The sequence below is a fragment of the Mesorhizobium sp. B2-3-15 genome, from assembly GCF_006442875.1.
In the GTDB taxonomy this organism is placed as follows: Bacteria; Pseudomonadota; Alphaproteobacteria; order Rhizobiales; family Rhizobiaceae; genus Mesorhizobium; species Mesorhizobium australicum.
Genome location: NZ_VFVO01000020.1, coordinates 1 through 84,061, shown reverse-complemented (window position 1 = coordinate 84,061; position 84,061 = coordinate 1). Strand labels below are relative to the sequence as shown.

91 protein-coding genes, 4 tRNA genes and 1 pseudogene are annotated in these 84,061 nt (G+C 60.8%); 57 read left to right on the top strand and 39 right to left on the bottom strand.

Going from position 1 to position 84,061, the window contains the following annotated elements; all coding sequences use genetic code 11:
* Positions 1 to 125: 125 nt before the first annotated feature.
* Positions 126 to 518 (top strand): hypothetical protein, encoded by a 393-nt coding sequence (locus FJ954_RS30155; RefSeq protein ID WP_181177948.1) that lies wholly within the window; start codon positions 126 to 128, stop codon positions 516 to 518.
* Between the two features lie 548 nt (positions 519 to 1,066).
* Here the strand turns inward: FJ954_RS30155 and FJ954_RS30150 are convergent.
* Positions 1,067 to 1,729: an outer membrane protein gene (locus FJ954_RS30150; RefSeq protein ID WP_140665560.1), complete on the bottom strand. Its 663-nt coding sequence runs from the start codon at positions 1,727 to 1,729 to the stop codon at positions 1,067 to 1,069.
* Positions 1,730 to 1,916: 187 nt separating this feature from the next.
* Between FJ954_RS30150 and FJ954_RS30145 the strand changes: the two genes are divergently transcribed.
* Positions 1,917 to 2,294 carry a hypothetical protein gene (locus FJ954_RS30145; protein WP_140665558.1) on the top strand — a complete coding sequence of 126 codons (378 nt, stop codon included), beginning with the start codon at positions 1,917 to 1,919 and terminating at the stop codon, positions 2,292 to 2,294.
* Positions 2,295 to 2,378: 84 nt separating this feature from the next.
* Complete coding sequence (ade, locus tag FJ954_RS30140) at positions 2,379 to 4,196, top strand: adenine deaminase (RefSeq protein ID WP_140665555.1); 1,818 nt, start codon at positions 2,379 to 2,381, stop codon at positions 4,194 to 4,196.
* A 24-nt stretch (positions 4,197 to 4,220) separates the two neighbouring features.
* On the opposite strand, the gene FJ954_RS30135 is transcribed toward ade, so the two are convergent.
* Both FJ954_RS30135 and FJ954_RS30130 read right to left on the bottom strand, forming a co-directional pair.
* A complete protein-coding gene (locus tag FJ954_RS30135) occupies positions 4,221 to 5,381 on the bottom strand; it encodes an alpha/beta hydrolase (RefSeq protein WP_140616944.1) in 1,161 nt (386 codons plus the stop codon).
* Between the two features lie 143 nt (positions 5,382 to 5,524).
* Positions 5,525 to 6,598: an alpha/beta hydrolase gene (locus FJ954_RS30130; RefSeq protein WP_083883249.1), complete on the bottom strand. Its 1,074-nt coding sequence runs from the start codon at positions 6,596 to 6,598 to the stop codon at positions 5,525 to 5,527.
* 396 nt (positions 6,599 to 6,994) lie between these two features.
* Between FJ954_RS30130 and ilvA the strand changes: the two genes are divergently transcribed.
* Together ilvA and FJ954_RS30120 are read left to right on the top strand one after the other, a co-directional pair.
* Positions 6,995 to 8,251 (top strand): threonine ammonia-lyase IlvA, encoded by a 1,257-nt coding sequence (gene ilvA / locus FJ954_RS30125; protein WP_140665554.1) that lies wholly within the window; start codon positions 6,995 to 6,997, stop codon positions 8,249 to 8,251.
* On the top strand, positions 8,248 to 8,802 hold the full coding sequence (locus FJ954_RS30120; protein ID WP_023773109.1) for a DUF1697 domain-containing protein: 555 nt from the start codon (positions 8,248 to 8,250) through the stop codon (positions 8,800 to 8,802). The genes ilvA and FJ954_RS30120 overlap by 4 nt, the downstream gene beginning before the upstream one ends.
* A gap of 47 nt (positions 8,803 to 8,849) precedes the next feature.
* Here FJ954_RS30120 and FJ954_RS30115 read toward each other — a convergent pair whose 3' ends face one another.
* Together FJ954_RS30115 and gloA are read right to left on the bottom strand one after the other, a co-directional pair.
* Positions 8,850 to 9,143 (bottom strand): DUF2218 domain-containing protein, encoded by a 294-nt coding sequence (locus FJ954_RS30115; protein ID WP_140665551.1) that lies wholly within the window; start codon positions 9,141 to 9,143, stop codon positions 8,850 to 8,852.
* A 128-nt stretch (positions 9,144 to 9,271) separates the two neighbouring features.
* Complete coding sequence (gene gloA / locus FJ954_RS30110; protein WP_140665549.1) at positions 9,272 to 9,712, bottom strand: lactoylglutathione lyase; 441 nt, start codon at positions 9,710 to 9,712, stop codon at positions 9,272 to 9,274.
* Between the two features lie 217 nt (positions 9,713 to 9,929).
* On the opposite strand from gloA, the gene FJ954_RS30105 reads away from it, so the two are divergent.
* The 3 genes from FJ954_RS30105 to FJ954_RS30095 are packed head-to-tail and all read left to right on the top strand — an operon-like array spanning position 9,930 to position 11,896.
* Positions 9,930 to 10,523: a cold-shock protein gene (locus tag FJ954_RS30105; protein ID WP_140665573.1), complete on the top strand. Its 594-nt coding sequence runs from the start codon at positions 9,930 to 9,932 to the stop codon at positions 10,521 to 10,523.
* Between the two features lie 23 nt (positions 10,524 to 10,546).
* Positions 10,547 to 11,107 (top strand): DUF192 domain-containing protein, encoded by a 561-nt coding sequence (locus FJ954_RS30100; protein WP_140665546.1) that lies wholly within the window; start codon positions 10,547 to 10,549, stop codon positions 11,105 to 11,107.
* A 21-nt stretch (positions 11,108 to 11,128) separates the two neighbouring features.
* Positions 11,129 to 11,896, top strand: a complete 768-nt coding sequence (locus FJ954_RS30095; RefSeq protein WP_015318062.1) for an alpha/beta hydrolase — start codon at positions 11,129 to 11,131, stop codon at positions 11,894 to 11,896.
* Positions 11,897 to 11,944: 48 nt separating this feature from the next.
* On the opposite strand, the gene FJ954_RS30090 is transcribed toward FJ954_RS30095, so the two are convergent.
* Positions 11,945 to 12,541 carry a hypothetical protein gene (locus FJ954_RS30090; RefSeq protein WP_140665543.1) on the bottom strand — a complete coding sequence of 199 codons (597 nt, stop codon included), beginning with the start codon at positions 12,539 to 12,541 and terminating at the stop codon, positions 11,945 to 11,947.
* 133 nt (positions 12,542 to 12,674) lie between these two features.
* Here FJ954_RS30090 and cysE point away from each other — a divergent pair, with 133 nt between their 5' ends.
* Together cysE and FJ954_RS30080 are read left to right on the top strand one after the other, a co-directional pair.
* Positions 12,675 to 13,523, top strand: coding sequence for a serine O-acetyltransferase (gene cysE / locus FJ954_RS30085; protein WP_140665540.1), 849 nt, complete (start codon positions 12,675 to 12,677; stop codon positions 13,521 to 13,523).
* 138 nt (positions 13,524 to 13,661) lie between these two features.
* The gene (locus FJ954_RS30080; protein ID WP_006200852.1) at positions 13,662 to 13,865 is read left to right on the top strand and encodes a DUF3126 family protein; all 204 of its coding nucleotides are present in this window, start codon (positions 13,662 to 13,664) and stop codon (positions 13,863 to 13,865) included.
* Between the two features lie 52 nt (positions 13,866 to 13,917).
* Here FJ954_RS30080 and FJ954_RS30075 read toward each other — a convergent pair whose 3' ends face one another.
* On the bottom strand, positions 13,918 to 14,649 hold the full coding sequence (locus FJ954_RS30075; RefSeq protein WP_140665537.1) for a hypothetical protein: 732 nt from the start codon (positions 14,647 to 14,649) through the stop codon (positions 13,918 to 13,920).
* Positions 14,650 to 14,779: 130 nt separating this feature from the next.
* Here FJ954_RS30075 and FJ954_RS30070 point away from each other — a divergent pair, with 130 nt between their 5' ends.
* Both FJ954_RS30070 and FJ954_RS30065 read left to right on the top strand, forming a co-directional pair.
* Positions 14,780 to 15,115 (top strand): hypothetical protein, encoded by a 336-nt coding sequence (locus FJ954_RS30070; protein WP_140665533.1) that lies wholly within the window; start codon positions 14,780 to 14,782, stop codon positions 15,113 to 15,115.
* A gap of 19 nt (positions 15,116 to 15,134) precedes the next feature.
* Complete coding sequence (locus FJ954_RS30065) at positions 15,135 to 15,662, top strand: gamma carbonic anhydrase family protein (RefSeq protein ID WP_140665530.1); 528 nt, start codon at positions 15,135 to 15,137, stop codon at positions 15,660 to 15,662.
* Positions 15,663 to 15,698: 36 nt separating this feature from the next.
* On the opposite strand, the gene FJ954_RS30060 is transcribed toward FJ954_RS30065, so the two are convergent.
* The 4 genes from FJ954_RS30060 to FJ954_RS30045 all read right to left on the bottom strand — a co-directional run bounded on the left by FJ954_RS30060 (position 15,699) and on the right by FJ954_RS30045 (position 18,743).
* Positions 15,699 to 16,262, bottom strand: a complete 564-nt coding sequence (locus FJ954_RS30060) for an ankyrin repeat domain-containing protein (RefSeq protein WP_140665527.1) — start codon at positions 16,260 to 16,262, stop codon at positions 15,699 to 15,701.
* A gap of 219 nt (positions 16,263 to 16,481) precedes the next feature.
* Positions 16,482 to 17,090 carry a transglutaminase-like cysteine peptidase gene (locus FJ954_RS30055; RefSeq protein WP_140665524.1) on the bottom strand — a complete coding sequence of 203 codons (609 nt, stop codon included), beginning with the start codon at positions 17,088 to 17,090 and terminating at the stop codon, positions 16,482 to 16,484.
* Positions 17,091 to 17,373: 283 nt separating this feature from the next.
* The gene (locus FJ954_RS30050; protein WP_015318053.1) at positions 17,374 to 17,991 is read right to left on the bottom strand and encodes a PilZ domain-containing protein; all 618 of its coding nucleotides are present in this window, start codon (positions 17,989 to 17,991) and stop codon (positions 17,374 to 17,376) included.
* Between the two features lie 119 nt (positions 17,992 to 18,110).
* The gene (locus tag FJ954_RS30045) at positions 18,111 to 18,743 is read right to left on the bottom strand and encodes a PAS domain-containing protein (RefSeq protein WP_140665522.1); all 633 of its coding nucleotides are present in this window, start codon (positions 18,741 to 18,743) and stop codon (positions 18,111 to 18,113) included.
* A gap of 430 nt (positions 18,744 to 19,173) precedes the next feature.
* Between FJ954_RS30045 and FJ954_RS30040 the strand changes: the two genes are divergently transcribed.
* Together FJ954_RS30040 and FJ954_RS30035 are read left to right on the top strand one after the other, a co-directional pair.
* Entirely contained in the window at positions 19,174 to 19,929 is a 756-nt protein-coding gene (locus FJ954_RS30040; RefSeq protein WP_140665519.1) for a rhomboid family intramembrane serine protease, read from the top strand.
* Between the two features lie 87 nt (positions 19,930 to 20,016).
* Positions 20,017 to 20,448 carry a CBS domain-containing protein gene (locus FJ954_RS30035; RefSeq protein ID WP_015318050.1) on the top strand — a complete coding sequence of 144 codons (432 nt, stop codon included), beginning with the start codon at positions 20,017 to 20,019 and terminating at the stop codon, positions 20,446 to 20,448.
* Positions 20,449 to 20,489: 41 nt separating this feature from the next.
* Here FJ954_RS30035 and FJ954_RS30030 read toward each other — a convergent pair whose 3' ends face one another.
* Entirely contained in the window at positions 20,490 to 20,747 is a 258-nt protein-coding gene (locus FJ954_RS30030) for a YjhX family toxin (RefSeq protein WP_140665570.1), read from the bottom strand.
* Positions 20,748 to 21,016: 269 nt separating this feature from the next.
* On the opposite strand from FJ954_RS30030, the gene gatB reads away from it, so the two are divergent.
* The 3 genes from gatB (at position 21,017) to FJ954_RS30015 (ending at position 23,862) form a co-directional block, all read left to right on the top strand.
* Complete coding sequence (gene gatB / locus FJ954_RS30025) at positions 21,017 to 22,516, top strand: Asp-tRNA(Asn)/Glu-tRNA(Gln) amidotransferase subunit GatB (RefSeq protein ID WP_140665516.1); 1,500 nt, start codon at positions 21,017 to 21,019, stop codon at positions 22,514 to 22,516.
* A 4-nt stretch (positions 22,517 to 22,520) separates the two neighbouring features.
* Complete coding sequence (locus FJ954_RS30020) at positions 22,521 to 23,015, top strand: GNAT family N-acetyltransferase (protein WP_140665513.1); 495 nt, start codon at positions 22,521 to 22,523, stop codon at positions 23,013 to 23,015.
* Between the two features lie 148 nt (positions 23,016 to 23,163).
* Positions 23,164 to 23,862, top strand: a complete 699-nt coding sequence (locus FJ954_RS30015; protein WP_015318046.1) for an AIM24 family protein — start codon at positions 23,164 to 23,166, stop codon at positions 23,860 to 23,862.
* Positions 23,863 to 23,996: 134 nt separating this feature from the next.
* Here the strand turns inward: FJ954_RS30015 and panC are convergent, their stop codons facing one another.
* Both panC and panB read right to left on the bottom strand, forming a co-directional pair.
* On the bottom strand, positions 23,997 to 24,848 hold the full coding sequence (gene panC / locus FJ954_RS30010; protein ID WP_015318045.1) for a pantoate--beta-alanine ligase: 852 nt from the start codon (positions 24,846 to 24,848) through the stop codon (positions 23,997 to 23,999).
* Positions 24,845 to 25,687: a 3-methyl-2-oxobutanoate hydroxymethyltransferase gene (gene panB, locus FJ954_RS30005; protein ID WP_015318044.1), complete on the bottom strand. Its 843-nt coding sequence runs from the start codon at positions 25,685 to 25,687 to the stop codon at positions 24,845 to 24,847. The genes panC and panB overlap by 4 nt, the downstream gene beginning before the upstream one ends.
* Positions 25,688 to 25,916: 229 nt before the next feature.
* On the opposite strand from panB, the gene FJ954_RS30000 reads away from it, so the two are divergent.
* The 3 genes from FJ954_RS30000 to FJ954_RS29990 all read left to right on the top strand — a co-directional run bounded on the left by FJ954_RS30000 (position 25,917) and on the right by FJ954_RS29990 (position 27,497).
* On the top strand, positions 25,917 to 26,315 hold the full coding sequence (locus FJ954_RS30000; protein WP_015318043.1) for an NADH:ubiquinone oxidoreductase subunit NDUFA12: 399 nt from the start codon (positions 25,917 to 25,919) through the stop codon (positions 26,313 to 26,315).
* Positions 26,316 to 26,453: 138 nt separating this feature from the next.
* Positions 26,454 to 27,050, top strand: coding sequence for a DUF2155 domain-containing protein (locus FJ954_RS29995; RefSeq protein ID WP_140665510.1), 597 nt, complete (start codon positions 26,454 to 26,456; stop codon positions 27,048 to 27,050).
* A 63-nt stretch (positions 27,051 to 27,113) separates the two neighbouring features.
* The gene (locus tag FJ954_RS29990) at positions 27,114 to 27,497 is read left to right on the top strand and encodes a hypothetical protein (protein WP_140616926.1); all 384 of its coding nucleotides are present in this window, start codon (positions 27,114 to 27,116) and stop codon (positions 27,495 to 27,497) included.
* A gap of 9 nt (positions 27,498 to 27,506) precedes the next feature.
* Here the strand turns inward: FJ954_RS29990 and aat are convergent, their stop codons facing one another.
* From aat to FJ954_RS29960, 6 genes are all read right to left on the bottom strand, one after another.
* Positions 27,507 to 28,124 (bottom strand): leucyl/phenylalanyl-tRNA--protein transferase, encoded by a 618-nt coding sequence (gene aat, locus FJ954_RS29985; protein ID WP_140616925.1) that lies wholly within the window; start codon positions 28,122 to 28,124, stop codon positions 27,507 to 27,509.
* A gap of 26 nt (positions 28,125 to 28,150) precedes the next feature.
* Positions 28,151 to 29,494: an acetyl-CoA carboxylase biotin carboxylase subunit gene (accC, locus tag FJ954_RS29980; RefSeq protein ID WP_015318039.1), complete on the bottom strand. Its 1,344-nt coding sequence runs from the start codon at positions 29,492 to 29,494 to the stop codon at positions 28,151 to 28,153.
* 10 nt (positions 29,495 to 29,504) lie between these two features.
* Positions 29,505 to 29,957: an acetyl-CoA carboxylase biotin carboxyl carrier protein gene (accB, locus tag FJ954_RS29975; protein WP_015318038.1), complete on the bottom strand. Its 453-nt coding sequence runs from the start codon at positions 29,955 to 29,957 to the stop codon at positions 29,505 to 29,507.
* A gap of 26 nt (positions 29,958 to 29,983) precedes the next feature.
* Entirely contained in the window at positions 29,984 to 30,418 is a 435-nt protein-coding gene (gene aroQ, locus FJ954_RS29970) for a type II 3-dehydroquinate dehydratase (RefSeq protein WP_015318037.1), read from the bottom strand.
* Positions 30,419 to 30,563: 145 nt separating this feature from the next.
* Positions 30,564 to 31,400 carry a DsbA family protein gene (locus FJ954_RS29965; protein WP_015318036.1) on the bottom strand — a complete coding sequence of 279 codons (837 nt, stop codon included), beginning with the start codon at positions 31,398 to 31,400 and terminating at the stop codon, positions 30,564 to 30,566.
* Positions 31,401 to 31,469: 69 nt separating this feature from the next.
* On the bottom strand, positions 31,470 to 32,864 hold the full coding sequence (locus tag FJ954_RS29960; RefSeq protein ID WP_140665507.1) for a M48 family metalloprotease: 1,395 nt from the start codon (positions 32,862 to 32,864) through the stop codon (positions 31,470 to 31,472).
* Between the two features lie 147 nt (positions 32,865 to 33,011).
* Between FJ954_RS29960 and FJ954_RS29955 the strand changes: the two genes are divergently transcribed.
* The gene (locus FJ954_RS29955) at positions 33,012 to 34,160 is read left to right on the top strand and encodes an aminotransferase class I/II-fold pyridoxal phosphate-dependent enzyme (protein WP_140665505.1); all 1,149 of its coding nucleotides are present in this window, start codon (positions 33,012 to 33,014) and stop codon (positions 34,158 to 34,160) included.
* 4 nt (positions 34,161 to 34,164) lie between these two features.
* Positions 34,165 to 35,112: a glutaminase gene (locus FJ954_RS29950; protein WP_015318033.1), complete on the top strand. Its 948-nt coding sequence runs from the start codon at positions 34,165 to 34,167 to the stop codon at positions 35,110 to 35,112.
* 92 nt (positions 35,113 to 35,204) lie between these two features.
* On the opposite strand, the gene FJ954_RS29945 is transcribed toward FJ954_RS29950, so the two are convergent.
* On the bottom strand, positions 35,205 to 38,159 hold the full coding sequence (locus FJ954_RS29945) for a ribonuclease E/G (protein WP_140665502.1): 2,955 nt from the start codon (positions 38,157 to 38,159) through the stop codon (positions 35,205 to 35,207).
* A gap of 650 nt (positions 38,160 to 38,809) precedes the next feature.
* Here FJ954_RS29945 and FJ954_RS29940 point away from each other — a divergent pair.
* From FJ954_RS29940 to FJ954_RS29910, 7 genes are all read left to right on the top strand, one after another.
* Positions 38,810 to 40,087: an N-acetylmuramoyl-L-alanine amidase gene (locus FJ954_RS29940; RefSeq protein WP_140665499.1), complete on the top strand. Its 1,278-nt coding sequence runs from the start codon at positions 38,810 to 38,812 to the stop codon at positions 40,085 to 40,087.
* A gap of 214 nt (positions 40,088 to 40,301) precedes the next feature.
* Positions 40,302 to 42,746 carry a penicillin-binding protein 1A gene (locus FJ954_RS29935; RefSeq protein ID WP_015318030.1) on the top strand — a complete coding sequence of 815 codons (2,445 nt, stop codon included), beginning with the start codon at positions 40,302 to 40,304 and terminating at the stop codon, positions 42,744 to 42,746.
* 124 nt (positions 42,747 to 42,870) lie between these two features.
* A protein-coding gene (gene prfB / locus FJ954_RS29930) for a peptide chain release factor 2 (protein ID WP_015318029.1) occupies positions 42,871 to 44,002 on the top strand; the annotation gives its coding sequence in 2 pieces (ribosomal slippage) (positions 42,871 to 42,936 and positions 42,938 to 44,002; 1,131 coding nt in all).
* 583 nt (positions 44,003 to 44,585) lie between these two features.
* A complete protein-coding gene (locus tag FJ954_RS29925) occupies positions 44,586 to 44,954 on the top strand; it encodes a hypothetical protein (RefSeq protein ID WP_015318027.1) in 369 nt (122 codons plus the stop codon).
* A gap of 115 nt (positions 44,955 to 45,069) precedes the next feature.
* The gene (locus FJ954_RS29920) at positions 45,070 to 45,438 is read left to right on the top strand and encodes a GFA family protein (RefSeq protein ID WP_140665496.1); all 369 of its coding nucleotides are present in this window, start codon (positions 45,070 to 45,072) and stop codon (positions 45,436 to 45,438) included.
* Positions 45,439 to 45,571: 133 nt separating this feature from the next.
* A complete protein-coding gene (locus FJ954_RS29915; RefSeq protein ID WP_015318025.1) occupies positions 45,572 to 46,222 on the top strand; it encodes an OmpA family protein in 651 nt (216 codons plus the stop codon).
* 255 nt (positions 46,223 to 46,477) lie between these two features.
* Positions 46,478 to 47,083, top strand: coding sequence for a hypothetical protein (locus FJ954_RS29910; RefSeq protein WP_140616918.1), 606 nt, complete (start codon positions 46,478 to 46,480; stop codon positions 47,081 to 47,083).
* A gap of 153 nt (positions 47,084 to 47,236) precedes the next feature.
* Here the strand turns inward: FJ954_RS29910 and FJ954_RS29905 are convergent, their stop codons facing one another.
* Both FJ954_RS29905 and FJ954_RS29900 read right to left on the bottom strand, forming a co-directional pair.
* A complete protein-coding gene (locus FJ954_RS29905; protein ID WP_181171181.1) occupies positions 47,237 to 48,820 on the bottom strand; it encodes a DEAD/DEAH box helicase in 1,584 nt (527 codons plus the stop codon).
* 192 nt (positions 48,821 to 49,012) lie between these two features.
* Entirely contained in the window at positions 49,013 to 49,786 is a 774-nt protein-coding gene (locus FJ954_RS29900; RefSeq protein WP_041163462.1) for an NAD kinase, read from the bottom strand.
* Between the two features lie 306 nt (positions 49,787 to 50,092).
* Between FJ954_RS29900 and FJ954_RS29895 the strand changes: the two genes are divergently transcribed.
* A complete protein-coding gene (locus FJ954_RS29895; RefSeq protein WP_083883050.1) occupies positions 50,093 to 50,314 on the top strand; it encodes a hypothetical protein in 222 nt (73 codons plus the stop codon).
* A 133-nt stretch (positions 50,315 to 50,447) separates the two neighbouring features.
* Here the strand turns inward: FJ954_RS29895 and glf are convergent, their stop codons facing one another.
* Positions 50,448 to 51,632, bottom strand: a complete 1,185-nt coding sequence (gene glf, locus FJ954_RS29890; RefSeq protein WP_181177947.1) for a UDP-galactopyranose mutase — start codon at positions 51,630 to 51,632, stop codon at positions 50,448 to 50,450.
* A gap of 15 nt (positions 51,633 to 51,647) precedes the next feature.
* The gene (locus tag FJ954_RS29885; RefSeq protein ID WP_140665493.1) at positions 51,648 to 52,532 is read right to left on the bottom strand and encodes a hypothetical protein; all 885 of its coding nucleotides are present in this window, start codon (positions 52,530 to 52,532) and stop codon (positions 51,648 to 51,650) included.
* Positions 52,533 to 52,816: 284 nt separating this feature from the next.
* Here FJ954_RS29885 and FJ954_RS29880 point away from each other — a divergent pair, with 284 nt between their 5' ends.
* Complete coding sequence (locus FJ954_RS29880) at positions 52,817 to 53,740, top strand: hypothetical protein (protein WP_140665490.1); 924 nt, start codon at positions 52,817 to 52,819, stop codon at positions 53,738 to 53,740.
* Between the two features lie 135 nt (positions 53,741 to 53,875).
* Here FJ954_RS29880 and FJ954_RS29875 read toward each other — a convergent pair whose 3' ends face one another.
* The 5 genes from FJ954_RS29875 to FJ954_RS29855 are packed head-to-tail and all read right to left on the bottom strand — an operon-like array spanning position 53,876 to position 58,444.
* Complete coding sequence (locus FJ954_RS29875; RefSeq protein ID WP_015318017.1) at positions 53,876 to 54,637, bottom strand: MBL fold metallo-hydrolase; 762 nt, start codon at positions 54,635 to 54,637, stop codon at positions 53,876 to 53,878.
* A gap of 2 nt (positions 54,638 to 54,639) precedes the next feature.
* Positions 54,640 to 55,704, bottom strand: a complete 1,065-nt coding sequence (locus tag FJ954_RS29870; protein ID WP_015318016.1) for an ABC transporter ATP-binding protein — start codon at positions 55,702 to 55,704, stop codon at positions 54,640 to 54,642.
* Positions 55,701 to 56,483, bottom strand: coding sequence for an ABC transporter permease (locus tag FJ954_RS29865; RefSeq protein WP_140665487.1), 783 nt, complete (start codon positions 56,481 to 56,483; stop codon positions 55,701 to 55,703). The genes FJ954_RS29870 and FJ954_RS29865 overlap by 4 nt, the downstream gene beginning before the upstream one ends.
* Before the next feature lie 2 nt (positions 56,484 to 56,485).
* Entirely contained in the window at positions 56,486 to 57,346 is an 861-nt protein-coding gene (locus FJ954_RS29860; protein WP_140616913.1) for an ABC transporter permease, read from the bottom strand.
* A gap of 12 nt (positions 57,347 to 57,358) precedes the next feature.
* Positions 57,359 to 58,444 (bottom strand): spermidine/putrescine ABC transporter substrate-binding protein, encoded by a 1,086-nt coding sequence (locus FJ954_RS29855; protein ID WP_015318013.1) that lies wholly within the window; start codon positions 58,442 to 58,444, stop codon positions 57,359 to 57,361.
* 91 nt (positions 58,445 to 58,535) lie between these two features.
* Between FJ954_RS29855 and FJ954_RS29850 the strand changes: the two genes are divergently transcribed.
* Both FJ954_RS29850 and FJ954_RS29845 read left to right on the top strand, forming a co-directional pair.
* On the top strand, positions 58,536 to 59,150 hold the full coding sequence (locus FJ954_RS29850) for a TetR/AcrR family transcriptional regulator (RefSeq protein WP_140616911.1): 615 nt from the start codon (positions 58,536 to 58,538) through the stop codon (positions 59,148 to 59,150).
* 126 nt (positions 59,151 to 59,276) lie between these two features.
* A complete protein-coding gene (locus FJ954_RS29845) occupies positions 59,277 to 59,846 on the top strand; it encodes a DUF2569 family protein (protein ID WP_140665484.1) in 570 nt (189 codons plus the stop codon).
* A gap of 100 nt (positions 59,847 to 59,946) precedes the next feature.
* On the opposite strand, the gene FJ954_RS31765 is transcribed toward FJ954_RS29845, so the two are convergent.
* Positions 59,947 to 60,007: transfer RNA gene (locus FJ954_RS31765), tRNA-OTHER, on the bottom strand.
* Positions 60,008 to 60,157: 150 nt separating this feature from the next.
* Here FJ954_RS31765 and FJ954_RS29840 point away from each other — a divergent pair.
* From FJ954_RS29840 to FJ954_RS29800, 9 genes are all read left to right on the top strand, one after another.
* Positions 60,158 to 61,438, top strand: coding sequence for a site-specific integrase (locus FJ954_RS29840; protein WP_140665482.1), 1,281 nt, complete (start codon positions 60,158 to 60,160; stop codon positions 61,436 to 61,438).
* A gap of 192 nt (positions 61,439 to 61,630) precedes the next feature.
* The gene (locus FJ954_RS29835) at positions 61,631 to 61,870 is read left to right on the top strand and encodes a hypothetical protein (RefSeq protein WP_140665479.1); all 240 of its coding nucleotides are present in this window, start codon (positions 61,631 to 61,633) and stop codon (positions 61,868 to 61,870) included.
* A gap of 186 nt (positions 61,871 to 62,056) precedes the next feature.
* Positions 62,057 to 64,423 (top strand): DUF5906 domain-containing protein, encoded by a 2,367-nt coding sequence (locus FJ954_RS29830; protein ID WP_140665476.1) that lies wholly within the window; start codon positions 62,057 to 62,059, stop codon positions 64,421 to 64,423.
* Between the two features lie 662 nt (positions 64,424 to 65,085).
* Entirely contained in the window at positions 65,086 to 65,907 is an 822-nt protein-coding gene (locus FJ954_RS29825; RefSeq protein WP_140665473.1) for a hypothetical protein, read from the top strand.
* A 4-nt stretch (positions 65,908 to 65,911) separates the two neighbouring features.
* On the top strand, positions 65,912 to 66,127 hold the full coding sequence (locus FJ954_RS29820; protein ID WP_140665470.1) for a hypothetical protein: 216 nt from the start codon (positions 65,912 to 65,914) through the stop codon (positions 66,125 to 66,127).
* Positions 66,128 to 66,161: 34 nt separating this feature from the next.
* Positions 66,162 to 66,587 carry a hypothetical protein gene (locus FJ954_RS29815; RefSeq protein ID WP_140665467.1) on the top strand — a complete coding sequence of 142 codons (426 nt, stop codon included), beginning with the start codon at positions 66,162 to 66,164 and terminating at the stop codon, positions 66,585 to 66,587.
* A complete protein-coding gene (locus FJ954_RS29810; protein ID WP_140665464.1) occupies positions 66,584 to 66,808 on the top strand; it encodes a hypothetical protein in 225 nt (74 codons plus the stop codon). Before FJ954_RS29815 ends, FJ954_RS29810 begins: the two co-directional genes overlap by 4 nt.
* A gap of 20 nt (positions 66,809 to 66,828) precedes the next feature.
* Entirely contained in the window at positions 66,829 to 67,029 is a 201-nt protein-coding gene (locus tag FJ954_RS29805) for a hypothetical protein (RefSeq protein ID WP_140665461.1), read from the top strand.
* On the top strand, positions 67,026 to 67,538 hold the full coding sequence (locus tag FJ954_RS29800; RefSeq protein WP_140665459.1) for a hypothetical protein: 513 nt from the start codon (positions 67,026 to 67,028) through the stop codon (positions 67,536 to 67,538). The genes FJ954_RS29805 and FJ954_RS29800 overlap by 4 nt, the downstream gene beginning before the upstream one ends.
* 72 nt (positions 67,539 to 67,610) lie before the next feature.
* On the opposite strand, the gene FJ954_RS29795 is transcribed toward FJ954_RS29800, so the two are convergent.
* Positions 67,611 to 67,811, bottom strand: coding sequence for a hypothetical protein (locus FJ954_RS29795; protein WP_140665456.1), 201 nt, complete (start codon positions 67,809 to 67,811; stop codon positions 67,611 to 67,613).
* Positions 67,812 to 67,894: 83 nt separating this feature from the next.
* Between FJ954_RS29795 and FJ954_RS29790 the strand changes: the two genes are divergently transcribed.
* The gene (locus tag FJ954_RS29790) at positions 67,895 to 68,755 is read left to right on the top strand and encodes an ATP-dependent DNA ligase (protein ID WP_140665453.1); all 861 of its coding nucleotides are present in this window, start codon (positions 67,895 to 67,897) and stop codon (positions 68,753 to 68,755) included.
* Between the two features lie 8 nt (positions 68,756 to 68,763).
* On the opposite strand, the gene FJ954_RS29785 is transcribed toward FJ954_RS29790, so the two are convergent.
* Complete coding sequence (locus FJ954_RS29785; protein ID WP_140665450.1) at positions 68,764 to 69,663, bottom strand: hypothetical protein; 900 nt, start codon at positions 69,661 to 69,663, stop codon at positions 68,764 to 68,766.
* Positions 69,664 to 69,899: 236 nt separating this feature from the next.
* Here FJ954_RS29785 and FJ954_RS29780 point away from each other — a divergent pair, with 236 nt between their 5' ends.
* The 3 genes from FJ954_RS29780 to FJ954_RS29770 all read left to right on the top strand — a co-directional run bounded on the left by FJ954_RS29780 (position 69,900) and on the right by FJ954_RS29770 (position 71,955).
* Positions 69,900 to 70,364: a hypothetical protein gene (locus FJ954_RS29780; protein WP_140665448.1), complete on the top strand. Its 465-nt coding sequence runs from the start codon at positions 69,900 to 69,902 to the stop codon at positions 70,362 to 70,364.
* 282 nt (positions 70,365 to 70,646) lie between these two features.
* Entirely contained in the window at positions 70,647 to 71,357 is a 711-nt protein-coding gene (locus FJ954_RS29775) for a hypothetical protein (RefSeq protein ID WP_140665446.1), read from the top strand.
* Complete coding sequence (locus tag FJ954_RS29770) at positions 71,332 to 71,955, top strand: hypothetical protein (protein WP_140665443.1); 624 nt, start codon at positions 71,332 to 71,334, stop codon at positions 71,953 to 71,955. Before FJ954_RS29775 ends, FJ954_RS29770 begins: the two co-directional genes overlap by 26 nt.
* Before the next feature lie 554 nt (positions 71,956 to 72,509).
* Here FJ954_RS29770 and FJ954_RS29765 read toward each other — a convergent pair.
* Positions 72,510 to 72,585: transfer RNA gene (locus FJ954_RS29765), tRNA-Thr, on the bottom strand.
* 279 nt (positions 72,586 to 72,864) lie between these two features.
* Between FJ954_RS29765 and FJ954_RS29760 the strand changes: the two genes are divergently transcribed.
* The 3 genes from FJ954_RS29760 to FJ954_RS29750 all read left to right on the top strand — a co-directional run bounded on the left by FJ954_RS29760 (position 72,865) and on the right by FJ954_RS29750 (position 74,085).
* On the top strand, positions 72,865 to 73,032 hold the full coding sequence (locus tag FJ954_RS29760; RefSeq protein ID WP_140665441.1) for a hypothetical protein: 168 nt from the start codon (positions 72,865 to 72,867) through the stop codon (positions 73,030 to 73,032).
* A gap of 228 nt (positions 73,033 to 73,260) precedes the next feature.
* The gene (locus FJ954_RS29755) at positions 73,261 to 73,485 is read left to right on the top strand and encodes a hypothetical protein (protein ID WP_140665438.1); all 225 of its coding nucleotides are present in this window, start codon (positions 73,261 to 73,263) and stop codon (positions 73,483 to 73,485) included.
* Between the two features lie 294 nt (positions 73,486 to 73,779).
* Positions 73,780 to 74,085, top strand: coding sequence for a BA14K family protein (locus FJ954_RS29750; RefSeq protein WP_041163844.1), 306 nt, complete (start codon positions 73,780 to 73,782; stop codon positions 74,083 to 74,085).
* Positions 74,086 to 74,152: 67 nt separating this feature from the next.
* Here the strand turns inward: FJ954_RS29750 and FJ954_RS29745 are convergent, their stop codons facing one another.
* Together FJ954_RS29745 and bhcR are read right to left on the bottom strand one after the other, a co-directional pair.
* Positions 74,153 to 74,569, bottom strand: coding sequence for a hypothetical protein (locus FJ954_RS29745; RefSeq protein WP_140616910.1), 417 nt, complete (start codon positions 74,567 to 74,569; stop codon positions 74,153 to 74,155).
* A 101-nt stretch (positions 74,570 to 74,670) separates the two neighbouring features.
* The gene (bhcR, locus tag FJ954_RS29740) at positions 74,671 to 75,492 is read right to left on the bottom strand and encodes an HTH-type transcriptional regulator BhcR (protein ID WP_140665435.1); all 822 of its coding nucleotides are present in this window, start codon (positions 75,490 to 75,492) and stop codon (positions 74,671 to 74,673) included.
* Positions 75,493 to 75,694: 202 nt separating this feature from the next.
* Here bhcR and gcl point away from each other — a divergent pair, with 202 nt between their 5' ends.
* From gcl to FJ954_RS29725, 3 genes are all read left to right on the top strand, one after another.
* Positions 75,695 to 77,476, top strand: coding sequence for a glyoxylate carboligase (gcl, locus tag FJ954_RS29735; protein WP_140665565.1), 1,782 nt, complete (start codon positions 75,695 to 75,697; stop codon positions 77,474 to 77,476).
* Positions 77,477 to 77,647: 171 nt separating this feature from the next.
* Complete coding sequence (gene otnI, locus FJ954_RS29730) at positions 77,648 to 78,445, top strand: 2-oxo-tetronate isomerase (RefSeq protein WP_140665433.1); 798 nt, start codon at positions 77,648 to 77,650, stop codon at positions 78,443 to 78,445.
* A gap of 89 nt (positions 78,446 to 78,534) precedes the next feature.
* Positions 78,535 to 79,446 carry a 2-hydroxy-3-oxopropionate reductase gene (locus FJ954_RS29725; RefSeq protein ID WP_140616907.1) on the top strand — a complete coding sequence of 304 codons (912 nt, stop codon included), beginning with the start codon at positions 78,535 to 78,537 and terminating at the stop codon, positions 79,444 to 79,446.
* 121 nt (positions 79,447 to 79,567) lie between these two features.
* Here the strand turns inward: FJ954_RS29725 and FJ954_RS29720 are convergent, their stop codons facing one another.
* Positions 79,568 to 80,416, bottom strand: coding sequence for an RNA methyltransferase (locus tag FJ954_RS29720; RefSeq protein ID WP_140665430.1), 849 nt, complete (start codon positions 80,414 to 80,416; stop codon positions 79,568 to 79,570).
* A 200-nt stretch (positions 80,417 to 80,616) separates the two neighbouring features.
* Here FJ954_RS29720 and FJ954_RS29715 point away from each other — a divergent pair.
* The 3 genes from FJ954_RS29715 to FJ954_RS29705 all read left to right on the top strand — a co-directional run bounded on the left by FJ954_RS29715 (position 80,617) and on the right by FJ954_RS29705 (position 81,634).
* A tRNA-Tyr gene (locus FJ954_RS29715) sits at positions 80,617 to 80,701 on the top strand.
* Positions 80,702 to 80,789: 88 nt separating this feature from the next.
* Positions 80,790 to 80,863: transfer RNA gene (locus tag FJ954_RS29710), tRNA-Gly, on the top strand.
* Positions 80,864 to 81,139: 276 nt separating this feature from the next.
* Entirely contained in the window at positions 81,140 to 81,634 is a 495-nt protein-coding gene (locus FJ954_RS29705) for a hypothetical protein (RefSeq protein ID WP_140665427.1), read from the top strand.
* Positions 81,635 to 81,840: 206 nt separating this feature from the next.
* On the opposite strand, the gene FJ954_RS29700 is transcribed toward FJ954_RS29705, so the two are convergent.
* Complete coding sequence (locus tag FJ954_RS29700) at positions 81,841 to 82,305, bottom strand: YidB family protein (RefSeq protein WP_140665425.1); 465 nt, start codon at positions 82,303 to 82,305, stop codon at positions 81,841 to 81,843.
* A gap of 131 nt (positions 82,306 to 82,436) precedes the next feature.
* Here FJ954_RS29700 and FJ954_RS29695 point away from each other — a divergent pair, with 131 nt between their 5' ends.
* Positions 82,437 to 82,694, top strand: coding sequence for a GlsB/YeaQ/YmgE family stress response membrane protein (locus tag FJ954_RS29695; protein WP_015318000.1), 258 nt, complete (start codon positions 82,437 to 82,439; stop codon positions 82,692 to 82,694).
* 109 nt (positions 82,695 to 82,803) lie between these two features.
* Here FJ954_RS29695 and FJ954_RS29690 read toward each other — a convergent pair whose 3' ends face one another.
* Entirely contained in the window at positions 82,804 to 83,691 is an 888-nt protein-coding gene (locus tag FJ954_RS29690; protein ID WP_140665422.1) for a DMT family transporter, read from the bottom strand.
* A 293-nt stretch (positions 83,692 to 83,984) separates the two neighbouring features.
* Here FJ954_RS29690 and FJ954_RS29685 point away from each other — a divergent pair.
* Positions 83,985 to 84,061 (top strand): annotated as a pseudogene (locus tag FJ954_RS29685) (elongation factor Tu); the annotation flags it as partial.

The following is an 84,061-nucleotide window of genomic DNA, read 5'->3' as shown; positions in this document are numbered from 1 at the left end:
TATCTGTCCCATAGCTTATCCCTGAATGAAGGATCAGCATGACTGATTCCCCCACACTCCGGGACTAGACACCTAGGCGACCATCGAAAAAACCAGCGAAAAAGATGTCGGCCGGACCGCAAAGCTTGGCGCTGCGATTGGATGTCATGGGCGTAACCGCATACATGACCAAAGCTGCAATTGAGGACCTCATCAAAGAGCTAGTCAGGATTTGCGCGTCTGATCCGGAGGAACTCCACGATGTGCATCTTGCGATGCACTTCGGCGGCTGGACGCCCTCAGGCGAATATATCGCGCCGAGTTTCGGCCATCACCATGGGCTTGGATCAATCCTGACCAAACTGCGCAACGAGCAACTGAAGGATAGCATGACGGAGGCGGAAATCGAACGCGGCATTACGCCAGATGAGGCTTATCGGGCTTTCGATATTACCATCATGCATGTGTCCCCCGAGGTGGTTCAGCGCGTGGCCATCGAAAATGAAACGGCCGAAAGCAGCAGTACTGACCAGCCGTAGGAAATCTAAATTATGGTGTTTCCGGTTTGATTTCGGACACCGTCGGCCACTCGTTGGCAGAGCAAACGTATCCGCATTTGCCACACACTATCTTGGCGCTCTCGTCATGGACGTCTTCTCCCGGCTCAAGGTCAAAGCCGGGATTTCCGCACTTTGGGCAAACTGAGTAACCGGTACGTTGAACAACCCTAACCCACGCCATTCCCTTGCTCCAGTTGACGGCAGATTTTAAGTCCCTTGTGTCTACCAATTCCGCCACGTCCGCAGGCACGTCCTTTTCAGATGCCAGACACAGCCCGTCAAGTCGTGTTCTGCGGTGGCCGAACGCGCACCCAGAGGAGGTGGCATAACGATACTGGCGCGATCGCGGAATTATCCGCGCCGCGGGCATCGGTAAATATCTGCGTGGCGGATCTGATCCGCCTAGGCCGGCGCCTCTCAGGCCAACCCATCCCCCCGCCCACTTGGGGGCGCCGGCCGCCTCCTTTCCAGCAAGTAGCCGCCGCCGTTGTAAACCTAGGCCGTAAACGGCACCCGTGGAACTGCGTTCAGAATTTGTAGCTGAGATTGATGCCGACCGTGTTCAGTTTCACGCTCTGATCGCGGTCGTTGAAGGGGGCTGGTGCCTCGTGGTTCTCTGAGCCGAAGTCGTAGTAGCGATATTGCGCGCCGACGACGAACTTGTCTGTCAGCGCGTAGTCGACGCCTGCGCCCACGGTCCAGCCGACATTTGTGCCCGTGTTGTCGAACCCTGGCCCCAAGGTCTGCGACGTCTCGATGCCGGCAAAGGCAATGCCGCCGATGCCATAGACCAGCAGGCGGTCCATGGCGAAGCCGGCCTTGGCGTTGACCGACCCGAACCATTTGATGTCGGCGCCAAATGTATCTCCCAGGCCCGATTGCGCCGTGCCGTCGACCGAGGAATAGTTGAGGTCCGCCTCGGCGCCCAGCACTGCCTGATCAAACTGCCAGAGGCCGGCGACATGGCCGCCGACGAACCCGCCACCGACGTCCGGCGTGATGGAAAACGGCGCGCCTTCCGTCGTGGTGATCTCGGAGCGGCCCCAGCCATATCCTGCCTGCAGGCCCGCATAGTAGCCGGTCCAGTCGAAGCCAGGCGCGGTCATCGGCACATCGACTGTCGCGTCGGCAGCAAATGCCGGCAAGGACAGGGCAAGAAGACCGGCACTTGCGACCATCAGGCGATGCATCGAACTCCCCGAGAAGAGTCATAGATCCCAGGTCGGAGCCTAACCTGATTTGCGGCAGAACGGAATCGGATTTCTGCAAACGCGGTTAGCGTCCTCGCGGGTCTCAAGGAGTTGGCGGGTAGCGTCCTGCCGCGATTGCGGTGGCGCGCGCCTCGTGCGAAACACCGCCATCGTGAGAGGATCCTTCATGCGCATCTTGTTCCGCTTGGTCGCGGCCGTCGCGGCGGTGGTGCTGGTCGGTCAGGCCGCCGTGGCCGAACCGCTGACGCTTATCACTGCCAAGGCCGTGGCCGTTCCCGATTCTGTTTCGGGGCAGGCCATGCTCAGCCTGAAGCTCACTCCCGACAGCGGCAAAGCCTTTGCCAGGTTTACGGGGGCAAATGTCGGCAAGATTGTCGATCTCAGCATCGACGGCGCCGTGGTGATGTCGCCGCGCATCGTGGAGCCGATACGCGGCGGCGAAATCATGGTCAGCGGCACGTTCAAGGGCGGCGAGGTCGAGCGTATCGCCGAGCGGATTTCAGCCGGCGACGCCAAGGTCGAAGTCGACGTGAAACCCGGGTAATCCGGCAATCTCCAGGCAAATCCATTCTTCCTCGCTGGCCAAAACGCCGTCGGCTTGGCACAGTCGGACAAACAGGAGTCTTTGATGATCAGGAAGCCGCCCGTCCGCGCGACGAAACCCAAACCGTGGACCGAAATGGCGACCGATCTGGTCGATGTCGCGATGGGCCGCAAACCCGCAGATCTGGTCATCCGCAACGGGCGCTGGGTGAACGTCCATTCGGGCGAGATCATCGCCGGCACCGACATCGCCATATCAGGCGGCCGCTTCGCCTATTGCGGGCCGAATGCCAGCCACACGATCGGGCAGGGCACCAAGGTGGCCGACGCCGGCGGCCGCTACCTCGTGCCCGGCCTTTGTGATGCCCACATGCATGTCGAGAGCAGCATGGTCACAGTCACCGAATTCTGCCGCGCCGTCATCCCGCACGGCACCACCTCGATGTTCATCGATCCGCATGAGATCGCCAATGTGCTGGGCCTGCCAGGCGTGCGGCTGATGCATGACGAGGCGGTGGCGATGCCCATCAACGTGCATGTGCAGATGCCGTCCTGCGTGCCGTCGGCACCGGGGCTGGAGCATGCCGGCGCCGAGCTGACGGTCGCCGATGTCGCGGAAGCAATGACCTGGGAAAACATCATCGGGCTCGGCGAAGTGATGAATTTCCCCGGCGTCGCCGCCAACGATCCCGTCATGTCGGGCGAGATCGCCGCCACGGTTCAGGCTGGCAAGACGGTTGGCGGCCACTATGCCTCGCGTGACCTTGGCTTGCCGTTCCATGGCTACGTCGCCGGCGGCCCAGAGGACGACCACGAAGGCACGCGGGCCGAGGATGCCATCGCGCGCGTGCGCCAGGGCATGAAGGCGATGCTGCGGCTGGGCTCGGCATGGTACGACGTTGCCTCTCAGATCAAGGCGGTGACGGAGAGCGGCATTGATCCGCGCAATTTCATCCTCTGCACCGACGACAGCCACTCCGGCACTCTTGTCCAGGACGGCCACATGGACCGGGTGGTGCGCCACGCCATCCAGCAGGGGCTGAAGCCGGTGACCGCGATCCAGATGGCAACGCTCAACACCGCTCAGCATTTCAAACTGGAACGCGAGATCGGTTCGATCGCGCCGGGGCGGTTGGCCGACCTGCTGGTCGTCTCCGATCTCGCCGCAATGAGCATCGACGAGGTCTATGCGCGCGGCGTCAGGCTGGCCAAGGGCGGCAAGCTCGACATCGATATCCCGGCCTATGATTATCCGAAGACGGCGAAGAACACCGTCAAGTTGGGCAAGAAACTGAAGGCCGGCGATTTCGATATCGCGGCACCCAAGGGCGCCAACGAGGTGCGGGTGCGGGTGATCGGCGTCATCGAGAACCAGGCACCGACGCGGGCCCTGGAGGCCGATCTGCCGGTCGAGGACGGGCTGGTCGCGATGGACCGCCGCAACGACGTCTGTCAGATCGCGTTGGTCGAACGGCACAGGGGCACGGGTGGCGTCACCAATGCCTTCGTCTCCGGTTTCGGTTACATGGCCGACTGCGCCATGGCCTCAAGCGTCGCCCATGACGCCCATCACATCATCTGCGTTGGCACCAACAAGCAGGACATGGCGCTGGCCGTGAACCGACTGGGCGAAGTCGGCGGCGGGGTCGTGCTGTTCTCCAGGGGCAAGGAACTGGCGCTGGTCGAAATGCCGATCGCCGGACTGATGTCGGACGAGCGGGCCGAGATCGTCACCGCCAAGGCCGAGAAACTGACCGAGGCGATGCGCAAGATGGGTTGTTCCCTGAACAATGCCTACATGCAGCACTCGCTGCTGGCGCTGGTGGTCATTCCCGAGCTCAGGATTTCGGACGTCGGCCTGATCGACGTGACGACGTTCCAGAAGGTCGATCTGTTCGTCTGAGACCAGCCGTCCGCTCGTGGCTGCTCAGCCGCCGGTGGCGATGGTCAGCACCTTGAACGGCGTCGTGATAATGACTTCGGCGGCGGAGCCGACGACCTTCCCCAGGCCCTGACCGATATTGGCGAGCTGTGCGGGGTTCTCGTCCGCGGCGAGCCCGGCCGGCGTGCGCAGCCGGTCGCCCAGCAATTGCACCAGGAACGGGTTGTCGGCGAATTTCGCGTGGTTGAGACCGCCGTCACCGCCTTTCGTTTTGGTCAGATCGACCACCGACACGCCATAGGAGGCGAGATCGGCGGCATCGCCATAGTCGCCGACGCGCGGTTTGTCGCCGGAGATGAACGAGGACAATTTGAGCGCCCGGTCGTCGCCCGAAAGCAGCACGGCGAACGGCTTGTTGGGTTTGCCATAACGGATCATCTGCTTCTTGAACACGTCGACATCGATGTCCGGTGAGGCAAGGATGACATAACCCAGTTTGCCGCCGAGATCGCGGTCGCCGGTGATGGCAAGTTGGCGCAGCGCCTCCATCGTCAGCCAGGTTCCCATCGAATGGGCGATGATGTCGATGCTCTTGACGCGCGTCTTGGCGAGCATCCTGAGCGTTGCCTCGAGATCGTCACGGGCGGCGGTGGAACTGTCCTTGTCGTAGATGTAGCCCGTCGTCTTGGCGCTCGATGCCCATGAGAACAGCACCGGAGTGCCCGGATATTTGGTGTCGTGGGCGATCTGCGTCAGCCGGTAGATGCCGTCGTCGAAACCATTGTTGAAGCCATGCACGAAAACCAGCGCCCGGTCGCCGCGCATGGCGATGTCGGAGCCGACCGCCTTGGCGAATTGCGGCGCGCCTTCGTAGAGGGTGACGTCCGTGGCCGCAAAATCCTTGGCCGGATTGCTGTTGGCGGAACCCTTGGCGCGCTCGATGTTGCCGACCTGATGGCTCTTCGGAACCGTGACATCGACCCGCGCGAAACTGGTGGTCAGGGAACGGTCGCCGTCGAAGACCTGTCGCGGGTCCTTCACCGCTTTCTGGCGGGTGGTGGCGACAAATATCTCATGGGTGGCCGCAATATCGGATGCCGGTACGGTGACCGTCGTCTTGTTGAGCAGATCATGCGTATTTCCGGCGCAGCCAGCGACCAGCAGCGCGAACGCGACGACACCGAAACTCTTCAAGCCCAAGGCCACGCGTCGGCTCCCGCATAGGGGGACGTCAAACGCATGACGTCGCTCGATACTCCGATAAGGCCAGAGGCGGGCGCGGTCCAGTTCAAAGTGAGCCGATCGTTCGGCGATGCCGGACAGGCACGGCGAAATCCGCTGCGCCGCATCTACTGCCCAAGCAGGCTGATGCGGTCGGTCACGTCCCGGTCGCTGGCGAAACCATCGTCCTCGCGCAGCCGCTGGCCGATCATCTTCACCAGTGCCGGATTGTCGGCGAATTTCGTGTGGTTGAAGCTGTCGCTGCCCTTGACCTTGGAGAGATCGACGACCGTCACGCCATAGGAGGCAAGGTCCGCGGCATCCTTGTAGTCGCCGACGCGTGGGCGCGAGCCGGCGATCAGGCCGGACAATCTCAGCGCGCGATCGTCATCAGACAACAGCAGGATGAACGGCTTGTCCGGCTTGCCATAGCGGCGCATCTGGCTCTTGAACACATCGACGTCTATGTCGGGAGAGGCGAGCACCACATCGCCGAGCTTGCCGCCGAGGTCGCGGTCACCGGTGATGGCGAGTTGACGCAGTGTCTCCATCGTCACCCAGGTTCCCATCGAATGGGCGACGATGTCGATGCGCCGCGCGCCGCTCTGCGCCAGCATGCGCAACGTCACTTCGAGCTGGTCGCGGGCGGCACTGGCACTTTCCTTGTCATAGACATAGTCGGTGGTCTTGGCTCCCGAGGCCCACGAGAAAAGCACCGGCGTTCCCGGATAACCGGAATCGTGGACGATCTGGGTCAAGCGGTAGACGGCGTCGTCGAAGCCGGTGTTGTAGCCGTGGACGAAGACCATGACGCGGCCGCCGCGTGCCGCTATGTCGGCGCTGAGCGCGCTGGCGAATTTCGGCTGCGTGTCGTAGCCGACGACTTCGGAAGCCATGAAATACTTGGCCGGATCGTTCGATTTGCCGCGTGAGCGCCGCTCGATCTGCCCGGTCTGGTGGAGACCGGGAACGGTGACGTTGACGCGGGCGTAGTTCAGCGTCGCCGAGCGTTCGCCGTCGAAAACCTTGTTTGGATCGTCGGAGGCCTTACGGGTCGTGGCAATGAAGATCGAGTGGTTGCCTGCGATTTCCGTCACCGGCGCGGACATGACCGCGCTGCCGAGCAGTTCCTCGGTTTTGCGGCCGCCGCAGCCCGCCACCAGCAGCGCAAGCGCAAGAATGCAAATCGTCTTCAAATGCACGTCAAAAATCCACTCGAGCCCAAAAAGGGCCAATCCACCCTCCGCGATATCTCCCCAGCAGGCGAAGTGCGGCGGAAGTAAGTCGTGTCCAGCCAAAATGCGGTCGGCGCCTCGCGACCGCGGGCGCAGTGTTGCGCGAAAGCCAAAGCGGGTGGCAAGGCCGCAACGTCGCACAAGTCAGGCACCTGCAACTGGCCGGATGTCGAACTTCCGCGTCCACCAATGCGCGGCTCAGCGCGACGAAGAGGCATGAACAAACGTCCCCAAGTGCTTGCTAGCATTTCGGGAAGGCGCCGTTGCGGGCACGGGCTCGACCGGGCAATGGTCTTGCGGGGCCGGATGTGTAATAGGGTTCTCCTCTAACTCGCCCGCGGGCGATCCCGGGATGATCTTGCCATGACCAGCTTTTCCTCGCGCGTCGCCACCGCCGCCTCCGCGATCCGCCAGATCTTCCCGGAAACGCCGCTGCAGGAAAATGACTATCTGTCGAAGAAGACCGGCGCGCGGGTGCTGCTGAAGCGCGAGGATTTGAGCCCCGTGCGCTCCTACAAGATCCGTGGCGCCTTCAACTTCTTCCGCAAGGCGCTTGGCGAAGGCAACCAGGCCGAGCTGTTTGTCTGTGCGTCCGCCGGCAACCACGCGCAGGGCTTCGCCTTCGTCTGCCGCCATTTCGGCAAGAAGGGCGTGGTGTTCATGCCGGTGACGACGCCGCAGCAGAAGATCGACAAGACCAGGCTGTTTGGCGGCGATTTCGTCGAGATCAGGCTGGTCGGCGATTTCTTCGACGACTGCTACCGCGCCGCCTTCGAATTCACCGAAAGATCCGGTGCCCACATGGTGCCGCCCTTCGATCACAAGGATATCATCGAGGGTCAGGCGACGGTCGCCTACGAGATCGCGGACCAGATGCCGGGCGGGCGCATGCCCGACATCGTCATGCTGCCGGTGGGTGGCGGCGGGCTCGCCGCCGGGGTGACGCACTATTTCGCCGATCAGGGCCGCGAGGCGCGTTTCGTCTTCTGCGAGCCGGCCGGCGCGCCGAGCCTGCGCGAGAGCCTCGCCGCGGGAAAACGGCTGAAGCTCGCCAAGGTCGACAACTTCGTCGACGGCGCGGCGGTCGCCGAGATCGGCCGCGAACCTTTGCGCTATCTCAAGGAGTTTGCCGCCGACAGCGTGCGGCTCATCCCGGAAAACCGGCTCTGCGCGACCATGATCGAGATGCTCAACATCGAAGGCGTGGTCCTGGAGCCCGCCGGCGCGCTGGCGATCGACGCGCTGAAGGATTTTTCCAGGAAGGAGATCAGGGGCAAGACCATCGTCGCCGTGGTGTCTGGGGGCAATTTCGATTTCGAGCGGCTGCCGGACGTCAAGGAAAGGGCGCTGCGCTTCGAGGGCCTGAAGAAATACTTCATCATCCGTTTTCCGCAGCGGCCGGGCGCGCTGCGCGACTTCCTCGACATGCTGGGTCCCGACGACGACATCGCCCGCTTCGAATATCTGAAGAAGTCGGCGCGCAATTTCGGCTCGGTGCTGATCGGCATCGAAACCAAGGATCGGCGCAATTTCGATCTCCTTGAGGCAAATTTCGAGGCCGAGGGCGTCCAGTATCAGGACATCACCGAAAACGAGACATTGGCCGGGTTCATCATATGAGCGGAAAGATCTTCATCGCCCTGTTTTCCGGCATCAATGTCGGCGGCAACCGCATCGTCAAGATGGCGGAGTTGCGGGCCTTCTTCGAGGATCTCGGCTTTTCCGATGTCGCCACCTATGTGCAGAGCGGCAATGTCGTGTTCCGGGCCGACAAGGGTGATGCGGCCGCGCTGACCAAACGGATCGAGGCGGCCTTCGAGACAAAATGGGGTTTCCATTCGCGCATCATGGTGCGCGATTTCGAATGGTTCGAAAGGCTGGTGCGCGAAAATCCATATCCGGAAGCGGCCGCCGACCACACAAAGCTCCACGCCTATGCGCTGGAGCGTGAGCCGACCGCCGACGAGGTGGCGCGGTTGGCGGAAAAGTGCACTGGTCCCGAGCGTTTCGAGGTCAAGGGCGACGTGCTCTACCTCAGCGCGCCGGATGGGCTCGGCAAATCGGTGTTCGCCAACCTCATTCCGCGCACGTTGAAAGTGCCGGGCACGGCACGCAATTGGCGTTCGGTGCTGGCGCTGCTGGAGATGGCGGGCAAGTCCGGCAGCGATTGATCCGTGCGTCTCGCCGGAAATGCGGGGCGGCGACACGCATGAACGAACTACGCCGCCTCGGCGCGTTTCCACTCGAAGGCCAGTTCTTCGCGGAACGCAAAGCGCTTGATGTGGTCGGCAACGACGCTTTCGAGGCGCTCGATCGAAGCGGGCTCGTCGGTCGACACCGTGATGTGCAGCGCTGCCCCGTCGGCGTCCATGACCGTACGGCCGAGTGAAAGGTCGATGATGCCGTGGTTGGGGTCGAACTCGACTGGAAACTTGTGCGCCCAATGCTTGCACAGTTGTTGCAGATAGCGGCTTGCATGGGCCGTGGCGACATTGGCATGGCTGGTCGGCATGAAGGTTCTCCGAAGCTCAATCTCATGACGAGGCGCCGCTCTTCCGGGCAGGCGCCATGGCTGCATAGATAGGCACAACCTCGCCAAACACCATCGAGTGGCCGCCGGCCACTCGAAAAGGTGATCGACTACCAGCTTCCGGTATTCGCCATCGATGCCCACGGCTCGGCCTTGGCCTTCGCTGGGCCTTTTTGCAGAAGCTCGATGGAGATGCCGTCAGGCGACCTGACGAAGGCCATGTTGCCGTCGCGCGGCGGTCGGTTGATGGTGACGCCATTGTCCATCAGATGCTGGCAAGTGGCGTAGATATCGTCGACCTCATAGGCGAGGTGACCGAAATTGCGCCCGCCCTTGTAGTCTTCCGGATCCCAATTGTAGGTGAGTTCGACCAGCGGCGCCTTCTCGTTGATGCCGCTCTGCTCGTCTTCCGAAGCGGCCAGGAAGATCAGCGTGAAGCGGCCCTGCTCGTTTTCATAGCGGCGAACTTCCTTCAGGCCGAGCTTGTTGCAGTAGAAATCGAGTGAGGCATCGACATCGGCGACGCGGACCATGGTGTGCAGATAGCGCATGTGTTTTCCTCGATCTGTTGGGTTGCGGCGCAACATAGGGTCGGCCCGGTCAAAGGGCAATCGTGAGGCGGCAAGCGGTGCCGGCAAAGAACAAATCCGGTATTCCCGCAATGAACCGTGAAAAAAGGCACGTCAGGTCTTGCACACACCGGAAGCCGCGGTGTTAATCTGGTGTCAAGAATCAGTTGCGGTGTTCTTGAATAAAGGGGGCATTCTTATGGGGGAAAAGGCCTCTTTGACGGGGCGGGCCAATACCCTTGGCGACGCTTTGACTCGCGATGAAGGCGGCGATGCCGACCTGGCCGAGATTGCCGGCGCCATCAAGTGGTTCGATGTGGCCAAGGGCTATGGCTTTATCCTTCCCGATGACGGTGTTTCGGGCGATATCCTCCTCCATGTGACTTGCCTTCGACGGGACGGCTTCCAGACTGCCCTGGAAGGCGCGCGCGTGGTCTGCCTTGTCAAGCAGGGTGAGCGCGGGCTGCAGGCGTTCCGTGTGCTTTCCATGGATGTCACCACCGCCGTCCATCCCGCGGAAATGCAGGAACAGCGCACCCACGTCTCGGTGACTCCGGAGAGCGGGCTCGAACGCGCTTTGGTCAAATGGTTCAACCGCACCAAGGGGTTTGGTTTTCTGACGCGCGGCGAGGGCACCGAGGACATTTTCGTCCATATGGAGACCTTGCGCCGCTACGGCATCACCGAGCTTCGGCCAGGGCAGGTCGTGCTTGTCCGTTTCGGCCGCGGTGACAAAGGCCTTATGGCCGCCGAAATTCACCCCGATATGGGCACCTTGCCGGTCTCGCACTAGGGCGATCCGGCCGAGGATTTCATATGACACACAGGAACGGGCTGACGGCGGGCGTGATGTGCGCTGTGGCTGCCGTCATGGTCGCCGCCGCCGCATTCTTCTATTTCCAGGTACCCAGCGCGGCCGATGGCCGGGCCATGATCCTTCCCGTCGATCCCGCGCCGCTGGTTGTGGCGACGAAAAGCGGAGATCGCTCGTTTTCCATTGAAGTCGCCGACACCGACGCGGAGCGGGAGGCCGGGCTGATGTATCGCCAGGAGATGGCGGACGACCATGGCATGCTGTTCGTTTTTCCGATCCAGCAACAGGTCGGCTTCTGGATGAAGAACACGCCGATGCCGCTTGACCTGATCTTTATTGGTCAGGACGGCAAGATCCGGGCTGTCAAACAGGGCGTACCGCAGTCCGAGGCCGTCATTTCACCTGGCGTACCCGTGCGTTTCGTACTTGAACTCAAGGCCGGCACGGCCGCCAGGAACGGCATCGAATATGGCAATCTGTTGAGCCATCCGGCCATCGGCACGGTCTCCGGTCCGAGCTCGCCGCCGGCGGACAAGGGCGATGCGCCAAGTGGCGGCGGCTGAATGCCGATGGTGGTGTAGCCGATGCAGTTTTTCTCTCATGACGGGTTCGATCTAGCCTTCCTCGACCGCCAGCCGGCATCTGGCGAGGGCGATCCGGTGCTCATGATCCACGGCTTTGCATCGAGCCATTATGTCAACTGGGTGTCGCCCGGCTGGTTCAAGACGCTCAACGATGCCGGCTACCGCGCCATTGCCTTCGACAATCGCGGCCACGGCTCGTCATCCAAGAGCTATGAGGAGGCCGACTATACACCGGCGAAAATGGCTTCGGACGCGGCAGCCCTGCTCGGTCATCTCGGCATCGAGCGCGCCCATGTCATGGGTTATTCGATGGGCGCGCGCATCGCGGCCTTCCTGGCACTGTCCGACCCGGACAAGGTGGCGACGCTGGTTTTTGGTGGCCTCGGCATCGGCATGATCGATGGAGTAGGCGATTGGGATCCGATCGCGGCCGCCCTTCTGGCCGAGGATCCGGCCGCGACCACCCATCCGCGCGGTCGCTCTTTTCGCGCCTTCGCCGACCAGACCCGCAGCGACCGCCGGGCGCTTGCCGCCTGCATCGTCACCTCACGGGAACTGCTTGATGAGCAGGATATTGCCCGCATCGCCCAGCCGACGCTGATCGCGGTCGGTACCACCGACGACATTGGCGGATCGCCGGACGAGCTTGCGGCGCTGATGCCGAACGCCAGGGCCTTCCACATCGAGGGCAGGGACCATATGCTGGCCGTCGGGGACAAGACCTTCAAGCAGCGCGTGCTGGAGTTTTACGCCGAAAATCCGCTCTGAGGCTCCGGAGTTTGGGGACGAGCATCTCGGGTCGCGAAATGATCTAAATCAGGTCAAGGCCTGCAGCGACCGCGCCATGTTCCGCCTTGCCTGCGGCTCGAACCGCTGCCGGAACTCCTGCGTGTGAAAAATATGCGGGCGGGCAAGGAAGCTTTTCAGCACCGCGCCGCGGCCGGCACGCCACATCGGCTCTTCCACCCAGCCATATTCGTGGCGAACCGCGCGTTCATAGGCGTCGAATGCATCCGGCGCGGCACCCAGGATCGAAAGATCCATGTCGAGGAACAAGCTGGCGTCGCGCGTCGCCGCAACGTCGTCGAACAGCGGCAACTGGTGCGTGGCGGTGGCGAGTATCATTGCGCTGACGCGGCTCAGGCGCCCGGCATCGATGCGGCCGGCGAGCTTTTGCTCGGCAAGGGCGGCACTTTGCGCTTCGTTGTCCTTGGCCCTGCTGTCATACACGGCGTCATGGAACCAGATCGCCGCTTCGACGGCCTCGGGGTCGTCCAGAAGCGTTCGATAGTCATCGGCCAGCTCCAGCATCGCTTCGATATGGGTGAGGTTGTGATAGTGGCGATCGCCGGCCTTGTAGAGGACCGAAAGCTCGGTTTTCAGGGCATCGTCGATCAAGGGTTCGTTTTCCATGGCTGCTTGAATTCCCGCGAACCAAATCCATTTGACACAGCACTAAGGAAAATTGAGTTCAATCATGCTATGAACTGGCTTATATGTGCGGCCAGATGGCAGGCAGACTAGCAGGACGCAGGACGAGACGTCGATGAACAGCATCAGCATTTCCCGCCAAAGCGCGTTGCAGCCGGTCGATCCGATCTGGCGTTCGATCCGCGACGAAGCGATGGAAGCGGTCAACCGCGACCCCTTGCTGGCCGCGTTCCTCTATTCCACGATCCTTAACCAGGAGAGTCTGGAAGAGGCTGTCATCCATAGGATCGCGGAGCGGCTTGCTCATCAGGATATCGGCTCCGATCTCATCCGCCAAACCTTCAAGTCGATGCTCGCCGACGACAAGGACTGGCCGACCACGGTGCGCGTCGACATACAGGCTTACTATGACCGCGACCCGGCTTGCGACCGGTTCATCATGCCGGTGCTCTATTTCAAGGGCTTTCATGCCATCCAGACCCACCGGCTGGCGCATTGGCTGTGGAACCACGGCCGCAAGGATTTCGCGCTTTACCTGCAGAGCCGTTCGTCCGCGGTCTTCCAGACCGACATCAATCCGGCCGCGCGCATCGGCAAGGGCATCTTCATCGATCACGCCACCGGCCTCGTCGTCGGCGAGACGGCGATTATCGAGGACGACGTTTCGATCCTGCATGGCGTGACGCTGGGCGGCACCGGCAAGGCCGGCGGCGACCGCCATCCCAAGATCCGCCACGGCGTGCTGATTGGCGCCGGCGCCAAGATTCTCGGTAACATCGAGATCGGCCATTGCTCAAAGATTGCCGCCGGATCGGTGGTGCTGTCGCCTGTGCCGCACAACAAGACGGTAGCCGGCGTGCCGGCCCGCGTGGTTGGCGAGACCGGCTGCGACCAGCCTTCGCGCCAGATGGACCAGCTTCTGCCGTCGCAGAAGATGGACCACGTCATCAGTTTCGATATCTGATTTGCCGGCAGTTGCCCGGATGATTGCCCGGCAGCGCTGCCGCTTCCGGTGCAATAAGGCCGGCTTGCCTTTACATCGCCATTGTCGACGTGCCAGAAGCGCCGTTCAAACGAGCAAGCCGATGATCGGAGAAGACTGTTGAAGCCGGACGAAATCAGAAAGCTGGACGCCTATTTCAAGCGCGTCTTCCAGAACCCCAAGCTTGAGGTCAAGGCACGGCCGCGCAAGGAAGATTCGGCCGAGGTCTATGTCGGTGACGAATTCCTCGGCATCGTCTTCAAGGACGAGGACGACGGCGACTACAATTTCTCGATGGCGATCCTGGACATCGACCTGGCCTGAGCCCGCAATGCCACGGCAGGCCGCATCGAGCGCGGCCGGCCTCTTCTGCCTGTCAATGTCCGGTCTTTAGGATTCGCCCCGCCTTGGCCGTGATTGCCGCGTCTAGCGTCTGCCAATCGTCAAGGAATTCCCTTGGGAAGCGATAGGTAAGGCTGAGATCGTTCCCGACATGGATGTCCCGCTCGCAAGGGGCCAGCGATTCGCCGGCGCTCGGCCCGCTGAGGCAGCGGGCCACGAAAGGGTCGGTGCCCGCGCGCTTGCCGACGACCAGCACCTCGTTCAGGTATCCTGATTTCTCATTGAACCCGTAGACCGTCGTGCCGCCGGGGCCTGGAATGCCGGGCTGGACGATGAGCGCGCTGTAGATCGGTCCGAACCGGCCGCTCATGTCGCGCGACATCATCTGCTGCTCGAAGGACAGGAAAATGACGTTGCTGTTGGCTCCGGCGTGATTGAAATCATCGCGCGACGCCTCGCTGTAGCCGTCCATCTGGGGATAGCGCATATAAAGGTCGAGGCGCGTGGCGACGCCGTCGCGCCGGGCCTGCTCGAACCGGATGAAATTGGCCGGCACGGTGATGACGTTGTTGCCGATCACCACTTCGCGCACGGTCGCGTCGTCGGTATAGCCGGCCATGGCAATGGAACGGCCGAACCATTTGCCGCCAAGGCTGATGGCTATCGACAGCAAGGCCAGAGCCGCGAACGCGTAGAACACCCGCTTCATCAGCATGGAATCGACCACGGTCAGTTTCGGGCCGTCGGCGATCGCTGCCTGCTTCATCTCGGTCCTCGTTCCACCGCCAAACGGCCATCCGCGGTCCAAGTGTCCCTTGACGGCACACTTCGCACGGCACGGCCCTTGCAGACTTCCTGAAACGACTGTGCGATTTCGTGGTAAATGGAGGGTTAATGTGGCCCAGATGGAACTCTTGCTGTTCGCTTTTGTCGTCGGTTTGACGGTTTGCGGTCTGGCGGGCTCGACAATGGAGCTGGTATCGGGTCGCAAGGTCGCCTTCACCGAACCCTATGTATCGCCTGCCCATGTGCTGCGCTCGCTGGCTGTGACCGCGGGCGCCGGGCCGTTCATGCTGGTCAACGATGCGCTTGACGCGAGGCGCGCGAACCGCATCTCGACAGTGGCGCTCCTGTCATGCGGCTGCACCGCTATTGCCTGGTCGCTGGCGCTGGGCATCGTCGTACTGGCCATTGCTTCCTGGGCTGTCGGTCTCCTAGGGTTTCCAGGCTGAGGCGAATCGGAGACCGACAATGCCGCTTTATGCGATCGATGGAACGGAGCCGAGCTTCGCCGACGCGGACTCGAACTGGATCGCGCCCGATGCGACGCTGATCGGCGACATCAGGATCGGCCGCAATGCCGGCTTCTGGTTCGGCGCCGTCATCAGGGGTGACAACGAGCCCATCGTCATCGGCGCCGACACCAATGTGCAGGAACATACCGTCATGCACACCGATCCCGGCTTTCCGCTGACCGTCGGCGAGGGCTGTACGATCGGCCATCGCGCCATGCTGCATGGCTGCACGATTGGTGACAACAGCCTGATCGGCATGGGCGCCATCGTGCTCAACGGCGCCAGGATCGGCAAGAATTCACTCGTCGGCGCCGGCGCTCTGGTCACCGAAGGCAAGGAATTTCCGGACAATTCGCTGATCGTCGGCTCGCCCGCCAAGGCGATCCGGGTGCTGGACGACGCGGCGGTCGAGCGGCTGCGGGCCTCGGCCGCGCACTACGTCGCCAACGCCAGGCGCTTCAAGGTCGGGTTGAATAAGGTCTGAGGTCTCGGCCGGCATGCCGTCGGCCATCGGCGCCTATCAATCCCGGTTGCCGGTTGCGCGCTCCGCAAGGGCTGCCCGCAGCAGCGACGCGCCCACCTCGAACCCTGCAATCTCTGCTTCTTCCAGCGCTGTCGTATAGTGGTCGATGCGAGTCCTCAAAGAGGGATCCGCGCCGGCGGCAAGAAGCAGGCGGATCGCCTCGGCGTCTCGCATGGCCACGGCGTAATGGAGCGGCGTCCAGTCGTTGACACCTCGCATGTTCGCACCGGCGCCGTGACCGATGAGGATGCGGATGATGTCGAGCTTGTCCGCGCGCTCGGTGGACAGCGCCGCGATGATCGATGGAAATCCGGCATGATCGTCGTAGTTTGGGCTCGACCCGGCGTCGAGCAGCGCCGCGACGAAGGCAGGCGGGCTCCAGTAGATCGCGTATTCGAGCGGATAGCCAAGGCCGAGCTCAAACGGCATGCGCTCGTCAAACCAGCGGGGCGAATGGCCCAGGGCGGTGCCGAGAGCCTCGAAGTCGCCAGCCTTGAAGGCATCGTCGATCGCCTTGAACAGACGATGGCGTCCGCATAGATTTTCCGGAATTTCCTGCATGGCAGCGGTCCAGAAGGCGGAGTTGCCGACTGATAATATCTCGATCTTCCGCCTGTGGAATTTATATCACAGTGTGCTGATGTCTTCCCAGAAATGGCGGAGCCGGCCCGGGGACGGGGCCGGCTCCTTTGACCCGGTCGTTGGGGACGGGGAGGGTGGGGACTCGACCGGGTTTCTCGTTAAGCGCGTCGTGCAACGCGCCTGATCTCATTGGCGTTCTCAGCGGACGCTGGCGACCGCGTCGGAACGGCCGTCGTTGATCGTCACCCAAACGCCGGAATTCTCCGTCGATTGACGCTTGAGATAGGTGTAGTCGGTGTCCGTCCAGGACAGCACCTTGGTTTCAAGATTGTCGAGGATGAACTCGCCGAGGCTGGTGCGCACGGTCAGCACCGCGTGGCCGTCACCATTCGGCTGGCGCGCGACCGTCATCAAGAGGTCGCCGGCCGGCATGCCCGCATCCATCAACTCGCGGCGCTTTTCCAGCGCGTAGTCCTCGCAATCGCCATAGCCATTGTCCGGGTAGGCCCAGTATTCCTCGGCACCGTAGTTTTCCATGTCGGTGCGCGGCTTGATCCGGGTGTTGACCGAATTGTTGATGCTGACGATCGTCGCCCAGAGCTTGCGGCTCAGGTCGCCAGGCGCCCCCTTGGCGGTCTTCTCGTTGCATTCGCCGGGGATGCGTTGGCAGAATTCATAGTGGCCAACAGGCTGCGTCGTGCGTCCGCCGGTATGCATATAGGCCGGTCCCGCGGCATATGCTGATCCCCAGGCGGAAAGCTGCATCGCCATTGCCATCAGCAACAGCTTGCCCCTCGTTTTTTTCATTGTTCAGTCTCCCCGTTCGAAGGAGACAGTGCCACATCTGGATTTATTCGACGCAAAGGCCCGAAGTAGATTTTAAGTAAAACGTCTATAGAATAAACATAAAATTTGAATCATTTTAGTATTGAATTGGTTGGATTGCTGCGCTGGGTTTTCGGCAAATTCGGCCTCGCGCGGACCATTTCCGACTATGGCGACCTGCCATCCAAGACCTATCGATCGCCGCACCCCGAAATCGAAAAAGCCGGCCGCGAGGCCGGCTTGACGGGCATGCTTTGCGGCCCGATCAGGCGCGCGGCGTGTTGAATTCGGAATCGAGCGTTTCGGGGCGCTGGATGACGGCGAATTCGATGGCGACGCCATCTTCGAAATGCCGGACGATCTGACCCCGCATCGTGCCGAGCATGACCTGGACGCCGATCGCCGGTTTCACGTCGATCTCGATCGCGGCGCCCGACAGCGACAGATCGATGATCCGGCACTGATACTGACGGCCGTCGGTGAGCTGCAGCACGCTCGTCGGGTTGCGGGGCGAGACGCGCTCGTGGCGGCGGTCTTCCGGCAGGTCGAGTTCGTGCTTGTTGGCAAGCCATGTCAACTGCGCGGCGAGTTTGTCCTTCTTGCGGTCGGACGCGATCACCGTCATTGCGAAGCCATCCGGCAGCGTGCGTGTCAGCACACCCTCGATGCGGCCGATATGGTCGATATAGGCGATGACTTTCTCGCCGGGCATGCCGATGCGGTCGGTGCGAAGCGCCACGTTGCCGGGCGACATGTCCACGACCTGGCATGGGTGCTCGGTGCGGTCCTCCAGCATGAATCGTCCGTAGATCTTGACCCGGACTCGCTGAAAGTTACGCCTTTCAGCTTGGGACGGCGCGTAGTCGACCGCCGCTGACCTCATGACTGCCTACACCCCGTTTGGCATTCCCGCGCGTGGATGCGAGGAACTTCAGCAGAGAACTACAACAAATCGGGTTAACAAAGGGGAAAAACGAGCCTGCAAGACCATGCGATCGTCAACTATTCGTCCCGCCCGCCGTCGAAAACGACGAGATGGCGGATGCGGCGGGCACGGCCGAGCGCGGAGATCGTTTCAGGCGCCTCGATCTCGTCGGGAACGAGCGAGGGAACGTTGATCGCCGGACGGCTGTTCAGCAGTTCCTTCTCCGGGTCGATGACGCGGATGGAATCGATCAAGGCGTCGGTGATCGGATCCGCGCCCAGCCAGAACGGCTTCTCCACGGCGCTGATCACGCCGAGGCAGCGCGGATTTTCGATGCCGCCGTCGAGCGGCAAGGCGAGCAATTCGAACTTGTTGGAGCGGCCGTTGCGGCTGAAGCCCTCAAAAATGATCAGCACGACCGATTTCTGTTCGAAAACCCCGTGAATAAGCCGCGAAACCAGCCTCTGATCCTTCTCCCGCCACAGCGACGGGAAGGAGAATCCCTTGAGTTCGCGGCCGTAGGAGGCGCAGAGCCTGGTGCCGGCCAGGCGAAATACAGGCTGCCCACGCGTGTCCTTTTCGAGGATGAACGTATCGGCCAGCAGCGACTTGATATCGGCCGGCTCGACTTCCGATCGCTTCGGAGCGGGGCGTCCGTCACGCAGGCGGTTCCAATAGTGGAACAGCGTGATCGATCCGTTTTTGTTCATACTACAAAGCTCCGCGCATTCTGTCGTCTGATGTCCCATCGGTGAACAGAAGGGCGCCCTCCGATGACCTACATGCGTTGGGGAGCAGGAAGCGTGCCAGCGTCGTTAACACTTGTTCACGGGTCGGGGCTGTTAAGGTTAACAACTGGTTTACGTTGCGCCCTGGGTCGCCGCGTGGCACACCAAAACCACTCCAGAAGCGGTCGTTTCGCGACGATCGGCAGCACTTCAGTCAAGAGTTTTAGGGGAGCAGGGGCTCGACCGGCCGTTCAGGGGAAACCTTGGACGGCTTCTTTTTTGATTCGCCCCTTTGATTCGGAGCGGGACGATTCGCCGTTTGCGGTTCCATCGGCGGTGATCTAGATGCTCGCCAGACCGAACCAGCCCAGTCGAACCAGCCCAGTCGAACCAGCATCGAGTGCGATTGCAGATGAGCGAACAGCAAAATCCGTCCGAGCCCGAACCGGCCGAGACCATGCCGCCACCGGTGCGTGAGCCGGTGTTCAATCTGCCGCCGATCGTGCTGGCGGTGATCGGCATCTGCGCGGTCGTCTACCTGCTGCAGCAATATGCGCTGAACGACGCCCAGCAGATGACGCTGCTCTATGACGGAGCTTTCATTCCGGTCCTCTATACCGGCCGGTACGGGTTCGACTGGTTTCTCTTCACTCGGCCTTTCACCTATGCCTTCATGCATGGCGGCTTTGCCCATATCGCTATCAACATGGTCTGGCTTGCCGCCTTCGGCTCGCCGCTGGCCAATCGGCTCGGCGCGCTTCGGTTCGCGTTGTTCTTTGCCGCCACCGGGTTGGCTTCGGTGGCGCTCTTCTGGGCGATGCATCCGTACGGAGAAGCGCCGCTGGTCGGCGCATCGGGCGCCATATCGGGCATGATGGGGGCTGCGGCGCGCTTTGGCTTCCGCACCGACCGCTCGGCCGGCAAGGCTGCTTTCGCCGGCCCGGTGCTGCCGGTCGGGGTCGTGCTGCGCTCGCGCGGCGTCGTCATCTTCCTGGCCATGTGGATGATCATCAATCTGGCCACCGGCCTTCTCGGCTTCGCGCCCGGCGTGGATGGCCAGGTCGCCTGGGAGGCCCATATCGGCGGCTTTGTCGCGGGCTTCTTCGGCCTGCGCTGGTTCGACGGGATATGGCAAGCGCCCGAATGGGAGACCTCCGACCGGGCTTGAAATGCAACCGATCACGGCGCACGATGTTCACTCTTATGTGAAAGCCGGTCAGGGCAGGAACCGGTTGGCAAAGTAGAGGAGGACGCCATGACGGTTAAGGCCATTCTCGAGCAAAAAGGCCATGACGTGTTGACGCTCGGGCCGAACGAAAAACTGAGCGAAGCCATCCGCATCCTTGCCGAGCACAGGATCGGCGCGCTGGTCATCACCAATGGCGATCGCAAGATCGTCGGCATCCTTTCGGAGCGCGACATCGTGCGCGTGGTAGCCAGGGAAGGCGGTGCCGCCCTCGATATAGCAGTGCGTTCGGCGATGACGCCGAAGGTGAAGATCTGCAACGAAAACCACACCGTCAACGAGGTGATGGAGATCATGACCAGGGGCCGCTTCCGCCATCTCCCGGTGGAAAAGGACGGCCTGCTCGATGGCATCGTATCCATCGGCGACGTGGTCAAGCGCCGCATCGAGGACGTCGAGCGCGAGGCCGAGGAAATCCGGGCCTACATCGCCACCGCCTGAGCGGTCGGCAACCGCCGGCCGGGTGCCGGCCGGCACCAAGGCTACCTGTTGTCGAGTTCGGAGCGAACGAGTTCGAGCCCGCGCCTCGTGATGCGGTAGGGCCCGCCGCCGGACGACGAAACCGCCTTCTTGCGTTTCAATTTTCGAAACAGGTCGGGATCGACGCCGGGGTAATGCCAGCCGTCGCGGGTCAGGCATTTGACCGAGGCGATCCGTTTCTTGTCGTTCTTTTCGATTTCAATGCGTCCACCCTGCGCGAGCAGGTGCAGGATGCGCTGTTCAATGCGCGAAATATCCATGTGAAGAGTTCCCGGAAAACGAAAAATACCGCCGCCGCGAAGCTTCGCGGCACGGGGTTTCAGGTTTTCTGCCCTGCCTCGCTACGAGGTCAGGGCCTCACCGGGACTGCGCGTAAGTGGACATCCACTCTCCATTGAGACGAACGGCATATAGGCGAAAGCGGTCGAAGAGGCCAGCCCACGGCTTTGCGCCCACGGCTTTGCGCTTGTCTCTTTTGGCGGTTTGCACTAGCGAAGTTGCATTAATGCACTTCAGTCCGTAGGCCACAATGAGCATCATCGACACCCGCACACCCGACGCAAAACGCCTGATATCCGGCGCCACCGGCGACTGGGAGATCATCATCGGCCTTGAGGTGCACGCACAGGTCATCTCGGAAGCAAAGTTGTTCTCCGGCGCTTCGACCGCTTTCGGTGCCGCGCCCAATGCCAATGTCAGCCTTGTCGATGCGGCAATGCCAGGCATGCTGCCCGTCATCAACGAGGAATGCGTCAAGCAGGCGATCCGCACCGGCCTGGGGTTGAAAGCGGCGATCAACCACAAGTCGGTCTTCGACCGGAAGAATTATTTCTATCCGGACCTGCCGCAGGGCTACCAGATCTCGCAGTTCAAGCAGCCGATCGTCGGCGAGGGCACGGTCATCGTCTCGGTCGGCCCCGACCGCCAGGGCGAGTTCGAGGACATCGAGGTTGGCATCGAGCGCCTGCACCTGGAGCAGGATGCCGGCAAGTCGATCCACGACCAGCACCCGACCATGTCTTATGTCGACCTCAACCGCTCCGGCGTGGCGCTGATGGAGATCGTGTCGAAACCCGACATGCGCTCCGGCGATGAGGCCAAGGCCTATGTGACCAAGCTGCGGACCATCATGCGCTATCTCGGCACCTGCGACGGCAACATGGACGAAGGCTCGTTGCGCGCCGACGTCAATGTCTCGGTACGCCGGCCAGGTGGCGAATTCGGCACCCGCTGCGAAATCAAGAACATGAACTCGATCCGCTTCATCGGCCAGGCCATCGACTACGAGGCGCGCCGGCAGATCGCCATCATCGAGGACGGCGGCAAGATCGACCAGGAAACGCGGCTGTTCGACGCCGTCAAGGGCGAGACGCGCTCGATGCGCTCCAAGGAAGAGGCGCACGACTATCGCTACTTCCCCGATCCCGACCTTCTGCCGCTGGAATTCGACCAGGCCTATGTCGATAGGCTGGCCAAGGAATTGCCGGAACTGCCCGATGACAAGAAGCTGCGGCTGATCTCCTCGCTCGGCCTCTCGACCTACGACGCCGCGATCCTGGTATCGGAAAAGCCGGTCGCCGATTATTTCGAGAAGGTGGCGGCCGGTCGCGACGGCAAGCTCGCCGCCAACTGGGTCATCAACGATCTGCTGGGTGCTCTCAACAAGGCCGGCAAGGACATTGAATCCGCTCCGGTTTCGCCAGACCAGCTTGGCGCTGTCATCGATCTGATCAAGGAAGGCACCATCTCCGGCAAGATCGCCAAGGACCTGTTCGAGATCGTCTGGAACGAGGGTGGGGATCCGCGCCAGCTGGTGGAAAGCCGTGGCATGAAGCAGGTCACCGATACCGGGGCCATCGAGAAGGCGGTCGACGAGGTGATCGCGGCCAATCCCGACAAGGTCGAGCAGGCTCGCGCCAAGCCCACCATGGCCGGCTGGTTCGTCGGCCAGGTGATGAAGGCGACTGGCGGCAAGGCCAATCCGCAGGCCGTCAACGACCTCGTCAAGGCCAAGCTGGGCATCGAGTAAAAGCATGTTCGTTCGCACCGCCGGGGATCGCGACCTCGCAGCCGTCCGGGCGTTGCTGGTCGAGACCTGGCATGCGACGTATGACGCCATCTATGTCGCTGAGCGGGTCACTGAAATCACCAATGAATGGCACTCCATCGCCTCGTTGAAGGCCAGGCTGGCAAAGCCGAACAGCGAGTTCCTCGTTGCCGATGACGGCAAGCGCATTGGCGGCATGGCGTTTGCCGAAGCCATCGATGGCGGCGGCGTGGTCATGCTCAGGCAGATCTACGTGCTTCCCTCGCTGCAGGGCCGCGGTATCGGCGGCATGCTCCTCGACGAGATCATCGAGAGTTTTCCGGAAGCTCACCGCATTCGGCTCGAAGTGGAAGAGAAGAACACCCGCGCCGTTGCCTTTTATCAGGCCAACGGCTTCGTCCAGATCGGCCGCACCGAGAATTGCGGCTCCGCCAGCTCTGCCATCCCGGCGCTGATCTATGAACGGGTACTTGCCGCCTGAGCACCGTGGCGGCGTGATCACCTTCGCGCGAGCGCGCGTCGCGGGATCTGTTTTCGTTTGACGGCCCTGGTGTCCGGCACCAAAGCTGCCTAGGCCGACCCGTGTGAAGCCGGAATAAACCGACACAACGATGGCTTTGGGGGGAACCATGCCAAGTCTGCCGGAACTGATGCCGACCGAGGTGTCGGATGAAACCTTTGGTGGCGTCACCTATCACATAGCGGGCGAACTGGTGCCCGTGCTTTCCGTCGATGTGACGCGGATGCCTGTCTATTTCGAGCACCACATCCTGCTGTGGAAGAATTCCACAATCACCATCGGCCTGAAATCGCTGAAGGGCGCGCTGAAGCGCATGATGGCCGGCATGCAGATCTTCGTCACCGAGGCGTCGGGGGCGGGCATCATCGCCTTCAGCCGTGATGGGCCGGGTCACATCGTGCCGATTCACCTGCGGCGAGGCGAGGAGATCCAGGTCCGCGAGCACCAGTTTCTAGCCGCCACCAGCAATGTCGACTACACGTTCGAGCGTGTACGCGGCCTGGCGACGATGCTGTTCGGCCAGAGCGGCTTCTTCATCGACCGGTTTCGCGGCGATACCGGTGACGGCATCGTCTGGCTGCACGGCTATGGCAACGTTTTTGAAAAGACGCTCGCTCCGGGCGAGATCATAGACATCGAGCCCGGCGGCTGGCTGTTCAAGGATGCCTCGGTCAGGATGGAGACCAAGATCGACCGGCTGTCGAGCGGCTTCTTCGGTGCCAACTTGAATTTCATCGTCAACCGCTTCACCGGGCCGGGCAGGGTCGGCATCCAGTCGATGTACCTGCATATGCCGACCGAGGAATAGGCTGGGAGCCAGAAGCCAGACGGATGAAAGTCTGGCCAGCGCGAACGCGGCGGTGACTTATCAGCGGATCGGCTCCCCGTGCCATGGCATCGGCAGGGCGAGCCTTCGACCTTGATTGAGAATGCCAACGCCGATCAGGCGGCGGGAACTTCCACATTGTCGATCAGCCTGGTTTTTCCCAGCCAGGCGGCGGCGAGAACGCGGCCCGCGCGGTCGCGCCGCCATGGCGTGAGTGTCAGGCTTTCGCGGGCCTCGACATAATCCACCTTCTGGAAGCCGGTCGCGACCAAGACGCGGCTTGCTTCGGCGATCGTTTCCTCCTGTCCTGCGCCCGCCGCCAGCGCAGCAGCTGCCTTGCGCAGAATGACGTTGAATTGGCGAGCGATCTGGAGGTCGGCTTCATCGAGATAGGCGTTGCGTGACGACATGGCGAGGCCATGCGCGTCGCGTATGGTCGGCGCGCCGATGATCTCGACGGGCAGGTCGAGGTCGCGGCAAAGCTGCCTGACGACGCAAAGCTGCTGGTAATCCTTTTCGCCAAAGATGGCGAAGTCGGGTGCAGCCTGCAGGAGAAGCTTGGCCACCACTGTGGCGACGCCGTCGAAAAAGGTGGGGCGAAAGTCCGTTTCGAGCCCGGCTGACGGGCCGCCTACCGAGATCTTCGTGGCAAAGCCTGCGCGATACATCTCGCTGACACCGGGCGTGAAGGCAAGGTCGGCTTTGACCGCGGCCAGCATGTCGAGGTCGCGGGCCAACTGGCGCGGGTACTTGTCGAGATCCTCGGTCGGTGCGAACTGCGTCGGGTTGACGAAGATCGACACCACGCAACGATCAGCCCTTTCGAGAGCGATCTTGACCAGAGAAAGATGCCCGTCATGCAAGGCGCCCATGGTCGGCACCATGGCGATGCGTTGTCCGTCGCGACGCCAGTCGCGGATTCGCGCGCGAAGCGCGGCAACGCTGTCGACGACATGGGGCTGGCTCACGCGTCATCCCCGCCGTTGGTTTTTGAAAAGACGTGGGCGGGCCCGGGGAAAACGCGATCCCGCACCTCCGATGCGTAGCGCTCCGCGGCATGCGTGATCACGCTGCGCAGGTCGGCGTATTGCTTGACGAATTTCGGCACGCGGTCGACCGTCAGCCCGACCATGTCGTCGACGACCAGGATCTGGCCGTCGCAATCGTCGCTGGCGCCGATGCCGATGGTTGGAATGGCTATGCGGCGGGTGATGTCGGCGGCGACCGTCTCGATCGTGCCTTCGATGACCACCGAGAACGCGCCGGCCTTCTCGACCGCCAGCGCGTCGGCGATCAGGGCGGCTACAGTCTCGTCCGTGCGGCCCTTGATCTTGTAGCCGCCATCCTTTTTCACCGATTGAGGCTGCAGGCCGATATGGCCCATGACCGGGATATCGGCGGCCACGATCGCGGCAATCTGACGAGCCATGTCGACGCCGCCTTCGAGCTTCACCGCCTGGCAGCCGGTCTCGCCGACGATGCGCCGTGCCGAGGCCAGGGCTTGCACGGCGGACCCCTCATAGCTGCCGGCCGGCATGTCGACGACCACGCAGGCCCGGGCCGAGCCCCTCATCACGGCTTGGCCGTGCGCGATCATCATCTCCAGCGAGGCGCCCAGCGTCGTCTCGTGGCCATGCACGACCATGGCGACGCTGTCGCCGACCAGGAGCAGGTCGACATGGGGATCGAGCAGGCGGGCGATCGGATAGGTGTAGGCGGTGAGGCAGACGATCGGTGTGCCGCCCTTGCGGCGGCGAATCAGGTCGGCGCCGACGCGAATATCGGTGGTCGGCAATTGCGTGGCCAATCGTCGCCTCCTTCGGCCCCAGCGGGACAGGATTTTCGCATGGGCGCGCAGAGCTTTAGAAAGAGCGGCAAGGCTTGGCAAGCGCGCATCCGGTCACCCCCGGGGGATCACAGGCTGGTGTCGGGTCCCTGGCGCGCCATTTGCGCGCTCCTCGTGGCAAAACCCTTGCCTTCCCGAAGGCCTGACGCCATAAGCAGGAAACGGGCGCCGCCAGCGCGAGGGTTCTGAGATGAAGACTTTCCTGACGCAGTTTTTCACCTGGTGGAACAGCCAGACGCTGGGAACGCGCCTGCACACATGGCGCTACGGCAAGAGGGTCGGCCAGGACGAGGCCGGCAATGTCTATTACGAAGGCGGTATCGATTCGGAAGGCCGCACGCGTCGCTGGGTCATCTACCGCAACTATTCGGAAGCTTCGGCCATTCCGCCGGGCTGGCACGGCTGGATTCACCATCGTGTCGATATCGCTCCCCCCAGCGATGACTACCGGCCGCGCGACTGGCAAAAGCCGCATTTACCCAATCTGACCGGCACGCCATCGGCCTATCGTCCGAAGGGCTCGGTGCTGACCAATCAACACCGCCCGCAGGTCACCGGCGACTACGACGCCTGGACGCCGGGCTCGTAACGGCGCGAGTTGCAAAGGTAAGGTGCAGGCCGGTCCTTTATCGCCACAATTGGTGTTTAGCTGCTTGCTGATCAGAAAACGGCGACTAGCCTTGGCGATCGACGGAATCACCTGGGCGCGAACCACCGGTACCCCTGCATGAGCTTTTTCAACCCGATATCGACGGGCGGCCTGACGTTAGCAGCCAGCCTCGCCGTCAGCACCATCGCCTTTGCGGCTTCACCCGCGCCCGCCGCCCCGGCGCCGGCGGCGCCCGCGGGATCGGATCGCATCACCAACCCGGTCGCCGAGTTCGCCGGCATCGACAAGATCACCGGCCGCATCATCACCTTCGATGTCTATATCGACGAGACGGTGCAGTTCGGCGCCCTGCAGGTAACGCCGCGCGTCTGCTATTCCCGGCCGCAGAACGAACAGCCGAAAACCGATTCTTTCGTCGAGGTCGACGAGATCACGCTCGACCGCAAGATCCGCCGTATCTTCACCGGTTGGATGTTTGCGGAAAGTCCGGGGCTCAACGCCGTCGAACATGCCGTCTATGACGTCTGGCTGAAGGAATGCAAGCAGAAGTCGGATGTGCCGGCGCCCGATGCTGGCAAGAGTGGCTCGACCAAGGCCGATGGGGCGAAAGCCGACGCGTCGAAGCCAGCCGCGACCAAGCCAAAGCCCCCGGTCGCTCCCGACGCGGCACAGCCCGACGACGCCGTGGAACCGGCTACGACGGACACCAACTGATCTCTTGGAACCGCCATGGCTGGCGCGCGTTGGACCACCACCACGCGCGTTGAGGATACGCCAATGTCGGACAGCAAGCGGATCATGGCCAACAAGGCCGAGTTGCTGGAGCTCGAAAAGGGGTTCTGGACGGGCGACACTGCCTACTATGCTGCCAATGTCGACACCGAATGCCTTGTGGCGTTTCCACAGATGGCACAGGCCATGGACAATGCCGATCTGGCCAAGACCGCAGCCAAACCCAACCGCTGGCGCGACCTCGACATCGAACTCAAGGGAATAATCGAACCCGGCAGCGATATCGTCATGCTGACCTATGAAGCGCATGCGACGCGCGAAAATGGCGAGCCCTATGCGGCGCTGGTCAGCACCGGCTACGTCCATCGCGTCAATGGCTGGAAGATGATGTTCCATGCGCAGACGCCGATCGAGGCGTCGCCCAAGTAGGGCCTGATCCTACGGAAAAAAGACCGCTTCGCCTTTTAGCGCGTCTGCCAGCATCTTTTCGTATTTGCCGCGCGGCACGTCGACCGCGCCGAAACGCTTGAGGTGCTCTGTCGTGAACTGCGTATCCAGCAGCGCGAAGCCGCGTGCCTTCAGGCGCTCGACGAGATGCACTAGGCAGGTCTTCGACGCGTCCGTCTCTTTGGAAAACATGCTTTCGCCGAAGAACACCCGCCCGAGCGAGACGCCATAGAGGCCGCCGACCATACGCCCCTCGCGCCAGGCCTCGACCGAGTGGCAATGACCCATGCGGTGCAGTTGCACATAGGCTTCGCGGATCGGCGCATTGATCCAGGTAGAGCGGCGCTCCTCACGCTTTTCGGCGCAGCCATCGATCGTCGCCTCGAAATCGAAATCGAAACGGATTTCGAACAGGTGCCTGCGGATCGTCTTCTTCAGGCTTTTGGGGGTGTGAAAATCATCGAGCGGGATGATGCCGCGCGTCTCCGGCCGCACCCAGAAGACTTCTGGGTCACCAGCACTTTCGGCCATGGGGAAGACGCCCGAGGCGTATGCCTTGAGCAGAAGGTCGGTTGGGATGCGATAGCCTGGCGCGTAGGGACGGGTCATCGCGTCATTATAGCGGCAAGTTGAGGCTATTCGCCCTTGGCCAGATATTTTTCCAGCCAGTGGATGTCGTAGTCGCCATTGGCGATGTCGGCATTGCCGACGAGATCGCGAAACAGTGGCAACGTCGTCTTGATCCCGTCGACGACGAATTCGTCGAGTGCCCGCCGCAGCCGCATCATGCATTCGACGCGGTTGCGGCCATGCACGATCAGCTTGCCGATCAGGCTGTCATAGTAGGGTGGGATCTTGTAGCCCGAATAGACGCCGGAATCGACGCGGATGCCGAGGCCGCCCGGCGTGTGAAAATGCGTGATCGTGCCGGGCGAGGGGGTGAAAGTGCGGGGATCCTCGGCGTTGATACGGCATTCGATGGCGTGGCCGTTGAACTTGATGTCTTCCTGCTTGACCGAAAGGCCGCCGCCGGACGCGACGCGGATCTGCTCGTGGACCAGATCGATGCCGGTGATCGCTTCCGTCACCGGATGCTCGACCTGCAGGCGCGTGTTCATCTCTATGAAATAGAACTCGCCGTTCTCGTACAGGAACTCGATGGTGCCGGCGCCCGAATAGCCGAGATCGGCGATCGCCTTGGCGCAGATACCGCCGATGCGGGACCGCTCCTCGGCGTTGAGCGCCGGCGAATTGGCCTCTTCCCAGACTTTCTGGTGGCGCCGCTGCAGCGAGCAGTCGCGCTCGCCGAAATGCACGCCGCCGCCGAAGCCGTCGCCAAACACCTGCACCTCGATGTGGCGCGGTTTCTCCAGGTATTTCTCGATGTAGACCGCGTCGTCGCCGAAGGCCGCGCCCGCTTCCGAGCGTGCCGTCTGCAGTGCGATTTCGAGGTCTGCCTCCGTATGCGCTACTTTCATGCCGCGTCCGCCGCCGCCGGCCGACGCCTTGATGATGACGGGATAGCCAATCTCGGCGGCGATGCGCCTGGCTTCTTTTTCCTCGGTCACCGCACCGTCGGAACCGGGCACAACCGGAATGCCGAGGCGTTTTGCCGTGCGCTTGGCCTCGATCTTGTCGCCCATGATGCGGATGTGGTCGCCGGACGGGCCGATGAAGGTGATGTTGTGCGCCGCCAAAATGTCGGCGAACTTGGCGTTCTCCGACAGGAAGCCATAGCCCGGATGCACGGCGTCGGCGCCGGTGATCTCACAGGCCGCGACGATCTGGTGGATGTTGAGATAGCTGTCGCGCGACGGCGGCGGACCGATGCACACGCTTTCGTCGGCGAGCCTGACATGCATGGCGTCAGCGTCGGCGGTCGAATGCACCACCACCGTCTGGATGCCAAGCTCCTTGCAGGCGCGCAGCACCCGGAGCGCGATTTCGCCGCGATTGGCGATGAGGATCTTCTGGAACATCAGGTCCGCTCTACTCGATCACGACGAGCGGCATGCCGTATTCCACCGGCGTCGCGTCCTCGAACAGGATCGCCGTCACCGTGCCCGCGCGCGGCGAGGGGATCTGGTTCATCGTCTTCATCGCCTCGATGATCAGCAGCGTCTGGCCTTCCTTGATCTTCTGGCCGACCTCGATGAACGGCTTTGCGTCCGGCGACGGCGCCAGATAGGCGGTGCCGACCATGGGCGAGGTCACCGCGTTTTTCGACACGTCGACCGCCGCCGGGGCGGCCGCGGGCTGGGTTGCCGTTGGTGCATAGGTGGGCTGCGGGGCCGCAATCGCGTGAACGGCGGGCGCCTGCCGCGACACCCGTACCTTCAGGTCGCCGAGTTCCACCTCGATCTCTGTCAGGTTGGTGTCGTTCAGTATGCCCGCCAGATCGCGGATCAGTTGCTGGTCAACACCGGTCTTCTTTATCGACATTTTCGAGCCTTCTGTTTGTTGGCCGGTCATAGGCGTGCGGCGAGCGCTTGCAGCGCCAGCGTGTAGCCGAGCGGCCCAAAGCCACAGATCATGCCGACAGCGACCGGCGCGACCATGGAGACGTGGCGGAACGGTTCCCGCGCGTGAATGTTGGAAAGGTGAACTTCGGCAACCGGCAATGGCGCGATCGAACGGATGGCGTCGTGGATTGCGATCGAGGTATGGCTATAGGCGCCTGGGTTGATGACGATGCCGGCGGCTTTGTCGCCGGCCTCCTGGATCCAGTCGACGAGATCGCCCTCATGGTTCGACTGACGGAAATCGATCTCGATCCCAAGCGACGCACCTGCCTGCTTGCAGTCGTCAGCGATGGCGGCAAGCGTCTTGCCGCCATAGATGCCCGGCTCGCGCTTGCCGAGTGCGTTGAGATTGGGACCGTTCAGGACAAAAACCGTTTTCAAAAAAACCGACCTTTTCCGGCGCCGGCATCAAGCCGGCGCGCTGGGCCTCTATACCGGGCATAGTCGCCCGCGGAAAGAGCGCAAGTGCGTTCTTTCACTGTCCACAACAGGCCGAAATGCGCCCGTGAAGAAAACCGCTTGCCGCTCAAAGCGCGGCTTTCGCCGCCTCGATCTTTTCGGCAAGCACTTCCTGCCCGAGCGCCCCGAACACGACCTCGTTGCCGACGACGTAGGACGGGGTTCCGGTGATCTGCAGTTTGTTGGCAAGATCGTAAGTTTTGGTGAAGGCCTCGGTGATCGATGGGTCCTTCATCTTCTCGTGCAATGTCGCCTCGTCGGCGCCGAGCGAAAGCGCGATCTTGATCGCGGTTGCCTCGGTGGCGCGCCCCTGGCCGCCGAGCAGCGCATTGTGGAACTCGCCGTATTTCTCCGGCATCATCAGGTGAAACGCCATCGAGACGACGCTCGCCTTCTGCGAATCCGGACCGAGGATCGGGAATTCCTTGAGCACGAAACGCAGGTCCGGATCGGACTTGGTAAGCGCCCGCATGTCCTCGATGGCGCGTTTGCAGAAGCCGCAATTGTAGTCATAGAATTCGACGATCGTGACCTTGCCGTTCGGGTTGCCGACGACGCCGTCGAAGGTGGAATTGAAGATCTGGTCCTTGGCGTTCTTGATGACGCCCAGTGCCGCGAGCCGCTGTTCCTCCTTCTGCTTGGCCTCGAGCGCGTCCTGCACTTCCAGCAGCACTTCCGGATTCTTCAGGAGATAGTCGCGGATGATTCCCTCGACCTCGGTGCGGTCGATTTTGGTATCGGCTGCCGTCTGGACAGGCTGAGCCGTCTGGACAGGCTGAGCCGTCTGGACAGCCTGTGCCGTTCCGGCCTTCGCAACCTGCGGACTGCCGGCCACAAAACCGAAAGCCAGCATGGCAAGGGCGACCGCAACCCCCGTGGTGCCCAGCAGCAGTGCCTTTTTCATCGTTGTCGTTCCTTCTGCCTGTTTTCCGGTCTGGCTGTGTCGCAGCACGCGGCCGGAAGGTTCATGAGATTACTGGCTCTTGCCTGACGATTTGTAGTTTATGATGTCCTGGGCGCGTATCCAGCGCGGCTCGCCGCGCTTCATCTGCTGTTGCGCCCGCATGGCGAAGATCTTGGCATCCTTGTAGTTGCCGGAATAGAAATGGCCTTCGGCGGTGGCAAGCTCCGCGCCCGGTATGTCTCCCAGCTCCCCGTAAGCCTGCGCCAGATAACGATATCCGGTGGAGTTTTCCTTGTCGCGGCCCAGGCCATTGTTGATCTGCACGACAGCTTTCTTCAGCGAGTCTGGCGTGCCGACCGCCATCAGCGCCTGGCCAAGCGAGACAGGCAGCAGGCCGGACCGTGCCGGGTCGAGGCTGACCGCTTTGGAATAAGCGTCGGCAGCATCCGCGGGCTTGTTGGCTTTCATCAGAATATCGCCGAGCAGCTCCTGGAAGTAGGCATTCTTGGGCTGCGCCTTGATCAGGGCGTTGGTCTTGGTGAGCGCCGCGGCGATGTTGCCGTAGAGATAGGCCGACTGGGCATCGCCATACAGCGCCGCCATGCTGCCCCGCATCTTTTGCATCAGCCGCGTCGCGGCGGCCTGGCCTTCCATGTAGACGGCAATCTTCACCCGCATCATGTCGTGGCGCTGCTGCAGTGCCGGCGCGTCGATCTTGTCGACATTGGGGCTCTGTTTGACCAGCACCTCGAGGTTGGCGATGCGGTCCTGCGGCATCGGGTGGCTGATCCGGTAGGGATCGACCTGCGCGCCCGACAGCGACAGCGCGGTCTGGAAGCGGTGGAAGGTCTTCAGCATGCCCATGCCGGACTGGCCGGTGGCATTGAGATAGGTGATGGCCGAGCGGTCGGCCGTGATTTCCTCGGTGCGCTGGTAAGCGAGGATGCTGCGCTGCGCCATCTCGCCGCCGCCGGCCGCCACACCCATGCCGGCGCCGGCAAGGCTGCGGCTGTTCGTGGTCGCACCGGCAACGATCGCGCCGGCACCGAGCAAGGTGGCGATGATGGCCATGGTCTTGGCGCGTTCGAGCTGGTCGCGCAGCTTCTGCTGGTGGCCGCCGGCGATATGCCCGGCTTCGTGTGCGATGACGCCGATGATTTCGTTCGGCGTCTCAGCCGTCATCAACGCGCCGGTGTTGATGAACAACCGGCGCCCGGTGACGAAGGCGTTGAAGCTGGAATCGTTGACCAGCACGATGTCGATGCCGTCATTCGCCAGCCCGGCGGCCCTGAAGATCGGCCGTGCATAATCGCGCACCAGGGCTTCGATCTCGGCGTCGCGGACCACTGGCACGCCTTGGGCGAAGGCGGTCTGCGAACCGGCAACCGCAACCGCGGCGGCAAGCGAAACCGTCGCGAAGACACGCGCTGCCCGGGCAATCGTCGATCTGGGTCGGCTCAACATAATGTGTCCACTGGTAGACGAGCGGGCGAAAGATGAAAAGTCGGCGCCTGAAAAACTTCCTCAACTTGTGATCCTCACATCAATCGGGCATTTGTGCGGCGCATGCGTCAGGACCTGGCGCGCTCAATCCTGGGGACAGGGGTAAAAATGGTCGTTTCGCTCTCCCATCGCGGCAATGTCGAGCCGTTCCACGCCATGGATGTGCTGGCCGAAGCGAACCGGCTGAGGGCTCAGGGCGTGCCGGTGATTTCCATGGCGGTCGGCCAGCCATCCGATCCAGCGCCCGTACGGGTTCGCGCCGCCGCCGCCAAGGCGCTGGAGGTTGGACGCATAGGCTATACCGACACCTTGGGTCTGGCCCCGCTGCGCAAGGCGATCGCCGGGCATTACGCGGATCATTATGGCCTCGATGTCGACCCCGGCCGGATCGCGGTGACCACCGGATCGTCGGCGGCCTTCAATCTCGCCTTCCTGGCGATGTTCGACCCGGGCGACCGGGTCGCCATCGCCGCGCCCGGCTACCCCGCCTATCGCAACATCATGGCAGCCCTTGGCATCGACGTGGTCGAAATCGAGCTCGGCGACGCGGCTTATCTGCATGCTAGCCATCTGGAAGCCGCGCATCGCGAGGCGCCGCTGAAGGGCGTGCTGTTTGCAAGTCCGGCCAATCCGACGGGCGCCGTCATCCCAGTCGACGAACTGGCGACGCTGGTCGCCACGGCGGAATCGCTCGGCATCGCCGTCATTTCCGATGAGATCTACCATCGGCTGGCCTATGGCGCCCCCGACACCACGGCACTCGCCTTCAGCGGCAGCGTGACGGTTATCAACTCCTTCTCGAAATACTACTGCATGACCGGCTGGCGCATCGGCTGGATGGTTTTGCCGGAAGAACTCGTGCGGCCGGTCGAGCGCATCGCCCAGAGCCTCTACATCTCGCCGCCGGAGCTGTCGCAGATTGCGGCGATCGAGGCTTTTGCCGCAACCGAGGAACTGGAGGCGGTGAAGGGACGCTATGCCTGGAATCGCGAGCTCTTGATGAAGCGTTTGCCGGAGCTGGGTTTTCCCCTGGCGGCGCCCATGGATGGCGCCTTCTATGCCTTTTGCGATGTCACCCGGCACAGCAATGACAGCATGGTCTTCGCCCGCAGGATGCTGGCCGAGGCGCATGTTGCAGCGACACCCGGCCGCGATTTCGACACCAGGGCGGGGCATCTCACGATGCGGTTTTCCTATGCTGGCAGCCACGACGACATGGTCGAGGCGATGGCGCACATCGAACGCTGGTTGAGGTAGCGTCATGCCGGAAGTCGAACAGGCCCCCAAACTTGATCAAGCATTGGCGGAAGTCGCGGCGGAAATGGCGGAACGCACCGATCGCGGCGATGTGGCGACCTATATTCCCCAACTGGGCAAGGTCGACCCGAAGAAATTCGGCATCGCGGCCGTTACCAATGATGGCCGCACGCTCGTGGCCGGCGATGCCGACCAGGCGTTTTCGATCCAGAGCATCTCGAAGGTGTTCACGCTGACGCTGGCGCTCGGCAATGTCGGCGATGCGCTGTGGAAGCGGGTGGGGCGCGAGCCCTCCGGCAACCCGTTCAACTCGATTGTCCAGCTCGAGCATGAGAACGGCATTCCGCGCAATCCGTTCATCAATGCCGGTGCCATCGTCATTTCCGACATCCTGCTTGCCGGTCACCAGCCGCGCGAGGCGATCGGCGAGATACTGCGCTTCATCCAGTTCCTCGCCGACGACGAGACGATCATCATCGACCGCGAGGTCGCGGCTTCCGAACGTGCCACTGGCTACCGCAACTTCGCGCTCGCCAATTACATGAAATCCTTCGGCAATCTCCATCATGCACCGGAACTGGCGCTGGGCGTCTACTTCCACCATTGCGCCATTGCCATGAGCTGCCGGCAATTGGCAATGGCCGGCCGCTTCCTCGCCAATGGCGGCAAGAACCCGGCGACCGGGCATTCCGTGGTGTCGGCGGAGCGGGCGCGGCGCATCGGCGCCATGATGCTGACCTGCGGCCACTATGACGGCTCTGGCGATTTTGCTTTCCGCGTCGGCATCCCCGGCAAGAGCGGCGTCGGCGGCGGTATATTGGGCATCGTGCCGGGTGTCGCCTCGCTCGCCGTCTGGTCGCCCGGCCTCAACGCCAACGGCAATTCCAAGCTGGGGTCGATCGCGCTGGAAAAGCTCGCCAGGATGATGAACTGGTCGATCTTCGCGCCGTAGAAACGTGACCTGCCGATAAGAAAATCCCGCGCCGTTCATTTCGATCGGCGCGGGATTTTTTGTCAAAGATTCAATTCAACGATTTGAAAAGCTTAGAAAAAGCCTTTCCGCTGCCACCAGCCGGCACGCTTCGGCTTTTCTTCGGTCTTGACTTCAGGCTCATCCGCGACGGTCGAGGAAACCACCGGTACGACAGGCGTATCAGCGGCTGCCGCCTTGCGGCGCGATGGCCGGGCCTTCGGCGTCTCCTCGGCGGCCGCTGCCTCGTCCGATGCCGTGGCTGGCGTTTCGGCCGGTGCCTGCACGGCCAGTTCCGCGGTCGGCTCCTCGGCGACGGCTTCGGCGGCCGCCTTCTTCGGCTTGGCTGCGCGACGCGGTTTCTTGGGCTTCTCGGTGCTTGGCACCTCGTCGCTCAAGGTAGCCGCGGGTTGTTCGACGGCGGTGGCAGCCACCGGCTCGATCGACACAGGCTCGCTTAGCGAAGCATCAGCTTCGGCGGGCTCGGTCGTTTCGCCGGCTTCCGCCTCGGTCTCGCCTTCACCGTCTTCGCGACGGTTGCGCTTGCCGCCGCGCTTGCCGCGCCGACGCTTCTTGCCCTGGCCATCGTCGGACGCTTCCGCCGTTTCGACGGTCTCGGTTGCGGCGACCGCAGCCTCGTCGTCTACCTCGGCATCGCCATGGTCCGCCGCGCCTTCCGACGCGGAGAAACCGTCATCGGACGTGGCGAGGGAAGCGCCGTCGGTTGGGGCGCCATGCTCGCGGTCGCGGTCCTTGCCGCCACGCCGCCTGCGGCGCTTGCGGCGTTTGCGATCGCGGCCTTCGCCGTCCTCGCCGGATTTGGGCTGCTGATGCTGCGGCTGTTGGGCGTGGCGCGGCTGTTCGGCCTGGGCCGGCGCCTCGTCTTCCTCCTCGGCGACGATGATCTCGTCCTCGGGCTCTTCCGGCTCGACATAGGCCGGCAGGCTGCGCACCTCGACGAAACCTTCCGGCTTTTCGGCCAGCGCGCCGCGGAAGATCGCGTAGTGCTGGGCACCGACCGCATCGTCTGCCTCGATGGTGATCGTCAGGCCGAAGCGGCTTTCCAGTTCCACCAGCGTGCCGCGCTTGTGGTTCAGCACGTAGAGCGCGGTCGCGGCCGGCGTGCGCACCGTGATGTGGCTTCGCGAATCCTTGAGCAGGAACTCCTCGATTGCCCGTACCACCATCAGCGCCACCGACGAATCGGACCTGACATGGCCGGTGCCGCCGCAATGCGGGCACGGCTTCATGGTCGATTCCAGCACGCTGGCGCGGATGCGCTGACGCGACATCTCCATCAGGCCGAAATGCGAGATACGGCCGACCTGGATGCGAGCACGATCGTTCTTGAGGTGATCCTTCAGCCGCTTCTCGACGGAGCGGTTGTTGCGGTTCTCCTCCATGTCGATGAAGTCGATGACGATCAGGCCGGCAAGGTCGCGCAGCCTGAGCTGGCGGGCGACTTCCTCGGCCGCTTCCAGATTGGTGTGGAGCGCGGTGTCCTCGATCGAGTGCTCCTTGGTGGAACGGCCCGAATTGACGTCTATAGCGACCAGCGCTTCGGTCTGGTTGATGATGATGTAGCCGCCGCTCTTCAGCGTCACTTGCGGCTGCAGCATGCGGTCGAGCTGCGCTTCGATGCCGTTGCGCACGAAGATCGGCGTCGTGTCGCGGAACGGCTGAACCACCTTGGCGTGGCTCGGCATCAGCATGCGCATGAAATCCTTGGCCTCGCGATAGCCCTCTTCGCCGGAGACGAGAATCTCGTCGATGTCCTTGTTGTAGAGGTCGCGCACCGAGCGCTTGATCAGGCTGCCCTCCTCATAGACGAGGGCAGGGGCCGTGGACTGGAGCGTGAGATTGCGCACGTTCTCCCACAGCCGCATCAGATATTCGTAGTCGCGCTTGATCTCGGCCTTGGTGCGGCTCTCGCCGGCGGTGCGCAGGATGACCCCCATGCCTTGCGGCACTTCGAGATCGGCGACGACCTCCTTGAGGCGCTTGCGGTCGACCGCGCTGGTGATCTTGCGCGAAATACCGCCGCCGCGCGCAGTGTTCGGCATCAGAACGGAATAGCGGCCGGCGAGCGACAGATAGGTGGTGAGCGCCGCGCCCTTGTTGCCGCGCTCTTCCTTGACGACCTGCACCAGCAGGATCTGCCGGCGCTTGATCACTTCCTGGATCTTGTACTGGCGGCGCACCGGCTTGCGGCGATTGCGCACTTCCTCGAGCGCGTCCTCGGCGCCGACCGATTCGATCTCATGATCGTCCGGATGGGAAGAGGATACTTCCTCCAGCATGCCGCGATCATTGTCGGTGGAGGTGGCTTCGCTGCCCTGTTCCGCCTGCGGGATGGGCTCGGAAATCACGTCGCCTTCGACGGAGGCGGCGATCGACTTGGGGGGGCCGTCGTTGGTCTCGCCTTTATCCTGTTCGGAAGAAACCTCGTCCTGTTCGGATGCGTCGGCGTATTCCGAGGCGTCGGATGCGTGTTCCGTGGTCCCGGAAACGTCAGCCATGTTCTCGGCGACAACATCCGGGCCATTGTCATCTGGCCCATTGTCGTTGTTTTCGTCTGCCTCGCCGGCGGCTTCGCTTGCCTCGCCGGATTCGGCCGTGCCGGCATCGCGCCTGTTTTCACCACGGTCGCGGGGCTTGCCGCCGCGCCGGCGACCGCGCCGTCCACGATCCCGGCTCTGGCGATCATCGCCTTCGCCGTCCTCGTTCTCTTCGTCCTCGGCCTCCTGCGCTTCCGCGCGCAGCAGTGCCTGACGGTCGGCGACCGGAATCTGGTAGTAATCGGGGTGTATTTCACTGAAGGCGAGAAAACCGTGACGGTTGCCGCCATATTCGACAAAGGCTGCCTGAAGGGAAGGTTCGACGCGCGTTACACGGGCGAGATAGATATTTCCTTTGAGCTGCTTCTTGTCCTGGGATTCAAAGTCGAATTCTTCGATACGGTTACCGCGTACGACGACTACGCGTGTTTCCTCCGGGTGGGAGGCGTCTATCAGCATTTTGTTGGGCATTATTTCGTTTCCTCCCGGCAGCCGTCAGCCGCAGCTTGCAAGGCAAAGCCCGCTGCTGCGTTTCTGGTGTGTGGGTGCCGGATGTCTGAATGTCCGCCGGACGCTGCCTGCGTGTCATGGCGGTGCCGCCCGCAGCCATATTGGCGCGGTTTGATGCGGACCTTTCCATGATTGCGCTTGAAGCCATCGTCACCAGCAGAACCTTTTGAACCAAAGCCCGGAAACCGGACCAGCTTGTTTGCTCATACAGAGCCGGCGCGGGAACAAACCCGGGCCGTTTTCCTCACGCAGGCGATTCCCCCGCCACGGGAGCACACCTGCGAAATTCGTCGCAATCACCTGAAGCCTTTTCGCGTGAAGCGAAAGGAGCCGCCTTTCATCTGACCCTGTAGCAGGAAGCTGCGGAGGAGGGCGGTTCCAGGATTGCAGTGATCCACCATCGCTTTTATGATTTGGCGGGTTGGAAGGCAACCCCGATTTCCGATGCCGGCAAAAAGCAGTTCCGTAGCGTAAGCCTGGCCCCGTCCTTGCGTGAAAAGGCTTGGTTAACCTTCTCTGGATACCAATCGTTAATCGAGCTCGCGGCCTAACCGGCATGTTGACGAAACGAACCGGCGCCTGGCGCCAAACCGGGAGCGACTGGAAGAAAGATGGGACTGGCGGACTTCACAGACAAGGGATGTCGTGTTGGCGGCCAGGTTCTCCGTGCCTTCTGTCTCCTGCTGCTGGTGGCGATTTCCCAAGTCTTTTCCCCTGTAGCCCTTTCCATGGTTGCCAATGCGGCCGACGCTCCGCTCATGGCCAAGGGCTACAAAATGGCCGGCGATGCCACCAAGATGCGCATCGTCATGGATTTCGATCGCGAGCCTGACATCAAATGGTTCCTGCTGCGCGGACCCAATCGCCTTGTCATCGATCTTGCGAACACCCGATTTGCCATCGATGCCAAGGATCTGAAGCCGCGTGGCCTGGTCAAGGGCGTGCGGCTCGGTGAGCTCGGCGAGGGCGTCTCGCGTCTGATCCTCACCGGCAAGGGGCCGTTCGCCGTCGACAAGCTCGATGTGCTCAAGAACGAGGACGGAACCGGCTACCGCCTTGCCGTCGACATGTCGGCGGCCTCCGAACGTGAGTTCGACGCCGCTCTTGCCAATCAGGCGCTGACCACCGGTTCCACGGTTTCGACCGACAAGGGCGGCCGGGTCGGAACCGGGCCTGTCTCCAATCCGGGCCACCGATTCACCATCGTCATCGACCCCGGCCACGGCGGCATAGACGGCGGTGCCGAAGGTTTGAACGGCACCATCGAGAAGAACGTCACGCTGGCCTTTGCCACGGAGCTGCGCGACAAACTCGCGGCCGCCGGCCGATACGATGTCTTCATGACCCGGGATACCGACGAATATCTGCGCCTCGACGACCGCGTCCGCATTGCCCGCCAGCATGAGGCCGATCTGCTGATTTCGATTCATGCCGACACGATCAGCGTCAAGGGAATCCGCGGCGCCACCGTCTATACCGTTTCCGACAAGGCCTCCGATCCGGAAGCGCAGGCGCTGGCCGACCGTGAAAACCTGTCCGACCAGTTCGCCGGCATGGTCATCAAGAACGACAGCAAGGAAGTGACCGACATCCTGATCGACCTGATCCGGCGCGAGACGCACACCTTCTCGATGAGTTTTGCCCACACATTGGTCGGTCAGCTGTCGACCAGCGTCGGTCTTATCAACAATCCGCAGCGTTCGGCCGGGTTCAAGGTGCTGAAGGCCCCCGACGTGCCGTCCGTGCTGGTCGAGCTCGGCTATCTCTCCAATGCCAAGGACGAGGCGCAACTGCTTGACGCCGAGTGGCGCGGCAAGGCAGCGCAAAGCATCACCAATGCCGTGGCATTGTTCGCTTCCGCGCGTGCCGGGGCTGGAACCGGAGGTTGACAATGCCCGGCGGCGCCTGCAACCAGAGGCGGCGTTGCGCGAAGACAACACCCTGCGCTTTTATTTCGGGCTTGCGGCTGCGAAATCGGGCCTTGCCGTATTTTGTCCACATGGTGGCGACATGGGTTTTCGATTACGGGTTGGGACCGGCTCGAAAGCTTGCGTGAAAGGCGGCTTCGTTTAGGAAATTCCCGAACCAAGGACTGGAGCGGGTATGATTCGTCTCATTGGCTATTTCTTCGGCATAGGCACGACGCTGGCCCTCCTGGCCGCGGCGGGCGTTGCCCTCTACATCGGCCATGTAGCGAAGGATCTGCCTGACTACGAAGTGCTGGCAAAGTACGAGCCTCCGGTGACCACCCGCATCCATGCCTCGGATGGCGCGCTGATGGCCGAGTACGCGCGGGAACGGCGCCTGTATTTGCCGATCCAGGCTATCCCGGATCGCGTCAAGGCTGCCTTCCTGTCGGCTGAGGACAAGAACTTCTACAGCCACCCCGGTGTCGATATAACGGGATTGGGCAGAGCGGTTATCACTTACGTTTCGGGTGGCCCCATGCAGGGCGGCTCGACGATCACCCAGCAGGTTGCCAAGAACTTCCTGCTCACCAACGAGCGTTCCCTGGAACGCAAGGTCAAGGAGGCCATCCTCTCGTTCCGCATCGAACAGGCCTATTCCAAGGATCGAATCCTCGAGCTCTATCTCAACGAGATTTTCTTTGGCTTCAACGCCTATGGCGTTGCCGGTGCGGCACTGACCTACTTCGATAAATCGGTGAACGAGCTGACCGTGGCCGAGGCCGCCTATCTGGCATCGCTCCCGAAAGGTCCGGCCAACTACAATCCCTTCAAGCACGCCGACCGGGCAATTGAACGGCGAAACTGGGTCATCGGCCAGATGGTCGAGAACGGTTACGTGACGCCTGAAGAGGGCGCAAAGGCGAAGGCCGAGCCGCTTGGCGTTGCTCCGCGCCGCAGCGGCTCCTACCTTTTCGCCGGCGAGTATTTCACGGAAGAGGTCCGTCGGCAGATCATCGCCCGCTATGGCGAGAACGCGCTCTATGAGGGCGGGCTGTCGATTCGCACCACCCTTGACCCGAAGGTCCAGCTCATCGCCCGCAAGGCGATGCAGAATGGATTGATGAAATACGATACTTTGCGTGGCTATCGCGGGCCGTTGAAGACGATCGATGTCTCCGGCGATTGGGGTGTGCCGCTGGGCGCCGTCAAGGGACTGGAAGACGTTCCCGAGTGGTCGCTGGCCGTCGTGCTCGACAGTTCGGCGTCCGGGCTGTCGATCGGCCTGCAGCCCGCACGCCAGGCGTCGGGCGATATCGTGAAGGAACGCGTCGAAGGCACCGTCAGCAAGGAAGACATGGGCTTTGCCATGCGCCATGTGGTCGACGGCAAGACGGTCAAGGCCAAGTCACCGGCCGACGTGCTGAAGCCGGGCGACGTCATCTTCGTCCAGAAGAACGACGGCTCCGACAATACCTACAGCTTGCGCCAGGTTCCCGAGGTGGAAGGCGGACTGATCGCGATGGATCCGCACACCGGCCGCGTGCTGGCCATGGTCGGCGGCTTCTCCTATTCGCAGTCCGAATTCAACCGCGCCACCCAGGCGATGCGCCAGCCGGGTTCGTCATTCAAGCCCATCGTCTATTCGGCCGCACTCGACAATGGCTATACTCCGGCCTCGGTGATCATGGACGGACCGATCACCATCCAGAGCGGCAACACCACCTGGACGCCGAAGAACTATGACGGCACCGTCGCCGGGCCGGCAACGCTCCGCTCCGGCATCGAGAAGTCGCGCAACCTGATGACGGTGCGGCTTGCCAACGACATGGGCATGAAGCTGGTCGTCGAATATGCCGAGCGCTTCGGCGTCTATGATCATCTGGCGCCATATTTGCCGATGGCTCTGGGTTCGGGCGAGACGACCGTCATGCGCATGGTTTCGGCCTATTCGATCATGGCCAATGGCGGCAAGTCGATCAAGCCGTCGCTGATCGATCGTATCCAGGACCGCTACGGCAAGACCGTGTTCAAGCAGGACGAGCGTGGCTGCGAAGGCTGCAACGCTCCTGAATGGAAAAACCAGCCCGAGCCGGAACTGGTCGACAATTCCGAGCAGGTGCTCGATCCGATGACCGCCTACCAGATCACCTCGATGATGGAAGGCGTCGTCCAGCGCGGCACCGGCGCCACAATCGGGGAACTTGGCCGCCACATCGCCGGCAAGACCGGCACCACCAACGATGAGAAGGACGCATGGTTCATCGGCTATACGCCGAACCTCGTGGTTGGGCTCTACATGGGCTACGACACGCCGCGCGGCCTCGGCCACGGCGCCACCGGCGGCGGTCTTGCCGCCCCGATCTTCAAGGACTTCATGCGTGTGGCGCTGGACGGCACGCCCAATGTCGACTTCAAGGTGCCTGACGGCATGAACCTGATCGCCATCAACCGCAAGACCGGCATGCGCTCCTCCTCGGGCGATGCGGGCACCATCATCGAGGCTTTCAAGCCGGGCACCGGCCCCGCCGACAGCTACTGGGTGATCGGCATGGGTGCCGATGGTTCCAACGCCTCGGGCGGCGCGCTGTCGCCGCAGGCCAACCAGGCCATCCAGGACGGCGGCGGCGGCCTTTACTGACGAATTCACGCGTCCAGTTGGGCCAGCCTCCGGCTGGCCCATTTCGCTTTACACATGGCGGCACCGTCCCTATGTATCGCGCCGACCGAAGCGTCATTTCAGCAACAGGACAAAACATCAGGCCATGCGCGCGGAAACGCAGAATATCGTCGACGAGATCAGGCAGGCGATAACCCTGCTGAGGAGGCATCTTTGACTGGGATCAGGCCATAAAGCGGCTTGAATACCTGAACGTGCGGGCCGAGGACGCCAGTCTCTGGAACGAACCGCTGGAAGCGCAGAAGCTGATGCGCGAGCGCCAGGGCCTCGAGGAAGGCATCGCGGCGGTCAAGGGCCTGACCCAGGCGCTGGAAGACAATATCGGTCTCATCGAGCTCGGCGAGGAAGAGGGCGACGAAGGCGTCGTCGCCGAAGCCGAAGCCGCGATCCGTTCGATGCAGGGCGAGGCCAAGGCCCGACAGGTGGAAACGCTGCTCTCGGGCGAAGCGGACGCCAACGACACCTATCTCGAAATCCATGCCGGCGCCGGCGGCACCGAGAGCCAGGATTGGGCCTCGATGCTGTTGCGCATGTACACGCGCTGGGCCGAGCGCCGCCGCTTCAAGGTCGAGGTGCTGGAAGTGCATGACGGCGAAGAGGCGGGCATCAAGTCCGCGACCTTGCTGATCAAGGGCCACAATGCCTATGGCTGGATGAAGACCGAATCCGGCGTCCACCGCCTGGTGCGCATCTCACCCTATGACAGCAATGCGCGCCGTCATACGTCCTTCTCCAGCGTCTGGGTCTATCCTGTCGTCGACGACAGGATAGAGATCGACGTCTCTGAATCCGACGTGCGCATCGACACCTATCGTTCATCGGGTTCGGGCGGCCAGCACGTCAACACCACCGATTCGGCTGTGCGCATCACCCATATCGCCACCGGCATCGCGGTCGCCTGTCAGGCAGAACGCTCGCAGCACAAGAACAAGGCCAAGGCCTGGGAAATGCTGCGCTCGCGCCTCTACGAGGAAGAGCTGAAGAAGCGCGAAGCGGTGGCCAATGCCACTGAGGCATCGAAGAGCGACATCGGCTGGGGTCACCAGATACGCTCCTACGTGCTGCAGCCCTATCAGCTGGTCAAGGATCTGCGCACCGGTGTCGAAAGCACCAGCCCCTCGAGCGTGCTCGACGGCGACCTCGACGACTTCATGGAAGCTTCGCTATCGCAACGCATCGAGGGCGGCGCGGGCGAAGCGGTGGCGGATCTGGATTAGGCTGCTTGCGCGGGCAATGATCGCGAGCCGGTCGCAAAAGCGGACGTATTGTCGTGCGGCGCCCGGTGTTGGTCTCAAGTGTTCGCCGGTGCGGCGCGACAAGTTCGTGGTGATTGGGTCCCGACTCGGCATATCGCTCTGGTGCGGGAAGGGGCTTTTCATGCTCCCAAAGCGGGCGCGGCGCATGTTCGCCGTTCGGCCGGCTGCTTATACCTTCTTCGGCTGCAGGGTGGCTGATTTTCCTTTGCGGACGATCGTCGGCACTGTCACCGGCAATCAAGAGCATGTGATTGGATTTGAGCGGCTGGAACCACTCCGGGCCAATCCCGTTGTTTGCATGCCCCGCCTGCCGGGAACTTACCTGGCTTGAATCTCGTCAGCGGTAGCAGTGTGTTATGGCGTGCGCCCATGTCTGGCGCAGCGGCTTCTTGCGCCGACCAAGGAATCAGCCCAGCATCCAAATGCTGGGAGACAAAAAGCATTTATGGCCGGACGGCATATCTGCGACTGATGATCCGGCCACTGGGAAGACACGTTCCGGGAACGGGCAGGCGAAATGCTTGACGCTCGAAAGGAACGTCCCATGTCTGCTGCCACGCCCAGATCGGCCCGAGCCGTTCAACCGGTCGGCCGACTTATGTTTTCTCTGTTTGCCGTCGCGATGTTCGCGCCTGCGGCCTTTGCTCATGATGCCAAGCCCACGGCAGCAAAGCCGCAGGGTTGGAGCTATCCGTTCGCCTGCTGCGCCAACTATGACTGTCGTGCCACGCACACCGGCGAAGTGCTGGAAAAGCCCGAAGGCTACGTGATTGCCGGTACCGGCGAAGTCGTTCCGATGACGGACAAGCGCGTCAAGGATAGCCCTGACGGCGAATTTCACTGGTGCGCGCATCAGGCCGGTCTCGATGCCGGCAAGACGATATGCCTGTTCGTGCCGCCGCGCTCATTTTGAGACGCGCCGACAGTTGAAGTGCATTGGCGCAAAAGCCTGCTGACGGCCAGTTGTCAGGATCGCTTCTTTATGGTGCCTTGCCGCTTGGGCGGCGGACAATGGAGAGGTGATATTCATGGCCATCAAGGGAAGCTGCCACTGCAAGGCGACGATGTTCGAGGTGTTGGAAGCGCCGCAGACGGTGACGCAATGCACCTGTTCGTTCTGCTCGAAACGCGGCTCGCTTTGGGCCTACTATACCCCATCGCAGTTCAAGCTCGTCACGCCGCTGAAGAATGTTTCCTTTTATCAGTGGGGCTCAAGAACCGTAAAGCATGGTTTTTGCGCAACCTGCGGCTGCGGCACCTTCACCGAAACGCCGGACTGGTCGACCGGCGAGCCGGATTTCGACAATCCGAAGATCAGCGTCAACGCGCGGCTGTTCGATGATTTCGATCTCGATAAAGTCGAAGTGGTGGTCATTGACGGCAAGAATCTCTGGTAGCCACACCGGGCGGCCAACTGGATAATCGGCAGGCGCTTTTCCCGTTCCGTTTTTCGCCGCATTTCATGCTACAAGTCGCGGCAAGGGCTGATTTGGCGCCATCGTAAGGCGTGACTTGGAGAGGGACCATCCTATGAAGAAGACCGTGCTCGTCGTTATGGCGACGGCTCTGCTCGTGACCGCGTGCACCACCACCGATCCGTATACGGGCGACCAGAAGATTTCGAACACGGCGGCGGGCGCGGGCCTTGGCGCTCTGGCCGGTGCCAGCCTTGGTCTGCTTGCCGGCGGCAATGACCGCCGCAATGCCTTGATCGGCGCCGGCATCGGCGCGCTGGCCGGCGGCGCCATTGGCGCCACTATGGACCAGAACGAGGCGGAACTGCGCCGGCAGCTCGAGGGCACCGGCGTCAGCGTCACCCGCAGCGGCGACCAGATCATCCTCAACATGCCGTCCGACATCACCTTCAACACCGACCAGGACGCGGTGAAGCCCGGCTTCTACCAAGTGCTGAATTCGGTGGCGCTGGTGCTGAAGAAGTTCAAGCAGACCACGGTCGACGTTTTCGGCCACACCGATTCGACCGGTGGCGACCAGCACAATTTCGACCTGTCGCAGCGCCGTGCACTGGCGGTCGCCAATTATCTCTCCGGCCAGGGCGTCGATCAGCGCCGCTTCGCAGTCACCGGATTTGGCAAGACGAGGCCCGTCGCCTCCAACGCCACGGCCGAGGGCCGGGCCCAGAACCGACGCGTCGAGATTCAGCTTTCGCCGCTCACCTGAGCAGGGCCGTGTTTGTCACGCTAAACGGCCTCCATTGGGGGCCGTTTTCATCCAGGCGTGTACTGGCGCTGCCAGTTTCGTGACAGCAGTCAAATAAAATTAGCAATATCTAATAATTTCTTTTCCGCAGCCGTGGAAAGGATTAGCATCGCCGCTGTTCCAAAGGGGATGGGGCGGTTTAATCGGCCGCGCAATCAACGTCTTTGCCGCCGCCTCGGTCTTGCACGGCCAGATCATGAAATCTGGGAGGAATGCATGACAAGAACAGCCAGCCTTGGGCGCTGCGGCGTCCTCGCTTTGACAGGTGTTGTAGGTGCATGGTTGGGCCTCGCCACGGCTCATGCCGAGGACGCCAACAAGGCCGACATCGACGCGTTGAAAAAATCGCTCGCCAAATATCAGGACTACACCGCCGCCGTCCGCGATCTCTATTTGTCGACGGTCGGCTGCGTCTACTACAGCGGAGAAAAGATACCCGGCTCCATGGACTATCCGAAAGGCGCCATGGGCATCCACTTCGTCAACGTTCCAAGCGTCGGCCAGAAACTCGACCCGATGAAGCCCAACGTCCTGATCTACGAGCCGACCAAGAAAGGCCTGAAGTTGGTCGGCGTGGAATGGCTGGTGCCGCTAACCCCGGACATCAAGGCGCCGCCGAAGCTGTTCGGTCAAACCTTCATGGGCCCGATGGAGGGACATTATCCGCTCATCCCGAAGGAGTTCGTCCACTACGATCTTCACGCCTGGCTCGATGACAATCCGAACGGCATGTTCAGTCCGACGAACCCGAAGGTGAAATGCAACAAGGCCGAGTTTCCGATGCTGGAAAAACCGACCAAGATGATGTCCGGGCCGATGTGAACTGGAGCGGACCAGCGTTCGCCTGAATCGCGCCACCTGTTTGTTTCCACGCAATTCGCGACGGAAGAGCGCTACGCGGCCTTTCCTCGAATTGCTGTCTGCCGCAGGGCAAAAAAGAAGGCAAGCCGCCCCTAGGCGGCTTGCTCGCTAGAATCAGACCTTGGCGACGATGCGCATGAAGGCCGGCATGTCGTCGCCGAAGCCGACCGTGGCGTCGTTGTCTTCCTGATGGTGGCGGGCAGGGCGGTTGTTGCTGCGCTGCGGCCTGGTGTCGCCGCGCTCAGGGGCGCGCGGCTCATTGCGGTCGGACGATTTGCGCTCGGTGTTTTCCGAGCGGATTGCATCCTTGCGGGCGCGCCGTTCGACAATATCGGCCGTCTCGGCCACATCGGGCTGCTCCTGCGGCTGAGCAACCACGGCCGAGGCATCTTCCTCGCTGTGTCTGCCGCGACGCTCGCCGCTCTTCTTGCGCCCGCCCCTGTCGTTGCGGTCCTCGTCCTTGCGGCCGGCGCGGCGTGGCGCGCCTTTGCCGCGGCGCGGAGCATCGTCCTCGCCTTCGCTGGCAACCACCGTCGACAGGTCGCCGTCATGCCACTCGATCTTGGTCCCGATCAGCCGTTCGATGGCGTCGATATACTTGGTGTCGGACTTGGTCGCGATGGTGAAGGACTTGCCGGAGCGTCCGGCACGGCCGGTGCGGCCGATGCGGTGGACATAGTCCTCGGCATGGATCGGCACGTCGTAGTTGAAGACATGGCTGACATCGGGAATGTCGAGGCCGCGCGCGGCGACATCCGAGGCGACGAGATAGCGCAGCTTGCCGTCACGGAAATTGGCCAGCATCTGCATGCGCGCGCGCTGGTCCATGTCGCCATGCAGCGCACCGGCATCGAAATCATATTTCAGCAGCGAGCGGAACAGCTCCGAAACCTCGATCTTGCGGTTGCAGAAGATGATCGCGTTCTTCAGCTCCGCATCCTCGGCCTTGATCAGGTTGCGCAGCGTTTCACGCTTGTCCCAAGGCTTCGAGCCCGATTTGACCAACCGCTGGATGATGTTGGTGGCCGCCGAAGCGGCCTTGGAGACCTCGACACGCACCGGCGCATGCAGGAATTTTTCCGTCAGCTTGGTGATCTCTGGCGGCATGGTCGCCGAAAAGAACAGCGTCTGCCGGGTGAACGGGATCATCTCGCAGATACGCTCGATATCGGGAATGAAACCCATGTCGAGCATACGGTCCGCCTCGTCGATGACGAGGATCTCGACGCCGTTGAGCAGCAGCTTGCCGCGCTCGCGATGGTCGAGAAGACGGCCAGGCGTAGCGATCAGCACATCGGCGCCGCGCTCCAGCTTTTTGTCCTGTTCGTCGAACGACACCCCGCCGATCAGCAGCGCGATGTTGAGCTTGTGGTTCTTGCCGTATTTGACGAAGTTTTCTTCGACCTGCGCGGCAAGCTCACGCGTCGGCTCCAGGATCAGCGTGCGCGGCATGCGGGCGCGGGCACGGCCCTTTTCCAGCCGGGTCAGCATCGGCAGCACGAAGGATGCGGTCTTGCCAGTGCCGGTCTGGGCAATGCCTAGCACGTCCTTGCCGAGCAAGGCGTGCGGGATCGCACCAGCCTGGATCGGCGTCGGCTGGAGATAGCCGGCATCGGTGACTGCGGAAAGCACCTTCGGCGACAGGCCGAGGTCTGAAAAGGTCAACGCTTCTTGAGCGATCGTCGTGTCTGAGGACAAGTGTTGCTGTCTTTGGCTGGTTCGGGGAAGCGCAACGTCATTCGTCGCGGCAAGCGCCACGCGCCTGCAAGATTGGTATTGCGATTAGGCGCAAGCCCGCGATTTGTCAACAGAAACGGGTAGGATTGGCGCGATTGTGAAGTTGTAACCTTAATCGCGATGCTTAATCCGGCCTCGTGTCACTGTGCCGGCTCAGTAACGGAACTGTTCGGCCAGGATGCGTTCGTTCCAGGAGTGGTTGGGATCGAACAGCAGAGTCGCGGTGGCCGTTGGCGATTCCCGTACCGTGACCGAGGTCACCGCCTTGACCTCCGTGTGGTCGGCCGCCGCGTTCACCGGCCGCTTTTCCGACTCCAGAATGTCGAAGCGCACGGTCGCCTTGTTGGAAAGCAATGCGCCGCGCCAGCGTCGCGGACGAAACGGGCTGACCGGCGTGAGCGCCAAAAGCGGCGCGTCGAGAGGCAGGATCGGGCCGTGCGCGGAAAGATTATACGCGGTCGATCCGGCCGGCGTCGCGATCATGACGCCGTCGCAGTTCAGTTCCTCGAGCCGTATTTGGTCATCGATGCTGATGCGGATCTTGGCCGTCTGGTAGGATTGGCGCCACAGCGCCACTTCGTTGATCGCCAGTGCCGTGACGTGTTCGCCATCCGAGGTGGTTGCCAGCATCTCCAGCGGGCGGATCGTTTCGGCGACCGCCGCCGCGATGCGCTCGGTGAGCCCCCCGGACCGGTATTCGTTCATCAGGAAGCCGATGGTGCCACGGTTCATGCCGTAGACCTTTTTTCCCGTACCCATCGTGTCGCGCAATGTTTGCAGCAGAAAGCCGTCGCCGCCCAGCGCCACCACGACGGTCGCCTCGGCGACCGAACATTGGCCATAGCGCGCCGACAGGCTATCCAGCGCCGCCTTGGCGTCTGCTGTGTCGGACGAGACGAAGGCGATGCTGTTGGTGGCTGTGCTCATGGCTCCCCGATCGCGACCGATTGGCGCCGGCAGGTTCTGGCGCGCCAGCGCCGAGGTAGCATGGGGCATGCAGGTCTGCAAAGAGAGCCTCTGTCAGCCCATGAGACGAGGGTGCGGCAGTGCCGCCGCACCAGCCGGTCGCGGTTGATGTCACGGCGCGAGCGAATGTGATGGTTAAGGCAGGGCTTAAGCTCTCGTAAAGCCGGGTCGATCATGTTAGCCGGCATGGGGTGGCGTGGGGCGCCCGCAGCACTACCTTGCCACTTCGGGACGCAAAGGACGCTGCGGCAGTTCAGATATGCGTGCATGAACCCGCGGTTCTCGATGCCAGGGGATATGCGCCAGCCAGACGAGGCCGACATATTGCCGGTAGCACGCCTGATCATCGTCTTTCTCATGTTGGGAAGTTTCGCGCTTGTCTTCGCAGAACTGGTGCGCCAGTCGGAAGAAACGAGCGCCAGGCCGATCCCCACGGCGTCGCGTTGCGGCGATGCCGCCGGCATGCCTTGCCCGCAAAGGGCGCTATAGGTCAAACACCGCATCGATCCGCACCAGGGGATCCGGCGTACTTTCGAATGGTTCAGGAAGCGGATAGCCGCCGATGGCAAATCGCCGGCGACGACCTGAAAACCGGAGATTTGCGGCTTCAGAACCCGGCCCGTCATGTCGAACGCGAGACGGAATCGAGCCGACCGGCGAAATAGGGCTCGAGCACGGTTTCGAAGACCTTAAGGGCGGCGCCGATCGCCTGATGCATATCGAGATAGCGGTAGGTTCCCAACCGTCCCCCGAGGTGCAGGTTTTTCTCCGCACCCGCCCGGTCGAGATAGCGGCGATAGACCGCCTGATCCTTGCGCGTGTCGATCGGATAATAAGGCTCGTCGGCGCGGCCTGCGAAACGGGAATACTCGCGGCCGATGAGCGTCTTGGCGCTCCCGTGCTGGCGCTCCGGGTTGAAATGCCGGAATTCGACCACGCGGGTATAAGGCACGGCCTCGTCCGCGTAGTTCATGATCGCCGTGCCCTGATGGTCCGGCGTGTCCATGACCTCCAGATCGATATCAATGGTTCGCCAGCCGAGTTCACCTTCGCTATAGTCGAAGTAGCGGTCGATCGGCCCGGTGTAGACGACCGGCAGGTCCTTCGGCAGCAAGGACTTGATGTCGAAGAAGTCGATGCCAAGCCGTGTTTCGATAAGCTCCTGCGCCAGCATCTTTTCGAAGATCGCCGTGTAGCCGTCCACAGGCTGGCCCTGGAACCGGTCGTTGAAATAGCCGTCCTCGAATGTGTAGCGAACCGGCAGGCGCGCGATGATCTGCGCCGGCAGTTCGCGCGGATCCGTCTGCCATTGCTTGGCGGTGTAACCCTTGATCAAGGCCTCGTAGAGAGGGCGGCCGACCAGGGAGATCGCCTTCTCCTCAAGATTGGCCGGCGGACGGTCGCCAAGTTCCGTCGCCTGCTCGGCAATCATATCGCGTGCCTCGTCCGGACTTAGCCGCCTGCCGAAGAAGTGGGAGATCGTGGCAAGGTTGATCGGCAGCGGATAGACCTTGTCGCGATATGTCGAGAATGCACGATGGCGATAGGCGGTAAAACCGGTGAAGGCACGCAGGTAATTCCAGACCTCCTCGTTGGATGTATGGAACAGATGCGGCCCGTAGCGATGGATCTCCACACCGGTGACAGGATCTTGTTCGGTGTAGGCATTGCCGCCGATGTGCCGGCGCCGGTCGATTACCAGCACGCGTCGCCCGAGTTGCGTGGCGATGCGCTCGGCAAGCGTTGCACCATAAAAACCAGCGCCGACAATGAGGATTTCGGCCTTGCCCAGCAGGGTCCTGTCCATTCGCGTATCCGAACCTTAGGGCTTGAGAATTATTTGGGACAGGTCGACGGACTTGGAATACTGCCTGCGCAGAAGGCGCCATAACAATTCCATCAATCGATTCGCCTGGCGAAAGGCTTTCCTGTCCAAGAGATAATCGGCCACCATACGCAGGCCGATCATCGATTTCGACCGCCAGCGCCGGCCTTTTCGATCGACGGCCTCATAGGACAATGGAAAAAGCTCGCCAAATCCATATTGCGACGCCAATTGGCGATATTCCTTGTCGGGCGTTCTTCCTGACTCGAGCATCGCTGTTTTCAGGTGAGCTCCCACCGGCCGGGTGTGGCGGACCGGCAAGGCGTCGAACACGGCAGATGTTCCACGGTTTTCTTCGGCAAGCCTGGTCCACAACAAGTCCAGACCAAAACCGCTCATGGAGTGTTTGAACAGAGGCAGCATCTTGGCCGCTACATCGGCTCTCAGGCAGGGGGCCATGATCTCGATCGTGTCTACCAGGCGAAACTCGAAGCTCCTGCAGCGGAGGAACGGGAGGTGGGAATAATAGCTGTCCAGCGTCAGTGACGGCTGGCCGATATGGAGGCCAAGCCGGCGCATGTTGGCGAACATCGCCTCGATGGTCGCCCGGTCTGCTTCCAGATCGTCGTCCGGCAGCCAGACATACTGGTAGCGGTCAAGAAGTTCGGGCTGTTGGCTCAGCAGAGCATGGATGCCATCCCATTTGCCGCCCTTGTAGTCGACTCGGTTTTCAAGCGGCAGCCGAAACGCAGATGGATCACTTCCGAAGTAGCTGACGATCAAATCAAATTCACAATTGGGATCGTCCGCCCCCCATCCACGATGGAGAGATTTGTCGCCTGCCCTGACTATCACGAGATTGCGGTGTGTGGTGTTCGTCAAAGTCCTGCTTCCGACACTCATACCCTCAATCCGGGTCCTCGGCGAGCCCTACACGAAAGCAAGTTGAATGCGAAGGGCATGAGGAAGATCTCCTGGCGTTACCTGAGCACGATGTCTTGCCGGCATAACGGGTGTATTTAAACGTCATGACGATTCGTCGTGTTTTGAGGCGAATCCAATGGGGCAGGGGCCTGTCATGTCAACAGCTATTGCCCGAACGAGCGTTCTGATAATCAAGATTCGCTGATGTACGGGACTCTGATTTTACAGGAACCAGGAATTCTATGAAACTGATCGTTGTCACCCCGGCCGGTCGTGAGAAATATCTGCGTCTGCTTGGCCATCATGTTTTGAAAAACCTCGATGTGCATGAGTGGCACCTCTGGGACAACTGTCGCAACGAGGCTGACCGGGCCTATCTACAAAGATTGGCGGCCTCCGATCCGCGTTGCAAGATCAAGCGGCTTCCACATGCCGATGGCGGGATCAACGTCATCGGCGATTTCTATCGCTTTTGCGACGATCCCGGTGCTTTCTACCTACGCCTCGACGACGATGTAGTTTTTGTCGAGGACGGCTTCTTTCGAAAATTCATGGCAAGGGTCATGGCCGAAAGGGGATCGGCCATCTGGTACGCTCCGTTGATCGTCAACAACGCAATCTGCAATTCGCTGATCAAGCAGCTTTCCAGGGTGCGGGTGGATGGCCCGCTTACCTGTCAGGCGTCATGCGAATTCTCCTGGGCGCATGCGACCTTTCCGCAGGCCCTACACCCGGTGTTCATTGAAGCTGTGCGCTCCAATCAGCTCCAGGATTTTCGCGTGCCGGACCGGGAGATCAGGCTGTCACGCTTTTCGATCAACGCAATCGGTTTTTTCGGATCGGACATTGTCGATCTCGGAGAGCACTTTCAACCGCGCGGCGACGAGGAAGAGTGGTTGTCGGCGACGCTTCCGGCCAAGCTGGACCGGCCGGGCAAGATTTTCGGTGACCTGCTCGTCGCGCATTTCAGCTTCTATACACAGGAACGCCAGTTACTGCGCACCAACATTCTCGAAGGTTATTATGAGCTCGCCGGCCTGGCTCCCCCTGTCTACGAAAAACCGCCAGTCGGCTGGAGGGAGCAGCTGAGGCAATGGAGGAGACGCCGCAGGGGATCGGCGCCACCGCGCTATACAATCTCGCTTCCGGCACCCATTCCCGAGTGACGCACTGGCTCCGGCCGTTCGTGTCGCGAGCCGGTCGCCCACTGTGTCACCATCAGCGCACTGCGAGGGGTGGTGACGGGCTCGTGCCGCCCAGGCCTTCCCACGCCATTTCGACTTGATGCCGTAACTCAGCCCTCAAGGGCGCTGCCGCAGATGGCAGCCGGCCTGACGTTTCTGTTCGAGATATTCGTCGATCAACTGGCGGTAGCGCACCTTGCCGAAGCTCGAGAAATGGCCGCCATGGACGACCGAGACGTCGAGATCGCGCATGGCGAGCAGCGTCGCCATGTAATCTGGTATGTCCGAGTGGTAGACATCATCGATCAGCGGGCCATCATAGATGATGTCGCCGGACAAGAGGATGCCGGTCTTCTTCTCGTAGAGCGCAATGCCGCCCGGCGAATGGCCTGGCGTGTGGACGACCTCGAAGGCCCGGTCGCCGAGATCGATGATGTCGCCATGCGCGAGCATACGGTCGGCCGGCGCGGGCTGGATGCGATAGCGCGCCGTGTCCCAGCCCCGCGGCATGCCATCGAACATTTCTTCGGTCGCATAGGTGCCGGCAGCGGTCCATTCGTTGCGCGGATCGGCCAGGATTGCCGCTTCGGCCGAATGCACGGAGCGATCGGAAAACTCATGGTGGCAGCCGATATGGTCGAAATGCGTGTGGCTGGCAACGCAGGTCAGCTTGCGCTCGCTCACCAGGGACACATGGGTGCGCAGGCTGAAATGACCGAGGCCGGTGTCGAACAGGAGATCGCGGTCGCGTCCGCGCACATGCCACATATTGCAGCGGAAGAACGGTTTTATCCATGGCTCGTGAATTAGCGTGATGCCGTCGGCCATGCGGATTGTTTCGTACCAATCCGGTGCGTCGATGACCGCAAGCGTGCTCATGTTCAATCCGTCAGCAAGATGATCTGGTCGGTATCACAGGAAATCGCGACCCTGTCGCCCGCATGGACGATGGAGGTCGCCGGCAGCTTGGCGATGAACCGCAGGGAAGGCTCTTCGACGGAGGTCGCCAGCACGCGCTTGAAACTGCCCTGGAAAACGACGTCGCTCACAGCAGCCTCGCCGAGCTTCGTGCCAGCCGACGCAGCGCCAAGCACAAGGTGCTCAGGGCGTATCGCCAGTGCGGCAGTAGACCCCAACGGCAAGGCACTGGATAAGGAAACCGGTCCGACCGGTGTCGTGACGGTGCTCGTCCTGTCACTGGACTCGATGACAGTGCCGGCAAGAATCGTGCTCTCGCCCATGAAGGTCGCGGAAAAACGCGTCGCCGGCCTCGCATAGACGCGCTCGGGCGGCCCCTCGTCCTCGATGCGGCCGTCATTCATCACCACGCAATGGTCGGCCAGCGCCATCGCTTCTTCCTGGTCGTGAGTGACATGGATGAAGGCGGTGCCGACCCGCTTCTGGATCGCCTTCAGTTCGTCCTGCATCTGGCGGCGCAGTTTCAGGTCGAGCGCCCCGAGCGGCTCGTCTAGCAGAAGCACCGCCGGCTCGATCACCAGGGCGCGCGCCAGCGCCACGCGTTGGCGCTGGCCGCCGGAAAGCTGGTGCGGCTTCTTGTCGAAGGCGGCGGCGAGGCCCACCAGGGCCAGCGCATCGCGCGCTTTTGCTGCCCGCGTCGCTCCATCGACACCTTGCATGCGCAGCCCAAAACCGACATTGCCGCCGACGCTCATATGCGGGAACAGCGCATAATCCTGGAACACCGTCGTCGTCGGGCGTTTGGCGGGCGGCACCGAGGTGCAGTCCTGGCCGCGGATGAGAACCTTGCCTTCGCTCGGATTGACGAAACCGCCGAGAATGGAGAGCAGCGTCGTCTTGCCGGAACCGGATGGTCCAAGCAGGATCGTATAGCTGCCGGCCGCTATCGTCAGCGAGACATTCTTCAGCACGGGATGCTGGCCGAAGCGGTGCCAGATGTCGCGGATATCGACCAGGGGCGCGTTCATGCCGATTTCCTTCGCAGCAAGGTCAGTTCGAAGAACACCACCAGCACGATCGAGACGGCAAAGACCAGCGAACCGACCGCATTGGTCTTGGGGTTGAGGCCGGAGCGCAGCAGGTTCCAGATTTCCACCGGCAGCGTGGTATCGAAGCGCGTCAGCAGGAAGGAGATCACGAACTCGTCCCAGGAGAACGTCATCGACAGGAAGAAGCCGGCGAAAATGGCCGGCGCCATGACTGGCACGGTGATCAACAGCAGCACCTTCCATTCCGGCGCGCCGAGGTCGCGCGCGGCGCGCTCGATGTTGATCTGGTGGTCGCCTGACTGGCTGTAGATGATGGCGAAGCACAGCGGCAGGTTGATCACCACATGGCCGATCCCGGCGGCAAGCAGAGATTTCGGCACGCCGGCCCAGTTGAACAGCACCAGCAGCCCCATGCCGATGATGAGATAGCTGACGGTGAGCGGCAAGGTGATCAAACCGCGCAGCAGGCCCGAGCCTGGCAGGACGAAGCGCGCGAACCCCCAGGCCGACAGGAAGCCGAGCATGACGGCTGCGGCCGAGGAAAGAACCGCGACCAGCAGCGAATTGGCCAGCGCCGAAGTCAGCCGGTTATCGGAAAGTACCGCCTCATACCAGCGCAGCGATGGGCCTGTGAACGGGGGAATGGGGAAGGACGTCGACTGCAGCGAGAACAGCACCAGCACGACGACCGGCAGGAAGATGAAGCCGTAGACGGCAAGCGCGTAAATCCAGGAAGCGATGCGGCCAATGCTGCGCATGATCAGGTCCGCTCGATCTTTAGCCAGCGGGCGCAGGCGAGATAGGCGATGGTCACGACCGCCATCAGGATGATCGACAGCGCCGAGGCCAATGGAAAATCGCCGCGCCGGCCGATCTGCATCATCACCAACTGCGGCATCAGAAGCTCGTTGTTCCCGCCGAGGATCTGCGGCGTGATGTAGTCGCCGATGCACAGCACGAAAGTGAGAAAAGCGCCGACCATGATGCCGGGCAAGGTCAATGGCAGGATGACATGCAGGAAGGTGCGCACCGGTCCGGCGCCGAGATCGGCGGCGGCCTTGCGGTAACTGGGGCTGAGCTGCTTCAGATTGGCGAAGATGGTCAGGGTCAAAAGCATGACGAAGAAATGCACGAAGCCTGTGACGGTGGCCAGGCGCGTATTGGCGAGCTGCAGCGGTTCGGAGACCACGCCAATGCCAGTCAGTGCCCGGTTGATGACGCCGTTCTGCGCCAGCACCAGCAGCCAGGAGTAGGAGCGCACGACATAGGAGGTCCAGAACGGCAGCACGGCCAGCATCAGCGCCAGCCGCTGCCAGCGTTCAGGAACCTGTTCGGCCAGAATCCAGGCGAAGGGATAGGCAAGCAGCACGGAAACCACGGTGACGATGGCGGTGACCTGCAGCGAGTTCACCATCGCCTGCCAGTAGGCGGGGTTGGTGAAGAATTGGCTGTAGTTGGACAGGGTGCCCCCGCCGCCCTCCTGCGCGGTGAAGCTCGAAAGCCCCATGGCGACGAAGGGCAGCACGAAGAAGAGAAGCGTCCAGCCAAGTGCCGGTGTGACCAGCGCCCAGGGAAGGGCACGGCCTGTCCGCGCGCCCTCACTGTTTCCCGCGGCGCTCATCAGCGTATCGGCTCACTTGGCCTGCAGCATTTCGGTCCACATATCCTGCATCTTCTTGTCGAGGTCGGCGCTCGGCGCCGGATAGGCCTGCGCACGGGCGAGGAAGCCGGGCTGCTCGTCGAAGCGCAGGACCTTTTTCTGGTCGTCGGTCAATGCGGCCTTGGTGTTGGACGGCATGCCCCAGTAACAGGACGAGGTGGCGAGCCGTGCCTGGCCCTCGGGGCTCAGTATGTACTGGATGAATTTCAGCGCCATGTCCTTGTTCCTGGAATCCTTGAACATGGCGAGCGACTGCGACCACAGCACCGCACCTTCTTTTGGAATGGAAAAGTCCAGCGCCGGGTTTTCCTTGGCCAGCCCTGCCGTCACCCATTCGCCGCCGCCGACCAATATGTCGACCTCGCCGGTCGCCAGCGCCGTCTGGCTGGCGGTGACTTCACCGACCAGCTTGGCATTGGCCTTCATCTTGAGCAGCTCTTCCTTGAGCGCGGGCAGGTCGGCTTCCGTGAGATCGGCCGTCTTCTTGCCGATGGCCAATGCCGCCATGCCGATGACGGGGAGATAATAATCGTAGATGGCGACCTTGCCCTTGTACTTGTCTGATGTCAGCGACGCCAAGGATTGCATGTCCGCCGGATCGACCTTTGTCTTGTTGAAGCCGATCGTGTTGTAACCGAACTTTTCGGTGATGCCGTAGCGCTTGCCGCCGACAATGGTCGAGCCGTCCATCTTCACCTGCGGGAAGAGATCGGCGAACGGCAGCTTGTCTTCCGGCAGCGGCTCGAACAGGCCTTTCTCGACGCCGCGCGGCACGTCGATGCTATCGATCACCATCACGTCCCAGTCGCCCGGCTGCGACTGCTCGATGATGGCCAGCCCAGCCCCGGTGCCTTCGAATTCCTTGACGTTGACCTTGACGTTGTTGGCCTCCTCGAAAGGCTGCAGCAGCGCCGGATCGGAATGGTCGCACCAGATCAGCGCGTTGAGATCGGCGGCTTCGGCGAGGCTGCCCGCCGCAAGCAGCAATGCCGTGGCGGCACATGCAGCGTGCATCTGGCGCTTCAGGACGGAAAGCGGATTGCCGGATTTGACGGACATCGAGTGTTCTCCCTTGCCTTTGTGGCTTCTTGCAAAAAACTGAACCAATTCTAAAATTGAGTCAATTCTGTTTTTGTGGCAAGAGGCTGATATGAGCGGATTGCGGGCAAGGCAAAAGGCGGATCGCCACCGGCGTATCATCGAGGCGGCGGCGGCGCTTTTTCGCGAGGCCGGGTATGAGGGCGCCAAGATCGAGACGATCGCCGCGCAAGCCGAAGTCTCGATCGGCACCATCTACAATTACTACCAGAACAAAGGCGATATTCTCGGCGCGATCGTCTCGATGGAAGTCGACGAGGTGCTCAATGCCGGGCGCGGCGTGGTCGCCCGGCCGCCCGCCAATGTCGGCGACGCCCTGGACACGCTGATCGGCATCTATATCGAGCACTCGCTGCACTATCTCAGCAAGGAGATGTGGCGGCAGGCGATGGCGATCTCGACGCAACTGCCCGACAGCCCGTTCGGCCAGGCTTATACTGGCCTCGACCGCTCGCTCACCGAACAGATCCGCGCGCTGATCGCCCGCCTTCAGGAGATCGGCCTGGTGCGGCAGGATATCGACGGCACGGCACTCGGCGAATTGATCTTCAACAACATGAACATGATGTTCATCGAATTCGTGAAGCGGGATGAAGCCAGGATACCGGAGTTGAGGGCCGCGATACGGCGGCAGAACCGGATATTGGTGGCGGCGATCGGAGTGTGAGGGCGTCAGGAGCAGGCAGGAGAAGTTGTCGCTTCGGCATCGGACGGCGTCTTACGCGATGATTGGCTCTTGAGTTGAGTTTGAAATCTGCTACAACTTATAGGGGTATAAAAAGGGGAAGGGTAAATGGGGACGTTTTCCATCTGGCATTGGGCGATCGTGCTGCTGCTGATCGGCGTGCCTGTTTTCTTTGCTGTCCGGTCAGCCGCGAAGCCGTCGCAGAATCCTGAGTCACTTGTGGGCTTCGGTGGCTGGCTGATGCTGCTGGCTATCGGTCAGACATTGTCACCGCTGCGCACGCTCGCCGATTTCGGCAATTCCGCCGACGGCTACCAGCAACTCATGACCCTCCCAAACGGCTCTCTGGCTGTGTATGTCGAGGTTGCCCTCAATCTGGCATTTCTGGCGCTTCAGCTGGTGGTGCTGGTTTCAATGCTGCGGCGAAGCCGTCGATTCCCGCAATTGTTTCTCTGCCAATGGTTTGCGATTCCTGTTGTGTTTATCCTGGATACGATCTGGATTTCGTCAATCCTGGGCGTTCCGGTAAACAAGGTGCTCGCAGGCGACGCGCTGGCGGCACCCATGGCTTCGTTTGTGGTGACCAGCATCTGGGCCGCTTATGTCTACAAGTCTGTGAGGGTGAGGAATACGTTCACCAGGACGAACGTGTCGGCCCAAATCGCGAGCGCTTCGTAAATGGTGGTGGCGACGTAATCGCCCTACAAGGGGGTCGGAGGACACTCCTGCGTCTACGGGCTTGGGGTGGCCTGCCACCCGGAGCTCAAAGAGCGTAGGGTGGTGCCCCCGGACGGAATCGAACCGCCGACCTTCGGTTTACAAATTTTGTGCCAGCGCACCCCGGAGCATAACGGCACCTACCGTTTTCAGCCATAAAACAAAGCAAAATCAAGACATTGGTGCCCGTTGAGCATCGGTTTGCATATCGGTTCATAACGTAATATCACATACCCCAGTTTACCCCTGATATTACCCGGAGCCGAAAACCGATGCCTGAACCGATCCCCGGCCAATTCAAAAAGGCCGCCGCTTTCATCACGGCATTGAAGCCGACCGCAACGCGGCAAGAGATACCCGACAGCGCCCAAGCCGGGCTCTATCTGGTCATGCAACCAAGCGGCGCTTTGTCATGGGCGGTGCGGACGAAGATCGACGGGAAGGCGTCCAAAGTGACCGTTGGACGCTATGACGAAATCGGCATTGCCGACGACCGCATTGGGACCCTTATTTCCCCAACGCAAGCGCTCAACGTAACACAGGCACGTGCAGCGGCCGAAAAGGTGATCGCAGACGCGAAGCGCGGCAACGATCCCCGGCAACAGAAGATCGACAAGGCGAGTGTCAGCGCGTGGTTTGATGAATTCATCAAGACCGCTCGCGCGACCGGCTTCAAGGGTAGGGCGGTAAAGGCATCGACCGCAGACGAATACGAACGCATCATCGCGACCAACATCAAGCCGCATTGGAAGCACGTCACCGACATTCGCACGATTGATTACCGCGACGTTGAAAAGCTTCTGGCTAAGCTCACACCGGGCGCACGTCGCAACGCCTTCGCGGTGCTGTCCGCATTCTTCCGCTGGAAGCCTGTAGCGCGAGCCATGGGCCGAAACATCATTGAGCTTGCCGAAGCACCGGCCAAGCCGAACAGCCGCGACCGCGTTCTAGCGACCGACGAAATCAAGATCGTTTGGAACGCTTCGGAACAGTGCGGCTATCCGTTCGGGCCGATGGCGCAACTGCTCTTGTTGACCGGGCAGCGGCGGGACGAAATTGCGGAATTAAAGTGGCGCGAGCTTTCCGACGATCTGGACGCGATCACGCTTGAAGCTTCCCGCACCAAGAATTCCCGGCCCCATGTTGTGCCGCTCTCACCGCTGGCGCAAACGATCATCAAAGCATTACCACGGATCGCAGACGTAGACGGCAACCCGTCCGAATACGTTTTCACCACAACCGCAACGACGCCGTTCAGCGGCTTTAGCAACGGCAAGAAAGCGCTGGACAAGCATTGCGGCGAGCCGGCAATGCCGGATTGGCATCTGCATGATTTGCGCCGCACATGTGCAACCGAACTCGCGAAGCTCGGAATCAAGCAGGAAGTGACAGAAGCAATTCTAAACCACAAGACCGGAAAAGTGAGCGGCGTTGCCGCAATATATAACCGCTACGATTACCAAGACGAAAAGCGCGATGCTTTGGAGAAATGGGCAAACCGCATCGCAGCGATTACCGCAAACAATGTAACGATGCTTCCGAAGCGTGCATAACTTGAAAATTGTTAGAACATGCTCTTGACCGTGGGCTAACGTTAGCCCACGGTTTCTATACCGCCTGATTTGGGCGATTTGCCGCCTGACGAGCGGCGCGAGGCTCGGATGAGCCATGCCACGGTAAAGACGTGTGCGCCCCCGGTTGGATGACCGAAACCCCTGCAACCCAGAGATTTTGAAGGCATCCACATGTCTGCCATTGGCATTGATACGCTTATTCTTGCACCCACGGTGCGTCTCATCTGCGGCGGCATTTCGGATATGACGCTATGGCGCTGGCTGAATGGTGAATTCGATCCCCGAACGGGGAAGACGACGCCGCCAGTTGCAGATTTTCCAAAGCCTGCCCGTGTCATCAACCGACGCCGGTATTGGTCGCGCGCCGAAGTCGAGCGCTTCGCGGCGGGCCGGCGCGTCGATGCAGCCTGACTTTACCCGCCGAAATACCCTATTGAACAAATAGCCCGCAGCCCGACACCAAGCAATTGATGTGACTAAATTATTTTGAGCAGAGCAGCGGTTACTTAGTTTGAAGCGCAAGAAAAAGCCCGGCAAGGCGTTGCGAGCCATACCGGGCAAAATCAGTGTTCAAGACCGAACGGAAAGTTAAGTTACATGAACTCCCTAGCACCGAACCGGCCGGTTGCGCAAGACTTTACCATAGCATCTTCACACATTGCAGCGCTCACCGGTCAACATGACAGCAGCAACGTTGTTGTCGATATTCGATTGATCCACGATGCCGATAAGGCGCGACCAGCGGTCCCGACGCGTGGAACGCTGCAACAACTTTGGACGACCATCCTAAACTATCAATCGCAAGGCTTTGGTGCTTTCATCAACTGCAACGAAATGGACGGCAACGGCCTGACACTCGCCAACGTCCAATCGATCCGCGCTCACGTCATCGACCTCGACAACCTTAGCGCCGCGCAAAACTACGAACGGGCAGCGCAATTCAATCCGTCACCATCATTCGCCGTGCAGTCATCGCCGGGAAGATTCCATGTGTATTGGAGCGTTCAACCCTACGCCGGCAACGAACGCGCCACGTCGATCAATCGTCGGCTTCGCCAGCTATTTGACGGCGACAAAGCCGTTGTCGATCCCTCACGCGTGCTGCGGCTCGCCGGGACGCTACACCTTAAGAACCCGCAACAGCCTCACATGGTTACGTGTTGGCCGCTTGGCGGCATAGGAAAGCGCCACGATCCGGCAATGCTCGATATCGCCCTGGCAGCGGTCAACGTGATCGACGGCGGGCAGGGCGGACGGCATGAGCTAGGCGAGCCATCACTTGCCGCTCCGTCGCTCGATCATGTGCGCCGCGCTCTAGACTTGCTCGATCCTAATGATTTGGACCGTGGCGCGTGGATTTCGACATTGGCCGCTGCAAAGCAGGCCGCATGGCGGCATGGGACGCCCGACGAAATCGACGCCACGTTGATGGCGTTTTGCGCTCGATACAAAGATGACGATCCCGGCGATGATCGCAAGCAAATTGCCAGCATCCGCAACAGCGAAGTGGGTTGGCCGTCGCTTGTCCGTCGCATACCGTCATTGCGGGCTGAAACGCTGTTCGGCGGCGCTTCCTATCAGTTGCCGGCCGGCGCTTCCGCTGCGCCACTACAGCAGCAGCAGCAGCCCGCACCAACGCAATTTGGCGAGTTTCTAACACCGCAGGAACAACAGCAATGGTTCCGCGATTGCGTCTTGATCGGTCCCGAAAACCGTATCATTGGACCGCGCGGCATTCGATACGATGTTGGCAGCTTCAACGCTTCATACGGCGGCAAGAAATTCATCATCGACGCGACCGGAAAAGTGACCGATGAAGCATGGAAGGCCGCAACGCGCTCGACAGTCTGGACCGTGCCGAAAGTCGATGGCACTTGCTTTCGTCCCGATCTGCCAACCGGCGAAATTACCGGCGACGGGTTAGGACGATCCTATCTCAACACCTACGTATCCGCCCGCATCGAAACCCTTACTGGCGATCCGACGCCATTCTTGCGCCATTTGGCGTTGGTGCTGCCGAACCCGGACGATCAGCGCATCTTGCTCGAATTTCTCGCGCACAACGCCCGCTATCCCGGCCACAAAATTCCTTGGGCTCCGTTGATCCAGTCCGTTGAAGGCGTCGGCAAGAACGTTTTCAAACAAGTGATCCGCCATGCCATCGACAAGCAATATTTCTACCAGCCGAAAGCCAAGCAACTAAACGACAGCGGCAGCAAGTTTAACGGGTGGATGGACGGCCGGCTGTTTTTCTTGGTCGATGAAATCAAGACCGACGACAAGCGCGATATGGTCGAAACCCTCAAACCGTTCATCACCGAAACGGAACTTGAATTGGAGGGGAAAGGCGTCAATCAACGAATGGCCGACACGCCATCAAATTGGATGTTCTTTTCTAACTTCAAAGACGCCATTCCCGTTCATGCAAACGGTCGGCGCTTCGCGATCTTCTATAGCGCGATCCAGTCGGTTGACGATCTGCGGTCGCGAGGAATGGACGATGCCTATTTTAATAGCCTGTACAGCTGGCTTGGCGACGGTCACAACGGCGGTCATCGCATGGGATTGCGGATCGTCGCGCATTATCTACTCAACTATCCAATCGAGCGCGGCGCGATCCCGAAGCGAGCGCCAGAGACGACCAGCACGGCAGAGGCTTTGGTCGAAAGTCGAGGCTGGCTTGAAACCCTTATTGCAGAAGCCGTGGACGACCAACGCAACGGCTTCCGGGCCGGTTGGATTAGCACTGGGGCGCTCGCGGCGTTGATGCGTGAGCAGCGGAAAGACGTGAAGCCGCGCACCGTTGGTGAAGCAATAAAGGCGCTCGGATACCATCGCATCGGGCAAGCTGGACGCGGCTATTTTCAGGATGATGCGACTAACCCGAACCGGCGTGGTTGGCTATGGCATAGCGATCCGCTCGCCAACGTCGCAAATTATGGACGCGCGCAAAATTACGAATGATGCATCAGAGCGGTGATCGAAGCGGCAATCAGAGCGGCGAAAAACGTTGCCAAATCAATCGGTTGCATCATCGCCGCTTTGATACTTTGATCCGCTTCGATTTTCTATACTCTCCGTGCCGGCGTAGGGGACCGGGGTACAGCAATTACTATAATTACCGCTACCCTAGGTATTTATATTTCTCTCTCAATATAGAGATATTAAAGCGATTAAAGCGCATAGGGTTCAACCCGTTGGAAATGCTGGCTTCGTGGACGCTCTAATGACCGTTCGGTTTGGAGCGGGATCAAAGCGTTAGAGCGCCAGTCGCTAATTGCCGTTCGGCCCGCTAAATATGCTGCAAATTACCCGCCAACATCCCCGGCACTGACTGCGCGTATCTAAACGCCAGATAAGACGTTGAATTCGTTGCGCATTGATCGCATGGACCATCGTTTAGTAGAACCGATGCTCTAGCGCTGCGGTCGTCGTCGAATCGATTGTTGAGTAATTCCCGGTATTCATTACGATGACGTTCCAAGTGATCGACGCTGTTATTTTGCGATGATCGGCAGTTGTGGATATCCTTCTAAATAAAATGTGAAGTACACGTAATAAGATGCTTTACAAATACACCAAAGCGGTCCAACTCTATGTCAAACAGCTTCAAAGGAGATATCCCAATGCTTGCCACCATCAACCGTCCGATCTTCCCGCGCGCCTTCGCCAATCCCGAACCCGATCTCTTCGTTAGGAGCGAGACTGGACGAGGCGATGCGGTCACATTCCGCAACGGCGATACCTCGCAAACGGCACTGATCGCCCGCCTGTCGGACAACGCACCGGAGCCGCTACGCAACGCCGTGGCGGCACTCTCTGCCGGTGTCGGCACCCTCGCCATAGAGGGGAACCGCGCACGTCAGCAAGTCCACCCGGCGCGCCTTCCCGACGTGATGCGGGAATTGGTCGTCAAGTACGTGTCGCCGGCCTATCAGGGGACCACTAAGGCTGGCATTCAGGCCAAACAGGACGACGGGGCCGCTTGGAAGCGCACCACCACGCCGGAACCGACCGTTGGGACGGTCGGGCAGGAATATCGGCAGATTTGGCTACCGCTTTCACTGGCCGAACGTGCTGCCCGCGTTGAGGGTGCCGGTATCGATGAGCTTGCCGCCATTCTGGAAGCGCCTGGCATGTTCCCCGACATGACCACCACGCCGATATGGGATGAGATCGAGCGGCGCTCCGCACTGCTCAATACGGCCAAAAAGTACGCCCTCAACGGTGCGTTCAACAAGCAGCCGACAGCATCCGACCCACTCTCAACGGGACCGGATCAGATGCGGATCGAAGCGGAAGCGCAGCGGCTTATCGATACCCGCAAGGAACGGCTCGACAATTTGGCGTTGGTCGAGACGACGTTGAGCAGCGTTGTCACTGTCGTTGCCGTTGCGACAGAAACGGGAATTGAAGCCGCCTACAATTTGCTCATGGGGCGCGAGTAGCACAATGACGTTGCCCGCAACCATCGTCCTTAAGGCCGGCCCAACTCAAAAGTCTGCGGACCTTTGCGCCGCATTCGGCTTCACGCGGCAATCGCTGAACTACTACCGCCGCCACCGGGACTTTCCGCAGCCATCGGGACGCAATAGCGCGGCGCGTTACGACACGCGATCGGTGTCCCAATGGATCGCCGCCAACGGCTGTAAAACTGTGTTTGTTTGACCCGTTAATTACCGAATAAGAAACGGAATTCTTGATGGACGGCAAAGACAAAAAGACAGGCCGTTTCTTGCCCGGAAACAAGCTTGGCGGACGTGCGCCGGGTGCTATCTCGCATCGCCGCCGAGCTTTGGAACACCTCACAAAACATGGCGATGCGATCATCACGACCGCCATCACAGCTGCCCTAGGGGGCGATACCCAATTGCTGTCAGTGTTGGTCAAGATGCTTGTGCCTACGGGTGGCATACCCGCCATGATCCCAAACGGCGATCCAATACAAGCCTATTCGGAGGGCGAGATTAACAGCGCCGAACTGCGCCAAGTGATGACATCGGTTGAGAAAGCAAGGCAACTGGATGCCATTCACAAGGACGACAAGCCAACAGAGCAGCAACGAACCGCTGTTCTAGTCGATGAAGATGCAGCGGAAATTTATCGCCGAATGATCGAAAATCCATGAAAACACAGTCGGAAGCGCTCGCAATACCGGATTGCGTCTATGTGGATGAGACCTTCGCCGCTTCGATATTCGGCTTTGATATGGACCGGCTCTATTACGTGCAAAGTTGGTGCAGCTTTCCAATTCCGATCAAAGTAGGAAACTTGCTGGTCGTAAGGACTGCCGACATTGAACGTTGGGCGCGCAATCGGAATTACCGCATTACCCGTTACACGATTTAACCCTAACAGGAACGACCATCATGGAAGCCGCTTCAATTCACTATTTTGACGACGCAACGATAACGGTCGAAATCAAAGATGGTCGGATAGTTCACATGTCCAATTTTGATAGCAAGTCGTCGCCCTTCCCGAAGGGATGCAGGCTCGCAATTGTATTCGATCCTTTCGGTGAAATCGAGCCGGCCGAGTCGATCACAATTAGCAAAGGCAACCTGCAATGAACGTACAAATCGTATATGTCGCATCCGCAAAGCTTTACGTGGCACTGACAGACGGACGGTTAACCGGGATCGTCAAGGACACGGACACGACCATCGATCCGTGTACGATCCGTGTTGAGTGCTTGGACGTTACCACGGCGCGAACTAACGTCCACATTGCCAAACCCGATGACTGGACGGACAAGTCTAAGCTGAACCTTGACGCAGCCGATATCACCACATTTGCCAGTTGGTTGCTCTCGACAATGCCGGAAGCGTCTAGCAAGGCATTTGGCAATGCGATGTTCGGGTACTTCCCCGGATCGGCGTACTTTAAAGAAGTGCTGACCGCAGCGGGCCAGATAGTCTGCGCACCGGGGCTTAAGCGCCCACCTTACGGCGAGGAACTTTATTACATCGCGAAGGCGCTCGAAGCCGATCCGACAGGTTTTGCAGAGTTGGCCGCAGCATACGCAATGACCGGAGCCGCAAATTCCCGAACCGAAGCCAACGCGTCCAAATCGCAATGAATTCGCAGCGAATTCAACGTTTACTGCCCGCAATGTACTATGGCATTGGCGAAAGGGGTAAAGGCAGGGGTTTCATTCTGGTTTGCTGGTGAGCCTTGCGACGGTCGCAATGATCGCCTTTGCCAAAGCCTCTGCCTCATGGATGGGTTCCGGTCCATAAAGCTCTAACACAGCTTCCTCACTCGGCAGAACGCCGGCAGGACACGTTTCCTCAATCGCCATCCGCACCATGTGCAGCGCTGTCCAACAAGCCATAACGTCTTCGTCTGCCATAACGAGTGAACATTCATTTTAGCTAAAATGTTCCGGAACTAAATTAGCGGCTGCGCTTTGAATCGCGGTTGTTGGGGTAGTGCATGCGTCTGCAGTTCATTCCACCGCTGATGCCAACTTTGGTGGATAAGCCGCCAGAGAGCGCGGATTGGATTCACGAAGTCAAATTCGACGGCTACCGCTCACAGATCGTCTGCGACGGCGAAAACGTTCGCATCTTCACGCGTCGTGGTCTCGACTGGACCGCGAAATATCGCGATCTGTCCAAAGCCGCTGCCTCGCTCAATGTTGAAAACGCCATTATCGACGGCGAAATTATCGTTCTGAATGACGCCGGAATTTCGGATTTCGGGGAATTACGCAAGGCGATCACGCGCCGGCAGCACGACCTCTATTTCGTCGCATTCGATCTTCTCCACCTCAACGGCCACGATCTGCGCGACATGCCACTAGAGGATCGGCGGGAAATCCTCGCCGCATTAGTTCCCGACGGACAGCGCATCCAATTCAGCCAGGCGCTGCCGGGCGATGCGAAGGCGATCTATCAACTGATCGATCAAGCCGGCCTTGAAGGCATGGTGTCGAAGCGACGGGACAGCGTGTACCGCAGCGGCCCCTCGACAGCATGGCTCAAAACCAAAGCGTACAGCGTCGATGAATATGAACTGTTAGGCGTCGAGCGCGAGCCGGGCAAACCGGCCTTTGCTTTGATGGCAGAGCGTAGCACAGGCCGCTATGTCGGCTCCGCATTCATCAACGCCAACCGGGAAGTGCGCGAACGCCTCTGGCGGCGCGTACAGGAACATGCAGGACCGCCGCCGAAGGGGATGAAGCGGCCGGCGACGCAATGGGTCAAGCCGGGGCTGATTGGGCGCGTGAAGCATCTGCGCGGCGAGGAAGATTTGCGCCACGCGTCGTTGCAGGATTTTAGGGAACAGGAATGATATTAGCCCTACGAACCGAGCAGCTTGAAGGCGGCAGCAATTAGGGACATTGCGCCCTCGGCTGTGAGGTTCCCCGCTGCGCCGACCAGTGCTTCCCGAGCATCAGAGAGAAGCGCCTTTACGCGTCCATCATTAGGCTTCTCATTCGCTACCTCGCGTTCGATCGCTTCCACGGCGTTTTTCAAACGCGGCCCATCTGCGCCGGCCCTTTCTAAATCGGGGACGTACTCTCTAATTTTACGAACGATCTCTAAAATCTGGCTGGTTGACGAAACGGAAACACTGATGTCACCAGCCGTATTTCCGCTGCCCATGTTGCCAGCGAACGTTCCTATAGAGTTTATGTTGTAGGTCACCGCCGCCTCCTTCGCTAAAGTCCGTTCGCTATCGTTGAAAGAAAAACCCTCACCAAGAATTCCCGCTTTTTCCAAGTCAAGTGCCCAATCAAGAATGAGATTTCTCACAGCTTCTACCACACTTTGACCCTGGCTGATTGGAACATGAATGGCCATCCGGCCGAACTGCACACCCATGTCCCTATTCAAGAGACTTACAATCTCGGGTGGAAACGGCATCTCTAAATGGCCTGTCGAGCGAGCGATTGTGCTTTCGAGAGACGAAAGTGACTCTCTAACGTCGAATCTCGATATGATGTCGTTTTCCTCCGCACTCCCTAAGATGATGGGTATCCAACCTCTATAGGGATTGAACGCCTGCGCGCGACCATAGAGTTTCCGATAGCTGGGAAGCTCAGCACCAAAATAACCGTTTAGTTCGTGCTCCACCCAATCTTCTACTTTGTCCAGTTTCAACTTTGCCGCCGCCACCTTTACTTTCCGGAGGAGGGTTGAAACTGGGATTGTCGGATTAAGCGCGTCTCGCTGGATTTCCTCGACCAGACCGGCCATTTGTTTGTCACCCCAATCGAAACTCTTTGCTGTATAGCTCTACGAGGTGCAGCCAAGGATTTCCATCCCGCCCGGCGGTCGCGTTACTCTTATGTCGTCGCTAATCGCCGCAACGAACAAAATAGGAACAAAAATGTCAAGCGGCCATTGACTGGCTAGGAATTTGTTCCCTATCTCAGGGTGGATCATGGGCAAGAGGATTGCGGCGGACGCCAACCGAGCGTCCGGGCGAAGCTATGGCAAAGAAGACCGACGAAGACAATTTTAAGATTGAAGTTTGGGACCGTGATGAAACCGCGCTGGTCGAGACAATTTGCCGATCACCGGATTCCTTCGTGAGCCAAGCGGCATGGCAATCCGCAATTCGACGCCGGCCGGGAATGCTGCTCATTCACCGCAATGGTCGGCATGTGATGGAAAAGATCATCACGCCGGGCGAACCGACGATCCCGCCGCAAACCATCGTGGATGGCAGCGTGCATGCAGGCTTGGACGTGGCGCTGCGCGATCTGCGCGAGTGGCACAGACTGCGCGCATGGTGCAAAAACTGCTCGCATCATGCCCACGTGAAACCCGCAGCACTTATCAAGCGATACGGGAAGGACGCGCTATTCAGCACGGTTGAGCGAGCGCTATTTTGCACTAGCTGCGACAGGGGCGGGCCGGTTAGGTTGGAAATTCACAAGCTGCCTAGGAATTGAAGGACAGCGCAAAGCCGGATGATGCGGTTTCCCCGTGAGCAGCAAACATTCAAACAGGCGCTCGCCCGAACCAGCCCGCGCCTAAGTGCAACGAATTCAACGCTGAACGAAGCAAAGCCGGCGAGGAGTTAGGGGCTGGGTAGTTCCTGGGGTAAACGAGAGCTCGAAGCGCGACAGATTGACCGCCGCCTTGAGGGTGACGGGGGGGCCTTCGAAAAACCCTTTCCTTCCTGTAAACCTTTAAGCAATAGGTTGTCCGACTGAACTGGGGGAACATCTCCGATGCCGAGCAAAGCCGACTCCGTCCACATCGTGATGTTCGGGCAAGCGGACGTGTCCGACGTAGCCGGCATTTTTCGTGACGTGTTCGAGGTTCCAGCAACCACGATGCAGCCACACCCGAGCGGCATAGGTTCTTCTACGTCCGCGCCTTTGGGAGCCATCAGTGCCAACCTCCATTCGCAGCCGGGCCGACTTGAGATGGTCGCTACGCCGATTCCTGCGCAAGGGGCGACCATGCAGTCAATTGACGTTGACGAAGGGTTAACGTTCCTTACATCGAAGGCTTCAAAGCTAATTCAAAGCACCGAAATCGTGAGGTTGGCGGTCGTCGTAAATTTATTCGAAAGTGTTTCATCTGCCGAAGCCGCCTGCAAGGCTTTCATTAAAGCAACGGGTATAGATGCACCTGAAGATTCGACGGATCTCAGTTTCTCATTGAATTATCGAAAGAAGATGGATACAGGCGGAGTTGTTCTCAACCGGCTTCTGCGTTGGGAAGCTGCATTAAGGCAAATCTTGCAATTTTCAAACGTATCAGCAGTTCCATTGACACACAACTTCCACGTGCTGACACTCCAGGTTGATGTTAACTCTGTACCTTTGGATAAGCCAATGGAAAAATCCGCAGCTTACGCATTGCTAGATACCCTTGTAAAAGAGGCCCAGGAATGCATATCTGGCGGCTATGAATACCTCATCAAGAACCATTGAGGCGGCGGTCGCTTCCGCTGCTATTTTGATGTCGATGTCTTCGGGCTCGGCGGCCTATGGAGCCGAAACGGGCGCCGCCCTGCGTAACTTGCGCATTGATCCGTCCCATATCGGAGCAACCGGTGCGGTAAGCCTCGGCTTGCCAGTAGCAGTGAATGCAGCAAGCCTCGGCTCGACCGTCGAATTGGACGATGCTATCCCACATGTTGTCTCTGTCTTGGGCGGGTCGTCGTATCCTACGTTGATAAACGTCACCGACGTTATACGGGTAGTCGAGCGGCCCGCGCGAATCGCTGCCGCTCCCGTTTCCCGCCTTCCGGCCTTTCCGGATTTGGCTGCGCCGGAGGAAATGGTGATATGGGCTAAGCAGCTATGGGGCGCTTTCCCGGAGGATGCACGGCTCCCGGCTATCTGGAGCGATGTAGGGGAGATCGCTTTCGAATGGATTTGGGGGAAACAACACGCGATCCTGAGCATCGACGAGGACGGGATTGTTGGTTATGCCATGTTGGATGGAGAAAGGTTCTCACCGGGCCAAGAGAATGGCTCTTTAAAATCCTTCCCGGCAGATTTGTTGAATTATTTGAGAAAAACGTAGATCGTTGCGAGTGCCCGAAAGAATCGCGAAGGCAGAAAAAGTATTCCCCAAGACGCGTTTTCGATAACGAGCCGATTGTTTATGCGGTGATTGATCCTCTACAATTTTCTAGCGGAAGCCTTAAGCAGATCAAATCGGACAAGTTAAAGCACGACGACCTAAGCGTTTGCCGCAGCAAATTTACTAGCGGCGAGGCTGCCAGAAAGAGCATTGTCGTTCCTCAGATAGCTAAGGACCCCTCCAGAATCGACATGGGATATCTTTGGGCGACTGCCCGGGAAATCAGGGGCATTCAACTACCTAATGTCAAACTAGGTGCGTTCTGTGTTGTCGATGACGGATTAGAACAATTCAGGGCGCACGCGGTGCTCGGCTACGCTACTGCTCCCGATGGAGTAGACGTGTCAAAGTTGGCGAGTCTGCGGCAATCGGCGAGAGGTGACCTACTGCTGCTATTCCAGAGGCGGGGGTTGCCGCGAGATTGGTCAAACTGGGTATTCAACTAGCGAACGGGTCGCGTCGTCCGCTCACCGCCCGGCTTTCGAGCCCGGGAATGGTGCCGCCTGAGGGACTCGAACCCCCGACCAATAGTTTACAAAACTACTGCTCTACCATCTGAGCTAAGGCGGCACATTTTACCCGTACGTATACCCCTGAAACCCAGGTTTGAAAAACATTGCGGCTTTTCAAAACCTTAGCTGATTGATCCAGCGAATTACAAAACCGCTGCTCTACCAGCTGAGCTACAAGGGCACGGCGCTCCGGTTAGCATATTTGTTGCGCCAGTAAAGACAAAACTCCGTTTTTGGGCATCAGCCGTGGTGGAGGATGCCCACGCGTCCGCATGCTGAAATCCGCGAACGCGCTTCCTACATCAGGGTAAGTGCAATGCGCTGAACGGAGTGTCGCATGATCAGGCTTGTCATCATTCTCCCTATCGTCGTCGTGGCGTGGATGCTGCTGGTGAAGCTCATCAGCGATGTGAAGAAGGCCAATGTCGACTGGACAGGCGTCACCACCATCATCGGCTTTATCGCGCTCGCCTTCTGGCTTCGGCATGTCACCGGCATGGGCTGAGTGGGTGAGTAGTAGGCAGTAGGCAGTAGGTGGTGAGTAGTGAGTAGTGAGTAGTGAGTAGTGAGTGGTGAGCAATTGCTACCGGTCATGGCGTGAGCCGGTACTGCCTACCCAGTTTCGCCAACAGTGCGTCAAAAAATCTCCAGATCTGTCGAACCTTTCGCCGCGGCGCGCCGACTGATCCTCAGAGGCGAATGGTCGCCTCGATCAGAGATCCAGGAGATCATCATGTTCAAGCGCAGTTTCGTTTCCAGCATCGTCGCCATCGTCGTTGCAACCGGCGCGTTCGCCGGCACCGTTCAGTCTTCGTCGGCTCACGGCATGCATCATCATCATCGTCATTTCGACGACTACCTCTACTACCAGGATTACCCGGACTATCCGGATTACTGGTGGGTCTATGGTCATTACCATCATCGTCATCACCACCACCGCCACATCATCCTCTACTGAGCGCAGCCTGGCGGCTTGATTGAAACCAATCCAGCAAAGGGCGGCTTCGGCCGCCCTTTTCTCATCGAACGCGGCGCTTCCAGTCGCCGTCACGGACGATGACCGATCGGCGCAAGGTGCCTGAAGTGCCGGAATAGATGATCAACGTCGGCGAGGGTCGCCACGCCTTTTCAGCCAGCGAATTCCTGCTCTTCGAAAAAAATCAAAACCCCGTCGAACCTTTTTCCTTGCCGCAACGACAGATCATCAAGAGGCGGATGGCTCGCCTCTCCAAACGAAGCAAGGAGATCATCCATGTTCAAGCGCACACTCGTTTCCGGCCTCATCGCCACCACCGTCGCCGCCACCGCTTTGGTCGGCACCGTCCAGCCCTCTGCTGCCCACTCGCATCACCACGGCCTCGGCATCGGCATCGCCGCCGGCGTCGGCGGTTTCGTTCTCGGCAGCCTGCTTGCCCAGCAGCAGCCGCGCACCGTCTATGTCGATGAAGATGGCGGTTCCTGGCACGTCCGCCGCTGCTTCGATCGCTACTCCAGCTACGATCCGGACTCCGACACTTATATCGGCCGTGACGGCTACAGCCATTACTGCCGGCTCTGAGTGGCGGCGGGCGACTGGAAAGAGGGATTGCGAGGCAGCCCCTCTTCGTCGTTTGATGGCCGTCTTTCTAGAGGTGCATCTTCGGGTCGAGGATCGGCAGACCGGCCGCGCGGCAGGTGCCGCCAATCTGAAGCCGGGCAGCCTCGGTCTCGTCGCCCATCGCGACCAGTTCGAAGTGGCTTGCGGCGTCCGGGTAGACCTTGGCGATGAATGGCTTGTCGCCGACGCCGGACGAGGCATTGACGGTGCCGCAAACCACGATCTCCTGGCGGCCATCAAGCATTCGCTCGCCTGCTAACATGGTTCCGAACCTGGCGGAGGCTGAATCCGGCAGCCGCTGGCGGATACCGGCCGTGATGATCTCCTCCAGCGCGAGCGAGATCGGGATGGGATTGACCCGCTGGTCGCCGGTATCGGGTCGTGGTGCCGCCGCCACGCATCCGCACAGCGAAACGGCAAGCAGAAGCTGAACCACTTTCCTCATGCGCGCCCTTTCGCATGCATTCGAACGCGACGGCAAGACGGTCAAATCCCATGCAGCCGGCGGCATGCAGCGATTTTCGGCGCGTCTAGTCTATCCCTTGATCAGCCTGCCTTCGAGCCGCCGATCATTTTCGTCACTTCGGCCGCCGCGTCGCGCACCAGCGGGCCGATCTCGGCCAGCCGCTCGGGCGTGACCCGCACCGTCGGCCCGGACACGGAAACGCCGCCGATCGGCTCGCCATACTCGTTGAAGATGGCGGCGGCCACGCATCGCATGCCGGGATGGCGCTCCTCGTCGTCGACCGACCAGCCGCGATGCTTGATGACGGCCAGATCGTGCGCGAGGGCGGAGATGTCGGAAAGGGTCTTGTCCGTATAGCGCTGCAGGCCCGCCTTGCGCAGGATGGTTCCGACGCGCTCCGGTTCGAGATGTGCCAACACCGCCTTGCCGATTCCCGAGGCATGGAAAGGGCTGCGCGTGCCTGGTCGGAAGAAGGCGCGGATCGCCTGGTGCGTCTCGACCTGGTTGACGAAGACCACGCAATCGTCCTCGGCGAGGCCGAGATTGGCGGTTTCGCCGGTCTTCTCCATCAGTTCCTGCATGACGATGCGGGCGCGGTCGACCAGCTTGCGGCGGCGCAGGAACGCCGCGCCCATGCGGTAGGTCTCGACGCCGATCGACCAGAGCTGGTCCGATGTATCGAACTCGACCATGCCGTGGTTTTCGAGTGTCGTCAGCATGCGGTAGGCGGTGGAGGCGGCAAGCCCGCTCTGCGCCGATATCTCGCTCAGCGACAGGCCGCTGCCTTCCGCGACAATGGCCAGGATACGCAAGGCCCGGTCGAGCGACTGCACCGAGGCAGCTTCGGCCGGACCATTGAAGGCGCGCGGGCGGCCACGCTGACGTTTTTCGCTCGTTTCCATGGGCTGGCATTCTCGCCCGTTTCTCCCAAGATGCAATGAAAAATTTTTTCATGAAATTCTCGATGCAAATCCTGGAAAAGGGAAAAAGAAACAAAATCAGGTGGTAAGAGCCGTTCTTTAGAAATGAAAAAATATTCTGAAAAAATTGAAAAAGCGCTCGCCCGATGACATCCTTAGCCATCCAACAATCATCTCGTGGAGGCTGGAAATCATGCGCGCTGTCGATGCCGCTGTTCTCGTTCTCGAAAAGGAAGGCATGTCCTGTGCCTTCGGCGTGCCGGGTGCGGCGATCAATCCGCTGTACTCGGCATTGAAGGCGAGGGGCACGATCCGCCATGTCCTTGCCCGCCACGTCGAGGGCGCCTCGCATATGGCCGAAGGCTATACCCGAGCCAAGGCGGGCAATATCGGCCTCTGCATCGGCACATCGGGGCCGGCCGGCACCGATATGATCACCGGGCTCTATTCGGCCACGGCCGATTCCATTCCGATCCTGTGCATCACCGGCCAGGCGCCGCGCGCGCGGCTGAACAAGGAGGATTTCCAGGCTGTCGACATTGCCGCGATCGCTGCGCCCGTCGCCAAATGGGCGGTCACGGTGATGGAGCCCTATCTGGTGCCGATGGCGCTGCAAAAAGCGTTCCATTTGATGCGCTCGTCGCGGCCGGGTCCGGTGCTGATCGACCTGCCGGTCGACGTCCAACTGGCCGAGATCGAGTTCGACATCGATGCCTATGAACCGCTGACGCCATTCAAGCCGGCGATGACGCGCGCCCAGGCCGAAAAGGCGCTGGCGATGCTCAACGCGGCCGAGAAGCCGCTGATCGTTGCCGGCGGCGGCATCATCAATGCCGACGCGTCCGACCTGTTGATCGAGTTTGCCGAGATCACGGGCGTTCCGGTCATTCCGACGCTGATGGGCTGGGGCGCGATTCCTGACGATCACCGGCTGATGGCCGGCATGTGCGGGCTGCAGACCTCGCACCGCTACGGCAACGCCACCATGCTGGAAGCCGATTTTGTCTTCGGCATCGGCAACCGCTGGGCCAACCGTCACACCGGTTCGGTGGACGTCTACACCAAGGGCAAGAAATTCATCCATGTCGACATCGAGCCCACTCAAATAGGCCGTGTCTTCGCCCCCGATCTCGGCGTCGTTTCGGATGCCGGCGCTGCACTGAAGATGCTGCTCGACGTCGCCACCGAGTGGAGGACGGCGGGCAGGCTGCGCGATTGGTCGGGCTGGGCCAGGGAGTGCCAGGGCCGCAAGAAGACGATGAAGCGCAAAACCCACTTCGAACAGGTGCCGTTGAAGCCGCAGCGTGTCTACGAGGAGATGAACAAGGCGTTCGGCCGTGACGTCACCTATGTCACCACCATCGGCCTGTCGCAAATCGCCGGCGCGCAGTTCCTGCATGTCTACAAGCCGCGCAACTGGATCAATTGCGGCCAGGCCGGCCCGCTCGGTTGGACCTTGCCGGCCGCACTCGGCGTGCGCGCCGCCGATCCCGAGCGCACCATCGTGGCGCTTTCGGGCGACTACGACTTCCAGTTCATGATCGAGGAGCTGGCGGTCGGCGCGCAGCACAAGCTGCCCTATATCCACGTCGTCGTGAACAATGCCTATCTCGGCCTCATCCGCCAGGCGCAGCGCGGCTTTTCGATGGACTATGAGGTCAGCCTTGCTTTCGAGAACATCAACCGGGCCGACGATCCGGAGGCGGGCTATGGCGTCGACCATGTCGCCGTCGCCGAGGCAATGGGCTGCAAGGCGGTCAGGGTGCGCAAGCCGGAGGAATTCGCCGGCGCCTTCAAGCAAGCGCAGCGGTTGCTGAAGGAACACCAGGTTCCGGTCGTGCTCGAATTCATTCTCGAACGGGTCACCAACATCTCGATGGGGACCGAGATCGACAAGATCACCGAATTCGAAGACCTTGCCGAACATCAGGAAGACGCGCCCACCGCGATCGTGATGCTGGACTAAGCCATGCTGATATTCAGGCGAGGCCGGCCTGCAAACGGCGGCTTCCTGCGCTTCCGGTGCTCACGTACGAAAAGTACGCTCCGCTCCGGTTCTCGGAAACCACCATTTTCGACTCGGCCTGACCTGAATCTCAACACGGCTTTGGTTCCAGGCAAGAAAAGGAGAAAAAGAATGCCGCGTTTTTCAGCCAATCTGTCGATGCTCTTTGGCGAGCATGATTTCCTCGACCGTTTCGATGCCGCCGCCCGCGCCGGCTTCAAGGGGGTCGAATATATCGGCCCTTACGATCATGCGCCCGAGGTGGTCGCCGCCCGACTGAAGAAGAATGGCCTGACGCAGGTGCTGTTCAACCTGCCGGCGGGCGACTGGGCCAAGGGCGAGCGTGGCATCGCCGTGCTGCCGGACCGCGTGCCGGAATTCCGCCAGGGCATTGCCAGGGCGATCGCCTACGCGCAGGCACTTGGCTGCGGGCAGGTCAACTGCCTGGCCGGCATCGCGCCAGCCAATGTCGACCGCAAGGTGCTGGAGGATGTCTTTGCCGAAAACCTGGCTTTCGCGGCGGAGAAACTCGATCAAGCCGGCATCAAGCTGCTGATCGAGCCGATCAACACCCGCGATATCCCGGGCTTCTTCCTCAACTACTCCGACCAGGCGCTGACGCTGATCGACCGCGTCGGCTCGAAGAACCTGTTCCTGCAATATGACATCTACCACATGCAGATCATGGAGGGGGATCTCGCCCGTAAGATCGAGGCAAACCTCGGCCGCATCGCGCATATCCAGCTTGCGGACAATCCCGGCCGTCACGAGCCGGGGACGGGCGAGATCAACTATCCCTTCCTCTACGAACATATCGACCGGATTGGTTATGCCGGCTGGATTGGCGCGGAGTACAAGCCGAAGGCAGGGACGGAGGCCGGTCTGGGGTGGTTCAGGGAACTGACCGGGCAGGGAAGTGCTGCCGCTTAGCTGTCAAGAATCTTGCAATTCAGGTCGCGTTCTGTTGCGCCCCCTCTGGGCGTGAAGGAACGCGATCTGACAAAAAACGGAGAGAAGCAATGGAAACCATCGGCTTCATCGGGCTGGGCATCATGGGCGCGCCGATGGCGGGGCATCTGCTGGCGGCCGGCTACAGCGTCATCGCCAGCGACCACCGCTCAAAACCGCCGGCCGATCTCGTCGCCAAGGGTCTGAAGTCGGTCGCCGGCCATGCCGCCGTCGCGAGGGCCGCCGAGATCATCATCCTGATGGTTCCCGACACACCGCAGGTGGCCGATGTGCTGTTCGGCGACAACGGAGTCGCGTCCGGCCTGGCCAAGGGCAAGCTGGTGATCGACATGAGTTCGATCTCGCCGATCGAGACAAAGGACTTCGCGAAAAGGATCAACGATCTCGGTTGCGACTATCTCGACGCGCCGGTTTCCGGCGGCGAGGTCGGTGCCAGGGCGGCTTCGCTTACCATCATGGTCGGTGGTGAGGAACCGGCCTTCGAGCGCGCAAAACCCGTGTTCGAGAAAATGGGCAAGAACATCACTTTGGTCGGACCCAATGGTGTCGGCCAGACCACCAAGGTCGCCAACCAGATCGTCGTCGCGCTGACCATTGAAGCGGTCGCCGAAGCGCTTGTTTTTGCCTCAAAAGCTGGGGCCGACCCAGCCAAGGTCAGGCAGGCGCTGATGGGCGGGCTGGCCGCCTCGCGCATTCTCGAAGTACATGGCGAGCGCATGGTCAAGCGCACCTTCGCGCCGGGCTTTCGCATCGAACTGCACCAGAAGGATCTCAACCTGGCGCTGGAGGGTGCGAAGGCGCTTGGTGTGTCGCTGCCCAACACCTCGACCGCCCAGCAACTGTTCAATTCCTGCGCCGCCAATGGCGGCGCGAAGGAAGATCATTCCGCGCTGGTGAGGGCGCTGGAGCGGATGGCGAATTTCGAAATCGGCAAGGAGGCAAGAGAAATCAAAGCGGCATAGGGTCAGAAGAGGGCGGCGTAACGTTCCCAGGCCGTCAATTTCCGTCTTAACCCAGCAACGGGTTCCGGCAAGCATCGCCGGGACCCGTTTTGATTTCTGGCGGGAGGCTTGCCGCTTCCAGTCAGCCGCGCTTCAGAAATGCCCGCGCCGCATAAAGGCTCACCGCCGCCGCGTTCGACACATTGAGCGAGCGGATGGCGCCGGGCATGTCGAGGCGGGCCAGCGTTGTCACCGTCTCGCGCGTCTTCTGCCGCAGCCCCTTGCCCTCGGCGCCGAGCACCAAAGCGATCCTGTCGCCGTCAAAGCTGGTTTCGAGCTCAGCCGGCCCGTCCGAATCGAGCCCGATGGTCTGGAAGCCCGCTTCGTGCAACTGGCCGAGCGCATCGGCGAGGTTCTTCACCTCGACCTGGTCGATATGCTCAAGCGCACCGGAGGCGGATTTTGCCAGCACGCCTGATTCCTGCGGGCTGTGGCGCGCCGTGGTGATCAGCGCGCCAGCGCCGAAAGCGACCGCCGAACGCAGGATGGCGCCGACATTGTGCGGGTCGGTGACCTGGTCGAGCACCAGCACCAACCTTGTGTCGCCAAGTGCGTCGAGGCGCTTGGGCTTCAGCGGCTCGGCCTCGATCAGCACCCCCTGGTGCACAGCGTCCGATCCGGTAATCTTGTCGATGTCCCTGGGTTCGACCAGTTCAGCTTTGAAGGGCAGGGCGGCGAGATCGGTGATCTCGAGCCGTTCGGCCGCATTGCGCGTCACCAGCATTTTCTTGATCCGGCGGCGCGGATTGTCGAGTGCCGCGCGCACCGTATGCAGGCCATAGAGTCGCACCAGCCCGTCGGCTGCGTTTTCGCCTGGTGGCACTGGTTGCCGTGGCTTGAACGCCGGCGCGCCGCCGCTCTTCTCGTCGCGAAAGGCGCGGCGCAGCTTGGCGTAATGGGTGTCTTTGGGGGTGTTGGAATTGTTGCTCATGGCCGGCTTCTATAGCCGTCTCCTCCGGCCAAGGATATGCCCTGTCGCCGCAGCCGGCGAACAACATCGAAAAACCGTGGCCGCGCGGTTGACACCCAATGGCCTTGCCGCCATAAGGCGCTTCGCTGGTTTCGGAGAAGACATCTATCTCGGGTCCGGATCGGCAAGAATGCCTCGTTGCATGGCTCCGGCGGCAGACTGGAGAGGTGCCCGAGTGGTTAAAGGGGACGGACTGTAAATCCGTTAGCTTAGCTTACGTTGGTTCGAATCCAACCCTCTCCACCACTGCCGGCCCGGAAGCCTGAAACGTATAAAGCATCGGACCGAAAAGGCATGGCGCTTTTCGGGTGAATCCGGTACTTCAGTGCAAGGTGCGGGTATAGCTCAGTGGTAGAGCAGCAGCCTTCCAAGCTGAATATGCGGGTTCGATTCCCGCTACCCGCTCCAGAAGCAGGTTCGTTTTGGACAACTATCGAAGCGACCGCCGCTAGGTGATGAGAGCGCCTACACACCTTGAGGGCCGTGAAGGACATCCGGAGAAAGCCACAATGGCGGATTCCCACCTATATTAGTCATTTCTGACGCAGCCCATCCGGTTCGGCAACCATGAGCTGGCGCCTATTGCCGAGAATGGCCGATCTCTTGGCCCGGGTTAATCGATCGAGCGTCAATGTTCTCAAAGGTCTAAGCCAGCGTGGGGGAGCGATGAGGCCATACTATTCGATGAACACAGACGGCTCATGCAGCACCAACCTCCAGCTTTATGCGCTGCTACAAGCAAAGCGCTATTGGAACGTACTCGCTGCAGATTATCTACGCGACAAGCAGGATACCAACGACCTAGTTGAGCGATGCGTTTTCATCGTCGCGACTTTGGGTCTGAGCGTGTCTCAGCTACTTGGCCAGAATGATCCGGCCCCAACAATTGGAAAGATTGCTAGCCCCAGGTCGATCTGGAAACGGTTCGTGGCCAAGCACGGCGTGACAGACGTCAGCACAGACGAATTTGAAAAGTTCATGGAAATCTATGACGCCTGTCGACACTTCGGTGTATCGCCAGACGGCCTAGGCCACTCCAGGCTAGAGCAACTGGATTTCGAGACCACCCGGAGATGGTATAATGTGGCCCACCTCATATGGTTGGCAGTTATCAAAGCTCTGCGTGCGGATCCGCAGAATGTCATTGATGTCATCGAGGTTGACGGATTCGAGGTGTAACGGAGCCGATGGATTCGGCCCCGTTTCGGCACGGATGATGTTTGCGGTGAAACGGCCGGTTGATTTCATTGGATTTCTAGGAACCTTCCAAGCTGAATATGCGGGTTCGATTCCCGCTACCCGCTCCAGATTTTCAGCGAAACAACCGGCAAGCCGAAACACTGCGCGGCAGGCGCGCAGCGCTTCAGGCATTGGTGTGCGCCGCGTCAGCTGTTGAAGGCGGAGGCGACCTGGTGCTGTTGCGGTATCTGGCCGTTCGGGGTCAGCTTGTCGACGATGCCGGGCAAGGCGGCCGATAGCTGCTTGAGCAACTCCTGCTCGTCGAGCCCCGTCCTTTGGGCGATCTCGCGAATGACCTGCGGTCCGATCGCGTTACCCAGCTCATTGGCCCCGATTGACTGGTTCTGCCCGGTGCCGACCCAGGAGTCGGCGACATTGCCATGGCCGGCGTTCTTGAGCTTGTCGAGCAGCCCGCCCAGTCCGCCGAGCAGCCCACCGTCACCGGACGCGGTTCCGACGGGCGTGGGATCGGCGGGCGCCGGCGCTTGAGCCTGGTCCGGCTGTTCGGCGCTTCTGCCGCTCAGCATCTTTCCAACCAGCAGCGCACCGAGCGCGATCATCAGCGGTTTGGTGATATTGCCGCCGGGAACGGCGTTGTCAAAAAGTCCCATAATGGATCCTCCATTTCAACCAAGCCCAGCCCGTCTTCAACAATGGCGCATTCGGGCGGAATTTCAAGCTGGCTTGAGCTTTTGACAATCATATGAAAATGTCTGGTTGGCGGAGGAATGGAGAGGAAAAAATGGGTATCATCAGCTGGATCATTCTCGGCGTCATTGCCGGGTTCATTGGCAGTAAGATCGTCAACAAGACCGGTCAGGGCATGATCATGGATATCGTGCTCGGCATTGTCGGCGCCATTGTCGGCGGGCTGATCTTCAGCGCCTTCGGTGCTTCGGGTGTGACCGGCCTCAACATCTATAGCCTGATCGTCGCCGTCGTGGGTGCCGTCGTGGTGCTGTGGGCCTATCATCAGTTCGCTGGCAAGCGGACCATCTAGACGCAATCGGCGGATTATCAGCTGCCGAATTCTGAATTGCGATGATCCGCCGTCGGTGCTGACCGCGCTCACGGTATCGGAAACTATTATGCCGGTGCGTAGCCGCGGATCAGGCAACCACGGCCAGCCGACGCTTGCGCTGGTCCAGCGACACGATGGTCAGCCCACTGGCGACAACCAGCAGGATGCCGCAGACCGCCAGTGCATTGGGGAATTGCCCGAACACCAGCAGCCCCGAAATGACGGCCCAGACCGTGAAGCAGTAATAGAACGGCGCTACCGCGCCGGTCGGCCCGACGCGATAGGCCATGAAGATGAAGAAGTGGCCGAAGATCAGGAAGAAACCGGCTCCCGCCATCAGCATCAGGTGGTGCGCCTCCGGCGCCACCCAGCGCTCGGAAACCAGATGCGCGGCGCCTGCGCCGATCAGGACCACGACGACCGCCGAGATCGCCACGATCATTCCTGGCACTTCGGCGGCGATCTTGCGGCCGGCCAGATCGCGCGCGGCGGCGAACGTCGCGTTGCCGAGCGCCAGCAAGGCATAGACCGAAATGCCTTGCATGGTCGGCTGCGCCACCATCAGCGCGCCGATGAAGCCCAGCCCGATCAGCGCCATGCGTTGGCCGCCGATACGCTCGCCAAACAGGATCGAGGAGCCGACCAGCATCAGCAGCGGCGTGATCTGCCCCAACGCGGTGGAATCGGCGATCTGCATGTTGGCGAGCGCGACGACGTAACAGAGGATCGCCGCCAGTTCGAGGAGGTTCCTGCGCAGCACCCGCCTGTCGAAGATCAGCGGGATCTGCTTGCCGTAGCCGAGCGCAAACAACAGCGGAACGCCCCACAGCGTTGCCGCGGCACCACGCAGGAAGAGCACTTCGTAGGAGGGCAACCCCGACGTGGCGAGCTTCATCATCGTGTCGTTGACCAGATACGACCCGGTCGAGACGATCATGAACAGCGGGCCGCGAACGGCAGTCGGGATGAAATGCATCGGCGCAGGAGATCAGACGCGGATCGCTGCCGCAATGGGCCATGAACCGCCGATAAATCCGACAGCGACTGACGTGGAGACCCGAGCAATCCTCGCTTTGCTCCCTCGGTTTTCGCCCATTCCATTTTCAATGACGGATCCCCATATCAGCGCCACATCCCCGCAATCGGATCATGGGTTCTGGCCGAGTGAGATGGCGCCCGGGCAAAAGACGCTTGTGTTTTTTGGCCTTTATCGCTAATCGCCCCGCATTCGACTGAACTGAAGGTCCAGGCCGTCCAAGGAAAGAGACTATGGCAAAAGGTAAATTCGAGCGCACCAAGCCTCATGTGAACATCGGCACGATTGGTCACGTCGACCATGGCAAGAC

What these genes read in the sequence shown, in the direction of transcription:
- FJ954_RS30150 (WP_140665560.1), bottom strand. Translation starts at nt 1,729, where the DNA reads ATGCATCGCCTGATGGTCGCAAGTGCCGGTCTTCTTGCCCTGTCCTTG.
- FJ954_RS30145 (WP_140665558.1), top strand. Translation starts at nt 1,917, where the DNA reads ATGCGCATCTTGTTCCGCTTGGTCGCGGCCGTCGCGGCGGTGGTGCTG.
- ade (WP_140665555.1), top strand. Translation starts at nt 2,379, where the DNA reads ATGATCAGGAAGCCGCCCGTCCGCGCGACGAAACCCAAACCGTGGACC.
- ilvA (WP_140665554.1), top strand. Translation starts at nt 6,995, where the DNA reads ATGACCAGCTTTTCCTCGCGCGTCGCCACCGCCGCCTCCGCGATCCGC.
- FJ954_RS30120 (WP_023773109.1), top strand. Translation starts at nt 8,248, where the DNA reads ATGAGCGGAAAGATCTTCATCGCCCTGTTTTCCGGCATCAATGTCGGC.
- FJ954_RS30115 (WP_140665551.1), bottom strand. Translation starts at nt 9,143, where the DNA reads ATGCCGACCAGCCATGCCAATGTCGCCACGGCCCATGCAAGCCGCTAT.
- gloA (WP_140665549.1), bottom strand. Translation starts at nt 9,712, where the DNA reads ATGCGCTATCTGCACACCATGGTCCGCGTCGCCGATGTCGATGCCTCA.
- FJ954_RS30105 (WP_140665573.1), top strand. Translation starts at nt 9,930, where the DNA reads ATGGGGGAAAAGGCCTCTTTGACGGGGCGGGCCAATACCCTTGGCGAC.
- FJ954_RS30100 (WP_140665546.1), top strand. Translation starts at nt 10,547, where the DNA reads ATGACACACAGGAACGGGCTGACGGCGGGCGTGATGTGCGCTGTGGCT.
- FJ954_RS30095 (WP_015318062.1), top strand. Translation starts at nt 11,129, where the DNA reads ATGCAGTTTTTCTCTCATGACGGGTTCGATCTAGCCTTCCTCGACCGC.
- FJ954_RS30090 (WP_140665543.1), bottom strand. Translation starts at nt 12,541, where the DNA reads ATGGAAAACGAACCCTTGATCGACGATGCCCTGAAAACCGAGCTTTCG.
- cysE (WP_140665540.1), top strand. Translation starts at nt 12,675, where the DNA reads ATGAACAGCATCAGCATTTCCCGCCAAAGCGCGTTGCAGCCGGTCGAT.
- FJ954_RS30075 (WP_140665537.1), bottom strand. Translation starts at nt 14,649, where the DNA reads ATGAAGCAGGCAGCGATCGCCGACGGCCCGAAACTGACCGTGGTCGAT.
- FJ954_RS30065 (WP_140665530.1), top strand. Translation starts at nt 15,135, where the DNA reads ATGCCGCTTTATGCGATCGATGGAACGGAGCCGAGCTTCGCCGACGCG.
- FJ954_RS30060 (WP_140665527.1), bottom strand. Translation starts at nt 16,262, where the DNA reads ATGCAGGAAATTCCGGAAAATCTATGCGGACGCCATCGTCTGTTCAAG.
- FJ954_RS30055 (WP_140665524.1), bottom strand. Translation starts at nt 17,090, where the DNA reads ATGAAAAAAACGAGGGGCAAGCTGTTGCTGATGGCAATGGCGATGCAG.
- FJ954_RS30050 (WP_015318053.1), bottom strand. Translation starts at nt 17,991, where the DNA reads ATGAGGTCAGCGGCGGTCGACTACGCGCCGTCCCAAGCTGAAAGGCGT.
- FJ954_RS30045 (WP_140665522.1), bottom strand. Translation starts at nt 18,743, where the DNA reads ATGAACAAAAACGGATCGATCACGCTGTTCCACTATTGGAACCGCCTG.
- FJ954_RS30040 (WP_140665519.1), top strand. Translation starts at nt 19,174, where the DNA reads ATGAGCGAACAGCAAAATCCGTCCGAGCCCGAACCGGCCGAGACCATG.
- FJ954_RS30035 (WP_015318050.1), top strand. Translation starts at nt 20,017, where the DNA reads ATGACGGTTAAGGCCATTCTCGAGCAAAAAGGCCATGACGTGTTGACG.
- FJ954_RS30030 (WP_140665570.1), bottom strand. Translation starts at nt 20,747, where the DNA reads ATGGATATTTCGCGCATTGAACAGCGCATCCTGCACCTGCTCGCGCAG.
- gatB (WP_140665516.1), top strand. Translation starts at nt 21,017, where the DNA reads ATGAGCATCATCGACACCCGCACACCCGACGCAAAACGCCTGATATCC.
- FJ954_RS30020 (WP_140665513.1), top strand. Translation starts at nt 22,521, where the DNA reads ATGTTCGTTCGCACCGCCGGGGATCGCGACCTCGCAGCCGTCCGGGCG.
- FJ954_RS30015 (WP_015318046.1), top strand. Translation starts at nt 23,164, where the DNA reads ATGCCAAGTCTGCCGGAACTGATGCCGACCGAGGTGTCGGATGAAACC.
- FJ954_RS30000 (WP_015318043.1), top strand. Translation starts at nt 25,917, where the DNA reads ATGAAGACTTTCCTGACGCAGTTTTTCACCTGGTGGAACAGCCAGACG.
- FJ954_RS29995 (WP_140665510.1), top strand. Translation starts at nt 26,454, where the DNA reads ATGAGCTTTTTCAACCCGATATCGACGGGCGGCCTGACGTTAGCAGCC.
- FJ954_RS29990 (WP_140616926.1), top strand. Translation starts at nt 27,114, where the DNA reads ATGTCGGACAGCAAGCGGATCATGGCCAACAAGGCCGAGTTGCTGGAG.
- aat (WP_140616925.1), bottom strand. Translation starts at nt 28,124, where the DNA reads ATGACCCGTCCCTACGCGCCAGGCTATCGCATCCCAACCGACCTTCTG.
- accC (WP_015318039.1), bottom strand. Translation starts at nt 29,494, where the DNA reads ATGTTCCAGAAGATCCTCATCGCCAATCGCGGCGAAATCGCGCTCCGG.
- accB (WP_015318038.1), bottom strand. Translation starts at nt 29,957, where the DNA reads ATGTCGATAAAGAAGACCGGTGTTGACCAGCAACTGATCCGCGATCTG.
- FJ954_RS29965 (WP_015318036.1), bottom strand. Translation starts at nt 31,400, where the DNA reads ATGAAAAAGGCACTGCTGCTGGGCACCACGGGGGTTGCGGTCGCCCTT.
- FJ954_RS29960 (WP_140665507.1), bottom strand. Translation starts at nt 32,864, where the DNA reads ATGTTGAGCCGACCCAGATCGACGATTGCCCGGGCAGCGCGTGTCTTC.
- FJ954_RS29955 (WP_140665505.1), top strand. Translation starts at nt 33,012, where the DNA reads ATGGTCGTTTCGCTCTCCCATCGCGGCAATGTCGAGCCGTTCCACGCC.
- FJ954_RS29950 (WP_015318033.1), top strand. Translation starts at nt 34,165, where the DNA reads ATGCCGGAAGTCGAACAGGCCCCCAAACTTGATCAAGCATTGGCGGAA.
- FJ954_RS29945 (WP_140665502.1), bottom strand. Translation starts at nt 38,159, where the DNA reads ATGCCCAACAAAATGCTGATAGACGCCTCCCACCCGGAGGAAACACGC.
- FJ954_RS29940 (WP_140665499.1), top strand. Translation starts at nt 38,810, where the DNA reads ATGGGACTGGCGGACTTCACAGACAAGGGATGTCGTGTTGGCGGCCAG.
- FJ954_RS29935 (WP_015318030.1), top strand. Translation starts at nt 40,302, where the DNA reads ATGATTCGTCTCATTGGCTATTTCTTCGGCATAGGCACGACGCTGGCC.
- FJ954_RS29925 (WP_015318027.1), top strand. Translation starts at nt 44,586, where the DNA reads ATGTCTGCTGCCACGCCCAGATCGGCCCGAGCCGTTCAACCGGTCGGC.
- FJ954_RS29920 (WP_140665496.1), top strand. Translation starts at nt 45,070, where the DNA reads ATGGCCATCAAGGGAAGCTGCCACTGCAAGGCGACGATGTTCGAGGTG.
- FJ954_RS29915 (WP_015318025.1), top strand. Translation starts at nt 45,572, where the DNA reads ATGAAGAAGACCGTGCTCGTCGTTATGGCGACGGCTCTGCTCGTGACC.
- FJ954_RS29910 (WP_140616918.1), top strand. Translation starts at nt 46,478, where the DNA reads ATGACAAGAACAGCCAGCCTTGGGCGCTGCGGCGTCCTCGCTTTGACA.
- FJ954_RS29900 (WP_041163462.1), bottom strand. Translation starts at nt 49,786, where the DNA reads ATGAGCACAGCCACCAACAGCATCGCCTTCGTCTCGTCCGACACAGCA.
- FJ954_RS29895 (WP_083883050.1), top strand. Translation starts at nt 50,093, where the DNA reads ATGAACCCGCGGTTCTCGATGCCAGGGGATATGCGCCAGCCAGACGAG.
- glf (WP_181177947.1), bottom strand. Translation starts at nt 51,632, where the DNA reads ATGGACAGGACCCTGCTGGGCAAGGCCGAAATCCTCATTGTCGGCGCT.
- FJ954_RS29880 (WP_140665490.1), top strand. Translation starts at nt 52,817, where the DNA reads ATGAAACTGATCGTTGTCACCCCGGCCGGTCGTGAGAAATATCTGCGT.
- FJ954_RS29875 (WP_015318017.1), bottom strand. Translation starts at nt 54,637, where the DNA reads ATGAGCACGCTTGCGGTCATCGACGCACCGGATTGGTACGAAACAATC.
- FJ954_RS29870 (WP_015318016.1), bottom strand. Translation starts at nt 55,704, where the DNA reads ATGAACGCGCCCCTGGTCGATATCCGCGACATCTGGCACCGCTTCGGC.
- FJ954_RS29865 (WP_140665487.1), bottom strand. Translation starts at nt 56,483, where the DNA reads ATGCGCAGCATTGGCCGCATCGCTTCCTGGATTTACGCGCTTGCCGTC.
- FJ954_RS29860 (WP_140616913.1), bottom strand. Translation starts at nt 57,346, where the DNA reads ATGAGCGCCGCGGGAAACAGTGAGGGCGCGCGGACAGGCCGTGCCCTT.
- FJ954_RS29855 (WP_015318013.1), bottom strand. Translation starts at nt 58,444, where the DNA reads ATGTCCGTCAAATCCGGCAATCCGCTTTCCGTCCTGAAGCGCCAGATG.
- FJ954_RS29850 (WP_140616911.1), top strand. Translation starts at nt 58,536, where the DNA reads ATGAGCGGATTGCGGGCAAGGCAAAAGGCGGATCGCCACCGGCGTATC.
- FJ954_RS29845 (WP_140665484.1), top strand. Translation starts at nt 59,277, where the DNA reads ATGGGGACGTTTTCCATCTGGCATTGGGCGATCGTGCTGCTGCTGATC.
- FJ954_RS29840 (WP_140665482.1), top strand. Translation starts at nt 60,158, where the DNA reads ATGCCTGAACCGATCCCCGGCCAATTCAAAAAGGCCGCCGCTTTCATC.
- FJ954_RS29835 (WP_140665479.1), top strand. Translation starts at nt 61,631, where the DNA reads ATGTCTGCCATTGGCATTGATACGCTTATTCTTGCACCCACGGTGCGT.
- FJ954_RS29830 (WP_140665476.1), top strand. Translation starts at nt 62,057, where the DNA reads ATGAACTCCCTAGCACCGAACCGGCCGGTTGCGCAAGACTTTACCATA.
- FJ954_RS29825 (WP_140665473.1), top strand. Translation starts at nt 65,086, where the DNA reads ATGCTTGCCACCATCAACCGTCCGATCTTCCCGCGCGCCTTCGCCAAT.
- FJ954_RS29820 (WP_140665470.1), top strand. Translation starts at nt 65,912, where the DNA reads ATGACGTTGCCCGCAACCATCGTCCTTAAGGCCGGCCCAACTCAAAAG.
- FJ954_RS29815 (WP_140665467.1), top strand. Translation starts at nt 66,162, where the DNA reads ATGGACGGCAAAGACAAAAAGACAGGCCGTTTCTTGCCCGGAAACAAG.
- FJ954_RS29810 (WP_140665464.1), top strand. Translation starts at nt 66,584, where the DNA reads ATGAAAACACAGTCGGAAGCGCTCGCAATACCGGATTGCGTCTATGTG.
- FJ954_RS29805 (WP_140665461.1), top strand. Translation starts at nt 66,829, where the DNA reads ATGGAAGCCGCTTCAATTCACTATTTTGACGACGCAACGATAACGGTC.
- FJ954_RS29800 (WP_140665459.1), top strand. Translation starts at nt 67,026, where the DNA reads ATGAACGTACAAATCGTATATGTCGCATCCGCAAAGCTTTACGTGGCA.
- FJ954_RS29795 (WP_140665456.1), bottom strand. Translation starts at nt 67,811, where the DNA reads ATGGCAGACGAAGACGTTATGGCTTGTTGGACAGCGCTGCACATGGTG.
- FJ954_RS29790 (WP_140665453.1), top strand. Translation starts at nt 67,895, where the DNA reads ATGCGTCTGCAGTTCATTCCACCGCTGATGCCAACTTTGGTGGATAAG.
- FJ954_RS29785 (WP_140665450.1), bottom strand. Translation starts at nt 69,663, where the DNA reads ATGGCCGGTCTGGTCGAGGAAATCCAGCGAGACGCGCTTAATCCGACA.
- FJ954_RS29780 (WP_140665448.1), top strand. Translation starts at nt 69,900, where the DNA reads ATGGCAAAGAAGACCGACGAAGACAATTTTAAGATTGAAGTTTGGGAC.
- FJ954_RS29775 (WP_140665446.1), top strand. Translation starts at nt 70,647, where the DNA reads ATGCCGAGCAAAGCCGACTCCGTCCACATCGTGATGTTCGGGCAAGCG.
- FJ954_RS29770 (WP_140665443.1), top strand. Translation starts at nt 71,332, where the DNA reads ATGAATACCTCATCAAGAACCATTGAGGCGGCGGTCGCTTCCGCTGCT.
- FJ954_RS29760 (WP_140665441.1), top strand. Translation starts at nt 72,865, where the DNA reads ATGATCAGGCTTGTCATCATTCTCCCTATCGTCGTCGTGGCGTGGATG.
- FJ954_RS29755 (WP_140665438.1), top strand. Translation starts at nt 73,261, where the DNA reads ATGTTCAAGCGCAGTTTCGTTTCCAGCATCGTCGCCATCGTCGTTGCA.
- FJ954_RS29750 (WP_041163844.1), top strand. Translation starts at nt 73,780, where the DNA reads ATGTTCAAGCGCACACTCGTTTCCGGCCTCATCGCCACCACCGTCGCC.
- FJ954_RS29745 (WP_140616910.1), bottom strand. Translation starts at nt 74,569, where the DNA reads ATGAGGAAAGTGGTTCAGCTTCTGCTTGCCGTTTCGCTGTGCGGATGC.
- bhcR (WP_140665435.1), bottom strand. Translation starts at nt 75,492, where the DNA reads ATGGAAACGAGCGAAAAACGTCAGCGTGGCCGCCCGCGCGCCTTCAAT.
- otnI (WP_140665433.1), top strand. Translation starts at nt 77,648, where the DNA reads ATGCCGCGTTTTTCAGCCAATCTGTCGATGCTCTTTGGCGAGCATGAT.
- FJ954_RS29725 (WP_140616907.1), top strand. Translation starts at nt 78,535, where the DNA reads ATGGAAACCATCGGCTTCATCGGGCTGGGCATCATGGGCGCGCCGATG.
- FJ954_RS29720 (WP_140665430.1), bottom strand. Translation starts at nt 80,416, where the DNA reads ATGAGCAACAATTCCAACACCCCCAAAGACACCCATTACGCCAAGCTG.
- FJ954_RS29705 (WP_140665427.1), top strand. Translation starts at nt 81,140, where the DNA reads ATGAACACAGACGGCTCATGCAGCACCAACCTCCAGCTTTATGCGCTG.
- FJ954_RS29700 (WP_140665425.1), bottom strand. Translation starts at nt 82,305, where the DNA reads ATGGGACTTTTTGACAACGCCGTTCCCGGCGGCAATATCACCAAACCG.
- FJ954_RS29695 (WP_015318000.1), top strand. Translation starts at nt 82,437, where the DNA reads ATGGGTATCATCAGCTGGATCATTCTCGGCGTCATTGCCGGGTTCATT.
- FJ954_RS29690 (WP_140665422.1), bottom strand. Translation starts at nt 83,691, where the DNA reads ATGCATTTCATCCCGACTGCCGTTCGCGGCCCGCTGTTCATGATCGTC.